The sequence below is a fragment of the Kribbella sp. NPDC051586 genome (assembly GCF_044453965.1).
Taxonomy (GTDB): Bacteria; Actinomycetota; Actinomycetes; order Propionibacteriales; family Kribbellaceae; genus Kribbella.
Genome location: NZ_JBITDF010000002.1, coordinates 792295 through 906011 on the forward strand (window position 1 = coordinate 792295; position 113717 = coordinate 906011).

Sequence of the window (113717 nt, forward strand, 5' to 3'; positions counted from 1 at the left end):
CGCGGGTAGGTGATCGACATCAGCGCATCGGCGGAGCCGAGTCCAGCGGCTTGTAGTTCAGCGGGATCCCGAGCGTCTCGTCCTGCGCCGAGGCGCCGATCAGCACGACGCCGAGAACCGGAGCGCCGGCGAACTGCAGCGCACCGGTCAGCCGGGCGACGTCCATCTCCTTGTCGAGACCGACCTGGACCACCAGCACGGACGCATCGACCGCGGCGGCCAGCGGCGTGATGCCGTGCCGTCCGACCGAGGCCGGCCCGTGGATGACGACGGAGTACCCGGGCGGGAGGTCCGCGACGATGCCCGGCACCAGCGAGGGGCCGACCGCCTCGGCGGTCTCCTCGTGGTTCAGGCCGGGCGGCAGCACGTAGAGATCGGCGACCGTGCCCGGGCGGAACAGCTTCCGGGCCCGGATCGCACGGGTCGCGGCCGGCTCCATCACCAGGTCGGTGAGTCCTTCGTGCCCGGTGAGGTGCGGCAACACCGGCGTACCTTCGATGTCGGCCAGGACCAGCAGGGTCTCGCGACCGTCACGGGCGTTCGCCTCGGCCATCGCGAGCGCGATGCCGGCCGAGTTCGGCGTCGGTGAGGCCGAGACCACCAGCAATGCTCCTGGGCCGCCGCCCGCGAAGGCGCGCGGGCTCAGCTCCCGGCGCGCCAGGGCGCCGCTGGCCTCGGCGCCCAGCGCAGTGATCTCGTACGGCGGGAGCTCCGGGGCGGACCGCTTCCAGAGCCGGCGCCGATGCCCCTCGGAGGCCGCGATGACCGGCGAGCTCGTCGCGCGCGCTGCCTGGTCCCGCGTCAGGATGTACGGCGTCAGGTGGGACCGCAGCAGCGCGAGACCGAAGCCGAGCACGAGGCCGAGGATGCCGCCGACCAAGATGTCGCGGGCAACGATCGGCGACGAGCTGGCGGTGTCGGTCGTTGCCGGCGTCACCAACTGGCTCCCGGCGCCGACCGTGGACAGCGCCTTCAGCATGGCCGCCGCGTCGTCCGCGGCCTGCCGGGCCTCGGTCGCCAGGCCGACGCGCTGGTCCCGCAGCGCGGCCGCGGTCTGGTTGTCGCCACGACCGACCGCTTCGTCGATCTGGCTGACCAGGCTGCGGGACTGCGTGGTCGCCGTCTTCGACCGGGCCTGCGCCTGCTCGGCCAGGTTGGTGAGCAGGGCCTTGGCCTCGGTGTTGCGCTGTGCCAGGTAGATCGAGGCGATCGCGTTCGCCCGGTCGACGGCCTTCTGCGCGGTCGGGCCGTCGGTGGTGACCAGGTAGGCGTTGTCGGTGACCGCCTTCACCCGGGTCACCGCGGCCAGGTCCTGGATCGTCTTGTCGTCGGTCGGCATACCGAGCTGCTTCACCACGGCGGCCAGCAGCGTCGGGCTTGCCATCACCCGGGCCTGCGTCTCGGCCGGCAGGTCCATACCGAGTGGGCCGGTCTTGTCGGCGCCGTCGGACAGCTTCCCGACCAGGGCCGGCGGCACGGCCGGGCCGATCACGAGCTGGCTCGAGGCGGTCCACCGGGTGGTCTGCGAGAGCGCGAACACGGAGGCGCCGAGCAGGCCGAGCACGATGCAGCCCAGGATCAGCCACTTCTGCCGTAGCAGAGACTGAGCGGTTTCCCGCCAGACCACGGTGCCCGGTTCCATTGCCTACCTCACGCTCCCTCGCCGACGCTCGGACGCCAGCGCCTCAGGATATAGGCACCGGAATGTGATCACAGCATCTCCTCCGGTGCCCTACTCTCTTCTCGGGGGAATCTGGGGTTTTCACTTTCATGTCCAAGGGGGGACATCGCAACATGACGAAGAGAAGGCTGTTCACGCGGCTGGGGATCGTGGGCACTCTGCTTGCCGGAGCGCTGGTGGTCGGGTTCGCGCCGCCCGCGCAGAGCATCGAGGCCTCACTGTCCGCGGTCTCGAGCTCGACCTGGCAGACCAATGCCAGCGTCCAGGGCATCGCGGTCGCCGCGGGCAAGGCGTACGCCGGAGGGCGTTTCACCAGCGTCCGGCCACCGGGCGCCGCCGCCGGCACCGGTGAGGTCGGCCAGGCGTACCTGGCCGCGTTCGACGCGAGCACCGGTGCGCTGGTCAGCTCGTTCAACCCGGTCCTGAACGGACAGGTCTACGCGGTCGCCGCCTCCGCGGACGGCTCGCGGATCTACGTGGGCGGCGACTTCACCACGGTCAACGGCCAGACCCGGAACCGGATCGCCGCCTTCGACACCGCCACCGGTGCCCTGGTGACGAACTGGAAGCCGTCGGTGTCCTACCGGGTCAAGTCGATCGCGGTCTCCGGCACGACGGTGTACTTCGGCGGCTCGTTCGGCCTGGTCAACAACCTGACCCGCAACCGGCTCGCCGCGGTCACCGACACCGGCACGCTGTTGCCCTGGGCCCCCTCGGTGAACGGCGACGTGTACGCCGTCGACGTGGCCGACGACGCGTCCAAGGTGTACGCCGGCGGCCAGTTCAGCACGGTCAACGGCACCAACCAGAACACGGTGACCAGCCTCGACCCGGTGAGCGGCGCCGTACTGCCCTTCCCCGGCGCTTCCGCCGTGCCGCCGCCGAACGGGTCGTGCACGACCCGGGTGAAGACGATCGACGCCAGCGGCGACACCGTGTACTTCGGGAACGGCGGTGACGGCGGCGGCTGCTTCGACGGGACCTGGGCGGCCGACATCGCGACCAACACGCTCAAGTGGAAGAACCAGTGCCTCGGCGCGACCGAAGCGGTCAAGGTCGTCAACGGCTGGCTGTACAAGGGCTCGCACGCCCACGACTGCGCCAACCAGGGCGCCGGCGGCTTCCCGCAGGGCTTCGACTACCGCTTCCTGCTGAGCGAGAAGCTGACCGACGGGTCGCTCGGCCCGTGGTTCCCGAACACCGACGCCGACCCGAACAGCGCCACCAACGTCGGCCCGCTGGCGTTCGCGACCAGCGGCAACGACCTGTGGGCCGGCGGCGACTTCCTGCATGTCAACGGCGTCGCGCAGCAGGGTCTGACCCACTTCACCAACGCGGCCCCGGGTGCGGCGCCGGCCAAGCCGGCCAAACTGCTCCCGTACAGCGTCCAGCCGGGTGCCGTGCAGATCCACTTCCCGACCGTGGTCGACAACGACGACAGCACGCTGACCTACCGGCTGCTGAAGGGGTTCAGCAACACCACGATCGCAACGTGGACGGCCAAGTCCACGCCGTGGAGCCAGCCGTGGCTGAGCTACACCGACACCTCGTCGGCGCCCGGTGAGGTCACCAACTACCGCGTCGAGGTCACCGACGGCAGTACGACGATCCGTGGCAACTACTCCGACCCGATCACGGTCGCCTCGACCGCATCGACGGCGTACGACCAGATCGTCGAGTCCGACGGGCCGCAGGCGTACTGGCGACTCGGTGAGGCGGCCGGTACGACGACGTCGGTCGACTCCTCCGGTCAGAGCAACAACGGCACGTTCACCGGCGTGACGCTGGGCGGCGCCGGTGCGATCGCCGGCAACACGGCGATGACGACCAGCTCGAGCACCGGCCGGATGGCCGGCGAGAAGGCGTACAGCTTCCCGCAGCAGTTCACCGTCGAGGCCTGGGTCAAGCAGAGCGGCGTCGGCCGCGGCGGCCGGATCATCGGCTTCGGCAACTCCAAGACCGGGAACAGCGGCGGTGGCGGCGACCGGATGCTGTACATGCGGACCAACGGCTCGATCGTCTTCGGCGTCAACGACGGCGCCCAGCGGACGCTCACCAGCCCGTCCGGCGAGAACGACGGTCAGTGGCACCACGTGGTCGGCACCTACGACAACGGCATGATGAAGCTGTACGTCGACGGTGTCCTCAGCGGCAGTGCGCTGGTGGGTTCGGCGTCGGTGTACTACGGCTGGTGGCGGGTCGGCTACGACCTGACCAACTCGTGGCCCGGCGGTGGAGCGACCCAGACCGGGATGGGACTCGACGAGGCGGCGGTCTACCCGTACGCACTCACGCCGGTACAGGTCCAGTCCCACTTTGCCGCGAAGTGAACTGCGCGATCCAAGTGAAAATGCCGCTTTCTGCAAGGTTTGGCACAAACCTATAACGCGGTTGGGAGGCCCGCTTCCGGTGGGCCTCCCACAGCGGTAATGTCCGCCGCTGGTGCGTGATGAGGCACGCACTGTTCGGCCCCCGCCTGTCGAAGGACATAAATGAAGAAGTTAGTGCTGGCCCTTGTCACCGGTGCGGCTGTTCTGGCCGCGGCGTTGATCCCCTCCGGACCGCCGGTGGAGGCGGCGACTCCGGGCTTCGCCTCCGCGGTTTCCGCGATCAAGCAGACCTCGTGGCAGACCAACAACAGCGTCAACGCGCTGGCCATCGCCGGGAACACGGTGTTCGCCGGCGGTCTGTTCACCAGGCTCCGGCAGCCGGGAATGGCGTCGGGTCAGGCACCTGAGACACTCCGCAGCTACGTCGCCGCGTTCGACCGGACGACCGGGAAGCCGACCGCGTTCGCGCCGACCGTGAACGGTCCGGTCTACGCCATCGCCACCAGCCCCGACGGCAAGTGGGTGGTGATCGGCGGCGACTTCACCATGGTGAACGGCCTGCGGCGCAGCAAGATCGCGATGTTCAGCGTCGCGACCGGCAAGATCGTGCAGGCCTGGGACCCGGTGGTCGCGGCCCGCGTGAAGGCCCTGGCCATCTACGGCAACAGCGTGTTCATCGGCGGCGCGTTCGGCAAGATCGACGGCGCGGTCCGCAACCGGCTCGGCGCGGTCCGGCTGATCCAGGGCGACGTCCTGCCGTGGAACCCGAACGCCAACAACGACGTGTACGCGATCGACGTGTCCGACAACGGCACCCGGGTGTTCGTCGGCGGTCCGTTCAGCACGATCAACGGCAAGGACCACTACTCGCTGGCGATGCTGAACAACACCACCGGTGCGGCCTTCGCCTTCCCGGCCGCGGCCGCGATCCCGAAGCCGACCGCGACCTGCACGACGCGGGTCAAGGACATCGACACGCTCGGCGACAAGGTCTTCGTGTCCAACGGCGGTGATGGCGGGGGCTGTTACGACGGAGTGCTGGCGGCGCAGGTCTCGACCGGCCAACTGCTGTGGCAGAACAAGTGTCTGGGTGCGACCGAGGCGATCAAGGCGATCGGCAACTGGGTCTACAAGGGCTCGCACGCGCACGACTGCTCCTCGACGCCCAACGGCTTCGGCAACGGCTCCGGGACGCACTACCTGCTGGTCGAGAGCGGGATCAACGGCAACCTCGGGCCTTGGTTCCCGAACACCGACTCGAACCCGAAGAGCACCACGCAGGTCGGTCCGCTGGCGATGGCCGGCGGCGACACCGACCTGTGGGTCGGCGGCGACTTCCTGCACGTGAACGGCACGATCCAGGTGGGCATCACCCGGTTCACGAACGCCGCCGGTGGCGCGGCTCCCGCCGTACCGAAGGCGCCGACGCTGGCCGCGACGACGTCCGGCCGGGTGTACGTGACGTACTCCGACGTGTACGACCTGGACAACCTCACGCTGACGTACAACGTGTTCCGGGGCTCGCTGAACGTCGGGTCGAACGCCTACACGTCGTACTTCTGGCAGGCGCGGAAGAGCTACCAGGTGGTGGATCGCGGCCTCAAGCGCGGCTCGACGTACTCGTATCACATCGAGGTGCACGACGGGCGCAACATCATGAAGGGCGCCACCGCGAGCGTGAAGATCCCTTAGTTCGAAGGGTTCGCAGCGGCGGCGCGGCGATGGGCGGCGATGGCTCGGTGCGCCTCGTTCCACCACAGCAGCAACGTGGTGAACGAGGCGCCGGCCAGCCCCCACGCCGCGCCCTTCGGTCCCCAGAGGAAGGCGCCGCCGACGCCGCAGGTGATCAGGATGACCGACGAGATCAGGCGGACCCGCAGACCGCGCGTGGCGGCGGTGAGGGCTCGCATGATGGCGAAGGCGCCCGCGTTCGAGGCGCCGAGCGCCTGCAGCAGGATGACCGGGATCAGGACGGTGTGAGCCTGCGTCCACACGCCCGGGCCGAGCAGCTCACGGCCGACGACGGCCGGTAGCAGCAGGAAGACAGCACCCCAGGCCAGTGCGCCGGCTCCGACGCCGAACGAGATGGCCAGACCCACGAGCCACAGCCGGCGGTACGAATGCCGCAACGCGCGGGCGGCCTCGGGTACGGAGATCATCCGGATGCCCTGGTTCAGCACGTTGACCGGGCCTAGCAGGACCTGCGCGCCGCGGATGCCCGCGGTGGCCACCAGACCGGCTGCGGCGGTGATGCCGAGCATGTAGACCTGGATCGTGCCCGAGACCGCGAGCATCTCCCCCACGTACTTCGGGCTCAGGTCCCAGTTCCGCTGCACCCATTCACGGATCAGTTGCCGGCGTGGTGCCACGCCGGCCTGGAAGCGGCCGGCGATCGCGGCGATGACCGCACCGAGCCCCCAGCCGAACGTGAGGCTGAACGCCGACGTCGTACCGGTCAGGTAGAGGCCGCCGAAGATCGCGAGCATCGCCAGCAACCAGATCAGATCGTTGACGAACGCCTTGTTGCCCTCGCCCACGACGAAGAACGCCCAGCGCCAGGCATCCTGCAGCAGAAGGCCAGGCATCGTCACCGCGAACGCGATCAGCACTCCCTTGGACGGAACGCCCGGGAACGCCGCGATCGCCAGGCCGGCCACCATCGCCAGGAGGCCTGTCAGCAGTGCGGTTGCCGTACTCGCCCGTACGGCGCGCTGCCACTCGGGCGTGCGATCGCCGGAGTGGCGGACGGCGAGGGGCTCGGTGGAGACCGCCCGGGACACGTTGAGCGCGATCGTGTACCCGCCGAAGGCCAGCGCGTAGACACCGAAGTCGGCGACCGTGCTCGAGCGCGCGACGACGACCCCGACCGCCAGGTTGCTGAGACTCGACAGCGCCTGGTCGGCCAAACCCCAACTGGCGCGACCGGCCGGTCCGGCCAGCCGACGCAGCTTCGGCCGCCGGAACTTCACCGGCTCACTCTAGAGCGGACGTGGAGGATGACGGAGGATGCCCAGGAGGAAACGCGGAATGCCCAGCACGTAGCGCTTCCACAGCCGACGCGGCTCCTTGTACAGCCGGTAGCTCCACTCCAGCCCCGCGCGCTGCATCCACAGCGGGGCGCGGTCCAGCCGGCCGGTGTGGAAGTCGAACGCCGCGCCGACGCCGATCAGGATCGGCGCATTCAGCCGGTCGCGGTGGTCGGCCATCCAGCGCTCCTGCTTCGGCGCGCCGAGCCCGACCCAGATGATGTCCGGACGCGCCTCGTTCATCCGGGCGACCGCGGCCGCGTCCTCGGCGCCGGTCAGCTGCCGGTACGGCGGGCACTCCGTGCCGACGACCTTCAACGCCGGGTGGCGCTCCTGGAAGACGCCCCGCAGCTCCTCGGCCACGCCCTCGGCGCCGCCGTAGAAGTACTGCGTCCAGCCGCGCTCGGCCGCCTCGGCCATGACCCGCTCGAGCAGGTCCGGCCCGGCGACCCGGTCCATCTGCTCGAACCCGGCCTTCCTGCCCGCCCAGACCAGCGGCATGCCGTCCGGAACCGTCAGCCCGGCGGTGTTGTAGACCTCGGTCAGCCGCTCGTCGGCGCGCGCGTGCAGCAGCGCGTTCATGTCGGTGACGCAGACCAGCTCGCGGGCGTCGTGGTCGATCCAGCGGGCGAACGTCTCGATCGTGTGGTCCAGGTTGGTGATGCTGACATGGATGCCCAGGACATCGACCCGCTCGGCCACAGCCGACACAGCCGACACAGCCGATTCGGTTGACCCAGCCGACCCAGTTGCCGCCGCGGTCTGCATATCGGTCATCAGTCAGTCCTCCGGGGTCAGCGCGGCGAGATCCGCGTCGACCATGATCTGAACCAGCTCCGGCACGTGCACCTGGGCCTTCCAACCCAGCTCGGTCATCGCCTTGGACGCGTCACCGACCAGCGAGTCCACCTCGGTGGGCCGCTCGTAGCGCCGGTCGTAGTCGACGTAGGACTCCCAGTCCAGCCCGACATGGTGGAAGGCCAGCGAGACGAAGTCCTTGACCGAGTACGACGTGCCGGTCGCGATCACGTAGTCCGCCGGGGTGTCGTGCTGCAGCATCCGCCACATGCCCTCGACGTACTCCGGGGCGTAGCCCCAGTCGCGGCAGGCGTCCAGATTGCCCAGATACAAGCGATCCTGGCGACCCAGCTTGATCGCGGCGACCGCGCGGGTGATCTTCCGCGTCACGAACGTCTCGCCCCGGCGCGGCGACTCGTGGTTGAACAGGATCCCGTTCACCGCGAACATGTCGTACGCCTCGCGGTAGTTCCGGGTCATCCAGTAGCCGTAGAGCTTGGCGGCGCCGTACGGCGAGCGCGGGTAGAACGGGGTGTCCTCGTTCTGCGGCGGGGGTGTCGCGCCGAACATCTCCGAGCTCGACGCCTGGTAGAACCGGCAGTCCAGCCCGATCATCCGGATCGCCTCGAGCAGCCGCGTCGTACCCATCCCGGTGGTGTCACCGGTGTACTCCGGCTCGTCGAAGCTCACCCGCACATGCGACTGCGCGGCCAGGTGGTACACCTCGGCCGGCTGGATCGATGCCAGCAGCGTGACGAGTCGCGACCCGTCGGTCAGATCGCCGTAGTGCAGGAACAGCCGCTTGTCCTTGGCGTGCGGATCCTCGTACAGGTGGTCGATCCGCTTGGTGTTGAACGTCGACGCCCGCCGGATCAGACCGTGTACTTCGTAGCCCTTGGCCAGCAGCAACTCGGCCAGGTACGAGCCGTCCTGGCCGGTGATCCCGGTAACGAAGGCTTTCTTCATGAGTGGTTCTCCACATACCAGCGGTAGGTGGCGGCCACACCGTCTTCGAGGTCGATGGACGGCTTCCAGCCCAGCGCCAGCAGCCGGCTCACGTCGAGCAGCTTGCGCGGGGTGCCGTCCGGCTTGGACAGATCGTTGCTCAGGGCACCGGTGTAGCCGATGACACGGGCGACCAGCTCGGCCAGCTCACGGATCGACACGTCCGCGCCGACGCCGACGTTGATCGGCTCCGGCGCGTCGTAGTGCTCCAGCAGGTGCAGGCACGCGTCGGCCAGGTCGTCCACGTGCAGGAACTCGCGCCGCGGCGTACCGCTCCCCCACAACACGACCTCAGGTGCATCCGACTCGCGCGCCTCGTGGAAGCGCCGGATCAGCGCCGGCAGGACATGCGACGACGTCGGGTCGAAGTTGTCGTTCGGACCGTACAGATTGGTCGGCATCGCCGAGATCCAGCGCAGGCCGTACTGCCGGCGGACGGCCTGGACCTGCATGATGCCGGCGATCTTCGCGATCGCGTACGCGTCGTTGGTCGGCTCGAGCTCGCCGGTCAGCAGGCTCGACTCGCGGATCGGCTGCTCGGCGTACTTCGGGTAGATGCACGACGATCCGAGGAACAACAGCCGCGGCGTTCGCACCTCGAGGGCCGCGTCCATCAGATTCACCTGGATGCGCAGGTTGTCGCTGAGGAACTCGGTCGGGTGGTCGCGGTTCGCCAGGATGCCACCGACCCGCGCCGCCGCGTCGATCACCACCGCAGGCTTGTGCTCTGCCATGAAGGCGAACGTCGCATCGCGATCCCGCAGGTCCAGCTCCGACGACGACGCACCGATCAGCTGCGTGCAACCGGCCGCCTCGAGCCGGCGCCAGATGGCCGAGCCGACGAGGCCGCGGTGGCCCGCGACGTACACAGGTGCCTGAAGGTCCATGTCAGTACGCTCCCGCGCCGTAGATCACCGCGCGCACGGTCTTCCAGAGGATCAGCAGATCCAGGGTCATCGACCAGTTGTCGACGTAGCGCAGGTCGAGCCGGACCGACTCGTCCCAGGACAGATCGCTGCGGCCGCTCACCTGCCACAGACCGGTCAGGCCCGGCTTCACCAGCATCCGCCGCGAGTCGTCGGCGGCGTACAGCGCGACCTCTTCGGCCAGCGGCGGCCGCGGGCCGACCAGCGACATGTCGCCGCGCAGCACGTTGAACAACTGCGGCAACTCGTCGACCGAGAACCGCCGGATCCACCGGCCGAGCGGCGTCATCCGCGGATCGTCACGCATCTTGAAGATCACGCCGTTGCCGTCGCTCAGCGCATACAGATCACCCAGCCGCTGCTCGGCGTCGGAGTACATGCTGCGGAACTTCAGCATCGTGAACTCGACGCCCCCGCGACCGATCCGCTGCTGCCGGAACAGCACCGGCCCCGGGCTGGACACCTTGACCGCGAGCGCGAGACCGACCAGCAGCGGCGACAGTACGGCGATGAAGCCGAGGGCAACGGTCCGGTCGAAGACCGCCTTCATCAGATGCGGTCCGCCGCTGACCGACGGCCGCTCCAGGTGCAGCAACGACAGGCCGGCGACCGGGCGGACCGAGATCCGCGGACCGGCGACCTCGATGATGCCGGGCGAGACGATCAACTCGATGCCGCGCTGCTCCAGCGCCCACGACAGACGGCGCAGCGACTGGCCGACCAGCTCCGGATCGGTCGAGATCGCGACCACGTCGACCGCGTGCCGGTCAGCGGCGGCCAGGATGTCCGGCTCGTCCAGTTCGTCGGGCTGCAGGGGACCGTTGTTGTGTCCGTCGCCGCGGGGACGGCAGGTCGCCACGACGCGGAACCCGTCGGTCGGACGGCTCTCGAGGTGCTCGCACAGCGTCGCGGCCGGGCCACTGCGCCCGACCACGAGAACCCTGTGCATGCAGCGTCCTCTGACCCGGTGCCGGTGCAGGTCCTTCCGCAGCGCGTATCGCAGCAGCAGCGCGGAGACCACCATCACGGGGATCGCCAGCACCACGAAGCCGCGGGCGATCTCGGTCTTGGTCACGTACGACGTCATGGCGACGGCGGCCGTCAGCCCGACACCGGAGCGCATCAGCGAGCGGAACTCGTCCGGCCCGGCGCCGAAGTACCGCGGGTCGTAGCCCTTCGACAGGGCGACGATGCCGACCCAGGCAGGAGGCAGCAGACTGCTCACGACCAGGTAGCTCGGGCCGACTTGGTAACCGAACCTGGTCAGCAGTGCGATCGAGACGCCGAGCATCGCGGCCAGCAGGTCACCGCCGACAGCGGCCCAGCGGTACACCCCGACCCAGCGCGGCTCGGTCGACCGCGACGGCAGCGGAACGATCGCCGGGACCTCGTGCGGCACGACCCAGAGCGGTCCGTGCCCGTCCATACGGCCGGGCGCCTCAGCTCCGCTCACACCAGTCCCTCGGTCTCACGTTGCGGCCACTCGGACACGCTCCGTGCCCGGCGCTACTCGCGGCTAGCCGTCCCCAGAATTCACCCGCGCGTCGGCGTCGAGTCACCGAAGATTACTACGCACCACGGGCCGCGGCGACCACCAGGCCACCTTCCTTGTGGAGAACTTGCATTGTGAGCCGTGAACAGGTTGCTTCATCACGAAATGATCAAGAAAACAAGGCAGTCCGGCCGGCGTCGCGCTGACGCCGGCCGGACGAAAACTTGACGACTGGTCAGACCGTCGCGTGACTCGGGGTGTCGTACTCCGCGACCACCTCGGCCGGGATGTGCTCGAGGTCGCTCACCCGCAGGTAGTCGCCCATCGTCGTACCCGTGCACTCGGAGTCGATGTTCGGCGCCGACCGCCCGTCCACCGCGTCGCCGAGGTGCACGGTGCGCAGGTCGATGCTGAAGCGGGTCCGTCCCGAGGTGTTCGGCACGCTGGAGTGCAGCTGCGCCCCGGAGAACAGGATGATCCCGCCCGGCTTGCAGATCGGCCGGATCTGCGGCACCAGCTCGACGTCCTCCTCCGGCACCGGCTGAACGCGGGTGTCGGTGCCGATCTGGGTCGCGGCGATCTTCCGGCTGGTCGCGTTCCACTCGGCGTAGTTGTAGACGCGGGAGCTGTTCTTCACCGGCGTCTGCCAGTACCGCGGGTGGAACGCCAGCCCGTTGTCGTCGCTGATCGGGAAGATCGGCAGCCACCAGTTCAGCTGGGTGAACGGCGCGGAGTACCAGGTGTCGCGGTGCGGGTGGAACGCGAACGCGATGCCCGTGGTCAGGTAGTCGTCCGACGTCGAGCTGCGCATCCGCGGCACGTCGAAGTACACCTGCTCCGGGTCGCAGCCGAAGTCGACCAGCATCTCCTGGATCAGCCGCTTCGACTCCGGGTGGTGGATGAAGCGCGGCTTCAGCTCGGCGAGCAGCGCCGCGTACTCCTCGACGGCCATGTCGAACTGCGCCGTCTCCGGGTCCAGCGGGTGGAAGGCCTGCCGGGCCAGCTCACCGGCGAACTCGATCAGCGCCAGCGTCGACGGACGCGGTGAGTAGACGAACAGGTCGCCGTCGTACAGCTTCTGCCTACGCTCGTCGTCGCTGAACTCTGCGTCGACATAAATGGAATGCATGATGGAACTCCCCCTCTTGTGAAAGTCAGTGCGCTGATCCCTCGGCGTGCAGCGCGGGTAGATCTTGCAGCCGCCAGACGGCCAGCTGGCTCGGGTCGACGTCGCCGCCGTCGGACATGCTCGCGACCGGCTCCGGGAAGTTGAACGGCGGCAGCGTGAAGTTCAGGCGCCGCCACTGCCGGCCGGTGAACTGGTTGCGGTTGTGCTTGATCTCCGGATACGTGTTCAGCAACAGCCAGGTCGCCCCGGTCCGTTTGAAGTTCTCCAGGATCTGCGTGGTGTCCTCGTACGAGACGTGCACGAGGCAGTCCCGGCACAGGATCGCGTCGACCTTCGGCAACGGGTCGCTGGTCAGATCCGCGACGGTGAACTCGCGGCCGGCACCGCCGTAGCGCTGCTGGTTCGCCTCGATCACCCCAGGAACGATGTCGGCACCGTAGTACTGATCGATACCCAGCTCCACGTGCCGCATCCAGTTCCAGTCCCCGCACGGCGCGTCGAGCAACGAGTTGACGCCCAGCTCTGCCAGCAGCGCGGGCAGCCGCTCCCGGATCGTCTCCGTCGCGCGCAACTCGGAGCCCGTCCCGGATCCTGACTCCTCGCTGCCCCAGGCGGCGGAATCGTAGATGTCGGCGAAGACCTCCTGTCGCGACTTCATCCGCCACCGCAGCCTGTGCAGGCCCGGCAGGCGCGACATCGGGCTCGCCAGCCGTTTCACCGCCGCTGCGCGGATCCGGCCAGGATCGGCCGCCAGCTGTGCCAGCCTCGAGTTTCCCTTTGCCATTTCTCCCCCACTGTTGTCGACAGCCATGTCTGGTGACCCTCACGCATACCGACGGAAGACCGGTTTCACCGGACGGCCGCCGGTCCACGGCGACGGGTCGCCGGCGTCCAGTGCCTTGCGGTACATGACGCAGGCCTGTCCGACCACGTCGACCGTGCGGGCGATGTCCTCCTCGGTCAGCGCCGCGCTCACCACGAACGACGGCCCGATCACGCCGCCGAGGATGAGCTCGCGCAGGAACAACGTCCGGTACGACTGGGACGGTTCGAGGTTCTCGTCGAGCGTCGCGAAGACCAGGTTGCTGGCCCGGCCGCGGACGACGACGTGGTCCTCGACCCCCGCGGAGGCAGCGACCTCGCGGACACCGGCCGCGAGGCTCTCGCCCACAGCGTGCAACCGTTCCACGATGCCTTCCTCGGCGTACACGTCCATCACGGCAACGGCGGCCGCGAGCGCATGCGTCTCGGCGCCGTGGGTGGTGGAGAGGAGGAAGACCCGCTCGCGTTCGTCGCGCAGTCCGCCGCGCTCCATCAGATCGCGCTTGCCTGCGAGCGCGGACACGGCGAAGCCGTTGCCGAGGGCCTTGCCGAACGAGGACAGGTCCGGCGTCACGCCGTACAGCCCCTGGGCGCCGGCCGCCGAGAAGCGGAAGCCGGTGATCGTCTCGTCGAAGATCAGCACGGCGCCGTGCCGGTGCGCCAGGTCACGCAGTCCTTCGAGGTATCCGGCCGGCGGGTCCTGCTGGGTCGCCGGCTCGAGGATGAGGCACGCAATCTGACCTTCGTGGCGGGTCAGTAGTTCTTCGGTCGCGGCCAGGTCGCCGTACGGGAAGGCCACCGTCAGGTCGGCGATCTGGTCCGGAATCCCCGCAGACATGGGTGTCCGGGCGATGAACCAGTCGTCGATGGAGAAGAACGCATGGTCGGCGCACAGGGCGACCAGCGGGCGCCCGGTGACGGCGCGCGCCAGCTTCACCGCGGCGGTGGTGGCGTCTGAGCCGTTCTTGGTGAACTTCACCATGTCCGCCGTCGGCACCGCCTCCAGGAAGCGTTCGGCCGCCTCGACCTCGATGATGCTCGGCCGGACGAAGTTGGTGCCGCGGTCGAGCTCGCGCCGTACCGCTTCCAGCACCCGCGGATGGGCATGGCCGAGGCTGACCGCGCGCAGGCCGGAGCCGTACTCGATGTACTCGTTGCCGTCGACATCCCAGACGTGTGCGCCGAGGCCGTGCGAGATCACCGGCGCCATCTCGGCCGGGTACTGGTCCTCGCCCTTGGCATAGGTGTGCGCGCCGCCCGGGACGGCCGCGCAGAGCCGGTCGTTGGCCTTGACGGAGTTGCTGAAGGACTTGGTCATGAGAGCCTCGCAGTGGCCATGGCCAGGGTCGCCGCCGCTTTGTCTCGTTCGGACATCAGGGTGACCGGCAGCGGCCAGGGAATGCCGAGGTCGGTGTCGTCGAACCGGATCGAGACGTCCTCGGACGGGTCGTGAGCCCGGTCGATGCGGTACGAGACGTCGGACGGATCGGTGAGCGCCTGGAAGCCGTGCGCACACCCCGCCGGGACGTAGACGGTGACCTGGTTGTCGCCGGTCAGGTCGAAGAACTCCGTGTTGCGGTACGTCGGTGAGTGCGGGCGGAGGTCGACGACGACGTCGAAGACCGCGCCGTAGGAGCAGCGCACCAGCTTGGCCTCACCTGCGCCCGAGCGGACGTGCATGCCGCGGACGACACCCCGGACGGACCGGGAGATGCTGTCCTGTACGAACGCGTCCGGATCGAGACCGGCCCTCGCGACCACGTCGCGGTCGAACGTACGGCTGAAGAAGCCGCGCTCGTCCACGTGCGGTGTGGGCATGAACAGCAATGCTCCGTCGATTCTCGGTACCTGGATGACGTCCATCGCTCTATTCCCCCCGCTCGCTCACCAGTGTCGCGCGGTCGCTTCCGAACAGCGCCGCGGACAGTACGTCGTACTGCTTGTCGAGCTCCGCCGCCCACTCGGCGTTCTTGGCCCGCAGCGCCGGCACGACTGCGGTCGTTCGGGCCTCGAGCGCGCGGAACTGGTCGATCAATTGCTGTACGTCGAGGCTCTGGATGTGCTGGCGGAACTCGGCCAGGCGCATCTGCTCCATGAGCACGTCGCTCTTCGTTCCATAGCTGATCGAGATCGTCGGCTTCGACAGCTTCAGCGCGGCCACCACGTTGTGGTAGCGCGAGGCAACGACCACGTCGGTGCCCGCCAGTTGCGCCATCAACTCACCGAGCGACTCGGCGGGCTCGGTCACGAGCCGCGACTCCGCCTGCTCCGGCCTGGTCCGGCGCAGATCCTCCGACACAGCCTCCACCACGGACAGATCGGACGGGTCGCCGGTGACGAGCCGGATCCGGTAGCCCTCGTCGACGAGCCAGCGGGCGAATTCCACGATCTTCGCGGTGTACGAGGCATAGATCTCGTCGGCTCGATCGCGATCGGCGTTGGTGCCGTGGTAGGCGATCACACCCAGCCCTACGGTGCGCTGGGCGCGATCGACCGGCGCCGGGTCGGCCGGCTCCGGGAGTCCGAAGGCGAGGTCGGGATAGACCTGGTCCCTGCTGGTGTCCAGGCCCATCTGCCGCATCGCGTCCCGGGAGTACTCGTCCCGGTACGAGCGGTACGACGCCAGCCGGGCGCCCCACGTGTACAGCAGGCGGACCGACCGCTCGCGCGCGACATTCGCGCCCACGTTGACGAAGGCGGTCCTCGCACCGACGATCCGGCCCGACAAAGTCATCAGGAACTGCGCGTACGGCCAGCCCCACGGCCGCATCTCCAGCGTCGTCTCGAGCACCCCCATGCCGGGCACGATCACCACGGCGTACCCGCGCAGCAGCAGCGGCATCCGGACCAGGTCCGCGACCTTGCCGAAGGCCTTGCGTGCGGCGGTCCCGAGCCGGGTGCGACCGGCACCGTGCTCCTGGTACCAGGTGATCGCGACCGCCGGGATGCCGTACTGCCGCTCGAACTCCTCCGGGCCGGCGCAGATGCAACTGATCTCCGCCTCCGGGTGCCGGGTCCGGACGAACGTGAGCATCGCGTCCAGCGAGCCGTGGTTGCCCAGGTTGCCGGATCCCAGCAGGCCGAAGAACGCGATCCGCAGTGGCTGCCGTGAGTTGTCCATGCCTACGAGACCTCCTGTGCTTGCGAACCGTCCGCGGCCGCGGTGTCCTCGATCCGGCTCCTCGATCGGCGCACCGCGCGGTCGGCCATCCAGCGGGCCAGGTGGCCGTAACACTCGCGCCGGTCGGCCGACGACAGCGGCGCGCGGCGGATCCCGCCGACGAAGCCGTTGACGTACTCCCCGACCAGCCGGACCGTGGGGTTGCGCAGGCGGTTCGCGCGTCGCGGCTCCATGTTCGCCGAGCGGGACCGCATGGTCGGCTTGGCCCGCTCGGCCCGGTCCGGGTGGTCGCGGCGGAAGAACAACTGCTCGGGCACCTGGTAGAACCGGCCGTACAGTGCGAGCTCGGCCATGATCGTCCGGTCGGAGTGGTGGTAGCTGCCGTTCAGCGGGGTACGGCGCAGGATGTCGGAGCGCATCACGCCGTAGAAGTCGTCACCACCGACGTCGAACAGCAAGCTGCGGAAGCGGTCCGGTGCGTGCGGGTTCGCCGTGTCCAGGGGGTACTTGACCTCGAGCACGATGTCTCCGGAGCCGTCGATGATCGCCTGGTAGGAGTGCGCGAGGACCAGGTAGGGGTCGTCGTCCAGCGCTTCGATGCACCGGCTCAGCAGGTCCGCACCGTACAGGTCGTCGTACGACGCCCACTTGAACAGCTCGGTGTCGGACTGCTCGAAGACGTAGTTGTGGTTCGGTGTGGCGCCGAGGTTGACCGACTGCCGGAAGTAGCTGAGCCGCGAGTCCTTGGCCAGGTACTGCCGGCAGATCTCCTCCGTCGCATCGGTCGAGGCGTTGTCGGAGATGAGCAGCTTGAAGTCTCCGTAGCTCTGCCCGAGCAGGGCGTCCAGGGACTCGGCGAGGTACTTCTCACCGTTGTAGACCGGGAGGCCGACGGTGAGCCGTGGTGCCGCGTTCATATGCTCCTCATCTCCGGAACGTCACGCTCTTGCGACGACAGCTCCGATTCCAGGTGCTTGCGTTCGTGGATCCCGCGGCGCAGCGTGAACCACCAGACGAAGATGGCGGAGAACGTCGCGCACGCTGCTCCCCAGGCGGAGCCACGGGCGCCACCGATCGCACCTCCGGTGACCCCGCCGACCAGATAGAACGACGAGGCACAGATCTGCGCCTTCAGGCTGCGCCGCGCGATCCCGAGCGCACGCAGCCCCGCGGCGGCGCCGGTGTTGAACCCGGCGAACGCCACCGACAAAGTTGCCGGTAGCACCAAAGCCGAGGCGGTCAGCCAGACCTCGCCGAGCAGCGCGTGACCCCACTCGTCGGGCAACGCGAACAGCAGCAGTAGCCCCCAGGCCAGCGCGGCCAGAGCCTGGGCGCCACCGAGCAGCAGGCAGAAGATCGGCAGCGCGCGGACCGATCGACGCAGTACCCGGGCCGCCTCCGGCACTGCGACCAGTCCGACGCCGGACAGCACGATGAAGAACGGACCCAGCAGCATCTCCGCGCCGCGCACGGTTCCGACCGCGGCAACCCCCGCGAACGCGCCGAGCCCGTACATCCGAAGCTGGTACGCGCCGCTCAGCGTCACGTTCTCGGTCAGGTATCGCAGGCCGAGATCGCGGTGGTCCCGCAGCCAGTGCCGCGCCCACGACACCCGCGGCACGACGCCTGCCTGTACTCCGCTGACCAGTGCCGCGAAGGCACCCGCAGCGCCCCAGGCCAGGACGAAGTTGGTCACACTCGCGTGGTGCGAGGCCAGGTACAGCAGCGGAACCAGACCGAGCGCCCAGGTGATGTCGCTGACGAACGCCTTACCGCCCTGCCCGGACGCGAAGAATGCGAACCGCCAGCTGTCCTGCAGCATCAGTCCGGGCAACACGATGCCCAGGGCAATGAACGCCGCACCGGTCCGGCCGCCGAGCGCTGCTCCGATCGCGGCACAGACCGCGCCCATCATGACGCCCACCACGATCGCGATCCCGGATGAACTGGCGACAGCCGTCCGCCAGACCGGGCGGTCGACACCGCTGAAGCGCACCGCCAGCGGATCGGTCGCGAGACCGCGCGAGATGTTCAGCACCACGCCGTACGTCACCCACGCCAGGCTGAACGCACCGAACTCGAGCGCGCCGAGCGAGCGGGCGACGATGATGCCCACCAGGAAGCTGACCAAGCTGGTTACCGCCTGGTCAGCCAGTCCCCAGGTGAGTCGGCGCAGTACTCCGCGCATGTCAGCGGCCCATCTCGTGCGGTTCAGGCAGCGGAACCAGGTAGGTGGCGCCCCAGCCGCCGTCTGCTTCGAGTTGCGCGACGATCTCGTCGGCGATGTCCCACGTCAGCACGAGGACGACGTCCGGCCGCGCGGCCTTCAGCTCGTCGATCGGGCGGATCGGCACCAGACACGCACCGGGGATCCGGCGGCCGTGTTTGCCCGGCGCCAGATCGACGGTGAACGGCAGGAGATCCGTCGTTACGCTGCTCAGGTCCAGCAGCACCGGCGCCTTGGACGGCGCGCCGTACCCGAGAACCGTGCGGCCGGCGGCCTTGTGCCGGACCAGCTCTTCGTGCAGTGCGCCGGCCGCGTGCCGGGCGGCCTCGTGCAGGCTGCCGAGCTGGACCTCGTCGGCGATCCCGGCCGCTTCCTCGTCGTCCAGCACCACGTCGACGGACGCGTCCGGCCGGGCGTCGACCGTGTGCCGCAGCATCGCCATCAGGCTGCCGCCGTACATCTCGACCTGCTTCACCGACTCGATGGTCAGACCGTGCAGCGCGGCGAGGTTCTGCAGTGCGCGCAGCGAGACGTACGCCCAGTGACCGTGGCGGATCGTGTCGAACTGGTTGCCGATGAACAGCGGCAGCAGGTGGTGGAACTCCATCACCAGCAGGCCGCCCGGCGCGAGCCGATCCGCCCGCAGCTTCAGCGAGTCGCCGTACTGCGGCTCGTGCACGATGCCGTGGACGTCGACGACCAGCTCGGCCTTCTCGCCGTCACCCGCGAGCCGGCAGCCGGCGGCGTAGAGATGGTCGAGCCACGAGCCTCCGTGCGGACTGCCGAACTCGAACACCAACCCGCCGCTCAGCTCCGGGTAGTCGCCGAGAAGCTCCTTGACCGAAGCCTCCGCATGCGCCCGGCTGGTCGCCGACTCGACGGCCAGCGGCTCCTCGGCCAGCTGCGCCTCCACCGGGCCGAGCTGCACGAGCGTGCACTCCCGGCACAGCCAGAGCGCCAGCGGCCAGCGCGGATCCGGGCCAGGGTTGTCGGCCGGCGGGAAGTAATCGGCGAGCGGCTGATGGCCGATGTCCACCACGGGTACGACGTTGTCCGCGCCGCACCCACGACAGTTGAAGCTCACCGCATCCCCCTCGTTCACCATGTCAGCGTGCCCTTGGCCGTGGTGAAGGCTTCGGCGTACATCGCCCGGCACTCCATCCCGCGCAGGCGGGCCAGTCCGGAGAAGACCTCTTCGTCGAACCAGTCGTGCGGGACCTGGGACGGGTAGGCCTTGTGCAGCAGCGCGACCTTGTCCCGCAGCTGCTCCTCGGTGAGCTCGACGTACAGCCACGGCCGGCTGATGTCGCCGTCCCACTTCGGGATCTCGTAGTGCAGCACCAGGTGGCTGCGCCACACCGTCGGCGCCAGCTCGGCGATCAGCCGGTGGTCCTGGTGCGCGTCGTGCTTGCTCGGGGCAAACACCAGGTCGGGGCGCCGGCTCCCCCGAGCCGTTGCCTCGAGCAACTCCTTGGTCTGGTTCCAGTACGCCGGCAGCCGTCCGTCCGGCAGCTCGGCCGAGGTGACACTGACCTCGCACTCCGGCAGGAACAGCTCCGCCGCGCGGCGGGCCTCCTCCAGGCGCAGCGGCGTACCGGTCGCGATCACGAACTCGGCGGTGAGCTCCGGCACCGACTCGGCCAGCTTCAGCAGCGTGCCGCCGCAGCCGATCTCGATGTCGTCCGGATGGGCGCCGAGGGCAACCAGGTGGACCGGCCCGTCGATCAGGCCGAGCTGGAACGGAAGCATCAGATCGCCACCACTACCGGTCCGTCCGACTCCGGCGCCTTGACGACCTTGTCCATGATCCGGCCGTTGTGCTCACGGGCCTCGTGGCTCCACAGCGCCCACGGCTTCTTGCCCGACCGGTACAGCTCCTCGAGCTGACTGCGCTCCTTCAACGTGTCCATCGGCGCCCAGAACCCGTGGTGCGGGATCGCCTCCAGCTTGCGCATCGCGGCGAGCCGCGGGAACGCGTCCCCGACCAGGTCCTCGTCCTCGTGCAGGACGTCGAAGATGTCCTTCTTGATCACGAAGTACCCGCCGTTGATCCACGCGTTCAGATCGGCCGCCGACCGCAACCCGGTGACCCGGGAGTCGGTGCCGAACTCGACCACGTGGAACGAGGCCTGCGGCGGTACCGCGAGCAGGCTGGCGGTGATGTCGCTGGTCATCACGTGATCGACGATCTTGTCCATCGGCGCGTCGGTCAGCACGTCACCGTAGTTGGCCAGGAACGCGTCGTCGTCCTCGAGGTACGGACGCACCCGGCGCAGCCGTTCACCGATGCTGGTGTTGATCCCGGTGTCGACGAAGGTGATCTTCCACTCGCTGATGTCGGAGTCGAGCAGCTCGATTCGCTGGCCGCCCTTGGTCATCACGAAGTCGTTCGAGACCGTCTCCTCGTAGCGCAGGAAGTACTCCTTGACCGCGGACCCCCCGAAGCCCAGGCACAGGATGAACTCGGTGTGGCCGAAGTGTGCGTAGTACCGCATCACGTGCCACAGGACCGGCCGGTCGCCGATCGTCATCATCGGTTTCGGTGCGGAGTCGACGCCGCTGCGCATCCGCAGCCCGAACCCCCCGCAGAAGATCACGACCTTCATCTGACTTCCTTCCCCCCAAACCCTGTTTCAGATCACTTCGAGCTGCGGGATGGGTACGACGAACTTCGCGCCCCACTCCCGTGCGTAGCCGAGCTGGTGGACGATCTCCGCGCGCAGGTTCCACGGCAGGATCACGATGTAGTCGGGGCGCGTCTCGGCCAGGCGCTCCGGGGCGAAGATCGGGATGTGCGTACCGGGCAGGTACATCCCGTGCTTGTGCGGGCTGCGGTCGACCGTGTACGACAGCAGGTCCTCGCGGATGCCGCAGTGGTTCAGCAGCGTGTTCCCCTTGCCAGGAGCGCCGTACCCGGCCACCGACTTGCCGTCGCGGCGGGCCTGGATCAGGAACTCCAGCAGATCGGACTTGATCGCGAACACCTCGTCGGCGAAGCCCAGGTGGCCCTCGACCGTGTGCAGGCCGGCGTCCTTCTCGTCCTGCAGCACCTTGTCGACCAGCTCGGTCGGCTCACCGGCGGTCTCGATCGGCGTGCTGAACAGCCGCAGCGACCCGCCGTGGCTCGCCAGCTCCTGCACGTCGACGACTTTCAGGCCGGCCTTCTCCAGCGCCAGCGCGGCGGTCTTCAGCGTCAGGTACTGGTAGTGCTCGTGGTAGATCGTGTCGTACTGGCGACGCTCAATCAGCCGCAGCAGGTGCGGGAACTCCAGCGACACCAGCCCGTCGTCCTTCACCAGTGCGCGCAGGCCCTTCGCGAAGTCGACGATGTCCGGTACGTGCGCGAACACGTTGTTGCCGACGACAAGGTCCGCCTGACCGTGCCGCGCCGCCGCGTCCTTGCCGGTCTCCTCGCCGAGGAAGTAGCTCTCGGTGCGGATGCCGTTCTCGTTGGCGATCTTGGCGATGTTCGCGGCCGGCTCGATGCCGAGCACCGGGATGCCCAGGGCCGTCGCGTGCTGCAGCAGGTAGCCGTCGTTGCTGGCGGCCTCGACGATCAGGCTCTCCGCGCCGAGGTCGAGCCGCTCCTGCATGTCGACGACGAACCGGCGGGCGTGCTCCACCCAGCTGGTCGAGTACGACGAGAAGTACAGGTAGTCGCTGAACACGTCGTCCGCGGCGACGTACGCCGGGAGCTGGACGAGCAGGCAGCTGTCGCAGATCCGTACGTGCAGCGGGTAGAACGTCTCACCGCTGTCGAGCTGGTCCGCGCGCAGGTAGCTCTCGCACGGCGGCGACATGCCGAGGTCGACGAACGTGCGGGTCAGCTCCGCACCGCAGATGCGGCACAGGTTCGAGTCCATCACTGCATCTCCTTCGGTCCGGGGAACTGCTGGTCGGTCTGCCGCCGCAGCTGGCCGTCGACGAGACCGGCGCCGAGCAGCTGCTGGATCCGGCGCAGGCGGACGAACTGGGCGGAGTTGAAGTCGTCGAGCGTGAGGCCGTGCCGCTGGTAGGCGGCGTACAGCTCCTCGACGCCCTTGCGGACCGTCCACTGCAGCTTCAGCTCCGGGAACGTCTCGTTGAGCTTGCTGAAGTCGACCTTGTAGTTGCGCAGGTCCGGGCCGGCGCCCTCGGCGATCGACAGCGTCGAGCCGGGCACGGCCTCGCGGACCATCTCGGCGATGTCGCGGACCTGGACGACGTCCTCGGACCGGCCGACGTTGAACGCCTCGTCGTGGATCGTCTCGCGCGGCGACTCCAGCACGGTCAGGAACGCCCGGCTGATGTCCTCGATGTGGACCAGCGGGCGCCACGGCGTGCCGTCGCTCTCCAGCCGGACCTGGCCGGACGTCAGCGCGATCGCGGTCAGATTGTTGACGACGATGTCGAGCCGCAGCCGGGTCGACGCGCCGTACGCGGTCGCGTTGCGCAGGTACGTCGGGCTGAAGGTGTCGTCGGCAAGCTTCGACAGCTCCTGCTCCGCCAGCGCCTTCGTCTCGCCGTACGCCGTGACCGGGAACATCTCGGCGTCCTCACCGACCGCCTCGGAGCCGGCCGCGCCGTACAGGCTGCACGACGACGCGAACAGGAACCGCTCGACGCCAGCGTCCTTGGCGGCCTGCGCGACGTTCAGCGTGCCGTCCAGGTTGACCGAGTACGTCGCGGCCTTGTCCAGGTTGCCGAGTGGATCGTTCGACAAGGCAGCCAGACAGACCACCGCGTCGTACCCCTCGAGCTCCCGCGCGGTCACGTCCCGCATGTCCCGCGGCGCCCGGTTCCCGATCGGATCCGGCCCGCCCAGCAGGTCACACCCCTCGTACAACCCGGTGTCCAGCCCGTCCACCTGATGCCCGGAATCCCGCAGGAACGGCACCATCACGGCCCCGATGTATCCCCGATCCCCGGTGACCAGAACCCTCATCCGCTTCCCCTCACCCCAGCGCAGTCCCCTGTCGCCCAATACAGATCACCCGGACAAGCCCCTGATACAGCCAATTTCAGAGCCCCCCGACCCGCTGACCCTCCGTACCCACCCCCTCACCACCCCGTGGCCAACCTTTCGTCGCCGGCCGTGCCTCATCCACCGAGTCGTGCCGAATGGCTGACACCTCGATCCCCGAGTCGTGAATCGAGGTCCCTCTCCGCAGCCATATCCCACGAGTCGACAACCGTGAACGTCATCGAGTCCGACGAGGCAGGGGGCGAAGGTCAGCGGTCGCGTGACTTGGCCGCCCCGGGGCCAGGCGGTCGATTGACGTTCGCCTCCGGCACAGAGGCCGGCTTCGGCGCGCTCCCAGCGGCCGGGCTGTCGCGCAGGATCTGGTGAAGGACGTCCTGCGGCATCGGCAATCGGTGCGGGGTGGTCTGTGCGCCGGGGCGCTGGGGGCCGACCTGCGGACGGCCGCCACCGACCAAGCCGTGGAGGTTTCGGTCCTGCTGGCCGCGGATCCGACCCAAGCGGTCGCCGGCGATCGCGGCCGGATCGTCGCGTCGATGGTTGAAGGCCACGATCTGGCGCACCGGCTGCGCGTTCGGGTCTCGTACCACTCGGCCGTCCTCGACCTTGGGCAGCGGGTCGAACTCGCGATAGACGATCCGGTGCGACGGCCGGGGGCGGTCACGCGTACCGCCTTCGTTGAAGACGTCCACCTTGATCTCCGCGGCGTCCCGGAGGTCGTGCGACGAGGGACCGTAGCTGAGCTGCTTGCCGATGTAGTCGCCCTCACGGCCCTCGCGGAGTGCCGTCATTGCCTCCCGGAACGCCTCGAACTCCCGGCCAGCGTCACTGCTCGGGTCGTCCTTCCAGGCCGCGTGCAGCCGGCTGACCTCCTGCCGAAGCTCGGGGTGCACGACCAGCCGGTAGCTCACCGCTTGTCACCGCCGCCCTCCTCCTCGTCCAATCCCCACTCGCGCAGCATGTCGTCGTACGGCACGTAGTCCTCGGGACGAGCCTTCGCCAGTCGTTCGCGGGTGATCTCCTGCATGCGGCGGTCGGTCTCGGCGTCTTCCTTCAGGGTTTCGTACTCGGACCACTGGTCGAAGGTGATGACTACGCCCTCGGGCCGGGGCTGATCGCCGAAGAAGACCGGTTCGGTGTTGCCGGAGCGGAAGAGTTCGAGGACGCGGGCGAGGCTCTGGCCGACGGTGGCCGTGTCGATCACGCGGACGCGGTCGCCGTTCGGGAGGTCGTACAGGGCTTCCATGGTTGCTCCGATATCGGGAGGGCCGGACACGTTGCGTGATCCAGGATAGGTTCTGGCGAATTTTCTGGGGGGAGATTTCCACAGGGGTGTATCAGCGTGGCTGGTTGTTCGCTCTCATGGGCGCTGCGGACGTGGGGATGCCGCGTCATGAGCCTGTGGGGGGCGTTATGAAGGTTGCCGTGTTCGGCTTGGGGTACGTCGGATCGGTTACGGCCGCGTGCCTGGCGGCCGCCGGCCACGACGTCTGGGGGGTCGATGTCGACACCGCGAAGGTGGATCCGATCACTCAGGGACACAGCCCGGTGGTCGAGCCAGGTCTGGACGAGCTGGTGGCGGCGGGTGCGACCTCGGGTCGCCTGCACGCGACCACCGATCCACGGGTTGCGCTGGAGCGGGCCGATGTCTCGCTGATCTGTGTCGGTACGCCGTCCACACCGGCGGGCAGCACTGATCTCACCTACATCAAACGCGCGGTCCGCGACATCGCCGAGGCCGCGCGGACCGTCGTACGGCCGGCGTCGGGCTTCCACAGCATCGTCGTCCGCTCGACCGTGCCGCCAGGGACCGTCGACGAGGTGGTCGAGAAGGTGCTGGCCGACGTGCCGCCGCCGGAGGGCCTCACCTTCGGTACGGCGATGTGCCCGGAGTTCCTGCGCGAAGGATCCGGCCTGGCCGACTTCTACGCGCCGCCGTTCGTCGTCGTCGGCACCCGCAATCCGAAGGTCGGTACCGCTCTGACCGACCTGTTCGGCTTCCTGGGCACTGCGGTGGAGATCGTCGACGTCCGTACGGCGGAGGCGCTCAAGTACGCCTGCAACGCGTTCCACGCCACCAAGGTCTCGTTCGCGAACGAGATGGGCCGGATCTTCCGGCACTTCGGCGTCGACTCGCGCGAGGTGATGAAGATCTTCGTCCAGGACACCAGCCTGAACATCTCGCCGTACTACCTGAAGCCCGGCTTCGCCTTCGGCGGCTCCTGCCTCCCGAAGGACCTGCGCAGCGTCCTGCACCTGGCGCGGATGAACGACACCGAACTCCCGCTGCTGGCCGGCACGCTGGCCACCAACGAGCGCAGCGTCCGCGACGTCGTCGACCGCGTGATCGCCGGCCCCGGTCGCGAGATCGCCCTGCTCGGCCTCAGCTTCAAGCACGCGACCGACGACCTGCGCGAGAGTCCGAACGTCGAGCTGGCCGAACGCCTCATCGGCAAGGGCTACAACCTGCGCATCTATGACGCGATCGTGAACCCGATCCGCCTGGTCGGCGCGAACCTGCGGCACGTGCAGTCGAAGCTCCCGCACCTGCAGCGCGTCCTGACCGACGACCCGGCCGCGGCCCTCAAGGGCGCCGACCTGGCCATCGTCTCGGCCACCGACAACGCCGCGATCAACGCCCTGCTGGACGCGCCGCCGGCGCGGACGATCGACCTGATCGGCCGGCTCGGCGCCGACGTCGAGGGGCTGCCCGGATACGAAGGAGTGGGCTGGTGAGCGGCCCGCGCGTCCTCATCATCATCCAGAACCTCTGGGTGCCGTTCGACCGCCGCGTCTGGCTGGAGTGCCAGGCGCTGGTGGCGTCCGGGTACGACGTGACGGTCGTCTGCCCGAAGGGTCCGGGCGACCCGGCGTACGAGGTCATCGACGGCGTCACCGTGCACAAGTACAAGGCCTACGCGCCGGGCGGCAGCAAGGTCAGCTTCGTCTGGGAGTACGCGTACTCGTTCCTGCTGACGCTGCGGCTGGTCTTCCGCGCCCGCAAGGCCGGCAAGTTCCGCGTGCTGCAGGCCTGCAACCCGCCGGACATCTTCTGGCCGATCGCGATGCTGCTGCGCCGCCTCGACGGGACGAAGTTCGTCTTCGACCACCACGACCTGTGCCCGGAGCTGTTCCAGTCCCGCTTCGGTGGTACGACGAGCCTGCCGTACAAGGGCCTGCGGTTCCTCGAGCGGACGACGCACCGCACGGCCGACCACGTGACGTCGACGAACGACTCGTACCGCCGGATCGCGATCACCCGCAGCGGCAAGGCGAACCACGACGTGACCGTCGTCCGCACCGGCCCGGACCCGGACCGGCTGCAGCGCGACCCTGCCGCGGTCGACGACTCGCTCCGCCGCGGCCACCGCTACCTGGTCACGTACATCGGCGTGATGGGCCCGCAGGACGGCGTCGACATCGTCGTCCGGGCGGCCGATCATATTGTCAACAATCTGCAGCGGACCGATATCGCGTTCACGCTGATGGGCGGCGGCGACTCGTTCGACGAGGTGGTCGCGTTGCGGGACGACCTCGGCCTCAGGGACTACATCGAGTTCACCGGCCGGGTGCCGGACGAGACGGTGCGCGCGGTGATGTCGACCGCCGACATCGGCCTGTCCCCCGACCCGAAGAATCCGCTCAACGACGTGTCGACGATGAACAAGACCATGGAGTACATGGCCTTCGAGCTCCCCGTCGTCGCGTTCGACCTGATCGAGACGAAGGTCTCCGCCGCGGACGCCGCGGTGTACGTCGAGCCGAACGACGTGGCGCAGTACGGCGAGGCAATCGTCGAGCTGCTCGACGACGAGGTACGCCGGCGCCGGATGGGCAAGCTCGGCCGGGAGCGCGTCGAGCGGGTGCTGGCGTGGAAGCACCAGCAGAAGGCCTACCTGCAGGTGTACGACGCCCTGACCGGTCACGTCAGCCACATCGCTGACGTCGGCCACGTCACGAACGCGACGGGATCCTGAGGTGTGCGGCATCGCCGGCTGCTACCAGCAGCACGACGGTTTCGCGCTCGCCGAGGCGATGAGCGACCGGATCGCGCACCGCGGTCCGGACGCCGATCGGGTGTACGCGTTCGACGAGGGTGACGTGCGGGCGTTCCTCGCGCATCGTCGATTGTCGATCATCGACCTGTCGGCCGAGGCCGACCAGCCGTTCAGCAAGCGCGGCCTGACCATCTGCTACAACGGCGAGCTCTACAACTACAAGGAACTGCGCGCCGAGCTGTCCAAGGCCGGCGTCGGCTTCCGCACCAACGGCGACACCGAGGTGGTGCTGGAAGCCTGGCGCCGCTGGGGCACGGACGCGCTCAAGCGGTTCCGGGGCATGTTCGCGTTCGCGATGCTCGACGAGGACAGCGGCAGCATGTACCTGGCCCGCGACCCGCTCGGCATCAAGCCGCTGTACTTCCTGCGCCGTCAGGGCGGCGTGGTCTTCGCGTCCGAGCTGAAGGCGCTCGTCACGGCCGTCGGGTCCGAACTGCGGACCGAGCCCGGCGCGCTGATCGCGTCGATGCTCTATTACTGGCTGCCCGAGCAGCGCTGCGCGATCGACGGGGTGGAGAAGCTTCCGCCGGGTTCGTGGGCCGAGTTCCGGCCGGACGGCAGCAGCCGGCACGAGATGTACTGGCGGGTGACCGACGTCGCGACCGAGGCCGCGGCCGGCCCGCGCGCCGACCTGCGCACGATCATCGAGGAGTCGGTGGCCGCGCACATGGTCGCCGACGTACCGGTCTCTACGTTCCTCAGCGGCGGGCTGGACTCCAGCCTGGTGACCGTGCTGGCCAAACGTATGGATCCGAGCGTCGACTCGTACACGATCACGTTCCGGGCGCAGGACCAGAAGCTCGAGGCGATGCCCGACGACGCGATCTACGCGCGGAAGGTGGCGCAGCAGTTCGGTATCGACCTGCACGAGATCGAGATCGCTCCGGATGTCGTCGAGCTGCTTCCGCGGATCGTCGACATCCTCGATGAGCCGATCGGCGACCCGGCCGCGATCAACACGCTGCTGATGTGCGACACCGCGCGGGACGCCGGCGTGAAGGTCCTGCTGTCCGGGATGGGCGCCGACGAGCTGTTCGGCGGTTACCGCAAGCACCTCGCGTGTGTGATGGGAGCCCAGTACCAGCAGCTCCCCGGCGTACTGCGGAACGGCGTGATCGGGCCCGCGGTACGACGGTTGCCGGTCACGGTAAACGGTCGTGGGCTGCGGTACGCGCGCTGGGCCAAACGGTTCGAGACGTTTGCGAACCTGCCTGAGGAGACGGCGTTCCGGCGCAGCTACACGATGTACGACGGGGATCAGCTGGCCGGGCTGTTGAGCCCGGACCTGGAGCCGTACGTCGGCAAGCTGCTGTCCGAGCACGCCGACATCTACCACGACACCACGCTGGACGATCACGTCAACCGGATGTGCCTGGCGGACTCGCGGATGTTCCTGCCCGGGCTGAACCTGGCCTACACGGACCGGTCCAGCATGGCGGCGTCGACCGAGGTACGGACGCCGTTCGTGGACCCGATCGTGGCGCGCGCGGCGTTCTCGATCCCGGGCAGCGAGAAGATCCACCGCCGGGTCAGCAAGCTGGCGTTGAAGAAGGCGGCCGAGGCGTGGCTGCCGAAGGAGATCATCTACCGGCCGAAGGCGTCGTTCAGTGCGCCGTTGCGCGCGTGGGTGCGGAACGACCTGCGCGAGCTCGTCGACGACACGCTGCTGCGCGGTGAACTGGTCGGCAGCGGGTTCCTGCAGCGGGCCGCCGTACAGAAGCTCGTCGACGACGAACGGGCCGGGCGCGAGGACTACTCGAAGCAGATCTGGCAGTTGCTGACGCTGGAGACCTGGACCCGCCACATGCGGTCGCTGGGCGTGACCATCACCTCTTTGTAAGGACGGACATGAAGCAGGTTGCACAGAACTACAAGTCCGGTGAGCTGGCTGTGCTGGACGTGCCTCCGCCCACCTGTGCGCCCGGTGGCGTGCTGATCCGTTCGCTGTACTCGCTGATCTCGACCGGCACCGAGCTGATGAAGGTCGGCGAGGCGAAGCTGTCGCTGGTCGGCAAGGCGAAGGCGCGGCCCGATCAGGTGCGGAAGGTGCTGGACTCCGTTGCGCAGCAGGGCGCGCTGAACACCTACAAGAAGGTGATGAACAAGCTCGACTCGTACACGCCGCTCGGGTACTCGCTGTGCGGTGTGGTTGTCGAGGTGGGAGCTGGTGCGGAGGAGTTCAGCGTCGGGCAGCTGGTCGCCGCGGCGGGGAACGAGTTCGCCTTGCATGCGGAGTACAACTGGGTGCCGCTGAACCTGTGCGTGCCGGTGCCGGACGGAGTGCCGGCCGAGCAGGCCGCGTTCTCGACCGTTGGCGCGATCGCGATGCAGGGCGTGCGGCAGGCTGAGGTACAGCTTGGCGACACGGCTGTCGTGATCGGGCTCGGTCTGGTCGGGCAGCTCGTGGTGCGGTTGCTGGTCGCGGCCGGGGTGCGGGTGTTCGGGATCGACATGGTCGAGGACCGCTGCCGGATGGCGGAGAAGGCCGGCGCGCTCGCTTGCTCGTCCGCGGACGAGGCCGGGATCGCGTCGCTCGAGCGGTCGTTGCTCGAGGCATCGAATGGTCTCGGGGCGGACCGGATCCTGCTGGCCGCCGGTGGTCACTCCAACGGTCCGGTCGAGACGGCTGCGCGGTTGGCGCGGGACCGTGCTCGCGTGGTCGACATCGGCAAGACCAAGCTGGACCTGCCGTGGAACGCGTACTACGACAAGGAGCTCGACGTACGGTTCTCGCGTTCGTACGGGCCCGGGCGGTACGACGACCGGTACGAACTCCAGGGCATCGACTACCCCGCCGGCTACGTCCGCTGGACCGAGCGCCGCAACCTCGAGTGCTTCATCGACCTGATCGCCCGCGAACAGATCGACGTAGGCAGCCTGATCGCCAACACCTTCCCCATCGCCGACGCCACCGACGTCTACCAGCAACTGAGCACCGGCGCCCTCCCCGGCGTCGGCTTCCTCTTCGAGTATCCCGACGTACCGCAGCAAGAGGCGGCACCCGCGGCAACAGTTGCCAAACCCGGGAGCCCGACCACTGGATCCGTCCGCTTCGGGTTCATCGGGGCGGGCAACTATGCGTCGAGCATGCTGCTGCCGAACCTGCAGAAGGATGAAAATGCAGTACTGGCTCGGGTGGCGACCAACAAGTCGTTGTCGGCGGCCAATGCTCAGCGGCGGTTCGGGTTCGAGCAGATCTCGACGGATGCGCAGGAGGTGCTCTCCGACGACAGCCTCGACGCGGTGTTCGTGGTGACGCGGCACAGTTCGCACGCGGACCTTGCCTGCCGGGCGCTCGAGACGGGGAAGGCGGTATTCGTCGAGAAGCCGTTGGCGTTGACGGATGAGGAGCTGGACCGCATCGTCGCCACGGTTGATGCCACTGGCAACGATCGGCTGATGGTCGGGTTCAACCGGCGGTTCGCCCCGCTGCTCACCGACCTGAAGACGCGCTTCGGCGACCACGGCGGCAGCTACTCGCTGCGCTACCTCGTGAACGCCGGCAAGCTGGACTCCACCAGCTGGTACCTCGACGCCGGCAAGGAAGGCACCCGGTTCGCCGGCGAGGGCGGGCACTTCATCGACACCCTGACCTGGTGGCTGAACAGCCTCCCGACCGAGGTGTACGCCGTACCCGGACCCGACACCGGCGACGTCGTCGTCACGCTCCGGTTCGCCGACGGTTCGGTCGGCACGATCAACTACGTCGCCGGCGGCAACTCGCGCTTCCCGAAGGAGACGCTCGACATCACCGGCGGCGGCCGCAATGCCCGCCTGGACAACTTCCAGAGCGCGTCGGTGTGGACCGGCCGCAAACCGTCGACGAAGAAGTCCCGCAGCACCGACAAGGGCCAGCAGACCGAGCTGGCACAGTTCGTCGCCGCGGTGAAGTCAGGCGGCCCGATGCCGATCTCCTTCGACGAGCTCGTCGCCACCACCCGCGCCACCATCGCCGTCGACCGGAGCCTGGCATCAGGAAAGCCGGAGAAGGTGTGAGCCGCCAGCCCCTGGGCTGGTACGTCCGCCGTCTGCGCCGGATGTCCCCCACCGAACTCATCTCGCGCGCTCGCGATACCGGACGTCGTTCTGCCTGGGCCTACCAACAGGTCAGGCCCGGGCAGGACGTGAAAACAGATCTACCCGTGCGCAAGGAGCTGACCTTCGGTACGACGCTCCCCACGCACACGGCCTGCGCCGTACCGGAGGATGCCCGCAAGGCCGTGATCCGCACGGCCGACGCGATCCTGGCCGGCAACCTCGAGGTCCTCGGCGTCGACCGGACCGACCTGAAGCAGCCGGACTGGTTCCGCGACCCGGCCACGGGCCGGCGGTCGGACCCCGCGCAGTACGTCTTCAAGCTGAACCACCGCAACGAGGAAGCGGTCGGCAACATCAAGCAGGTGTGGGAGCTGTCCCGCCACCACCACCTGACCCAGCTGGCCGCCGCCTGGTTCCTGACCCACGACGACCGGTACGCCGAACGCGTCGCCGACCACCTGACCGACTGGTGGCGTGCGAACCCGTTCCTGTCCGGCGTGCACTGGGCCAGCGGTATCGAGATCGGCATCCGGCTGATCAGCTGGACCTGGATCCGCCGCCTGCTGAACGACTGGCCGGAGATCACCGACCTGTTCGAGCACAACGAACTGGCGCTCCGGCAGATCTACTGGCATCAGCGCTACCTCGCCGCGTTCCGGAGCCACGGGTCCTCGGCCAACAACCACGTCATCGCCGAGGCCGCAGGTCAGCTCGTCGCAGCCTGTGCGTTCCCCTGGTTCACCAAGAGCTCCCGCTGGCGCCAGGACGCGGCTGCCCTGCTGGAGAAGGAGCTCGACGCCAACACCTTCCCCTCCGGTGTGAACCGCGAGCTGGCCACCGACTACCACCGCTTCGTCTCCGAGCTCGGTCTGTACGCCGCTCTCGAAGCAGACTGGTCCGGTCACCCACTCGGCCAGCACACGTGGGCGCTGCTGACCCGCACGGTCGACGTAGCTGCGGCAATCGTCGACAACACACTCCGGCCACCACGCCAGGGTGACGACGACGAGGGCATGGTTCTCGTCCTCGATCCACCAGACATCCACCACTGGTCCGCGTTCCTGTCGCTCGGCGCAGCAGCAGTCGGCGCAGCGCCCTGGTGGCCGGACAGCCCGCCAACTGCGACCTCGTTCATCGTCGGCTCGCTCGTCAAGGCTGGGCAGCCGGACCGCCCCGCCGTACGACCGGACCACTTCGAGGACGCCGGTCTGACCATTCTGCGCAGCAACGACGCCGGTCCGGAGATCTGGTGCCGTGGCGACGCCGGTCCGCACGGCTTCCTGTCCATCGCCGCGCATGCGCACTCCGACGCTCTCTCGCTCGAGGTCCGCGTCGACGGCGTCGACATCCTCGCCGACCCCGGCACGTACTGCTACCACGGCGAAGAGGAGTGGCGGAACTACTTCCGCTCCACGATCGCCCACAACACCGTCGAGGTCGCGAGCACCGAACAGTCCACCGTGGGCGGCCCGTTCCTCTGGCTGCGCGGCGCGACCGGCAAGGTACGCCGCCACGCTCCGAACACCTGGGACGCCGAGCACGACGGCTACCAGGTCGGCGAGACACCGGTCACGCACCGGCGGACCGCAGTACTCGACGATGGCGTACTGCGGGTGGAGGATCGGCTGGATGTGGCGTCCGACGTACGGATTGCCTGGCATCTGGGACCGGAAGTGTCCGTCGAGCTGGACGAGTCGACCGGACGGCTGGAGTGGCCCACCGGCTCCGCTGTCGTCGAGCTTCCGGCCGGATTGACCTGGACAGCGCACCATGGTGGCGACGATCCGTTGCTGGGCTGGTACTCACCGCGATTCGGCCACAAGGTGCCGATCACGACCCTGATCGGGACCGGAAACCTGCCCGCGGAGCAGCCCGCGGTGAGCACCTTCCGATTCCGGTCCTGATCTGTATCACCCTCTGCTCGCCGCCCTCTATTAACAGACAAGAAGTGGCGTTCGACTGGAGGGGACTGTGAGCACGCAGCAGCTCGACGTCAAGAAGTCCTGGCGGGCCATCCGTAGGCATCGCTGGATCGTTGCGGCCGTGGCGGCCGTTGGCCTGCTCGGCGGAGTGGCCGCCGGGTTCCTGGTGCCGCCCCTCCACACCGCGACCTCGCTGGTGGTGCTTCCACCCGCTCCGACGACCGATGCGGAGAAGGCCGCCGGCACGCAGAGCACCGACACGCAGGTGTTCATCGCGGAGAGCGAACCGGTGCTGAAGAGCGCCGGACAGAACCTGAACCCGCCGCTGTCGACCGAGGTCGTCCGCAGCCGGGTCAAGGTCACCGCCGTCACCGACGACGTCATCCAGATCGACGCCAAGGGGACGACGGCCAGCCAGTCGATGGCACTGGCGAACGCTGTCGCCGGGGTTTACCTGGTCTTCGTCACCACGGACCAGAACCTGCCCGGCGATCTGGGGAAGAAAACGGGGGCACGGGTGCTGGAACAGGCGACAACCGCACGCGGTGGGAACATGCCGATTCACCTCGGCATCTACGGTCTGCTCGGCGCCCTGATCGGCGCGGTGGCCGGATCGATCGGCGTACTGGCCAGGGAGCGCGGCGACCGGCGGCTGCGGCTGCGGGACGAGATCGCGGACGCGGTCGGGCTGCCGGTGCTGGCCTCGGTCTCGTCGTACCAGGCGAACGACGTGTCCGACTGGACCTATCTGCTCGAGCATTATTCGCCGACGGCGGTCGAGGCGTGGAGCCTGCGCAAGACGCTGCACCACCTCGGCCTGGACGTGAAAGGCCGGGCGCCGGTCTCGCTGGCGGTCATCTCGTTCGCCGGCGACGACAAGGCGCTGCCACTCGGTCCGCAACTGGCCTCGCTGGCCACCTCGATCGGCATCTCCACCTCGATCGTGGTCGACTCACACCAGGAGCCGTCCGGCGACACGACGCTGAGCATCCACCTGCTCGTCGTCGACAAGGACGAGCCGATCGTGGTCGGCTCCGAGGCGACCACCAATACGATCCTGGCGCTGTCGGCCGGCACCGTGACGGCCGAGGAACTCGCCCGGCTGGCGGTCGCGGCCGCGGCCGACGACCGCTCCATCGACGGCATCGTCGTCACCGATCCGGACCCGACGGATCGCACCATCGGACGCGTCTCCCAGTCGATGCGCCGGTCGAGCTCGCGGCTGCCCACCCTCCTCACCGGCACCGCGAGGAGGACCAAATGAGCAACCAGCCGTACACCGAACCGGTGGTCAGCGAACCGGCGTGGGCGGACGACGACGGGATGTTCGACGACCAGCCGACGAACGCGCATCCGCCGGACGCCCTCGTCACGCTGCGGTTCCTCCGCGACGCCATCCGCCGGCATCTGCGCATCTGGGTCGTGCTCGCCCTGGTCGGCTTCCTGGCCGGGCTCGGCTCCACCTTCGCGGTGCCGGCTCCGAGCGTGTCGGCCACCCGGTTGCTGATCACCCACCGCGACGGTGAGGACCCGACCAAGGCGATGGCCACGGATGTCAGCCTGGCGACCACGCACACCGTGGCGCAGCGCGTGATCGACCTGCTCAAGCTGCCGATCAGCCAGGACGATCTGCTGAAGGAATACACCGTGGTCCCGCAGACCGACCGGGTGCTCCAGATCAGCGCGGCGGGGAAGACCAACGACGAGGCGACCAGGCTGGCCGGCGTGATCGCGCAGGTCTTCCTCATCTACCGCAAAGAGCAGATCGCCTTGCAGGACGCGCCGCTCGTGCGTGACGAGGCCTCGGCCAAGAACGATCTGGCCGTGGCTGAGCAGGCGGTCCGGGCAACTGGCGACGATCCGACCGCGAACGAGCTGAAGCACCCGAACAGCCCGGAGGGGGTCCGGCTCGGCGCCGCCCGCGACCAGTACGTCTACGTCCGGCAGCAGCTGCTCGACTCGCAGGTCGAGGCGTTGCGGATGAACAGCAGCCGGGTGCTCGACGTGGCCGCGCCGGTGCATGTCTCGGCCAAGCGGACGATCGTGCTCAACGCCGCCACCGGCCTGATCGCCGGCCTGTTCATCGGTCTCGCGTTCGTCATCGTTCGCGCGCTGATCTCCGACCGGCTGTGGAAGCGCCAGGACATCGCCCTGGCCCTGGGCGCGCGGATCCGGTTGAGCAGCCCACGCCCGTCGCGCCTGCAACTGCTGCCGCGGCCGCGGTACCTGCGTCCCTCGCAACGCAAGCAGCCGGAAGTTCAGCTGATGATCCGGCACCTCGATCAGCGCATCTTCTGGGGCGAGCACCCCACGCCGGCGATGACCGTGGTCAGCGTCGACGACGTCAACACCTGCGCGCTCGTGGTGGCGTCGCTGGCGGTGGCGTTGGCAGAGGATGGCAAGCATGTCCTGGTCGCCGACCTGACCGAGTCCGGCCGGCTCGCGGCCATGCTCGGGGTGAAGACTCCCGGCACGCACGAGTCGCGCTTCAGCGCGCCCGGCCAGCGCGTCGACGTACACCGCCCCGACCAGACCGCCGGCCCGGCGCAGGGGTGCTACCTGCACCTCAGCGACACCAACCGGCCGGCCAGCTCCGGCGACATCGCGCTCGACTCGGCCTGGGAGGTCGCCGACGTCGTCCTCAGCCTCAGTACGTTGACGCCGGAGCTCGGCGCGGATCACCTGGCCACGTGGGCGTCCCATGCCGCGGTCGTGGTGACCGCGGGCGAGACGACCACCACCAAGATCCAGGCCACCGGCGAGATGCTGCGGCTGGCCGGCCTGGAGATCGAGACCGCCGTCGTACTACGTCCGGACCGCACCGACGAGGGCGTCGGCGTGACCGAGGCCGAGGCCGGCCGGGCGCTGAACGTGGATGTCGAGATGTTCCGCCGATGACCACGATCACCACCCGCCCAGGTAGCCGGCTGACTTCCCGGCCGGCCCATCGCCCGACCAGGCGCGTCGTCGCGCCGGAGGTACGGCGGCGTAGGCGGGTCCAGATGGCCTGGGCACTGATGGTGCTGAACGTGATGACGTTCTTCCCGGGCGCGCCGCACATCCTGCCCATCCCGGGATCGGTCGGCAAGCTCATCGCGCAAGGAGCGCTGATCGGCGCGTTGGTGATGGCGCTGTCGGTGAACCGGCCGGTGCGGATCCGGCCGAGTGTTTTCGTCTTCCTGGTGATGCTGCTGGCGGCGGAAGGGCTGCTGGCCAGCATCCGGGCCGAGTTTCTGTTCGGCGCGCTCTTCCGGGCCGGCCGGCTGTGCGGATTCGCTGTGGTGCTGTGGCTGCTGACGCCGTGGTGGCCCCGCCGCGACATGTTGCTGCTGCGGACGCACCTGATGGTGCTGTGGGCGATCGTCGCTTCGGTGGTCATCGGTCTGCTCGTTGCACCGGGTCTGGCGATGACCGAGAGCCGCCTCGCCGGCGTGCTCTGGCCGATCCCGCCGACGCAGGTCGGGCACTACACCGCGGGGGCCGCCGGCCTCTCGATCGTGCTCTGGATGTCCGGTCACCTCCGCCGCTGGATCGCGCTCACCAGCGTCCTGGTGTGCGTTCCCGTTCTGCTGCTGACCCACACCCGGACGGCGTTGCTCGCGCTGATGGTGGGCGTGCTGGTCGCCGGGCTGAGCCTGTTCACCGGACGCTCGCGGGTTCGCAAGGCGTTCACGATCGGCATTGTCGCGTTCTCGGTCGGAGCACTCACCCTCAGCTCGGTGGTGACGACCTGGCTCGCCCGCGGGCAGGACGCCCAGGAGCTCGGCGCGCTGACCGGACGGAAGGCCGTCTGGGACGCGATCCTGGCCCAGCCACGCTCGACCTTCGAGACTCTGTTCGGCTTCGGGTTGTCCAACAAGTCGTTCAACGGGCTGCCGATCGACAGCAACTGGCTCGGCACGTACTACGACGTGGGGCTCGTCGGGGTGGCGATCACGATCGTGCTCGTGCTGTTCGTACTGATCGCCGCCTGGTTCCGGCCGCAGGGACCGCACCGCGCGGTCGCGCTCTTCCTGGTGGCGTACTGCGTGATCGCGTCGTTCACCGAGAGCGGTCTGAGCGAGGCGTCGTCGTACCTGCTCGACCTGACGCTGGCCGCGTCACTCGTCTACAACACGTCGACCCGCGAGGGACCGCGATGAAGATCCTGCTGGTACACAACAGATATCGCTCGACCGCCCCGAGCGGCGAGAACCGGGTGGTCGATCAGGAGAGCGCGGCGCTGACCGCACTCGGGCACGACGTCCGGCACTTCGAGCAGCACAGCGACGACATCGAGAACTGGCCCTCCTGGCAGAAGGCGACGCTGCCCGGCCGGGTCGTCTGGAACCCGACGAGCCGGCGCGACCTGGCCGCGGCCCTGGCCGAGGACCGGCCCGATGTGGTGCACGTCCACAACACGTTCCCGCTGCTCAGTCCGTCCGTGCTGTACGCGTGCCGCTCCGCCGGCGTGCCCGTGGTGATCACCCTGCACAACTACAAGCTGCTTTGCGCCAGCGGTGACTTCTTCCGCAACGGCGAGGTGTGCCACGACTGCGCCGGCGGCAACCCGGCATCCGCGGTCGTCCACCGCTGCTACCGCGGGTCCGCGCTGGCAACGTCGGCCACGGTCCTGAACGCGCGAGGTCACCGCCGCAGCTGGCGCCGCCTCGTCTCGGCGTACATCTTCATCTCCCAGTCCCAGCGTCGCTTGCTCGGAGCAATGGACTTCGATCCGGACCGGTCGTTCGTGAAGCCCAACGCCGTTCCGTACGACGGTCCCGTCGGCGGGCCGCGGCAACGGCAGGTGACGTACGTCGGCCGCCTCGACGCGGCCAAGGGCGCTCCCCTGCTGATGAAGGGCTGGGACGCCTACCGCGCCGTCGCCGGGGACGACGCGCTCCGGCTCGTCATCGCCGGCGGCGGCCCGATGCTGGACGAGGTGACCGCCTGGGCGGCTACCCGGCCGTCGGTCGAGCTCCGCGGCTTGATGAACAAGCAGCAGGTCTTCGAGGTGATCGGTCGGTCCCGGGGCGTCGTACTGCCCTCGGAGTGGGAGGAGACGTTCGGTCTGGTGGTCGTCGAGGCGATGGCGGTCGGTGTGCCGCCGCTGGCGTCGGGCCACGGGTCGTTCCCCGAACTGATCACGGACGGGGTCGACGGCGCGCTGTTCGAGCCGGGCCGTCCGGACGCCCTGGCGAAGGTGCTGCTGGACGTCGACGCGTCCCCCGCGCGCTACGAGGAGCTCGGCCGGCAGGCGCGCACGACGTACGAGACGAAACACCGGCCGGAACAGAGCATCGAGCAACTGCTCGAGATCTACCGGTACGCGATCGAACACCCTGTCACCGCCCACAGCTGAGGTCGAGGACGCCATGCCCCCCGAAGGAAACACCACCCCGCGCCGCGAGCCGTCCACCGGACGCGCCTGGTACCGCCGTCCGCCCGCACTGGCGACCGGAGGGCTCGTCGTCGTCGCGGCCCTGGTCGCCGCTGGGATCACCGTCCGGAACAACGGCTCGCCCGAGGACGCAGACAATGCCGCGTCCGCAGCGCCGGGAGTCACGTCGTCGCCTGCCCCGCCGGCGCCGACAGCGCCGCCGGCGAAGGTCTGTGGGAACGCGAAGGCGCTGGCCGGCCCCGCCACCGCTCCGGCCGGGGCGGTCGTGGTCAGCACCACGCAGAACCTGAACGAGCTCACCACCAGCAACCCGGCCCGAACCACCTTCTGGCTGGCGCCGGGGACCCACCGACTCGGCACCGCTCAGTTCGCCCAGGTCATCCCGAAGGACGGCAACGTGTACATCGGGGCGCCAGGGGCGGTCCTGGACGGTGGCAAGAAGAACCGCTACGCGTTCACCGGGTACGCCACTGGGGTCACGGTGAAGAATCTGACCATCCAGAACTTCGGGGCGCCGCGGACCAACAACGACGAGGGTGTGGTCAACCACGACTCCGGCGCACGCTGGACAGTGGAGTCCAACACGATCCGGGACAACGCCGGCGCCGGGCTGATGGTCGGCGACCACAACGTCGTCCGTGGCAACTGCCTGTCGGAGAACGGCCAGTACGGCTTCAACGCGTACAACCCCGGCAAGGTGTCCGGCATCACCATCGAGCGCAACGAGATCGCCGGCAACAACACCGACGACTGGGAACGGCTCAAGGGCGGCTGCGGCTGCACCGGCGGCGGCAAGTTCTGGGAGGTCACCGGGGCGATCGTGCGGGCCAACTGGGTGCACGACAACCACAGCGCCGGATTGTGGGCGGACACCAACAACACCGGCTTCGTGATCGAGGGCAACTACATCTCCGGCAACTCGGCCGAGGGCTTGATCTACGAGACCAGCTACAACGCGGGGATCCGTGGCAACGCATTCGTTCGCAACGGTCTCGGCAAGGGGCCGGAGAACTCGGGCTTCCCGACGCCCGCGCTGTACATCTCCGAGTCCGGTAGCGACCCACGGGCGCCCGGCCTGTTCAACCAGACCTTCGAGATCAGCGGGAACGTCTTCAACGACAACTGGGCCGGCGTCGTGCTGTGGGAGAACGCCGACCGGTTCGCCGGGTCACCGGCGAACACCAGCACCGGCTCGGGCACCTTGGTGAACACGTCCGTCGTCTCCGCCAAGACCTGCAACGCCAAGACCATCCTCACCCAGCCGTACCGCAGCGACTGCCGGTGGAAGACGCAGAACGTGCGGGTACACGACAACATCTTCTCGCTCGACCCGGACAACATCGGGAAGACCTGCGCCGTCCGCACCGGCTGCGGCTACAACGGGCTGTTCTCCAACTGGGGCACGTTCCCGAGCTGGTCGCCGTACAAGAACGCCACCATCCAGGACGCGATCACGTTCCACCAGGGCAACCGGTTCTTCAACAACACGTACTCCGGTCCGTGGAACTTCATCGTGCACGAACAGGGCAACCGGGTGAACTGGGCCAGCTGGCAGGGTGCTCCGTACGGGCAGGACTCCGACAGCGTGATCAAAGTGAGCGGAGAGCGGTGATGATCGGGCCTCCGGAGCGGGCCGTCGGTGAGCAGATCGCCTTGCTCCGCTCGGTCGGGTACGCCGCGTTCGGGCGGCACGAGCGCGATCTCGACGTACTCGACCTGGTCTTCGACAGCATCATCGACGCGCCCGGAACCGGCGACGTACGCCGGCTGCGGTTCTCCGGTCACGGCATCACGCTCGACGTGGACATCCACGAGACCGGCCGGACCGGCCTGACCATCGAGCTGCGGGTCTCGCCGTCCGGCCCGGTGGTGGTCGAGTCCCGGGGCGGCGACGCCGAGGGACCGACCGGGGCCCGGCTGGTCAGCTTCCTGCTCCGCTGGCCGGGGACAGCACAACGCCCGGTCCGGACCGCGTGGATCATGCTCTGAACCGAATCAGCTGCGCATGATCTACGGCCCTGACCGGGCTCTGCTGCCTCAGGAGGCAAGCAGCAGTCTGAGCTTCTCCAGGCAACGGCCGCGGATCGGGCCGATGCTGCCGATCGGGATCCCGATCGTCGCGGAGATCTCCGCGTACGGCGCCGGCGGGTCGGCCATCAGCATGCCGAGCAGCTGCTGCCACCGGTCCGGCAGGCTTTCCAGCGCCCGCCGTACGTCGTCGGCCCGCTCGCCGGCCAGCAGGTCGGCGTCCAGCTCGGGCAGGTCATCGGCCACGTCCTCGAACGCGGTCGCCTCGTAGGTCAGCAGCACCCGCTTGCGGAACGCCAGCACCCGCAGGCATTCGCGGCGGGTGGTGACGACCAGCCAGGCGCCGACCCGCTCGGGGTCGACCCGGTTGACGTGTTCGAGCAACCGCAGCCAGACCATCTGCGAGACGTCGGCGGCGTCGCTGTCGCTCAGCCGGAAACTGCGGGTTACGGCCCAGACGAGCCGCGCATAGTGGTCGACCAGCCGGCTCCAGGCCCCTTGGTCCCCCGCCGCGGCCCCGATCACCAAGGTCGCGGCTTCGGATCGGGCCACGCCTGATCCTTCCAGTACAGCAGTCACGAATTCCCCCCTCGGGAATGCAAAGATCTTGAAACCAGCACCGCCCTAGTACGCGCCGTCGCTCCCCAGCACGGCACGAGCGGTCTTCCACAAAATGAGCAGGTCCAGCGCGATCGACCAGTTGTCGGCGTACCGCAGGTCGAGCCGCATCGACTCCTCCCAGGTCAGGTCGCTGCGACCGCTGACCTGCCACAGGCCGGTCAGGCCCGGCTTCACGAGCATCCGGCGCGCGTCGTCGATCGCGTACTGCGCGACCTCGGCCGGTAGCGGCGGCCGCGGCCCGACCAGTGACATGTCCCCCCGGAGCACGTTCACCAGCTGGGGCAGCTCGTCGATCGAGAACCGCCGCAGGTACTTGCCGACCTTGGTGATCCGCGGGTCGTCACGCATCTTGAACAGGATCCCGTTGCCCTGGTTCAAGGCGTGCAGCTCGGCCTTGCGGGCCTCCGCGTCGGCCACCATCGTGCGGAACTTCAGCATCTGGAACTGCTCGCCGCCGCGACCCACCCGGGTCTGCCGGAACAGCACCGGCCCACGACTGGTGAGCTTCACCAGCAGCGCGGTGACCAGCAGGATCGGCGAGACCCCGAGCAGCAGCATGAATCCGACCACGCGGTCGAAGATGCTCTTCAGCACGTGCGGCCCACCGCTCACCGACGGCCGCTCCAGGTGCAGCAACGACAGGCCGGCGACCGGGCGGATCGAGATCCGCGGACCGGCGACCTCGACGATGCCCGGCGAGACGATCAGCTCGACGCCGCGCTGTTCGAGCGCCCAGGACAGCTTGCGCAGCTGGTGCCCGGCCAGCTCCGGGTCGGTGGCCACCGCGACCACCTCGACGTCGAACTGGTCGACACCGGCCAGGATGTCCATCTCGGTCCGGCCCAGCCGTTCGAACTCGGCGTCTTCGAACACGTCGCCGCGCGGCAGGCAACTGGCCACCACGACGTACCCGTCGGCGGGCCGCTCCTCCAGGTGCCGCGTCAGCGTCATCACCTGGTCGTTGCGTCCGACAACGAGTACCCGGCGCATGCACCGGCCGGCGAACCGCCGCCAGGAGATCTGCCGGTGCAGGAACCAGCGGCCGACCATCGCGGCCACGCAGGTCGTCGGCACCGCGAGTACGACGAACCCACGAGCAACTTCGCTCTTGGTCGCGTACGACGTGATCGCGACCAGCGCGGTCAGCGCCACGGCGGCCCGGATGATCGAGCGGAACTCCTCCGGCCCGGTGCCGAAGTACCGGGTCTCGTAGCCGCGCTGCAAGGCCACACACGCGATCCAGGCCACCGGCAGCAGTGCGCCCAGCACGAAGTAGCCAAGGTTGATCTGGGCTCCGAACCGGGCCACCAGCGCCAACGCGGCGCCGATCACGCCGGCGCCGAGATCGGCCGCCAAGGATGCCCGACGGTACTTCGCCACCCAGCGCGCCTCGGTGAACCGGGCCGAGCGCGGCAGCACAGCCGGCACTTCGTCCGGAACGACCCAGACCGGCCGACGACGCTCCCCTGACGGCGCCGGCCGTAGATCAGCCGGTTCAGCAAGCCCTTCGGACATGACAAACTCAGTCACGCACAGTCACCCCCCACAGGTGATACCGAAACCCGCGACCAACCCACTCCCCGTCACGGACCTCGCCCAACGCCGCCCCCACAACGGCGTGTCCCAGACAGTACTACGGGAACGCGGCGGACAACAGCACTGGCCACGAGTGTTTACCCGTGCGCCACCCGCCGCCCGGCAAAAGACCCCTGGGGCCCAATTTCTGGGCCCCAGGGGTCTCGTTCGACTACTCGAAGTGATCAGCCGGCGATCAAGCCGTCGCCGCTGATCAGTTCACGCATCTCGGCGAGCGAGCTGTCCGACGGGGGCAGGATGGCGTCGGAGTCGTGCAGCTCGTCGTCCGGCACCTTCTCACCGGACCGGACGAAGTCGAGCAGCGCGGCGAAGGCGGACTGGTAGGCCGTCTCGTCCCCGGACGACACGGCCTTCTCCAGGTCGCCGTCGACCGTGTTCAGCGCGTCGAGCTTCTCGTCGGCCAGTCGCCACTGACCCTCACCCATGATGCGAACGATCACCGAACATCTCCGTCCTGAGGTCTCACCGGCTCGGCGGCCGGCTGCTGCACTGGCTGCTGGGCGGTCTGGGCGGACTGCGGGGCCGCGCCCTGTGCCTCACCGGAGATCTCCTTCGGCGCGCTGCCTCCGGAGAGCTGGGCCTTCATCGCGGCCAGCTCGTTCTCCACGTCGGAGCCGGACGACATCCGGTCCAGCTCCAGGGTGATGTTGTCCTTGACCGTGCCGCTGGCGTCGTCGAGCGCGCCGGAGGCGAGCAGCTCGTCGATCGCACCGGCCCGGGCCTGCATCTGCTGGGTCTTGTCCTCGGCCCGCTGGACCGCCAGACCGACGTCGCTCATCTCCTCGGAGATACCGGAGAAGGCCTCGTTGATCCGGGTCTGCGCCTCGGCCGCGGTGTAGGTGGCCTTGATGGTCTCCTTGCGGGTCCGGAACGACTCGACCTTGGCCTGCAGCCGCTGGGAGGCGAGCGTCAGCTTCTCCTCCTCACCCTGCAGCTGGGCGTGCTGGGTGGTCAGGTCGTCGATCTGCCCCTGCAGCCCGGACTTGCGGGTCAGAGCCTCCCGGGCCAGGTCCTCACGGCCCATCGAGAGCGCCTTCTGGGCCTGTTCCTGCAGCTTCGCCGACTGGGACTGCAGCTGGGAGGCCTGCAACTCCACCCGCTTGCGGCTGGTGGCGACGTCGGCCACGCCCCGCCGTACCTTCTGGAGCAGCTCGAGCTGCTTCTGATACGAGTAGTCAAGGGTTTCGCGAGGATCCTCGGCCTTGTCCAGGGCGGAGTTCGCCTTGGCCTTGAAGATCGTCGACATCCGCCTGAAGATGCTCATCGATATCCGTACCCCTTCTGCGCCGGACTGACGACCCGGCGTGCGTGTCATCCACCCTATGTCCCTATGGGTCACCACACCATCAGGACCGGCCCCGATAAAGTGGTAAGGAGGTCCGGGGACCACCCCGAGTCGCGACCTGCCCTGCGAATGAGGTTCTGACCCCGTGTTCCGTCGTTCCAAGTCTGAAACAGCTACCACCGTACCCGCCGAGCCCCAGGGCAAGCCGGGAGGCAAGGGCCGCCCGACCCCGAGCCGCCGCGACGCCGAGGCGGCGCGCAAGGCCGGGTTCAAAAAGCCACGCAACCGCAAGGAAGCCTCGGCGATCCGGCGGGAGAAGGTCCGCACCGAGCGGTCCAAGATGCAGGCGGCGATGCAGACCGGCGACGACCGGTACCTGCCGGCCGCCGACAAGGGCCCGGTCCGGCGGTTCGCCCGCGACTACGTCGACGCCCGGTACTCCGTGATGGAGTTCGCGCTGCCGGTCCTGCTGGTGGTGTCGCTGGTCGGCGTGGTGTTCTCGCCGCAGTTCCCGTGGCTGGCCGGGATGGTCAACCTGCTGTTCCTGGCGATGATCCTGCTGATCGCGGCGGACTGGTTCCTGCTGACGGGCGGCCTGAAGAAGTCGGTCGGGATCAAGTTCCCGAAGGAGTCCACCAAGGGCATCGGGTTCTACGCGGTCCGGCGGACCATGCAGATGCGCCGCTGGCGGATGCCCAAGCCGATGGTGAAACGCGGGGAACGGCCGCACTGAGAAAATTGGCCTCCTGATCGGACTGTAGGGTCGGCCTATGGACTTTCGCTTTCTCGGCAACAGCGGTTTGAAGGTCAGCGAGATCTCGTACGGCAACTGGCTCACGCACGGGTCGCAGGTGGAGAACGAGCAGGCCAAGGCCTGTGTGCGGGCGGCCCTGGAGGCCGGTATCACGACGTTCGACACCGCCGACACCTACGCCAACACGGCGGCCGAGTCGGTGCTCGGCGAGGCGCTGGCCGGTGAGCGACGCGAGTCGCTGGAGATCTTCACCAAGGTCTACTGGCCGACCGGCCCGAAGGGGCCGAACGACACCGGCCTGTCCCGCAAGCACATCCACGAGTCGATCAACGGTTCGCTGAAGCGGCTCGGGACCGACTACGTCGACCTCTACCAGGCGCACCGGTTCGACACCGAGACGCCGCTGGAGGAGACGATGGAGGCGTTCGCCGACGTCGTCCGGCAGGGCAAGGCGCTCTACATCGGCGTCTCCGAGTGGACCGCGGAGCAACTGCAGGAGGGCCACCGGCTGGCCCGTGAGCTGCGCATCCCGTTCGTCTCGAACCAGCCGCAGTACAGCATGCTCTGGCGGGTGATCGAGGCCGAGGTGGTGCCGGCCTCGGAGGAGCTCGGCATCGGCCAGGTGGTGTTCTCGCCGATCGCGCAGGGCGTGCTCACCGGCAAGTACCTGCCCGGTCAGCAGCCGCCGGAGGGCTCGCGGGCCACCGACGAGAAGGGCGGCGCGACGTTCATCAAGCGGTTCCTGACCGACGACGTACTGACCCGGGTGCAGGAGCTGAAGCCGATCGCGGCCGAGGTCGACCTGTCGCTGTCGCAGCTTGCGGTCGCCTGGGTCCTGCAGAACCCGAACGTCTCCTCCGCGATCGTCGGCGCCTCCCGGCCCGAGCAGGTCACCGAGAACGTGAAGGCTTCCGGCGTGAAGCTGGACGACGGCCTGCTGAAGCGGATCGACGAGGTCCTCGGCGGCATCGTCGAGCGCGACCCGGCCAAGACCGCGCAGAACTCACCGCAGGCCCGGGTGGCGTGATGAGCTGGAGCTGGCGGTTCGAGACCGCGTCCGGCGCCCTGGTCGACCCGGGTGAGGTCGGCGGGGCGGAGTTCTCGGCGCAGGGCGACGCGGAGAGCTGGCTGGGTGAGGTCTGGCGCGACCTGGCCGACCGCGGCGTCAGCCAGGTGTACCTGCTGGAGGACAACCGCGAGGTCTACGGGCCGATGAGCCTGTCTTCGGCCGAGTGAGCACAGAGTAGGCTTCGGTCGAACCAAACGCCTGCGTCACAGGGAAGCCGGTCGAAGTCCGGCGCTGACCCGCAACCGTAGGCCACCCCTCCGCAACCGGACCAGGGTGGCGAGCCGGAACACTGTGACGCAGGCGGTCAGGCTCACCTACCCGCCGAGGCCCGCGGGTGGAGCCCTACCCTGCCGGTGCAGGCGGGACCTCCTCCACCGGGCTACGGCCCGAACGAGGACACGAGATGACTGCACACCGGACCGTACGACTGGTCTTCAGCCTGTTGGCGGGTCTCCTGCTGGCTGGGACTGTCGCAGCAACTACCGCCCAGGCCGAGGACGGCTACCGGTTCTGGGGCTACTACCAGTGGACCAGCGGCACCTGGGCTTTCTCCCAGAAGGGCGCCGACGCGTTCGTCCCGGCGGACGGGGGCATCGAGGGCTGGCGGTTCGCCGTCGGCGGCGCCAAGCCGCGGGTGCCGCGGGCGGCGGGCGACTTCGACGCGATCTGCGGCAAGACCCCGGCCGAGACCGGCAAGAAGCGGGTGGCGGTGGTCGTCGACCCGGGTACGCCGGAGGACGCGGTCACTGGTGACACACCAGCTCAGCCCACTGGCACCTGTGTGGTGACCGACCCGAAGTCGAACGGCGCCCAGGTCCTCGCCGCGGTCGCGCCGGTCCGGATCGAGAAGGGCCTCACCTGTGGGGTCGCCGGCTACCCGTCCAAGGGCTGCGGCGACCAGGTGAAGAGCATCACCGTCCCGGCCACCGACGCCCCTGTCACGCTGCAGGTCGGCCCGGCAGTGGGTTCCACGGCGGTCCAGCCTGCGCCGGCGTCCACGAAGGACGACAGCGGCGCGCCCTGGACCGGGATCATCATCGCGGCGGTCGTGGTTGTGCTCCTGGGCGGAGGCGGCTTCTTCCTGAACCGCCGTCGTACTGCGGCGAAGTAGTGCGCGCCGTCCACCACCTCACACTCCCCCGGGCACTCCACCCGGGGGCCTGGTGGTTGTGGGCGCTGTGCATGGCCGTGGCGGCCAGCAGGACCCGCAACCCGGTCCTGCTGGTCCTGATCCTGGCGGTGACCGGCTTCGTGGTGTCGGCGCGCCGCAGCGACGCGCCGTGGGCATACAGCTTCACTGCGTTCCTCAAGCTCGGCCTGCTGGTCATCGGCATCCGCGTGGTGCTGCAGGCACTGCTGTCGACCCGTGCACAGGGGAACACGGTGCTGTTCACGCTGCCGCAGATTCCGTTGCCTGACTGGGCTGCGGGCGTCAAGCTCGGCGGAGAGGTCACGGCCGAAGCCCTGGTGACCGCTCTGTACGACGGTGCTCAGCTGGCCGTCATGCTCTGCTGTGTAGGTGCCGCCAACGCACTGGCCAGTCCACGGCGCTTGCTGAAGTCGTTGCCCGGAGCCCTCTACGAGATGGGCGTGGCCTGTGTGGTCGCACTGACCTTCGCACCCCAGCTGGTGACCGACGGCCGCCGGATCCGCGCCGCCCGCCGGCTGCGCGGCCGCACGCGTGCCTCGTTCCGTACGACGGCGATGCCGGTCCTCGAAGGCGCCCTGGACCGCTCGGTGGAGCTCGCGGCGGCGATGGACTCCCGCGGCTACGGCCGTACGGCGCACGCCCCGCGCTCTCAGCGTCGACTCACTGCGCTGTGCGTATTACTGGGCCTGCTGGGCATCCTGCTCGGGGTCTACGCGTTGCTGACCGACTCCATGTCGTTCCCGCTCGCCGCCGGCGCACTAGCGGTCGGAGTACTGCTCGCAGTTGGCGCGATGGCGATCGGCCGTCAGCGGGTGGCCCGCACGCGGTACAGGCCCGATCCGTGGGCACTGCCGGAGTGGCTGGTCGTGGCGGCCGGCGCAGTGGCCGCAGGCGCGATGGTGACCGCCGCAGTACGCGGAGTGCACGGTCTGCTGCTGGACGGTCCGTTGGTCGTCCCACCGGTGCCTGTGCTGCCGGTTGTCGGCGTACTGATCGGACTGGTGCCCGCGCTGGCCGCACCGCCGTTGAAGAAGGCGGTCGCATGATCGAGTTCGACCGGGTGACGGTGACGTACGACGGCGCGAGCGAGCCGGCGCTGCGGGACGTGAGCTTCATCGTGCCCGAGGGTGAGCTGGCGCTCGTGATCGGACGGACCGGGTCCGGCAAGTCAACGTTGCTACGGGCAATCAACGGTCTGGTGCCGCACTTCACCGGCGGCAAGCTGTCCGGCCGGGTGCTCGTCGACGGACGGGACACCAGCAGGTACCGGCCGCGGGACCTCGCGGATGTGGTCGGGATGGTGGGTCAGGATCCGATGGCGGGGTTCGTGACGGACACGGTCGAGGACGAGCTGGCGTACAGCATGGAGTCGCTGGGCGTGGCGCCGGACGTGATGCGGCGACGCGTCGAGGAGACGCTGGACCTGCTGGGGCTTGCCGACGTACGAGCCCGTGCGCTGGCGTCGCTGTCGGGTGGACAGCGACAGCGGACTGCCATTGGAGCAGCGCTGACTTCCCACCCCGCCGTACTCGTGCTGGACGAGCCCACCTCCGCACTGGACCCGCAGGCGGCCGAGGAGGTGCTGGCGGCGCTACAGCGGCTGGTCCACGACCTCGGTGTCACTGTGGTGCTGGCTGAGCACCGGCTCGAGCGCGTGATCCAGTACGCCGACCGCGTGATCGAAGTGCCCGGTGGTGCCGCAGCTGTGTCGACAGGTCTGCCTGCTGAGCGCATGGTCACCGCGCCGGTCGCACCGCCCGTGGTGGAGCTGGGACGGCTGGCTGGTTGGTCGCCGCTCCCCCTGTCTGTACGAGACGCTCGACGAGCTGCGGTCGCGCTACGTCGTCAGCTGGACAGTGCCGCGCCGGTCCGGCCGGTTGCTGCGCTCGGTGATGAGCTCGCCCGGTGCTCCGATCTGGTCGTTGGCTATGGCACCGTCACGGCATTGCGGGGCGTGTCTCTGAGCATCAAGGCGGGCGAGGTCGTCGCGCTGATGGGACGCAACGGCGCTGGCAAGTCCACCCTGCTCAACACGCTCGTCGGCATCCTGCCGCCTCGGTCGGGCACCGCGGTAGCGGCCGGGACAGACCCACAGCGAACGAAGCCGGCGCTGCTGGTCAAGGCAGTCGGACTGGTCCCGCAAGAGCCTGCGGACCTGCTGTATGCCGCTACGGTCGCCGAGGAGTGTTCTGCCGCGGACTCCGACTTCAAGGTGCGCCCAGGTAGTTGCCGGGCGCTCCTCGAGCGGCTGGCGCCAGATGTGGCTGTGGACCTCCATCCGCGGGACCTGTCCGAGGGACAACGGCTCTGCCTGGCGCTGGCCGTCGTACTGTGCGGCGCTCCCCCGCTGCTTTTGCTGGACGAGCCGACGCGCGGGCTCGACTACGGCGCCAAGCGGCGGCTGGTGACGATCCTGCGCGAGCTGGCCGCGGCCGGGCACGCGGTGGTGCTGTCGACGCACGACGTCGAGATGGTCGCCGAGGTCGCTACCCGGGTGATGGTGCTCGCCGAGGGCGAGTTGGTGAGCGACGGCGAGACGGCCGAGGTCATTGCCGGGTCGCCGGCGTTCGCGCCGCAGGTGGCGAAGATCCTTGCCCCGTTGCCGTTCCTGACCGTTGGAGAGGTCGCTGACGCACTGGACCGGGCGTCATGAGGCTGATCCGGCTCAAGCCGCGGAGTACGGCGACGTTGCTGGTGGCCTCGCTCGTCGGGGTGCTCGCATTCGCCTGGCCGCTGTTCTTCCGGACCTCACAGGCGGGTGCGTCCGCGATCGGGCACACGACCGACGCGCCGTGGTTGTTCGTGTTGCTGCTGCCGCTGCTGGTGGCCGTCGTACTGGCGGAGTTGTCCGAGTCCGGCATCGACGCGAAGGTGATCTCGCTGGTCGGCATGCTGGCTGCGGTCGGCGGGGCGCTGCGCGCGTTGGGTCCGGGTACGGCGGGGCTCGAGCCCGGGTTCTTCCTGCTGGTGCTGGCGGGGCGGGCGTTCGGGGCCGGGTTCGGGTTCGTGCTCGGGGCGGTGTCGTTGCTGGGCGGGGCGTTGATCAGCGGCGGGGTCGGGCCGTGGATGCCGTTCCAGATGTTCGCATGCGCGTGGGTGGGGTGCCTGGCGGGCCTGCTGCCGCGGGTCGGTGGGCGGTTGGAGTTGCTGCTCCTGGCGGCGTACTCGCTGGTGTCGGGGGTGCTGTACGGCCTGATCATGAACCTGTGGTTCTGGCCGTACGCGACGTTCGGGAGCGACTTCTCGTTCATCCCGGGCGACGAACTGGCGGCCAACCTGCACCGGTACTTCCTGTTCGTGGTGGCGACGTCGCTGGGCTGGGACATCCCGCGCGGCATCCTGTCCGCCGGACTGGTCCTCGTGCTGGGGCGGCCGATCCTGAACGCGTTCCGGCGTACGGCGCGCAAAGCGGCGTTCGAGGCGCCGGTGGTCTTCGAGCGGAGGACCGATGGCTGACCGAACCCTCCTCCTCGGCGGAGCCCGCTCCGGCAAGTCCATCGCCGCCGAACGGCTGCTGTCGTCGGAGCCTGACGTCCTGTACGTCGCCACCGGCGGACACGACTCGGGCAATGCCGAGTGGGCCGACCGGGTAGCCAAGCACCGAGCCCGGCGTCCGGCCACCTGGGGACTCGCGGAGACCATCGACCTTGTCCCGCTGCTCGAAGCGTCCGGTCCCCCGCTGCTGATCGACTGCCTGACGCTGTGGCTGTCCCGCACCATGGACGCCGTCGACGTCTGGTCGGACCTGGGCCGGGCAGACCTCGTCGACCAGCAGATCGCCGCCCTGGCCGAGGCCTGGTCCGCCACCCCGCGCCGAGCGGTTGCCGTCAGCAACGACGTCGGCTCCGGCATCGTCCCCGCCGACTCCGGCACCCGCCTCTTCCGCGACCTGATGGGCCGCCTCAACACCACCATCTCCCTGGCCTCGGACCAGGTCCTCTGGACCATCGCCGGCCGAACCCTCCCGCTCACATGACATCCGTGCGAGGTCCCTCCGCGCCCCGGCCGCCCGGCTTGGCGGATGCCTTGCGCCTGTCGTTCGGCACCCTGACCGTCCTGCCTGCAGGTGTTCCCTCACGGGTCGACCGCGTGGTCGGCGGGCGGGCCATGATGCTCGGGCCGGTTGTCGGGCTGGTGGTCGGCGGGATCGCGGCCGGGGTGACGGCGCTGGCTCAGCTGGTCCGGCCGGATGCGGATCTCCTGGCCGCGGTGCTCGCGGTACTGGTGGTTGCCGGGGCATCGGGTGGCTTGCATCTTGATGGGTTGGCCGATTTCGCGGATGCGCTCGGGTCCCGTCGGGATCGGGAGACCATGTTGCGGATCATGAAGCAGAGCGACATCGGTCCGTTCGGTGTCGTCGCCATCGTCGGCATACTGCTCCTCGATGTCGCCGCGCTCACCGCCTGCATTCAGTCCGGCTACGGCTGGCAGGCCGTTCTCGTCGCCACCACTGCAAGCCGTCTCACCCTCGCTTGGACCTGCCGCACCTCCGTCCCTCCAGCGCGCCCCGACGGCCTGGGCACGTTCGTCGCCGGCACAGTCCGCCCGATCGCAGCTATCCTCACGACAGCCGCAGTACTCGCCGCCGCCCTCGCCTTGGCCTGGCTCTCATCGACACCATCAGCGACCCGCCTGGCCGGATCTGCCACCGCCGTCCTGCTGACCGTCGCCGTCGCCCTGGCCACCACCCGCCGGGCGAAATCCGCCCTCGGCGGCACCACCGGCGACGTCCTCGGCGCGGCGATCGAACTCGCCCTCCCAGCGGCGCTCCTGGCCCTCGCCCTGACCGCCTGACGCCCGCCTCCACCACCGTCCGGCGCCAGTGGTCTACTCTCGCGATTGAACGATCCAGTGGGGTAGTGACAGCGAGGTTGCAGACGATGTTCCTGGTTGACGAGCGTGGGTCGGGCGCGCTCGCCCCGCGATCCGTTATCTTTATGTAATGAACGCAACCCGCCCGGCCCCGGGCTCGCAGGCTTCGCTGCGCGAAGCCAACCGTGCGCGCGTTCTCGGAGTGGTCCGGCAGCACGGCCCGCTCACCCAGGTCGAGATCGCCGCCGCGTCCGGCCTGTCCGCGGCCACCGTGTCGAACATGGTCCGCGAGCTGGACCAGGCCGGCATGGTCGGCCTGTCCCGCAGCATCCGCAACGGCCGCCGCGCCGTACTCGTCTCGCTCGCGTCCGGTGGCGGACTGCTGGCCGGCGTCGCGTTCGGCGAGCGTGACGTCCGGGTCGCGATCGCCGACGAGTCCCGCGAGATCCTCGCCCAGCAGCTGATGCCGTTGCAGGCCGACCACGTCGCCGACGACGGCATGGAGCGCGCCGCCCGGCTGCTCGCCGACCTGGCCGAGACGGTGAGCTCCGGCGTCGAGAACATCTCCGCGATCGGGTTCGGGCTGCCGATGCCGGTCGACTCGGTCAGCGGCGAGGCCGGCTCCGACGCGGTGCTGCCCGGCTGGCGCGGCGTCAACGTGACCGAGGCGATGGCCGGTCACCTCCGCGCCCCGGTCGCGCTCGACAACACCGCCAACCTGGCCGCCTTGGGCGAACTCCGGGCCGGCGCGCTCCGCGGCGTACGCAACGGCTGCTACCTGAAGTTCTCGTACGGCGTCGGCGCGGGGATCGTGATCGACGGCGAGGTGTTCCGCGGCTCGGCCGGTACGGCGGGCGAGATCGGGCACGTCACGATCGACGAGAACGGGCCGATCTGCCGGTGCGGCAACCGCGGCTGCCTGGACACGTTCGTCGGATCGCGGGCCCTGATCAACAGCCTGGCCGCCTCGCACGGACCGCTGCGACTGAAGGACATCGTGAGTCGCGCCCTCGGCGGCGACGTCGGCTGCCGGCGGGTGATCGAGGACGCCGGCCGCCGGGTCGGAGTCGCGGTGGCCGGCGTGGTGAACCTGCTCAACCCCGAGGTGGTCGTCGTCGGCGGCCTGATGGCCGAGGCCGGCGAACTCATCCTGGCCCCACTGCGCGAAGCGCTCGACCGGTGCGCGATCCCGAGCGCCGCCGCGACCGTCGAACTCCGCCCCGCCGCGCTCGGCGACGAGGCCGACATCGTCGGCGCCATCCACCGCGCGTCGGTGCTGAGTCATACCAATATCTCCATTTCTTGAATTCAAGTCTTGACGCCAAGACTTCGGGAAGCTTGACTTCGGGGCAGGCCAATCGGGCCGTCTCGTCAAGGAGCCGCCATATGTCCGTCTCAGCAACCCGTCTCGTCGGCCTCGGCATTGCCGTCTCGGCCCTGGCCGTCTCCCTGGTGGCCTGTGGCTCGGACGATTCCGGCAGCGGCTCAGGCGGCGCGAAGAAGATCGCGCTGTTGCTGCCGGAATCGAAGACCACCCGGTACGAGGCGCTCGACCGGCCGCTGTTCACCGAAGCGCTCAAGGCCGCCTGCGGCAACTGCGAGCTGATCTACAGCAACGCCGACCAGGACGCGTCCAAGCAGCAACAGCAGGCAGAGGCCGCGCTGACCCAGGGCGCGAACGTGCTGGTCCTCGACCCGGTCGACGGCAAGGCCGCCGCCGCGGTGGCCAACTCCGCGAAGGGACAGAACGTCCCCGTGGTCGCGTACGACCGGTTCATCGAGAACGCCAACTACTACGTCTCGTTCGAGAACGAGGCGGTCGGCAAGCTGCAGGCCCAGACCCTGGTCGACGACCTCAAGGCGGCCGGCAAGACGTCGGGCAACATCGCGATGATCAACGGCTCGCCGACCGACCCGAACGCGGCCGACTTCAAGAAGGGCGCACACAGCGTGCTCGACTCGAGCGGGTTCAAGATCGCCGCCGAGTTCGACACCCCGGACTGGAGCCCGGACAAGGCGCAGGCCTGGATGGAAGGCCAGCTCAGCGCGATCAAGAACGGCCTGGTCGGCGTGTACGCCGCCAACGACGGCACCGCCGGTGGCGCGATCGCAGCGCTCAAGGGCGGTGGCGTGAAGCCACTGCCGCCGGTCACCGGCCAGGACTCGGAGCTGGCCGCGATCCAGCGGATCGTCGCCGGCGACCAGGCGATGACGATCTACAAGGCGGTCAAGCCGCAGGCCGAGGCCGCCGCGAAGGGCGCGGTGGCGCTGGCGAACGGCGGCAAGCCCGAGTCGACCACCGAGAAGAACGGCGTCCCGTCGACGATCCTCGACCCGGTCGCGGTGACCAAGGCGAACATCAAGGACACCGTGGTCAAGGACAACATCTACAAGGTCACCGACATCTGCACCGCGTCGTTCGCGGCCGCCTGCACCGCGGCCGGCCTGTCGAGCAACTGACCGCCATGTGACCGGAAACTGACCGCCCTTCGGCGTAGCCCCCCGCAGTGAGGTGCGGGGGGGCTGCGCCGGACCTCTCCCCAACCGCGCCCCCGGCGAGGATCATGGCGTGAAATAAGTCCAGGAGGCTCAACTCGTGACTGCTACCCCGGCCACCCCGGCTACCCCGGCCCCTCCCGACGTCGGCGCCGGTACGGTGCTGACGCTGCAGGGGATCTCCAAGCGGTTCGGCGCCGTACAGGCCCTGAAGAACATCGAGCTGGACGTCCGCGCCGGCGAGGTACTCGCCCTGGTCGGCGACAACGGCGCCGGCAAGTCGACGCTGGTCAAGACCATCGCCGGTGTCTACACCGCCGACGACGGGAGGATGGTGTTCGACGGCCGGGTGGTGCGGGTCGGCAGCCCGGCCGAGGCGCAGCAGCTCGGGATCGCCACCGTGTTCCAGGACCTGGCCCTGTGCGACAACCTCGACGTGGTGGCCAACCTGTACCTCGGCCGCGAGCTCCGCCGGGGCCGCGTCCTGGACGAGGTCGAGATGGAGCGCCAGTCCTGGGAGCTGCTCCGGCAGCTGTCCGCGAAGATCCCGTCGGTCCGGATCCCGGTCGCCAGCCTGTCCGGCGGGCAGCGCCAGACCGTCGCGATCGCCCGCAGCCTGCTCGGCCGGCCCAAGGTCGTGATGCTGGACGAACCGACCGCGGCCCTCGGCGTCGCTCAGACCGCCGAGGTCCTCAACCTGGTCGAGCGGCTGCGCGAGCGCGGCCTGGCCGTGATCCTGATCAGCCACAACATGGCCGACGTGATGGCGGTCGCCGACCGGGTCGCGGTACTGCGGCTCGGCCGCAACAACGGCGTCTTCGTGGTCAGCGAGACCAGGACGCAGGACATCATCGCCGCCATCACCGGCGCCACCGACAACGCGGTCTCCGAGCGCGCAGCGCGCCGGAGCCGGGAGGAGGGACCTGCCTCATGAGCCTGCAAGGATCTGGCACCCGTCCCCAGGACATCACCGATCCGACGGCGTCGGCAGAGCAGAACGGTGCGGCTCAGTTGCCGGCCGATCTCCAGGACGAGCGGCTGATCGCGAGCAGCGGGATCAGCGGTGCCGTGTCCGCGTTCACCGCCCGGCTCCGCTCCGGCGACCTGGGCTCGGTCCCGGTGGTCGTCGGCCTGATCATCATCTGGGCCGTCTTCCAGATCGCGAACGGCTCGTTCCTGTCCAGCCGCAACCTGGTGAACCTGACGTTGCAGACTACCTCGGTCGGAGTCATTGCCCTCGGCATCGTCCTGGTCCTGCTCCTGGGCGAGATCGACCTCTCGGTAGGCTCTGTCAGCGGCCTGTCCGCCGCGGTTCTCGGCGTCACCTTCGTCAACAAGGGTTGGCCGCTCGTACTCTCGCTGGTGGTCGGCGTCGCGCTCGGCCTGGTCATCGGCATGTTCTACGGCGCGCTCTACACCCGGTTCGGCGTGCCGAGCTTCGTGATCACGCTCGCCGGGCTGCTCGGCTTCCTCGGGCTGCAGTTGCTGGTGCTCGGCAAGGAAGGTTCGCTCAACCTTCCGTACGACTCGGCGCTGGTCGGCTTCGCGACCCGCAGCTTCCTCTCCCCGGCGATGGCGTACACCCTGATCGCGGCTGTCGTCGCGATCTACGTGCTGACCCGCCTCCAGACCCGGGGGGCCCGATCCGCTGCCGGTCTGTCGACGGCGCCTACCTCGATGATCGCGATCAAGGCCGTCGCGCTGGCGCTCGTGCTGCTGATCCCGGTGCTGATCCTGAACGGCGACCGCGGCGTCTCGTCGATGTTCCTGCTGTTCCTCGCGTTGGTGGTCGCGACCGATCTGATGGTCCGGCGTACTCGCTGGGGCCGCTCGGTCGTCGCGGTCGGCGGCAACGTGGAGGCCGCCCGGCGGGCCGGCATCAACGTGCGGATGATCTACCTGTCGGTGTTCGCGGCCTGCTCGACGTTCGCGGCGGTCGGCGGCCTGCTGGCCGCGGCCCGGCTGGTCGCGGTGAACCAGAGCAGCGGTGGCGCGGACACCAACCTGAACGCGATCGCGGCGGCCGTCATCGGCGGCACCAGCCTGTTCGGCGGCCGCGGGTCGGCGTACTCCGCGCTGCTGGGAGCGCTGGTGATCATGTCGATCTCCAACGGACTCGCGCTGCTGAGCCTGGACTCGAGCGTCCGCTACATGGTGACCGCCGGCGTGCTGTTGATCGCCGTCACCATCGACTCACTCAGTCGGCGGAGCCGTCAGGCGCACGGCCGGGCCTGACAGCAGGGTCGGGCCTGACAGCGGAGTCGGGTCTGAGGGCGCCGCGGGCCAGGAGGGCTGCTTCGGTTCGGTTGGCTACGCCGAGTTTGCCGAAGATCGTCGACAAGTTGTTGTTGACGGTCTTCGGCGTCAGCGCGAGCCGGGTCGCCATGGCGGTTGTCGACAATCCGGTCGCCAACAATTCGAGGATCTGACGCTCGCGTGGCGTCAGGGCCTGCAGCGGATCCGGCGGCCCGCTCACCCGCCCGGCCGCCGCGTCGAGCACGTGACGTGCGACCCCGGATCCGAGGATCGAGTCGCCCGCGGCAACAGCTTGGATCGCCCGCACGATCTGTTGCTGCGACGACCCTTTGAGCACGTACCCCGCCGCGCCCGCCCGGACGGCGGCCCGGACGGTCTCGTCGTCGTCGAGCATCGTCAACATGAGGACGCCGACCGCCGGCGCCACCCGCGCGAGCTCCTGGGTCGCCGCCACGCCGTCACCGCCGGGCATATGGATGTCCATGACGAGTACGTCGGGCTGCAACGTCACCGCGGCCCGGACCGCCTCCCGACCGTTCGCAGCGACGCCGACAACGGAGATCCCGTCCACCGAGGCGAGCAGCACCTGCAGCCCGTCCCGGACGACCGGATGATCGTCGGCCAGCACCACCCGAACCGTCATCGCGAGACCTCCAGGGGCAGACAGGTCTGGACGCGACCACCGGCCGCGGTCCCTTCGGCCAACAGCGTCCCACCCAACTCGGCCACTCGCTCGCGCATCGACGTCAGCCCCACGCCGGGCACCCATCGCCCGTTCACCGCCGGTCCATCGTCGACAATCGACAATGCGAGCACCCCCGCCTCGCCGCTGATCCGAACCTCGGCCTGACCGGCCCGCGAGTGCCGCGCGACATTCGTGAGCGCTTCGGTGACGATCCGGTACGCCGTGACCTCGACGGCCGCCGGCAATGCGTCCGGCACCTCGTCGGCTTGGACAGTCACCCGCAACGGCGATCCGTCCCCTCGTCGATCGACCAGCGCCGCATGCCGTCGTACCGCTTCCACCAGGCCGACGTCGTCCAGCGCGGACGGATGCAGCTGGTTGATGAGCCGCCGTACGTCGGCGATCGCACCGTCGACGGTCGCGCGGATGTCGGCGGCCAGCGAATGAACCTGGTCTGTAGAGAGGTTCATCACCGCGTCGGCGCGGAAGCCGATCCCGGTCAACGCCGGCCCAAGCCCGTCGTGCAGATCCCGCCGCAACCGCCGCCGCTCCTCCTCGCGGGCCGCGACGAGCTCCCGCCGCGACTGGTGTACGGCGTCCGACAACGCCTGCGCCCGCAACGCCACCCCGAGCGGCGCGGCCATCAACTCGAGCACGACCCGGTCCGCGGCCGACAACCGGCGATCCCCCGGCCGGACACCCACCTGCAACTCCCCCACCCGCTCGCCTGCGTGCCGCAAAGGAATTGCCTCCAGCAACGACGGCCGAACGCCGTGCTCGCCGCGAATCGCACCGACCTCATCCGTCAACGCGGCGTACGGCAGACGCAACGCCTGACACACCGCGGGCAGTACGTCGGCCGCCTGCGATGCCCCGGCCAACTGCGCCGCGACCGACGACGCGGCGCGCACTGGATTGCCCCGATCCCCGTAGAACAAGCGATCCACGAGCCGCTGCAGCCGAAGCCGAACCGGATTGAACCCGATTGCCACAAGCAACGTCGCGAGCACAGCTCCACTCGCGCTGATCCGCGGCCGGAGCAAACGATCGGCCAGCTCCACGAGCCCGAGGTACGTCGCCGCGACCGCGGCCGTGAGCAGCAGATACGTCACCGTCCGGGACCAGACCAGCCGGATGTCGAGCAGCTGGTACCGCAGTACGGCGACCGTCATCGACGCGGGGATCAGCGCGACCAGCACCAGCAAGATGATCGGGAACCCGGTGCTGCCGATGGGCCCGGCGAACCGCAACGACACGATCAGCGCTGCCGCAATCGTTGCCGCTAGCAACAACCAGAGCAACTGCCGCCGGACCCGCTCGTCACCACGCCGGTAGCGCACCACGAGTCCCGCGATCGCCGCCAGCAGGATCCCGGCCAGCAGCACATCCGAGATTGCCTGCAAGGGAATCAGCCCATCGAGCGCTGGGATCCGCAGCCAGGACACGGTTCGGTCCCGCGCCGCCGGACCCAGATCGCTCACGGCAGCCAGCGGATTGCGGTCCGCGCTGAACAGCAGGATCTGCAACGGAGCGTTGACCAGGGCAACAACCAGCACGGGCAGCCACGCGCGACCCGGGAGCCTGCCGTCCGGGAACACCAGCAACGCGAGCGGGATGAACAGACTGACCGACCACGGCCACAACGCCGAGTAGAGGGTCGCAGGCAACTGTGCCGAGCCGGAGCCCTCGAGCGCGTGGACCAGCCACGGCGTCACGGCCGGCGTACCGGTCTGCGCGATGCCTCCCCCGAGGAGCAGCCAGCCCAGCCAGTTCCGCGGCCGGTGCCACGCGATCAGACCGCCCGACACCGCGCAGCTGAGGCCGACCGCGAGGTTGGGGATCATGAAGCTGTCGCGGGCCGAGGCGAAACTGAGCCCGGTCACCATCGCGCCGACGACCGCTGCCACGGCCTCCAGCAGGACAAGGCCGAGCAGGATCCCCACCCAGGTCCGGCGATCGATGCTCACACTGCACATGGTGCGGTGCCGGACTACCCGCTGTCTCTAGGCAAATGTCCCGGCCTGCCCGGGTTCGGTGCCCTGTCGGCCCAGGTCGCCACGCGCCGAGCCTGGAGACTCACACACCGCTCCGCAAGGGGGAACTTCCGATGAGCACCATCACCACCACCGCCCGCTCCGCACTGCGCCCGCTCGGCTGGACGACCATCGTCGGTGGACTGGGCATCGTCGCCGCCGGCGCCGTCGCCGCGGTCGACGCGAACGTCGCCGACAGCGCCTGGTTCGGCTTCGCCGGCGCGAGCGCCCTGCTGGCCACGGCCGGCGTACTCGGGCTGCGTCGCGCGGTCGCCGTACCGCTTGCCCGTAAGGCGCTGGGCGCCGTCGCGGTCACGATGACGCTGTTCGCGCTGGCACACTTCTACGCGGTCGCGGACCAGGACCGGGCGATCCCGTTCTTCAGCGCGTGCATGATGCTGTCCGCGCTGGGCCTGATCGTCGCCGGCGTCGCGATCCTCCGAGCCCGCCTGTGGTCCGGCGCGGCCCGGGCGTTGCCGCTGGTGACAGGACTCTGGCCGCTGACCATCCCGATCGGCCTGGCGCTGGGCGACGTGCCCCACTTCGTCGCCATCGCGCTGTGGGGCGTTTGCTGGACCGCCCTCGGCCGGCTCCTGCTGTACCTGAGCGATCGGCCCGATCCTGTTGCTCGATGAGCGCCATGGCGGGAACAGGCATGAGAAAACCCCCGTCGCCGTTGACGGGGGCCTTCTCTGCTCGTTACGCGGTGGCGGCGGTCAGGTCTTCCTTCGGCTCCGCGAAGTGGCAAGCGGCCGTGTGCCCGGGAGTGGACTGCGGCTTGATCTCCAGCAGCGGCTCCTGGGTGGCGCAGATGTCCTCCGCCTTCCAGCAACGGGTCCGGAACCGGCAGCCGCTCGGCGGGTCGATCGGCGAGGGTACGTCGCCGACCAGCCGGATGCGCTCCTTCGGCGGCACCCCGCGGATCGTCCCGAGGTCCGGCGCCGCGGACAGCAGCGCCTGCGTGTACGGGTGCTGCGGGGCGTTGTAGATCTGGTCCCGCGAGCCCTGCTCGACGATCTTGCCGAGGTACATCACCGCGACCTCGTCACAGAAGTGCCGGACCACGCCGAGGTCGTGCGCGATGAACACGAACGCGATCCCGAGATCACGACGCAGGTCCTCGAGCAGGTTCATCACCTGCGCCTGGATCGACACGTCGAGCGCGGACACCGGCTCGTCGGCGATGATCACCTCGGGCTCCACCGCGAGCGCCCGGGCGATCCCGATGCGCTGGCGCTGACCGCCGGAGAACTCGTTCGGGTACCGGTTGTGGTGCTCCGGGTTCAGACCGACCCGCTCCAGCAACTCCTGGACCCGGGCGAGCTCCTTGCCCTTCTTGACCAGGTTGTGCACCCGCAGCGGGGTGCTGATGATGTTGCTGACCGTCTGGCGCGGGTTCAGCGAGCTGTACGGGTCCTGGAACACGATCTGCAACTGCCGGCGGAACGGGCGCAGTTCCCGCTCCTTCAGCTGCGCGATGTCGGTGCCCTTGAACACGATCTGGCCGGCCGTCGGGGTCAGCAGCCGGGTGATCATCCGGCCGGTGGTCGACTTGCCGCAACCGGACTCACCGACCAGGCCCAGGCTCGCGCCCGCCTTCAGCTCGAAGTTCACGCCGTCCACGGCCTGCACGACCTTCTTGGTCCGGCCGAGTCCGGCCGCTTCCTTGATCGGGAAGTGCATCTTCAGGTCGCGGACCTGCAACAGAGTTTCGCTCATATCTCCTCAGTCCCTGTCTGTCTGCCGTCAGCCCAGTCGCGGCGCGACCTCGGCCTCGTAGATCGAGGCCTTGTCGTGCAGGTGACAACGGGACGTATGGGCACCGGCGCCGTCCACCGGCAGCAGCTCCGGCAGTTGGGTGGTGCACAGCTCACCCTTCACCCGCTCGACGTACGGGCACCGGGCGCTGAACGAACAGCCGTCCGGCAGGTTCAACAGGGACGGCGGGAGACCCTTGATCGGGCGCAGCCGCTCGTTCGCCGCGGAGACGGTCGGGATCGACTCGAGCAGACCCCAGGTGTAGGGCATCCGCGGGTTCGCCAGCACGTCGGCGGCGGTGCCGTACTCGACGCAGCGGCCGGCGTACATCACCAGCACGTCGTCGGCCATCTCGGCCACCACCCCGAGGTCGTGGGTGATCAGCACGATCGCGGAGCCGAACTCCTTCTGCAGGTTGTTCAGCAGGTCCAGGATTTGCGCCTGCACGGTGACGTCCAGCGCGGTGGTCGGCTCGTCGGCGATCACCAGCTTCGGGTCGTTGATCAGGCTCATCGCGATCATCGCGCGCTGCCGCATACCGCCGGAGAACTCGTGCGGGTACTGCGCGAAGCGGCGCGGCGGGTTCGGGATGCCGACCAGCTCGAGCATCTCCATCGCCCGCTTCTTGGCGACGTCCTTGGAGACCTTGTGGTGCACCCGGTACGCCTCGACCAGCTGGTTGCCGATCGTGTACAGCGGGTGCAGCGACGACTGCGGGTCCTGGAACACCATCGACACCGCGTCGCCGCGGATCTTCATCAGGTCGTTCTCGCTCAGGCCGATGAGCTCGTCACCGCCGAGCCGGATCGACCCGCTGATCCGGGTCCGCTTGCGGTCGTGCAGGCCCATCACGGCCATGCTCGACACCGATTTGCCGGAGCCGGACTCGCCGACGATCGCCAGTGTGCGGCCGAGCGGGACCGAGTAGCTCAGTCCGTTCACCGCGCTGACCAGACCGTCCGCGGTGGGGAACTTCACGCTCAGGTCCTCGACCACGAGGTACGGCGTCTCACCACTGGGGTTGATCGAACCCATGCGGCGCTCACGGGTGGCGACCGACGGGCCACGCTTGGCGGCCGCGGTGGCGGCCGCCGGGGTGGCTGCACTCTCGGCCATGCTGTCCTTCCGGTCTTCGGGGGCCCTGTCCTCAGGGGCTGGGGTGCTCACGACAACCTCACCCGCGGGTCGATCAGGCTGTAGCCGATGTCCACCAGCAGGTTCATCACGACGATGATCACGGAGGCGACGAGCACGGTGCCCATGATCACCGGCAGGTCATAGCTGTTCAAACTGTCCAGCACCAGGACGCCGAGTCCGGGGAGGTCGAAGATCCGCTCGGTGAAGATCGCGCCGCCGAGACTGCCGGCGACGTCCAGACCGAAGATCGTGACGACCGGGATCAACCCGGAACGCAGCGCGTGCTTGTAGGTGACCACGCGGTCGGACAGGCCCTTGGCCCGCGCGGTCCGGATGAAGTCTTCGCTCAGCGTCTCGACCATGGAGCCGCGTGAGTACCGCGCGTACGCGGTGCAGTTGTAGATGCCGAGCACCAGCCAGGGTGTCAGCAGACCGGCTGCCCATTTCGCCGGATTGTCTGTGAGTGGTGTCCATTCACCCCGTGGAAGGATCGGATAGAGCACGGTCAGGTACAGGGCGACCATCAGCGCCACGATGTAGTACGGCACCGAACTGACCACCAGCGTGCTGGTCATCAGTGCCCGGTCGCCCAGGGTCCCGCGTCTCTTCGCCGCCATCGACCCGACGAACACACCGATCGTCAGCACCAGTACGGCGTACCCGAGCACGAGCGACACCGTCACCGGGAACCGGGACTTGATCATCTCGGTGACCGGGCGGTCGTTCTTGAACGAGAAGCCGAGGCACGGCGCCGCGCAGTGCTGCGTCACGCCCGACGTGGTGAAGTCGCGGCCGGTGAAGATGCCGCCGGTGTACTCCGCGAACTGCTGCACCTTCGGACGGTCGAGATGCAGGTTCTGCCTGATCTCGTTGTAGCGCTGCTGGGTGCACTGGCGCTCGCCGCAGATCGCACCGGCCGGATCGGTCGGCGCGACGAAGAACAACGCGAAGGTCGCGATGAGCGTTGCCAACACGACACTGAGCGCGCTGACCATTCGGCGCGCCACGAAATAGAGCACGGGGTTGTCTCCTCACCGATCGATGTGGTGCCCGGACGGTGGTCCGGGCACCACATCACCGTTCAATGACTGACTACTACTTCAGAACGGACTTGGATCAGGGCTGCTTCAGGAACATCGAGGTGAACTCGGGCATGCCCTGTGTCGGGTCGTTGATCGCGTGCCCGATGTTCTTGCCGATCGGCGAGTTGGTCGAGCTGTAGTACAGCGGCAGGACCGGGAGGTACTTCTCCAGGATGTCCTTGTCGACGTTCTTCCATTCCTTCAGCTGGTCGTCGGGCGACTTGGCCGTGACCGCGTCGATCTCGGCGTCCAGCGCCTTGTCCTGCAGCTGACCGACGCTGTTGCCGAGGGCGATCGCGTCGGACTTGAACAGCACCGGGAACCAGCTGGTGCCGCTCGGCCAGTCGGAACACCAACCGGTCGGGGTCTTGCCGATGTTCACCGGAGCGTTCTGGTCACCGGTGAAGGTACGGATCTTGGCCTTCGGCACGCCGATGGCGCGGACCTTGAAGCCGGCCTTCTCGAACATCTGCTTGCGCAGCTGCGTGGTCTGGGTCGAGATCTTGTCGTCGATCGAGTAGTACCAGCTGAGCTCGAAGTTCGACTTGCCGATCTTCGCCAGCTCGGACTTGACCTCGGCGGCGACGGCGTCGTCCTCGGCGCCCTTGCCGGTTCCGGTCAGACCCGGGAGCTCGTACTTGTCGAAGCCCGGGACGGCCGGCGGCAGGATCGTGGAGGCCGGCGGGTCGTCGGTCGGGTTCAGGCCGGCAACCTTGCGCCACGCGTCGTACGGGTGCGCCTTGGCGATCAGCTTGCGGACGTCCAGCGGAATCTTCCGGGTGTCCATCGTGTACATGATCGTGCACGGCGACTGGCCCTTGACGAGCTGCGACTGGTCCTTGACCTCAGGCAGCAGCGAGACGTCCAGGTTGGTGTAGTTCAGCGCGTTCGCGTCCGGACCGGAGCTGGCCAGCACCTGACGCTGGGCCTTGATCAGGTCCTGGCTGAACTTGAAGTCCCAACCGTCGACGTACTGGTGCCGCACCGGGTCGGTGGCCGGGTCCCAGCTGGTGTTCTTCGTCAGCTTGAGCTCGGTACCCGGGGTGTAGGACTGGACCTGGTACGGACCGGTCACCATCGGGTGCTGCTCGTAGTTCTTCTGGGTGTCCTTGGCCTGCGGGATCGGCGCGAACATCGGGAACGCCACGTAGTACGGCAGGTCGTCGAACTTCTTCGCCAGGTGGATGACGAGGGTGTTGTCGTCCGGCGTCTCGACACCGGAGTAGTTGGCGCCGTTCGGGCCGTACGGACCCTTGTACTTGTCGCCGTCCTTGAAGAACTGCAGCTGGTACGTCGGTCCGGCGTCGTACAGGTCGTGGGCGAAGGACCGCTTGATCGCGTAGGCGTAGTCCGCGGCCTTGACCGGCGTGCCGTCCTGGTACTTGATGCCCTGCTTCAGCTTGAACGTCCAGGTCAGGCCGTCCGCGGACTTGGTACCGAGGTCTTCGGCGAGGTCCGGAACCAGGACCGGCTTGTGGTCGGGGCCGTCCAGGCGGTACTGCGTCAGCGCCCGGTAGAACAGCTTGCCGATCTGGTTGCCGTCGACGTAGTAGATGTTCGTCGGGTCGAAGGTGTCCGGCGTCACGTCGCTGAGGACGGTGATCACGCCGCCCTTCTTCGCGCCGTCGACGTCAGCTGCGGGCCCCTTGGCAGTGGGGTCCGTGGCCTTGACCTGAGCGCCCCCCACGTTGTTGCTGTCGCCCTTGTTGCCGCTGTTCGACGACGGGCTGCCACAGGCCACGGCGGCCAGCATGACCGTCGCCGCTACTGCGGTTATCCGTTTCCACTGCATGGTCGGGTTTCTCCTTTTCTGCCGCTGGGGCAATCGCCGAACTACCGGCGAGTCTTGGGGTCGAAGGCGTCCCGGATGGCGTCTCCGAGCAGCGCGAGCGCGAGCACCAGAGCGGTGATCCCGATCACGGGCAGCCAGAGGTACATCGGGTCGGCCTTGAACCAGTTCGTGGCGACGGAGATCGTCTGACCCCACGAGGGGATCGGCTCGACCAGTCCGACACCGAGGAAGGAAAGTCCGGCCTCGGCGGTCACATAGGCGGGCAGCGCCAGCGAGGCCGAGATGACGATCGGGGCGACCAGGTTGGGCAGCAGCTCCTTGAACAGGACCTGCCGGGTCGGCACACCGATCGCCTTGGCGGCGAGCACGAACTCACGTTCGCGCAGCGAAAGCACTTCGCCCCGGATGATCCGGGCCAGGCCGGCCCAGCCGAAGAACGAGAGGACGAAGATGAGGACGTAGAAGCGGATCGACGCTTGTTCCTGCGGCGTCAGGTTGAACGAGCCGCCGCGCATCGACTCCACGATCGGCACCAGCGCGATCGCGAACAGCAGGTACGGCAGGCTCAGCACGAAGTCGATCAGCCACGAGATGACCCGGTCGACCCAGCCGCCGAGGAAGCCGGCCAGCAGGCCCATCACGACGCCGATCACGGTGCCGACGACAGTCGCCAGGAACGCGATGATCAGCGACGGGCGGGCGCCGAACACCCAGCGGGCGAAGTTGTCCCGGCCGGTCTTCGGCTCGACACCGAACCAGTGCGAGGCATTGGCGCTGATCGTCGGGTAGCCGTACTCGTCGATCAGGTCGGTGTGGAAGGTGCTGTAGTCCTGGCCCTCGAGCTTGGCCAGCAGCGGCGCGAAGATCGCGATCAGGATGAAGAACAGCACGACCGAGGCGCAGATCACCGCGACCCGGTCCTTGCGCAGCCGGTCGAACGCGATCCGGCTCGGTGACTTCCCGTGGGGGGTGGCCGAAGTGCGGACCGGCTCGGCCGATGCCGGGTGGTCCTCGATCCCTACGGTCGAGTCAGGCGACCCAATACTCATTCGCACTCCGTCAGTTCGTCGGCCGGATTCGGTCCGCAGATCCGGTACATATCGGTGGACAGCGTGCCGGATCTTTGCTCTGTGGAGGGCCCTCGTCAAATCCCCTTGACAGAGCCGATCCCCCACAATCGCGGGCTAGCCTGCCTGACACTGTGACACCAAACCAGCGGTGCCCGGCACCAGTGCACAAATCGTTACCGGAACGGGTACTGGAACGGAACATTTGCCCCGATTCGTCACCGTTCGCAGTCATTCCTTCGCAAAACGCGTCGGCACAGCACCGACAGTGTCCAATTTGTGCCACGATATTACAGAAAGTGACCAAAAAGGCCCTAGCGGACGTGGACGGTGACGAAGGGCGGTTTGACCACGTCGAAAGGCTCCTGACGGCCGCGGATATCGACGGTTACCTGGTCGCCTTCCTTTACCGTCGCGTCGAGTAGTGCAAGCGCGACGCCCTTCTTCAGGGTCGGCGAGAATGTCCCGGACGTGACCTCACCGAGGGCCGTGCCGGATTGGTCCAGAACAGTCATGTGCGGTCGCGGAATACCCCGTCCGGACGCACGCAGGCCGCGCAGGATCCGGGCCGGTCCGCGCTCCTTCTCCGCGCGCAGCGCCTCGTCGCCCCAGAAGTGCTCCTTCTTCCAGCCCACGGCCCACCCGGAGCGCGCCTGTACGGGCGTGATGTCGGGGGAGATGTCCTGGCCGTGCAGCGGATACCCCATCTCGGTCCGCAGCGTGTCCCGGGCGCCCAGGCCGGCCGGCACGATGTTGTGCGGCTTGCCTGCTTCGAGCAGCGCGTCGAACACCGCGACCGCGGCCGCGTTCGGTACGACGAGCTCGTACCCGCGCTCACCCGTGTAGCCGGTGCGGCAGACGACGACCGGCGTACCGCCGAAGTCGGCGACGGCGAACGCCATGTAGTCGTGTCCGGTCGGCAGGCCGATCGCGGCGACGACCTCGTCGCTGTTCGCGCCCTGCACCGCGAGGATCGCGTAGTCGTCGTGGACGTTCGTCACCTCGACACCCTCGGGCGCATCGGCCTGCAGCAGCCTGACCACCTCGGCGGTGTTGGCGGCGTTCGGGATCAGGAACACGTCGTCGTCGCCGTGCAGGTAGGCGATCAGGTCGTCGACCACTCCCCCGCGCTCGTTGCAGCACAGCGTGTACTGCGCCTGGCCCGGCGCGATCTTGCCCAGGTCGTTGGTCAGGCACGAGTTCACGTACGCCGCGGCGCCCGGACCCTTGACGGTCGCCTTGCCCAGATGGCTCACGTCGAAGACGCCGACCGACGTACGGACCGCAGTGTGTTCGGCCACCACCCCGCTGTACTCCAGGGGCATCTCCCAGCCGCCGAACTCGGCGAACTTGGCGCCGAGCGCGACATGGCGCTCGTGCAACGGGGACTTCTTCAAATCGGTCGACTCGGTCATGGAGGGGAAACTACCGGACGCGTAGCATGCTCAGGCAGCTTGCACGTACCGTCACGACCGGCCGTCTGTCCGCCGGTCAAGGAGGACTGAGGATTTCGTGACCACCATCACCCTGAGCAAGTCAGATGCCGCCGGCGTCAAGACCGACGCCGTAGTCATCGGCGTGGTCAAACTCGGCGGCGGCGTCACCCTGCCGGCCGGCACCGAGTCGCTGAACGCCGCGTACGGCGGGAAGCTGGTGGAGGTGCTGTCCGGCCTCGGCGCCACCGGGAAGGCCGGCGAAGTGACGAAGGTGCCCGGCCCGAAGCCGGGCAAGTCGGCGACGCTGATCGCGGTCGGCCTCGGCGCCGCCCCCGACGGCGAACTGAAGACCGAGGACCTGCGGAGCGCGGCCGGCACCGGTGTGCGCGCGGTCAAGATCTCGCAGTCCGTCGCGTTCGCACTGCCGACGCCCGACGCCGACTGCGTCCGGGCGGTGGCCGAGGGCGCGTTGATGGGCCGCTACGCCTTCACGGCGTACAAGTCCTCGGACAGCTCCGAGGCGCCGGGCAATCTGACGCTGCTCACCGACCTGGCCCGCAACAAGGAAGCCAAGGCCGCGCTCGAGCGCGCCCAGGTGACCGCCGAGTCCGTCGCGCAGGTGCGGGACTGGGTGAACACGCCGCCCTCCGACCTGCACCCGGTCGAGTTCGCCGCGGACGCGGTCAAGCTCGGCAAGGAGTACGGCGTCAAGGTCGAGGTGCTCGACGAGAAGGCGCTCGCCAAGGGCGGGTACGGCGGCATCCTCGGCGTCGGCCAGGGCTCGACCAACCCGCCGCGGCTGGTCCGGCTGACCTACACGCCGCGCAAGCCGGTCACGCATCTGGCGTTCGTCGGCAAGGGCATCACGTTCGACTCGGGCGGCCTGTCGCTGAAGACGTCGAGCGGCATGGTGAGCATGAAGTCCGACATGGCCGGCGCGGCCGCGGTGATCGGCGCGACGTTCGCGATCGCCCGGCTCGGTCTGCCGGTCCAGGTGACGACGTACGCCGCGATGGCCGAGAACATGCCGTCCGGCTCGGCGGCCCGCCCGTCCGACGTGCTGACCATGTACGGCGGCAAGACCGTCGAGGTACTGAACACCGACGCCGAGGGCCGGCTGGTGCTCGGCGACGCGCTGGTCCGGGCGTCCGAGGACACCCCCGACCTGATCGTCGACGTGGCCACGCTGACCGGTGCCTGTGTCGTTGCCCTGGGCACCAAGGTGGCCGGCGCGTTCGCGAACACCGACACCGCGCGCGACCGCGTGGTCGACGCGGCGAGCGCGGCCGGCGAGTCGATGTGGCCGCTGCCGATCCCGGCCGAGATGCTCGACAAGCTGAAGTCGCACTCCAAGGTCGCGGACCTGGCCAACATCACCGGCGAGGCGTGGGGCGGCGCGCTGGCGGCGGCCGCCTTCCTCGGCGACTTCGTTGCTGACGGCATCGACTGGGTCCACCTCGACGTAGCCGGCCCGGCCTTCAACGACGGCGGCGCGTCCGGCTACATCCCGAACGGCGGCACCGGCTACGCGGTCCGCACCCTGATCGAGCTGGCCGCCTCAGCGAGCTGAGTAGCGGATCTCCAGCATGGTGCAGCCGGTCTCGGTCCGATAGGGACCGTGCGGCATCCCCGGCGGCCGGCAGGCGTAGTCGCCGGGACGGAACGTCTGCTCGAGGGTGAGATCAGTCAGCTCGCCCTCGAGCAGGTACACCTCTTCGACGTATTCGTGCCGAATGATTTCCTCACCTGACGAGGTGCCTGGCGCCCATCGGGCCAGCCTGGTGAGCGTGCCGTCGGAATCGCGGCTCAGCACCCGCTCGGAGATCCCGTCACCGGCAGCTGTCCAGGCGAGGCCGCCGGTTCGGAAGAACTCGCGCTCTTCCTTCACCGGCCGTTCTTCTTCATGCGGGCGTTGTACTCCCGCATGCGGGGCGGGTAGCCGACCACGGCCGCGTCGTACGACGGGATGCCGAGCTTGTTGGCGAAATTGTGCGCCCACTGCACCGACGGGACCCGGCGGCGGGTCCATTCACCGTCGAGGGCCACCAGGAGCAGGGTGTACTCGGTGACCGCTGTCCGCGGCTCGACGAATCCCTCGACCCCTTGGCGGGTCTGTGCGAACTCCCGCAGGTGCGCCTGGTCCGGAGTGTCCGCCCGGCGCATCGTTCCGGCTTTCCGCCGGCGACCGAACCACTTCATGAGGCAAGTGTCCACTATGTGTGCAAGTCACGGCCGAAATCCTGGATAACGGTTGCGGGTGGCGCCGACGGACCCGGCGCGACCGGCCCGGGCGTGGATCCGGGCTCGATCGGTGACAAGATTGCGCCGGGCCGGGACCGCGATCCGGGACCGGCTGCCTTGGACCAGACCCACGGAGGAACCTGTGACTGACAGTGGCACGACGTACGACCTGGTGATTCTCGGAGGCGGCAGCGGTGGCTATGCCGCCGGACTGCGCGCCGCGACGCTCGGCATGTCCGTGGCGCTGGTGGAGAAGGACAAGGTCGGCGGGACCTGTCTGCATCGTGGGTGCATCCCGACCAAGGCGCTGCTGCACGCGGCCGAGGTCGCCGACTCGGCCCGTGAGGGCGAGCAGTTCGGCGTCCGGACGACGCTCGAGGGCGTCGACATGGGCGGCGTGAACAAGTACAAGGACGGCGTGGTCGACCGGCTGTTCAAGGGTCTGCAGGGCCAGTTGAAGGCGCGCGGCATCACGATCGTCGAGGGCGAGGGGCGGCTCACCTCCCCCACCACCGTGCAGGTCGGCGACACGACGGTCACCGGCCGCAACGTGATCCTTGCCTCCGGCTCCTACTCCCGTTCGCTGCCCGGGCTCGAGCTCGACGGGAACCGGGTGATCGCGAGCGAGCACGCGCTGACGCTCGACCGGGTCCCGGAGTCGGCCGTGATCCTGGGCGGCGGGGTGATCGGGGTCGAGTTCGCGTCCGCGTGGACGTCGTTCGGCACCCGCGTGACGATCGTCGAGGCGTTGCCGCGCCTGGTCCCGGCCGAGGACGCGGACTGCTCGAAGACGCTCGAGCGGGCGTTCCGGAAGCGGAAGATCGCCTTCAAGACCAGTACGCGGTTCGAGTCGGTCGAGGTTGTCGAGAACGGCGTCCGGGTCACCGTCGCGGGTGGCGAGGTGATCGAGGCCGAGGTACTGCTCGTCGCCGTCGGCCGCGGACCGAACACCGCTGGTCTCGGGTACGAAGAGGTCGGTGTCACGCTCGACCGCGGGTTCGTGACCGTGGACCCGACGCTGCAGACAAGCGTGCCGGGCGTGTACGCGGTCGGCGACATCGTGCCGGGGCTGCAGCTCGCGCACCGCGGGTTCCAGCAGGGCATCTTCGTCGCCGAGCACCTCGCGGGTCTCGCGCCGACGCCTATCGACGAGGCCGGGATCCCACGGGTGACGTACTCCGAGCCAGAGGTCGCGTCGGTCGGGCTGACCGAGGAGCAGGCGCGGGAGCAGTATGGCGACGTCGAGATCCTCAACTACAACCTGGGCGGCAACGGCAAGTCGCAGATCCTCAAGACGACCGGCTTCGTGAAGCTGGTCCGCGCCCGCGACGGCGCGGTCGTGGGACTGCACATGGTCGGTTCGCGCGTCGGCGAACTGATCGGCGAGGCCCAGCTGATCTACAACTGGGAGGCGTACCCGGCCGATGTCGCGCCGCTGGTCCACGCCCACCCGACCCAGAACGAGGCCCTCGGCGAGGCGCACCTGGCGCTCGCGGGGAAACCTTTGCACTTCCATGACTGACCCTGCTGGTTGGTCCCAGTAGGTTTGAGCCGCTGGAGCGTGAGAGGCCCGTGACCCGGATCTCGCCCGCTCCGGCGGCACCGTAGGCTGACACTCGACCGATCAGACGAAGGAGCAACGACCGTCATGCCGACCTCTGTATCCCTGCCGGCCCTCGGGGAGAGCGTCACCGAAGGAACCGTCACCCGCTGGCTCAAGCAGGTCGGCGACACGGTTGCCGTCGACGAGCCCCTGCTGGAGGTCTCGACCGACAAGGTCGACACCGAGATCCCGTCGCCGGTCGCCGGCACCCTGCTCGAGATCAAGGCCGCCGAGGACGAGACCGTCGAGGTCGGTGCCGAGCTCGCCGTCATCGGCGACGCGGGCGAAGCCGGCTCCGCGCCGGCCGCCCCCGCCGATGAGCAGCCCGCCGCCGAGCAGCCCGCCGCCGAGGAACCGGCTGCCGAGGAGCAGGCTGCCGAGGCCGCTCCGGCTCAGTCCGCTCCTGCCCAGGAGCAGCCGGCCGCCGAGCAGCACGATGCTCCCGCAGCGCAGGAAGCCCCGGCCCAGGAAGCCCCGGCCGCTCAGGAGGCTCCGGCCGCTTCAGGTGATGGCGCTGCTTCGGGTGGCGCTGCTTCGGGTGGCGCTGCTTCGGGTGGCGCTGCTTCGGGTGGTGGCGCTGCTTCGGGTGGTGGCGCTGCTTCCGGTACGTCGGTCACGCTGCCGGCACTCGGCGAGAGCGTCACCGAGGGTACGGTCACCCGCTGGCTCAAGCAGGTCGGTGACGACGTCGCGGTCGACGAGCCGCTCCTCGAGGTCTCCACCGACAAGGTCGACACCGAGATCCCGTCGCCGGTCGCCGGCAAGCTCCTGGAGATCAAGGTCGCCGAGGACGAAACCGTCGAGGTCGGCGCCGAGCTGGCGATCGTCGGCTCCGGCGACGCGGCCCCGGCCCAGTCCGCCCCCGCCTCGACCCCGGCCCCGGCCGAGGCGCAGTCCGCCGAGGCCCAGGCTCCGGCAGCTCAGGCTCCGGCCGCCCAGGCTCCGGCCGCCCAGGCTCCCGCTGCCCAGGCTCCGGCTCCCGCAGCTGCTCCCGCTCCTGCCCAGCAGGCGGCGCCGGCTGCTGCAGCTCCGGCCCCGCAGGCCGCGCCCGCCCAGGCTCAGGCTCCGGCTCCGCAGGCGGCACCCGCTCAGGCTCCGGTCGCGCAGGCACCCGCTCCGGCGGCAGCACCGGCACTGGCGAGCGCTCCGTCTCCGAACGGCGCCGCGGCCGACGGTCCGAACTACGTCACTCCCCTGGTCCGCAAGCTCGCCGCGGAGCACCAGGTCGACCTCAACGCCGTACAGGGCACGGGCGTCGGCGGCCGGATCCGCAAGCAGGACGTGATCGCCGCCGCCGAGGCGAAGAAGGCTGCGGCCGCAGCCCCGGCCGCCCAGGCAGCTGCTCCGGCCGCAGCGCCGGCGGCACCGGCTTCGGTCAGCCCGCTGCGCGGCACGACCGAGAAGATGAGCCGGATCCGCAAGGCGATCGCGGCCCACATGGTCAACTCGCTGAAGGTCTCGGCCCAGCTGACCACCGTGGTCGAGGTCGACGTCACCGAGATCGCCAAGCTGCGCAACGCCAAGAAGGCGGAGTTCGAGGCCCGCGAGGGCACCAAGCTCTCGTTCCTGCCGTTCTTCGCCCTCGCCGCCGTCGACGCGCTGAAGCAGTACCCGAAGCTGAACGCGTCGATCGACGAGGAGAAGGGCGAGATCACCTACCACGCGGCCGAGCACCTGGGCATCGCGGTGGATGTGGAGCGCGGCCTGATGGTCCCGGTCGTGCACAACGCCGGCGACCTGAACATCGCCGGCCTGGCGAAGAAGATCGCCGACCTCGCCGACCGGACCCGCAACAACAAGGTCCTGCCGGACGAGATGGCCGGCGGCACCTTCACCATCACCAACACCGGCAGCCGCGGCGCGCTGTTCGACACCCCGATCCTGAACCAGCCGCAGGTCGGCATGCTCGGGACCGGCGCCGTCGTGAAGCGCCCGGTCGTCATCACCCACCCGGAGCTCGGCGAGACGATCGCGATCCGGCAGATGGTGTACCTGGCGCTGACCTACGACCACCGTCTGGTCGACGGCGCCGACGCGGCCCGTTACCTGACCGCGGTCAAGAAGCGCCTCGAAGAGGCCCAGTTCGACGTCTGAGCCGATCGGACCGAAGGCGCCGGTGCATTGTCTCCCCGGAGACGGGCACCGGCGCTTTTGTGTTCAGTGAATCCGACAAGGAGCAAAGCGGGATGAAGTACGTGCTGGCCGGAGCTTCCGGCTTCCTCGGCAAGGCCCTCGCCCGCGACCTGGTTGCCGACGGCCACCAAGTCCTCCGGCTGGTACGCCGTACACCCGCGGCCCCGGACGAGATCCGCTGGGACCCGGCGCGCGGTGAACTCGACCCAGCTGCCCTCGGCGACCCCGATGTACTGGTCAACCTGGCCGGCGCGAACATCGGCCGCCCGTGGACCCCGACGTACCGCAACACGATCCGCGAGAGCCGGGTCAGCACGACGTCGACCCTGGCGACCGCGGCGTCACAGCTCGACCGGAGTCCTGTGCTGATCACGCAGAGCGGCGTCGGCGGATACGGCATGGATCTCGGCGACCGCATCCTCACCGAAGACACCGAACTCGGCGAGGGCTTCCTCTCCGACGTCGTACGCCTCTGGGAAGGCGCACTCGAACCCGCCAGGGCCGCGGGCAGCCGGGTCGCCGCGCTCCGGACCGGCGTCGTACTCGATCGCAAGGCACCTGCGTTCCAGCTCCTCTCCCTTCCTTTCCGTTTCTGTCTCGGCGGGCGGCTCGGCTCGGGCACGCAGTACTTCCCCGTCGTCTCCCTCACCGACTGGATCCGAGCGGTCCGCTTCGTCGCCGAGCACGACGCGATGCAAGGCCCGGTCAACATCGTGCTGCCGACACCAACCACCAACGCCGAATTCACCGAGTTGCTGGCCACGGCACTCAATCGGCCGGCGTTACTGCCGGTGCCGGCGTTCCTGATGAAGGCCGCTCTGGGTGAGTTCGCGTGGGAACTTCTGGGCAGCAAGCGGGCATTGCCTACCCGCCTTCAGTCCAACGGCTTCGCCTTCCATCACCCGACCGCCGCGACTGCTCTCTCCGCTGCGCTCGCTTAACTCGCACCGGCGGAGTCAGGCTCGGGTGATTGCGGTGATGCGCCAGGCCTTGGTGGTTGGACTGCTGGTCAGGGTGATGAGTCTGGTCATGGGGGCTCCGGGCGGGAGTGGGGTCGTGGTGCCGGACTGGTCGACTGTCTGACCGCCGGTCAGGTGGTCGGTTGTCTTGAGGGTGATTGTGGTTGGCGTGCGGTAGGCGACTGTGGAGTTGTCGATCTGGACCCGGAGACCTTGGACCCTGATCTGTTGTTTGCGGTAGCTGGACAGGAGTGCGTGGTCGGCTCGCCAGGGTGAGCTGCCGGGGACGTAGATGCGGTCGAGGGCTGTTAGGTCGAGGGTCCAGAACGCCTGGGCGCGCTGTGCGTCGAGCGCTTCCAGCGTCCTCGTCCAGGCAGCCGGATCCTCGCTGGGCGTCGCGGCCACCCCAGTCGGCTGAACACGGGTGGGCTGCGGATGCGCGGACTGCGCCTGCGTCGTCTGTGGGTGCGTCGTCTGTGGGCTCGTGGACTGTGGGCGCACGGACTGGGGGTGGATTGGGTCTGCTTGGGCGGTGGCGGGGGTGTCCAGGGCGCGGAGTGTGGCTATGGCGAGGGCCAGCACGATGACGATGCCGAGGCCGGCAGCCGCGAAGGCGCCGTACGGCAGGTGCGACAGGCGCGGCAGGCGCGGGTGCGTCAGGCGCGGCGGTTGCGGGAGGCGGCGGAGGGTGCGGCGGGATCGGGTGCGTCGTTTTGGGCGGGTGCGCTTGGAGCCTCCTCTGGCGGTTAGGGACTGGGTGGGGCGATCGACGAGTGTGGGTGGTGTTGTGGGCGGCTTGGTCGGAGGTGGGGCGAGCGGCGCGCGGGAGAGCGCCATCGGATCGTCGTCGCCTGGAGTGTCGTCGGAGGACTTCGGAGTCGAATCAGGTGGGACTGCAGAGATTGAGGCCGGCTCGGTGGGAACCGCCAGCTCGATGGGGACGGGGGCAGCTAACGAGAGGAGTTGGCCGGGCAGGGCGTTGGACGGGGTCTTGAGGAAGAGGTCTGCGGTGAAGACGGTGGGATCTGCGCCGGCTTGATGGGACAGAGTTATGAGCGCGTGCAGGTCGGCGACCGGTGGAGCTGGGCGCAGGGTCGCATCGGTGAGGACCGGACGACCGTCGGCGTCAAGGACGACGTTGTGGGGGGTGATCGAGCCGTGGGTCAGGTTGGCCCGGTGGAGGTGGTCCACAGCCTCGGCCAGTGGCACGAGAAGGGTGACCAGCTCACCGCGGGACAGCGGGCCGCGGCGACGTAGGAGCCTGGCGAGACTGCCGGCGGGGACATACTGACTGATCACGAGCAGGTCGGTCTCGGTCTCGCGGAACTCGACCACCCGAGCGATGTGCGGGTGGCGCAGACGGCTCAGCATGCTCAGGTCTTCACGGAGTCTCCTCGGGTCGGGAACTGCGCTGATCGGGATTCGTTTGAGCACCGCGTTACGGCCTGAAGCACGGTCCCGGACCTGCCAGGCCTCGACGCCGGCCGATCCGGGACCGAGCCGCCGGCGCAGGCTGTAACCGGTGAGGTCGGAAAGGTCCATGCCCAAGAGGATGCACCGATCGCGATCCCGCCCGCCGAAGTTATCCACAGGCATGGGGAGGGCCTCGGCAGGCGCTGGTCGGGGGCGCCTACACTCGGACGGGTGAGGGCTATCAGGTACGTGGAAGCGGGCTTCGGCGCCGATGCGGTGGAGTATGAGACCGCGTGGGCGGAGCAGCGGCGGCTGCATGCGGAGGTTGCTGAGGGCACCGGGTCGGACACGCTCATCCTGCTCGAGCACCCGCCGGTGTACACGGCCGGCAAGCGCACCGAGCCGCAGGAGCGGCCGTTCGACGGCACGCCGGTGGTCGATGTCGACCGCGGCGGGAAGATCACCTGGCACGGCCCGGGTCAGCTTGTGGGCTACCCGATCGTGAAGCTGGCCTCACATGTGTACGTCGTGGACTACGTGCGGCGGCTCGAGGAGGCGTTGATCGCGGTCTGCGCGGAGTTCGGTGTGAAGACCGGGCGGGTCAAGGGCCGGAGCGGCGTGTGGGTCGCGGCCGACGACCGTGGCCGGGAGCGGAAGATCGCAGCGATCGGGATCCGGGTCGCGCAGGGCGTGACGATGCACGGGTTCGCGTTGAACTGCAACAACGACCTGGCCTGGTTCGACCGGATCGTGCCCTGCGGCATTTCGGACGCCGACGTGACGACGCTGTCGAAGGAGCTCGGCCGGGAGGTCGAGGTCACCGAGGTGCTGGATTCGGTACGACGGCACCTCGACGAACTCCTCGCCTGGGAAGAGTACGAGCGCAGCCCGGACATCGAGCACGCCGACGAGGGCCCGACGGCGATCACGTACGGATTGACCGTCTGAACGTTCGCGGCAAGCGCCGCAGTCATCCTGAAGCAGCCAGGCGCTCGGCTTGGTCCGTCTTGGCACGGAGATCGGTCGCGTCGGGGTCCAACAGCAATCTCAACTCGGCGTCCAGGCGTTGCACCAGAGCGGCGTCGGCGGACAGGTCGTACAACTCCAGCGGGTCCTCGTCAAGGTTGAAGACCTGTGGCGGGTGGGCGGGGCCGTAGTAGCAGTACTTCCAGGGACCGGACTTGAGCATGAATCCGCCGTCGAGCATGCCTTGGGCGTGGTACTCCGACAGGACAGGCCGGTCTGTGGGATCGAGCAACGAATGTCCGGGCAGAGCTGGATCGGACGCCAGCCCGGCAATGTCCCGAAGGGTTGGCAGTGCGTCGACCAGGCTGACGTGGGCGTCGGTACGCGCAGGCGGCAAGGACGGGTGGCGCAGCAGCAGAGGGATCCGTACTGCGGGCTCGTAGAAGCACTGCTTCTGCCAGATGCCCTGGTGGCCGGCCATTTCGCCGTGATCGCTGGTATAGATGACCACGGTGTCCTCGGGTACTGCGGCCAGCAGCCGGCCGACCTGATGGTCGAGGTGACTGATCAGCGCCCAGTAGCAGACTGTCGCCTCCCGGATCTGCTCCTCTGTCAGCGGTTCGTCGTTGCGGAAGCCGTGTCGCAGCAACGAGATCACCGGGTGCTGCTCGTCGGCGACAGACGGCAGTTCGACGTCGGCAGGATCGTAGAGCGCACGGAACTCCGGTGGTGCGACCAACGGGAAGTGCGGGTGCATGTAGCCGACGTACAACAGGAAGGGCTCCTCGCCAGGAGCACGCAGGAACTCCGCTGCAGCGTCGGTGGCGGCAACGTCGTGCTGTGTGTGCACGTGGTCGCCAGGGCCCTGTTCGGTGACGTGTGAGTTAGACGGTCGCCGCCAGTCCGGCGTACGGCGTGGTGGGCGGCCACTGTGATCCAGCCAGAAGTCCAGGTCGTCAGTGAGGCGCCGATCGAAGCCCAGCAAGCGGTCTGGTCCGTTGAAATGCGTCCGGCCGGCCAGCACCGAGGTGTAACCGGCCTCGCGCAGATGGTGGCCCCAGGTCCGGTACGACGGGCCGGGGATCACGCCGTTGTCCCAGGCCCCGATCTGGTGCACATACTGCCCTGCCATCAGGGAGAGCCTGGACGGAACGCACATGGGGCTGTTCGTGTACGCACGGTCGAATGAAACGCCCTGTGCGGCCAGGCGGTCCAGGTGCGGCGTCTGTACGTGCGGATGGCCGGCCCACCCCGCTGCGGCGGCCGTGTGCTCGTCGGACAGGACTACGAGGATGTTCGGAGGACGGTCCACGGGAACAGCCTAGGCAAGCGATTGCCGGTGCGCTTGGGGCGGATGTGTCTGGTGTTGCGTTCCGGACGGCCGCCGAAGTGTCGGCCGGGTGTGACGGCAGATCGTCGCTACCTTGGGGTTGTGGCCAAATTTCTTGGGTTCTTGCTCGGCGTAGCCGTTGCTCTGGCCGGACCGGCCGTGTTCGGAGTACTCGCGGCGCCGGGTGGTATCGAGCTGAACGCGAAGGAGCTGGCGCTTGCCTTCGGCATCGGCGCGCTGGTCTTCTGGGCCGTGGTGTCGTACTTCTCCGGCGCCGGCGCGCTCGGGGCGTTCCTCGCCTTCGCCACCCTGATCTACTGCTGGCTCTGGATCCCGAACCGGACCACGAACTTCCTGAACGACGTCCCCGGCGTCACCACGGGGATGATCGACGGGTCGAAGCAGTACACGCTGAACGGCGTCGTCTCGATCCTCGGGGTGATCTCGCTGGTGTACGCGATCCAGCTGATCGTCCGCAGTGTGCAGCGGCGGCGGCGCGAGCGCGTCGAGGCCGACCGGCTGCAGCGCGAGCAGGAGGCCGCGCAGGCGCAGCAGGAGGCGGACGTCGCGGCGGTGTACCCGGTTGCCGGGGGCACCTATGCGGAGCCGGTGCCTGCGTACGAGAGTCACTCGCGGTACGACGACCTGTTCGACGAGCCGGAGCCGGTGCAGCCACGGAACCAGGCGGACGAACAGACGCGGCAGTTCCCGGTCGGCGAGGACGAGTTCGACAGCACCCGGCAGTTCCCGGAGGCCGATGCCGAGAGCAACGAGCCGACGCAGGAGGCCGAGGTCCAGGAGAAGGACGAAGCCCCCGAGCCGGAGGAAACCCCGGCGGCCGAGACCAAGCCGGTCGAGGAGACCCAGGCGATGCCGGTCGAGGAGACACACCCGGCTGAGCAGGCGCCGGCGCTCGAGCAGACCCAGGCGATGCCGGTCCAGCCGACTGAGCCGACTGAGCCGACTGAGCCGACTGAGCCCGTTGAGGACACCCAGCCGGTCGAGGCCAAGGCGCCCGAGGCCAAGCCCGCCGAGACCAAGCCTGTTGAGACCAAGCCCGTTGAGACCAAGCCTGTCGAGACCAAGCCTGTTGAGATGAAGGCCGGCAGCAAGGTCGGACCCAAGGAGCAGGTGGGGTCGCAGTACCGGGAGCGGATGGAGGACCCGGAGGACACCGGGGAGTTCCACCTGGCGTTCGTGGAGAACCCGGCGGTCAAGCCCGCTTAGTACTCAGGCGACGTGCATGCGCTGCTGATCCTGGTCCCGGCGCGCATGCTCGGTAATCGCCTCGTCGTACGCCGCGCTCGCCATGTCCAGCACGTCACCGGCCATCTGCGCACGCGGTGACTCCGTGCTCCACGCAAGCACCAGCTTCCGGTGGATCGGGTCGCCTGCCAGCGTGCGAGTGGTGACGTCCGACGAGAGCATGCGGTACGACGTAGGCGAGATCAGCGCAACGCCCTGGCCACTCGTCACGAACCCCATCAGCACCGACGTGTCCACCGAGTGGTGCTCGACCTTCGGCTGGAACCCGGCCGCCTCGCACGCGGCCCGGAACAGTACGTGGAAGCCGCTGTCGTCCGGCGGCTCCCCGATCCACTCCTCGTCCGACAGCGACGCCAGGTCGACCTCGCCACGCCCCCGGGTCGACTCCGCGACCGGGTGATCGGCGGACAGAGCGACGTAGGCCGACTCCGACTCGACGACCGTGATCGACTCGACCCCGGTCGGCAGCCGCAACTCGAACCCGGGGAACTCACGCAGCAGCGCGAAATCCAGCCGCCCCGTCTCGAGCTGCTGCAGCAGGACGCTGGTCGACCACTCGACCTCGATGCTGACCTGCTCGATCTCGCCGTGCGAGCGCAGCCGGGACGCGATCCCGGACATCGGCGCGGTCGGGAATCCACCGAGCCGGACCGCCGACGACTCGACCGCGGTCATCGCGGACACCGTCGCGGACAGGTGGTCGACGTCGACCAGGATGGCCCGCGCGCGATCCACGGCGTACCGGCCGAGTGGCGTCGGGGTGACCCCGGTGCGGGAGCGTTCGAACAGCTCCCCGCCGAACGCCGCCTCGATCCGCTTCAGCTGCGCGGTCAGGCTCGGCTGGCTGACTTTGAGCCAGCGGGCGGCCCGTCCGACGGACCCCGCTTCTGCCACCAGGACCACCACCCGCAGGTGGCGCAGCTCGACGTTCATGCGTTGTGACCGTAGTCCAGGTGTAGGCACAGCACACAGGTACCCAACATTGCGGTTTTGTCACAGCCGGGCCCGGAGCTGTAACGCCGGACCCAGCTGTGACGATGTGCTACGAAGTTTCGAGGGCCAGGGCCTCGCGGTAACCGAGCCGGCGGCCGGTCTGCAGCAACGTCCGCTCGTACAGCCGCGCTCCCAGGCGGACGATCAGCACGGTCGCGCCGAGCAGCACGGCGATCGCGACCAGCGGCTGCCAGATCGGGACGTCCTCGGTCAGCATCCGGCCCGGCATCGACATCGACGACGCGATCGGCACGAACGACGCCACGGTCTTGGCCGACGACCCCGCGAACACCGAGAAGAAGAACGGGATCATCAGGATCATCTGCCCCGGCAGCGTCGTCGACCCGAGGTCCTCCTGCCGCGTGGCCAGCGAACCGGCGACCGCCCACAAGCCGGCCAGCGCCACGAACCCGAGCACGAAGAACACCACGAACCACCCCGCGACCGGCGCGACCACCTCGAGGATGTCGGCCTGGTCGGTGGCCAGCAGCCCGATCAGCGACGCGGCCGCGATCACCACGATCTGCGACAGCGCCAGCACCGTGTTGCCGAGCACCTTGCCCCACAGCAGCGACCGGATCGGTACGGCGGCGGCCAGGATCTCGACGACCCGGCTCTCCTTCTCCTGCACGACGCTCTGCGCGATCATCATGCCGAACCCGAGCGCGGTCATGTAGAACACCAGCGCCAGCCCGATGTTGACGAACTGGGAGACGAGGTCCGGCAACGGCCCAGGCTTCAGCAGCTGCACCTCGACCTTCGTGCCGGAGTGCAACTCCGAAGGAGTCAGCCCCGCCTTCGACGCGTTCGTCTCCATGCCGACCGTCGCGGCCGCCTCGCGCAGCGCGCTCTCGATCCCCGTGTCGACGCGATCCTTGCCGAGGACGACGTACCCGTCCGTCCCCGGCAGCAGCGCCGCCTTGACGTCGCCATCGGTTACCTGCTTCTCGGCAGCCGGCCTGTCAGCGATCCGAACCACCTGGAAGCCGTCGCCGCCCTGCGTGGTCGACGCCTGCTGGACCACCTTCGCGGCCGCGTCGTCGACCACCGCGATCTTCTCGGCGCCGCCCTTGCCCGCGAGGACGGCAGGCAGGATCACCGCGACCATCACGATGAACAGCATCACCAGGGTCGAACCGATGAAGGTCTTGTCCCGGAGTTTCGTGCTGATCTCGCGCTCCGCGATCAGCGCCCACGGCCTGTCCAACACGTTCATCGGGTCGCCTCCCGGAAGACGTCGCTGAGCGCCACCCGCTCCGGCCCGAACTCGCGGACCGGTCCCCGGCTGAGCGCCTCTTGAAGGATCTTCTGCTCGACGGCACCGTCGAGTACGTCGAACAGCGCAGTACCGCCGGCCACGTCGCGCACCTGGATGCCTCGCACGTCGCGCAGCCACCCGGCGTCCCCGTCCACCACCAGCCGGTACGTCGTAGTCGAGCCCGCGGACAGCTCCGCGACGGAACCGGCCGCGACCACCTTCCCGCGGGACAGTACGACGAGGTCGTCGCACAACCGCTCCACCAGATCGAGCTGGTGACTGGAGAACAGCACCGGCACCTCGGACGTGACCTCCTCGCGGAGCAGGTCCACCATCGCGTCGACCGCCAGCGGGTCGAGGCCGCTGAACGGCTCGTCGAGCACCAGCGCGATCGGCTCGTGCACCAGCGCGGCCGCGATCTGCACCCGCTGCTGGTTGCCCAGCGACAGCGTCTCCAGCGCGTCGGTCGCCCGCTCAGCGAGCCCGAGCCGTTCGAGCAGCTTGTCGGTCCGCTCCAGAGCCCGGTCCGGCGAGAGCCCGTGCAACCGGCCGAAGAACACCAGCTGGTCGCGGATCTTCATCTTCGGGTACAGCCCGCGTTCCTCCGGCATGTAGCCGACGTCGCTCCGTACCTCCTGGGTCAGCAGCTCGCCGTTCCAGCGCACCTCGCCCGCGTTCGCGGCCAGGACGCCGAGGATGATCCGCATCGTCGTCGTCTTCCCGGCCCCGTTGGCCCCGACGAATCCGGTCATCCGCCCAGGTACGACGTCGAAGGTCACGTCGTCCAGCGCCAGATGATCACCGAACCGCCGGGTGAGCCCAACCACCCTCAGCATGTGTCACCGTTCCCATCAGGTCAGCCCCCGGCCGGGCGTGCACCCGACACTGACAAACCTAGTGAGGACCTGCCTCCCGGTACGTCGCCCGCGAGGGTGATCGTCCGGGTCACCCCCTAGGCGGAGGTGTCGTCCCCCGGGGTGACCAGGCCGCACTCGTAGGCGAAGACGACGGCCTGGACGCGGTCGCGCAGACCGAGCTTGAGCAGGACCCGGGAGACGTGGGTCTTCACTGTGGCCTCGCCGACGAACAGCTGGGTGGCGATCTCGGTGTTGGTCAGGCCGCGGGCGATCAGGCCGAGGACCTCACGCTCGCGCTCGGTCAGCTCGGCGAGCAGGTCGGGCCGGTAGACACGCTCGCCGCCGCCGGTGAAGCGCTTGATCACCCGGCGCGTCACCTCCGGCGCGAGCAACGCGTGACCGGAGTGGACGACCTGGATCGCCTCGACCAGGTCCTCGGGCGCGGTGTTCTTGAGCAGGAAGCCGCTGGCGCCCGCGCCGAGCGACTCGAACAGGTAGTCGTCGCGATCGAACGTCGTCAGGATGACCACCTTCCCGGCGTCCTCCGCGACGATCCGCTGGGTCGCGCTGATCCCGTCCATGCCGGGCATCTGGACGTCCATCAGCACGACGTCGGGCCGCAACTCCAGCGCCAGCTCGATCGCCTTCTCGCCGTCGGAGGCCTCACCGACCACCTTGATGTCCGGCTCGACCGACAGGATCATCCGGAACCCGGCGCGGACCAGGTCCTGGTCGTCCACCAGCAGGACCCGCATCGGGTCAGTCATCGATCCCTCCAGACATCGGGTGGTCCAGCGGGATGCGGACCCGGACCCGGAATCCTCCCACGGGCCGCGGGCCGATCTCGCTCTCGCCGCCGAGCAGGCCGACCCGTTCCCGGATCCCGACGTGGCCGAGCCGGCTGCCCACCGGCGCGTGCTTCGGGCGGCCGTCGTCGAGCACCTCGAGCTCGACGGTGTTGCCGAGGTAACGCAGGGTGAGGTGGGCGCTGCGGGCGGTCGAGTGTTTCCGGACGTTGGCGAGCGCCTCCTGGGCGATCCGGTACACCGAGACGGACACGGTCTTCGGCAGCTCGGCCGGCGCTCCGATCTGGTGGAAGCCGACCTCCAGGCCCTGACCGTTCACCTCCGAGATGAGCGCCGGCAGCCGGTCCGCACCGGCCTGCGGAGCCTTCGGGTCCGGGGCCGTGACGTCGACGTCGGGGTCTGCCGCGCGAAGCATGCCGAGCAGCTGCCGCATCTCGTTCACCGCGCTTCGGCTGGAGTCCTCGATCACGTTCAGCGCGTTCTTCGCGGCGTCCGGATCGGAGTCCATCACCCGCCGGGCTCCCCCGGCCTGTACGCCGATACTGCTGATATGGTGGGCGACCACGTCGTGCAGCTCGCGGGAGATCCGCAGCCGCTCGTCGATCACCGCACGCCGGGAGTTCGCCTCCTGCTGCGCCGCCAGCTCGGTCGCCTGCTGTTCCAGCTCGGCCCGCTGCCGCGCGGTCCCCCACGCCGTCCGGCCCCAGAAGTACGCGCCGAAGAAGTAGAGGACGTTCAACGCGACAGCGAGGACGACATTCGAGACGTACGGCGAGAACAGCGCGTGGTTCGGCCCTTCGATCGAGTTGTTCTGCAGCGCCTTGACGAAGTTGAGCGCCAGCCAGCCGAACATCGCCACGAAGACCAGCGCGACCGCTGCCTTCATCAGCCGCCGGTCGCGGGACCAGGCCACCGCGGCGTAGATCGCCATGAACATCGTCGCCTGGGTGACCAGGTTGCCGCCGAACGCGAACAGCGCCCGCTCACCGTTGACCACGAACAGCACCGCGACCACCAGCACCACCGGGATCGGCCACCGGCGCCGGAAGCACAGCGGCAGCGCGATCGCCGCACTCAGCACGTACGGCTCGACGCCGCCGATGCCGAGATCCACATGCGTCTGCGAGCCGCCGCGGGCCAGCTCGGTCCCGAGCAGCGACGCCAGCGCCATCCCGAGTCCCAGGAGTACGTCGTACCGCTGCTCACGGGCTGTCGGCGCGGGCCGGGTCCAGGTACTCGGGGACATAGCTCATCAGCGTACGGGTGAAACGGTGGTGAGCGGGGACGCGTACCCTTGGGGGCGTGACCATCGCCCCAGAAGGACGGAAACTGCTCAGGCTCGAGGTGCGCAACGCGGAGACCCCGATCGAGCGCAAACCCGAGTGGATCAAGACCCGCGCCAAGATGGGCCCGGAGTACCAGGCGCTGCAGAAACTCGTGAAGTCCGAGGGTCTGCACACGGTGTGCCAGGAAGCCGGCTGCCCGAACATCTTCGAGTGCTGGGAGGACCGCGAGGCGACCTTCCTCATCGGCGGTGACCAGTGCACGCGGCGCTGTGACTTCTGCCAGATCGACACCGGCAAGCCGGAGGCGCTGGACCGCGACGAGCCGCGCCGCGTGGCCGAGTCGGTCCGGACCATGGGCCTGCGGTACGCGACCGTCACCGGCGTCGCCCGCGACGACCTGGACGACGGCGGCGCCTGGCTGTACGCCGAGACCATCCGGCAGATCCACGAGCTCAACCCGGGCACCGGGGTGGAGATGCTCGCGCCGGACTTCAATGCCGTGCCCGAGCAGCTGGCCGAGGTGTTCTCCTCCCGGCCGGAGGTGTTCGCGCACAACGTCGAGACCGTGCCGCGGATCTTCCGCCGGATCCGGCCGGGCTTCCGCTACGAGCGGTCGCTGGACGTCATCACCCAGGCCCGCGACTACGGCCTGGTCACCAAGTCGAACCTGATCCTCGGCATGGGCGAGACCCGCGACGAGGTCAGCCAGGCGCTGAAGGACCTGCACGCGGCCGGCTGCGAGATCATCACGATCACGCAGTACCTGCGGCCCTCGGTCCGCCACCACCCGGTCGAGCGCTGGGTCAAGCCGGAGGAATTCGTCGAGCTGGACGCCGAGGCGCAGGAGATCGGTTTCGCCGGAGTCATGTCCGGGCCGCTGGTACGGTCCTCGTACCGCGCCGGACGGTTGTACCGCCAGGCCGTTGAGTCACGTATGAACAACCAGGACAGGTAGAGATGGCCAAGAACGACGCGCCAGAAGAGAAGACCAGCCGGCTCAAGCAGATCGTTTCGGCGTACAAGCTGACCAAGAAGTCCGACCCGACGGTCGGACTGGTGCTCGCCGGGATCTTCCTCGGCATCGTCGCGCTGGCCGTGCTGGGCGGCTTCCTGGTCGGTCCGCTGATGATCTGGATCCCGCTCGGTGTCGCGCTCGGCTTCCTGGCCGCGACGCTGGTGTTCGGCCGCAAGGTCGAGAAGGCGGCGTACAGCCAGATCGAGGGCCAGGCCGGTGCGGCCGCCTCGGCGCTGCAGACGCTGCGCCGCGGCTGGACCGTGACGCCCGCGATCGCGGTCACCAAGAACGCCGACATCGTCCACCGCGTCGTCGGCCGGCCCGGGATCATCCTGGTCGGCGAGGGCCAGGCGAGCCGGGTGAAGAACCTGCTCACCGCCGAGGCGAAGAAGCACAACCGGGTGGCGGGCGGCGCGCCGGTGACCCAGATCATCGCCGGTCAGGGCGAGGACGAGATCGACATCCGCAAGCTGACCAAGCACGTCATGAAGCTGCCGGCGGTGATGCAGCCCTCGGAGATCACCGACCTGCTGCAGCGGCTGAAGGCTCTGGACGCGGTCCGGCCGCAGGTGCCGATGCCCAAGGGTCCGGTGCCGAGCAGCCTGAAGGGCGCCCGTCAGGCGATGCGGGGACGGTAACCAAGCGGCATGCTCGACAGTTGATCTGTTCAGACATGCGCCGTGGGGAGGCTGGGAGCCCTTAGAGTGCGACCAGGACGGATTACAGGGGAACAGCTGACATGACGGATCTGATGCCGCCAGTGCGCCGAAGTGTGCACCAACCGGTGGCCGAGACGTGGCCGACGCTGGCGCGGCCACGCTCGAATCCGGTCCGGAGGTACGGCGCGGCCACCGCGATCAAGCTGATCGCCAAGGACCTGCCCGCCACGATCCACCTCGACAGCAACCGCTCGTACGGTCTCGGCGGACCCGCGATGCGGGTGCACCGGACGGCGGCGTTCCTGGACCGGCTAGGGCACGACGCCGGATCCGGGTTCGGCGAGGCCTACCTGGCCGGCGACTGGGACCCGGAGCCGGGCACCGACCTGGCCGACCTGCTGGTCCCGTTCGCCGAGCGGTTCAGCAACGACGAGACCCGCCATCTGCTGCCGAAGTGGGCGCAGTCGCTGCGCTGGCTGGTCACCCGTTCACAGCCGGGCGACCAGGAGAACGACCGGGCCGGCGCCCGGGAGAACATCAGCCGCCACTACGACCTGAGCAACGCGATGTTCTCGGAGTTCCTCGATCCGACCCTGACCTACTCCGCGGCGTACTTCGGTGACGCGGCTCACGGCGACCTGGCAACGGCGTCGTACGACGAGCTGACCGAGGCCCAGCTGCGCAAGCTCGACTCGATCCTCGACGCAGCCGGCGTGCAGTCAGGGTCACGCGTGCTCGACATCGGCTGCGGCTGGGCGAGTCTCGCCATCCGGGCGGCCCAGCGCGGCGCGTGGGTGACAGCGATCACAATCGCCTCGCAGCAGGCGCTGCTCGCCCAGCGCCGGATCGCCGATGCGGGCGTCGGCGACCGGGTGCAGGTCGCGCTGCGCGACTACCGCGACCAGATCGGCGAGTTCGACGCCGTGCTGAGCGTGGAGATGATCGAGGCGGTCGGCGAGAAGTACTGGCCGGTGTACTTCGAGGCGATCGAGCGGCGGCTCGCCCCGGGCGGCGTCGGCGTCGTCCAGGCGATCGTGATGCCGCACGAGCGGATGCTCGCGACCCGGAACACGTTCACCTGGGTGCAGAAGTACATCTTCCCCGGCGGCCTGATCCCGTCGATCAAGGTGATCGAGGACGTCACCGCACAGCACACCGGTCTGCACACTGACGTCGTACGGCACCTCGGCGCCGACTACGCGCGCACCCTGCGGGTCTGGCGGAACCGCTTCATCGAGCGCTGGCCGGAGATCTCCGCGCTCGGGTTCGACGACACGTTCGGGCGGATGTGGGAGTTCTACCTGGCGTACTCCGAGGCGGGCTTCCGCACGGGGTACCTCGACGACGTACAACTGCGGCTCACCCGCCGCTGACCTACCACCTGATCAGCGTCGTACGACGACCGTCTTCGCAGCGAGGTCGTGCAGGCCGCGGTGGTCCCGGTCGAAGATCACGGCGGGGATCAGCAGGCAGATCAGGAACGACCTGATCAGTCCCCCGAGCAGCCCGACCTGCGGGACGTCCCTGTTCTTCAGGTTCTGGACGCGCAGGCCGCAGATCCGGTGACCGATCGTGCCGCCGGCCAGGCCGGTCAGGATCGCGGTCACGACGAAGAAGATCGCCAGATGTGACGTGTTGTAGTCATTGCCGCCCGCCCACATCGGCTTGCCGACCACGACCGAGGCGATCAGCCCGGCGATCAGCCAGTCCAGCACCAGGGCGAGCAGGCGGCGCCCCCAGCCGGCCACTGACCCGGGACCGTCCTCGGGCAGGCCCAGCCGGTTTCCCGGAAAGCGGAATTCTTCGGTGGGTCCTGTGCCCGGCTGCGCCGACGATGCCATGATGGCTAGCCTACGGAACAGCCCCGGGGCCGCCTCCGGCGGATCGCGAGATCTCAGGGCGTCATCGCCGTACACCAGTGGGTCAGCGCGGACACGCTGGGCGTAACATCCGCGAAACATCAGGGTCACGACGGAGAAACCGGCGGGCCCTACGTTCAGATGCAATCTCTGAGCCACCCTAGGAGTACGTATGTTTTCCAGCGCTGAGGAGCTGCTCGCCTACGTCAAGGACGAGGGCATCGAGATCATCGATGTCCGGTTCTCCGACCTGCCGGGCATCATGCAGCACTTCACCGTCCCGGTGTCGTCGTTCGGGCCCGAGGTCTTCGAAGAGGGCCTGATGTTCGACGGTTCGTCGGTACGCGGGTTCCAGCAGATCCACGAATCGGACATGAAGCTGCTGCCCGACCCGACCACGGCCTTCCTCGACACGTTCCGCGGGACGAAGACGCTGGCCATCAACTTCTTCGTGCACGACCCGCTCACCGGCGAGGCGTACTCGCGCGACCCGCGCAACATCGCCCGCAAGGCGCAGGAGTACCTGAAGTCGACCGGCATCGCGGACACCGCGTTCTTCGCGCCCGAGGCCGAGTTCTACGTCTTCGACGACGTCCGGTTCGAGACCAAGGCCAACACCGGGTACTACGCGATCGACTCGGTCGCCGGCGCCTGGAACACCGGCCGGGTCGAGGACGGCGGCAACCGCGGCTACAAGGTCCGCTACAAGGGTGGCTACTTCCCGGTCGCGCCGACCGACCACTTCGGCGAGCTGCGCGACGACATCACGCTGGCGCTGGAGAAGGCCGGCCTGGTCGTCGAGCGCGCGCACCACGAGGTCGGCACCGCGGGTCAGGCGGAGATCAACTTCCGCTTCGACGAGCTGCTGAAGACCGCGGACAACCTGATGAAGTTCAAGTACATCGTCAAGAACACCGCGTGGGCGGCCGGCAAGACGGCGACCTTCATGCCGAAGCCGATCTTCGGCGACAACGGCTCGGGGATGCACGTCCACCAGTCGCTGTTCTCCAACGGCGACGCCCTGTTCTACGACGAGTCCGGGTACGGCGGCCTGTCCGACATCGCCCGCTGGTACATCGGCGGCCTGCTCAAGCACGCCCCGTCGCTGCTGGCCTTCACCAACCCGACGGTGAACTCCTACCACCGCCTGGTGCCGGGCTTCGAGGCGCCGGTCAACCTGGTCTACTCGCAGCGCAACCGCTCGGCCTGCATCCGGATCCCGATCACCGGGTCCAACCCGAAGGCGAAGCGGATCGAGTTCCGCTGCCCCGACCCGTCGGCGAACCCGTACCTGGCCTTCTCGGCCCAGCTGCTGGCCGGCCTGGACGGCATCCGGAACAAGATCGAGCCGGCCGACCCGGTCGACAAGGACCTGTACGAGCTGCCGCCGGAGGAGCACGCGGGCATCCCGCAGGTCCCGACCTCGCTGCCGGCCGTGATCGACTCCCTCGAGGCCGACCACGCCTTCCTGCTCGAAGGCGACGTCTTCACCGAGGACCTGATCGAGACCTGGATCGACCTCAAGCGCGAGCAGGAGATCGCCCCGATCCAGCTCCGCCCGCACCCGCACGAGTTCGAGCTGTACTACGACGTCTGAGTTGCCTGAGACGTAGCTGAGAAGCCCTGCCCGGCCAGTTCGGGTGGGGCTTTCTCGTGCTCTGGACCGGCTTCCGGGCGAGGCGCACAATGCGCTTGATATCCCTCGGGGGCAGGGAAGGGGGAACAAGTGAGGCCGTCAATCATGCGCCGGTCCGCGGTCCTCGGAGTGATCGGCCTGATCGGGCCGCTCGCCCTGGTGACAATGGGCACACCGGCTGCCGCCGCTCCGGGCACCACCGCCGTACACAACCCGTTGCTGAAGGAGGTTCTGGCCGAGGAGGAAGAGCCCGATGCCGACGACCCGGCGCAGTCGGCGCTGTGCCAGTCGTACTTGGGTCATCCGAACCCGTACCGGAACCCCGCACCGAACGTCGACCAGATCGTCAACGACACCGTGGTCCCGGTCGGCTCGCAGCAGGGCTGCAGCGCCGCGCAGAACGAGACCACGATCGCAGTCAACCCGCGGAACCCGAACAACATCGTCGCCGGCGCGAACGACTACCGGCTGTTCAACGCCCGCGAGAACCGCAACGACAGCTCGAGCTTCGCGTACACGTCGTTCAACGGCGGCCGGACCTGGGCGAACGTCGAGATTCCCGGGCTGACCATCGCCGCGGGCGGTACCGGCGCCTTCAGCTGGTTCGACGGATCCGGCGACCCGGTGGTCGCGTTCGGGCCGAACAACACCGTCTACTTCGCCAGCATCGTGTTCAGCCGGTCCGCGCCGCTCGGCGGGCAGGACGCGACCGCGATCGTCGTCAACGTGTCGCACGACGGCGGCCTGCACTGGGGCGGTCCGCATGTCGTCGCGATGGACGGGGTCAACGCCGACGGCACGCCGGCCGTCACGCACATCTTCAACGACAAGCCATGGATGGCCGCCGATCCGTCGAGCGGCCGGGTGTACGTGAGCTGGACCAGGTTCACCTACGACACCGACGACAACTACCTCGAGTCGCCGATCATGCTGTCGGCCAGCGCGGACTTCGGCGCGCACTTCGGGGCCCCGGTGCGGATCCCACCGTCGTTGAACGGGTTCCACGGCGGCATCACGCCGTACGACCAGGGCTCCAACCCGCAGGTCGGCAACGACGGGAAGCTGTACGTCGCCTACGAGGCCTCGGTCTGCGCGACGGCCGCGTGCGACGCCGCCGGCGATCGGGACGCCACGGTGGTAGCGACCTCGACCGACCACGGGCGCACGTTCCGGCACGCGATCGTCGACACGAACTACGACTTCCCGGACACGCTGACCGGCGAGAACTTCCGGCTCAACAGCTATCCGCAGTTGGCCTACGACCGAGTGAACGAGAAGCTCACGGTGGTGTGGTCCGACGACCGCAACGGCCTGTACGACGCGACTACCGGCGCATCGGTCAAGACCAACGGTGACAACGTCGTGTCCTCGTCCGGCAACGGCAAGAGCTGGTCCCGCCCGCTGGTCATCGGCACGCCGCAGGACGAGTTCTTCAGCGCGGTCGCCGCACGCTACGGCAAGGTCGCGGTCACGTCGTACACGAGGCACTACGACCCCAACGGGATCAACCTCGACTACGTCTACTGGGCCGCCTCCGGCACCCAGTCCCTGAAGCGCGCCGGCACACAGCGGATCACGACCGCTTCGCAGAATCCGCAGGTCCAGTTCCTCGCCGTCGACCCGGACGGCACCGAGGTACAGGGGGTGTTCATCGGCGACTACTCAGCGGTTGCCATTGGCAATGACCTCCGCATCCACCCGTGCTGGACCGACTTCCGTGGCCGGCCCGGGGTGAACACGCCGAACCAGGACGCCTACACCCAGAGCATCCAGCTCAGGCACTGACGACAGCGTCGAGCTCGGCGAGGGCATCCTCGTCGAGCTCGACGACCGCGGCCCGGAGGTTGTCCTCGAGATGGGCGATGCTGCGGGTGCCGGGGATCAGGGCGGTGTTGCCGGCATGGGCCAGGATCCAGGCCAGGCAGACCGCGGCGGGCGTGGCGCCGAGCCGCGCGGCAATCCGCAGAACCACGGGGTGCTCGGCAGGTGACGGGATCCGGTCGAAGGGTGCATACGGGAGTCGGTCGAAGGCCGAGCCGAGGGGGAAGTACGGGATCCAGGCGATGCCGTTCGTTGCGCAGAGCCGCAGTTGCTCCTCGGAGGAGCGGTTGATCAGGCTGTAGGCGTTCTGGACGCAGACGATGCCGGCCGGCAGGGCCTGCTTCAGTTGCTGGGTGCTGACGTTGCTGAGGCCGATCGCGCCGATCAGGCCTTCGTTGCGTAGGGCAATCAGTTCGGCGAGCTGGTCGTCGAGCGGGACGAGCTGGTCGCCTTCGGCGATGAGCCCCGGGCCTTGGTCGGCACGGCGGAGGTTCACCACGGGGACCTGGTCGAGACCGAGCGACGTGAGGTCGAGCTGAACCTGCTCGCGCAGCTGCGAAGGGTGCTGGGCCAGGGTCAGGGGCACCGGTGCGCCGACCCGGCGGGCGCCGACCTTGCTGACGATGACGAGGTCGTCCGCGTACGGGTGCAGGGCGGCCCGGATGTGCTGGTTGACGGTCGTGTGGCCGTAGAACGAGGCGGTATCGAGATGGTTGACGCCGAGCTCGACGGCGCGGCGCAGGACCGCACCCGCCGCTGTCCTGTCCAGCTTTTCGAGCTGCATCGCGCCGTACCCGATCCGGGCGATCTCGTACGGTCCGAGCTTGACGGTGCCGCCGGGGTGTTGGGAGGTCATAGCGGTGTCCCCAGGTAGAGTAAGTGGAGGTTTCTCCAATTACCGTAGCACTAACTGGAGGTTTCTCCACTTATGCGGGCTGACGCTGCGCGGAAACGCGAGCAGGTGGTCGCGGCGACCGTGGACGAGCTGGCCGAGCTCGCCGTGGCTGCCCGCGCGGGCGAGCCTGTCCACCTATCGCTCGACCAGGTAGCGGCGCGGGCGCGGGTCGGCGTCGCGACGCTGTACCGGCACTTCCCGACCCGGGAGGCGCTCCTCACGGCGGTCTACCACCAGGAGCTCGGTCGCCTCTGCGACGCCGCACCTGAGCTGGCGACAGCCGGTCCTGCGGACGAAGCACTGCTGACCTGGATGCGCCGGTACCTCGACTTCGTCGATTCCAAGCGGGCGATGGGCGTCAGCCTCCGCGCCATCGTCGCCTCGGGCGCCGTGACGCAGTCGGACACGCGCTCCCGGCTGGCCGCGGCCATCGCGCAGTTCCTCGAGGCGGGCGCGGCCGCGGGCACGCTGCGGTCCGGCGTACCAGCTGATGACGTCGTCGCCGCGATGGCCGGAGCTGTGATCACCGCTGCGCCCGACCAGCAACGCGAACAAGCCGAGCGCCTGCTCGAGCTGCTCGTGGACGGCCTCCGGCCCCGCTAGGCGAAGCTCTGGGTGCCGATCACGCCGAGGAGGTCGAGCTTCTCGCGGGCGTCGGTGCCTTCGACGGGCAGGAAGGCGCGGACTCTGAGGTCGGCTGCCGGTGTGAGGAGGGTTTCGCAGACCAGGTCCAGGTCGCCGACTTCCGCGTTCACGAAGCGTTTGCGGGGTAGGCACTGGACGGCGACGTCGTGACGGGACCACAGCGTGCGGAACTCCTCGCTGCGGGCGATGAGATCGTCGACCAGCTCGGTGACGTCGCGGTCGCCCATCCGGCGGGAGTACGTCCCGCGCAGGTCGGCGACATGGAAGGTCGAGTGGGCATCCCAGTCCTCGGCGGGGAAGATCTGCCGGGTCGCGGGGTCGGTGAACCAGAGCCAGGTGAGGTTCCGGGCGCGGCCCTCGCCGGGGCGTCGGCCGATGACCACGTCGGCCAATGCGTTCTGCCAGAGGACCTCGTCGAGGTCGGTGCAGACGACGACCGGGATGTCGGTCAGACGGCTGACGAGCGCGAGCAGACCCGGACTGATGTGGCGGCCGGCGCGGCGTAGTGGTGGCGTGAGGCCGGCCAGGTGGTACAGGTGGTCGCGCTCGTCCAGGTCGCAGCGCAGGGCGCGGGTCAGGCTCGCGATGATCGGCTCGGACGGGTTCGCACCGCGGGACTGCTCCAGCCGCGAGTAGTAGTCAGTGGACATACCGGCGAGCTGCGCGACCTCCTCGCGGCGCAGTCCCGGCGTACGGCGGCGTGCACCGTCGGGCAGTCCTACGTCCGCCGGGTGCAGCACCTCCCGGCGTCGGCGGAGGAAGTCGGCCAGGCCGTCACGATCGATCACACCTTCCATCATGCGTGACGCCCCAAGGCCTATCCAGGGACAACCTGTCCGTGGATGAGGTGGGCCTTCTCCGGACCGGTTGCCGCCGACAAGGTGGAGACAACCCCAAGGAGGAACAACGATGCATTACCGCACGCTCGGCCGGACCGGTATCAAGGTCAGCCCGTACGCCCTCGGCGCGATGATGTTCGGTGCCGTCGGCAACAACGATCGGGACGAGTCGCTCCGGATGATCGACAAGGCCCTCGACGCCGGTCTCAACTTCGTCGACACCGCGGACTTCTACTCGCACGGCGAGTCCGAGGAGATCGTCGGCGCGGCGCTCAAGGGCCGCCGCGAGCGCGTCGTCCTCGCCACCAAGTCGCACCTGCCGATGGGCGACGACCCGAACCAGCGCGGCAACTCGCGGCGCTGGATCGTCACCGCGGTCGAGAACTCGCTGCGTCGCCTGCAGACCGACTACATCGACGTCTTCCAGATGCACCGGCCCGATCCGGACACCGACATCGAGGAGACCCTGTCGGCGCTCACCGATCTGATCCGCAGCGGGAAGGTGCGGACAATAGGATCGTCGACAACCCCGGCGAGCGAGATCGTCGAAGCGCAGTGGGCGGCCGAGCGGCGTGGTCTGGAGCGGTTCCGGACCGAGCAGCCGCCGTACTCGATCCTGAACCGCGGGATCGAGCGCGAGGTGCTGCCGGCCGTGCAGAAGTACGGGATGGGCGCGCTGGTCTGGAGCCCGCTCGCCCAGGGGCAACTGACGGGGCGGACGCCGTCCGAGCTCCGGCGGACCGCGGTCTTCAAGCACATGAGCGACGAACGGCGGCTCGACGTTGTGGAGCAGCTGAGCCCGGTCGCCGACGCGGCCGGGCTCAAGCTGACCCATCTGGCGATGGCCTTCGTCGTCGCGCACCCCGGCGTCACGTCCGCGATCATCGGCCCGCGGACCATGGAGCACCTGGACGACGCCCTGGCCGGGATGGACGTCACGCTGGATGACGCCATCCTCGACCAGATCGACAAGATCGTCCCGCCGGGCACAGATGTCGGCCGCCTCGACATGGACTACGACACCCCGGCCGTCCTCGACGCATCGTTGCGCCGCCGGACAATGGCCGACCGCGCCGCTGCTTAGTTGTACGTCGCGGTCACGTGGTACACGCGGCCGCCCCAGCCGTCGTCGGGGAACGAGTCCGACACCCGCACGTACCCGGCCTTGTCCGGGCCGAGGTACGGCGTGAGGTCGAACGACCGGGCGGCCTTGTTCTCGCCGTCGTGGTACGGGTTCGTCTCGGTGGCGACCGTGGTCCAGTTCTGCCCGTCGCCGCTGACCTGGACGGCGAACTCATTGTCGATTGTCAACGATACGGATGCCGACGTTGTGTCGGACGGGAACGGGAAGCGGTAGACGAAGTACGAGTGCCCGTCGGCGAACCGGTTCTGTACGCCGTTGCTCTGCGAACCGTCCGCGTCGTACAGCCACGGCGTCTCGGCCGCCGTACCGGTGTCGAAGTCGGCGGTGTGCGCGATCAGGATGTCCGACCGCGTGCTGTACGACAGCGATCCGGACGTGGCCGTCGCGGCCACCGAGTGCAGACCGTCCGCCGTGCCGGCGGGGATCGTCACATCGAGTTGGACCGACGACTGCGCAGGTACGGCGTTTCCGTGTGGGCGGAGCGTGACTGTCGTCCGCGACGGCGTCACGGTCCAGCCCGCGGGGGCGGCGGCACGGACCACCACCTGGACCGGAGCCGGCCCGGTCGCCTGGACGTTGACCCGTACCTTCACCTGCGTAGCACTGCCGGTCGCGGGCATCACGACGGGCAGGGCCGGATCAGTTGTCGCCGACAACGACCGCACCGGCGGCACCGTAGGTACGGCGGCGATGAGGGCGCTGAGCGCACTGGCCTGGGTACGCCAGTCGAACACGTTCGGCTCGGCGCCCGACCACCGCTCCCCCAGCCGGTCGGCCGCGTCCCGGTCGTTGTCCCAGACCGTGGCGGCCTGCTGCGCGACGAACGCCGTGTAGCGCGGGTCGTGTGTGGTGTCGGCGAGGTCCATCCAGTAGCGCATGAAAATGCCCTTGAACTGCTTGCCGTTGTCGTCACACGTCCGGCCCGGCGCATCGCAGTACTCCGTCAGCACGCCGTCGGTGACGAGACCGCCCGGAGCGATCGCGGCGTCCGCCAGCCGCCGTACGGTCGGGAGGATCTTGGCGTCGTGAGTGGCACGGTAGAGCTCGAGGCCCGCGCCGATCGCGAGGCCCTGGTTGTAGCTCCAGACCGTGTCGCCGTTGCTCGTGCAGTCGTCCTTCAGGCCGTCGTTGACCAGGCCGGCGGAGTTGATCATGCCGCTCGCGGTGAACCAGTTCCAGCCTTCCTGCGCACGGCCGAGCCAGCGCTTGTCCCGCGGCATGCGGTTGTGCAGCTCGGCGGTCAGGCGGATCCACAGGCCGTTGGTGACCGCGTTCTTGTACGTGCGTTCCGCGTTCCACCAGACTCCGCCGCCGCAGGTGCCCGGGTCCCAGTACCCCTCGACGTACTCCGCGATCTTGACGGCCATGTCGAGGTACTTGGGGTCCTTGGTCAGGTCGTACGCCTGGATCCAGGTCAGGCCCCACCACTCGGAGTCGTCGATGGCGCGGCTGGTGAAGTTGCCGAGCAGCGGATCGCCGGAAAGGTACCCGGCCGGGAACACGCCCTTGTCCTTCTCGAACGTGTTGTCCAGCTGCGGCAGGTAGCGCCGATCGCCGGTGCGCTGCATGTAGTCGCCGATGGTCTGCAACGCGACCGCTGAGTTCCACCAGCTCGAAGGGAACCAGGCCTTGTCCGGCTCGTACGAGGTCATCAACTCGTCGGCGGCGACGCGGGCCCGCGCGGCGGCGGCCGGGCCGTCGGAGTGCGGTGCGGTGGCTCCGGCCGGTGGCGACACCAGCCCGATCGCCAGCGTCACCGCCCCGGCCACGAGCAGACGGAGGATACGACGGTGCACGACCATGGGCGGATCTCCTCGAGCGGCGTGGAAACGTTTCACCGAGCTTCCGAGGATGTATCGTCGTCGCAGCAGACAACGATGTCAATGGCGCAGGATCGAGCTGATCTCATCCAGTTGGGCCGAGGTCAGCGGACCGTGCTGCAGCGCGCCGGCGTTCTCCTCCACCTGCGCGGCCGTTTTGAAGCCGGGGATCGGGACGAAGGCCTCGCTCCGCGCCCACAGCCAGCCGAGGGCGCCCTGCGCGAGCGTCCTGCCGTCGGAGGTGAGTACGTCGCGGATGGCGTCGAGGCGGCGCAGCGACTCGGCCTGGTCGCCGGTGCGGAAGTCCCAGCCGTGCCGTACGTCGTCCTCGGGCAGGCTGCTGTCCTGGTCGAACTTCCCGGTCAGCAGACCCATCCCGAGCGGCCCGCGGACGATGCTCGCGAGACCCTTGTCCTCACAGAGCGACAGCACCTCGGCATTCCCGCCGAACACGTTGAAGTGTTGCTGGATCGCCTTGCAGTGCGGGCTCTTCGCGAACACCGCCGCCCGCTGCGGATCGTCGGTGCTCCACCCGATCGCACGAACCTTGCCCGCAGCAACCAGTTCCTCGAACACCGCGAGTACCTCGCCCGCCTTCGCGAGGTCGTAGCCGCCGAGATGGAACTGGTACAGGTCGATCCGGTCCGTGTTCAACCGCCGGAGCGACTCGTCGCAGGCCCGTCGGAGGTAGTCCGGGTCACCGTTCTCACCCGGCGCCTCGCGGGTCTCCTCGACGTACGTGTAGCCGGCCTTCGACGCGATCACGATGTCGTCCCGGACATCGCCGAGCGCCTCCGCGATCAGCTTCTCGCTGTGCCCGCAGCCGTACACGTCGGCGGTGTCGAAGAACGTCACGCCCAACTCGTGCGCCCGGCGCAACGCCCGCTTCGACTCGCCGTCGTCGATCACACCCCACCCGACCGGACTCCCCTGCCGGGCATGCGGCCCCCCGATCGCCCAACACCCCATGCCCAGCCCGCTGACGTCCGGTCCACCCACACCAAGCGACCGCCGAATCATCGCAACCTCCGACCGAGAACGGGAACGTTTCCAACCACCAGATCACGCTCCTGCCCCGCAGTCCAACAGGTGTTGCTACTGAACTCGACAAGTCCGGCCGATGAGTCAGGCGTACAGCGAGATCGGCGTACCCACCGGGGCGTCACCGTAGGAGTTGACCACCTTGTTGAGCTCGAGCTGGTAGTACAGCGTCCCCAGACCGAGGACGAACATGAGCAGCAGCCCGATCCCGGCACTGCAGGTGACCGGCAGCCCCGCGGCGCGCTGGCCCTCGGCGATCCGCTTGCCGGTGCGGAAGTACGAGATCATCGGCGCGATCAGGGTCCAGCTCAGGAAGAGCAGCACCAGCATCGGGCCGGCGACCGGAACCACGCGCCGGCGGTCGAAGTGCGCGAGCTCCTTGTGGATCTTGTAGTACCAGACCAGGTGATAGATCCCGAGTGTGATCAATGGCAGCCCGAGCCAGACGCCCACCGGGTGCCGCTGCTTCATCTGCATCCCCTGCGCGACCGGCGTCCCCGCCCGGCTCGGCAGGACAATGTGCTGTCCCACGAGTGTTCCCCCCTACAGTCGGGTCACAGAGCGCGACCCTGTCGGCCCCTACATCGCCTTCTCGTCACGATGCGTTACAACAGGATCTGATCAAACTCCGGTTCGGGCTTCGACCCGGCCGTCGGCGACGGCCTTGGCGAACGTCTCGTGGTCCTGGGCGTTCTGCTCGGCGTAGGCGTTGGCGAAGTCGGTGACCGCGTGGTCGAAGCGGTCGGACTTGCCCAGATAGGCGGCAAGGGCGAAGCGGTCACCGGAGCGGGCGTGAGCGCGGGCGAGGGTCCAGCCGCAGAGTCGGGCGTACAAGATCATCGCGTCCGGGGTAAGGCTCTCGATGTCGGCGGACATCTTCCAGTCGCGGAGCTGGCGGACGTAGTAGTCCTGCTCGCCGTCGGCGGTATCGGCACGGAGCCAGCCGAGGAAGATGTCGCTGGTCGCCTGCATCATGCGCTGGCCGACGACCACCCGCTCGCCTTGGCTCATCCGCTCGGAGGATCCGGCGTACGACGACAAGACTGACGGACCCGCCTGCTTCGCCTGGAGGACCAACGCCTCGTCGGCGACCGTCGACTCCAGCAGCATGATCCACGCGCGGGTGCCGACGCTGCCGACGCCGACCACCTTGTGCGCGATATCGGTGAGCCGGAAATGATCCAGCAGATGCCGGCGGTCCTGCTCGAGAGTGCCGCGGTAGCCGGTCATCAGATGCTGCAGCCTGGCGAGCACCAGCGCGCCGTCGATGTCGACCAGGTCATTCATCGGCATGACGAGCGGCGGGTTCGACACGATCCGCCGGTGCCCGTCGACGGTGGTGGTGAGCTTGCCGATCGCCTGCATGCTGTCGCGGGTGTACGCCTTCGCGAGCTTGCCGCGCACCGCCTTCAGCCCCTTGCGCTGACCCGACGGGAGCGACGCCTTGAACCGCGCCGCCACATCCTCGATGTCCAGCCGTGCGTACCAGACGGCAAGAATCGGCTGCCCGGCGAACTCGCGCATCGTCTCGCGATACGTGCGGACGACGGTGAGCACGGCCTCGCGGCACTTCTTCGGATGGAACCCGTTGTCCTGCCCCGCCACCACGAAGCTCGTCGCGAGCCGCTTCACGTCCCACTCGAACGATCCGGGCAGCGTCTCGTCGAAGTCGTTCACGTCGAACACGAGCCGCCGATCGGGCGACGCGTACGCACCGAAGTTCGACAGGTGGGCGTCCCCGCACAACTGCACCTCCAGCCCGGTCGCCGGCGTCTCCGCGAGATCGGCCGCCATCACCAAAGCGGCGCCGCGGTAGAACGTGAACGGCGAGACGAGCATCCGGCCGTGCCGGATCGGCACCAGCTCCGGCACGCGCCCCTCGGCCTGGGTGAGCAGCAGCCCGACCGGATCCCGCGTGGCACTGAGCCGGACCTCGGCGTGCGACTCGAGCGGAACCTCCTTCCGCACCGCCTTCCCGCGCGCCGCCCGTTCCTTCGCAGTCAGTGGCTCGTCCATCTCCCCAGAGTCGCCCCGGCAGCGCCGTCTTGACCAGCAAGACATCTTAAGTCGACTAATCGAGTGAACTTAAGCTGATTTACATGACTTTCCTCTGGTACCTCCCGAACCAGGTCGACCCCGGTCACCGCGGCGACGACACTGTCCAGGGACACAACAGCATCGAGCGCTTGACCGAGCTCGCCCGCCTCACCGAGGATCACGGCTGGTCCGGCGCACTGCTCGGCACCGGGTGGGGCCGGCCCGACACATTCACGGTCGCGACCGCACTCGCCGCTCGGACGACGACCTTCCAGCCGCTGGCCGCGATCCGGCCGGGGTACTGGCACCCGGCGCATTTCGCGTCGGCGGCGAGCACGCTCGATCAGCTCAGCGACGGGCGGTTGCTGATCAACATCGTCTCCGGCCAGGACAACCTCGCGGCGTACGGCGACAGCGAGGGCGACCAGCCGCAGCGCTACGCCCGGACGAAGGAGTTCCTCCAACTGGTGCGGCGACTGTGGACCGAGGAGGATGTGACGTTCGCGGGCGAGTACTTCTCGGTCACCGGGTCGACGGTCGCGACACGTCCCGTCGTACGGAAGGGTCGCCAGCATCCCCGGCTGTACTTCGGTGGCGCGTCGGACGCGGCGCAACGGGTGGCCGCGACGGATGCCGACGTACAACTCTTCTGGGGCGAGCCGCTGGACGGGATCGCCGAACGGATCTCACACCTGCGCGACCTGGAGAGCGAGCTCGGTCGCGAGTATGCGCCGCTCGAGTTCGGCTTGCGGATCACCACGCTGGTCCGCGACACCACCGAGGAGGCCTGGGCCGACGCCGAGGCGAAGGTCGCGAAGATGGCCGAGGCCCAAGGCAACCGCGACCGCCGCTGGTTCAAGGCCGTCGGCCAGCAACGCCTCCTCGACCTGGCCGACCGCGGCGAGGTCCTCGACGACAACCTCTACACCGCCCCCGGCAAGTACGGCGGAGGCGGCGCCGGCACCACCTGGCTGGTCGGCTCCCCCGACGAGGTAGCCAAGTCCCTCCGCAGATACCGCGACCTAGGCATCACCCACTTCGTCCTCTCCGACACCCCGTACCGCGAGGAAAGCATTCGCATCGGTGATCAGCTCCTCCCCCTCGTGCGCCGATGACCTGAAAGGATGCTGCTTACCGCTTGACGGGTGCGTGCCGAGTGTGATCGGTTGATTACCGAGCGCCAGCGGTGGGTATGGGGCGCTGTGAGGCACGTGAGGAGCATCGATGGTCAACTATCTGCCCCGGTCTGCGTGGAATGCGCGACCGCCCAAGGCCGGGCCGGGCAACCTGACCGTGTCCCGGGTCGAGGGCGCGGTGATCCACTGGCCGGGCACCGGCTCGACGAAGGTCATCCACACCCAGGCGGCGGTCGCGTCCGCCTTGCGCGGGTGGCAGGACTACCACATGGACACCCGCGGCTGGTCGGACATCGCGTACCAGGTCGCGGTCGACCAGTCCGGCCGGGCCTGGACGCTGCGCGGCCTGCGCACCCAGTCCGGCGCGAACGGCGACAACGACGTGAACGAGCGGTACGGCGCGATCCTGCTGGTGCTGGTCACCGGCGAGCAGCCGTCCGCCGCGATGAAGGCGACCACCCGCGCGGTGATCGCCGACTTCCGCAAGCTCTACCCGCGCGGTACGGCGATCCGGCCGCACTCCGCGGTCCGCCCGGAGCCGACCGACTGCCCCGGCGATCCTGCCCGTGCCGCGATCGCCCGCGGCGAATTCACCCCCGGCCATTCGGAGGACGACGACATGACCCCCGCCCAGATGCAGGAACTGAAGAACTTCATCGAGGCCCGCTCGCAGGCCTATGCCCTCTGGGTGCACAAGCAACTGCGCCGCGACCTGACCGCGGTGGTGAAGGCGTACGCGCTCGACATCAAGAACTACGAGCGCCAGACCGACGCCGCCGATGCCGCTCGCGCCGCCGCCGCGGTGTGGGCCACGGCCCCGAAGAGCATCCCGGTCGACGGTGACCCGGCGCAGGAACCGGTCAGCCCGGACCCGACCACCGACCCCGAGCCGAGCCTCCCCGATCTGGACCCGTTCCCGACGGTCGACGAGCAGCCGTCGTCGAACGGCGACAAGCCCGCCTAGCCACCCCACCAACCAGGCCCCGCCGACGACTGTCGGTGGGGCCTGGTTGGTTGTTCCGGTGGATATCGAGTCGCTCTCGGAGCGCTTGGAGAAGATCTCGGTCGGGTACGGCACGTTCCATCAGGAGTTCGCCGACGTACTGTGCCAGCTGCTGCTGTTCGCGAAGCAGCACGACGTCGACCTCCCGGCCGAGATCGAGAGCAAGTGGCTGGTCTACGAAGTCTGACGCGGCGCGCGGGCCTTCAGCACGAGGGCGACGATCAGGCCGATCGAGACCACCGAGTCGGCCACCAGGCTGATCCGGACCGGGGCCTGGAAGAACATGTCCAGCGCCATTGCCGCGGCGTACCCGAGCGGCCAGGCCAGGGACCCGATCAGCTTCCAGATCGTGGTCCAGCGGTTCGATGACCAGAGCATCCCGAGGCCCATCGCCCAGCCGACCAGGGCCAGGATCACACTGAACGACAGCAGGTACGGCCCGACCAGCAGCAGCCCGACCGCGACGAAGTCCCACGGACGCAGCCGTGGCGGTACTTCGACCTGCACCAGGCCGTCGGTGGCGGCGGCGACGATCTCGCTCGGCCGGCCGAGCCGCTGCAGGACCTCGCGGATCTCGTCCTCGGAGGTGGCACCTGCCGCGCGCGCCTCGGCGATGTGCGTCTTCATGTCGTCGAGCAGCTCGTCGCGCCGTCCGGCCGGCAGCACCGCGGCCTCTGTGGCCAGCTCGTCCAGGTACGCGTCGACCAGCCGATTGCTGTCCAGTTCCATGTTCATCCCCGTCTCCCACTCTGCAAGATCTTGTCGACCGAGGTGCAGAACCGTTGCCAGTCCGCGGTGAACGCGGCCAGCGCCTGACTGCCCTCGGGTGTCGAGGTGTAATACCGCCGCGGCGGGCCCGCTCCGGACTCCTGCCAGCTCGTCTCGACCAGGCCTTCACGGCGCAGCCGGGCCAGCAGTGGGTAGATCGTGCCCTCGGTCGTGACCATTCCGTCGACTTCGCTCAGCGCCTTGACCAACTCGAAACCGTAACGAGGTTCTCCCTGCAACAGCGCCAGGACGCAGAACTCCAGCGTCCCGCGGCGCAGCTGCGTGAAGACCTTCTCGGCTACCATGCGAGACAAGGTACCTGTCCACGCCAAGATAAGCCAAGTCGAGGATCAGTCAGTTTTCGGGCGGACCGAGAACATCACGGTCAGGACGAAGGCCGGGATGGCCACGACCCACAGCGGAGGCAGGTTGAGCAGCACCGGAGCCAGACAGAGGATGAGCAGGTCGAACCCGCGAGCCGGCTGGGAGAACAGGCCGGGCGGGATCGCCCCCATCGGCGAGGCGACGAGCGGACCGGCGTACGTCGGGGGCCGCGCGGACGCCTGTCGGACCGCACCGGAGATGACGCCGCCCGCGACCGCGAACGTGGCCGAGAGGCTGCCGATCGCCGGGAACGCCAACCCCGCCCAGATCACCGCGAACAGCCCGGGAACCACCGCCATCACCACGCGCAGGTCGCGCAGATCCATCCCCATCGCCCGAGCCAGGCCCGTCGAACGGCAGACCGTCCGCAGCCCGTCCAGCATCGGCCGTACGGCGATGAACCCGGCGAACGAGGCCGCGATCGGGACGAGTACGTCGAAGCCCGCGCCCGCGACGGCGTACGGGACGACGAGCAGCGCGACCGCGATCACCAGCCGGCGCGGCCACCGCAGGATCCGGAAGAACTCGCGCTGCACGATCGCACCGCCACGCGAACCCATGCCGCGCCGCGACCGCACCCGGCCCTTCAGCCGCCAGTGCCGCCCGGCGATCACGTCGCCCAGCATGCTGACGTCCAGACTGCTCGCCGCACCCGCGAGGCCGGCGAGCAACTCGCCACCCGCGATCACGCTCGCCCGCCCGAGTTTGTCGAGCGTCCGCGAGGTCAAGGTCGTCAACCCGACGCACAGGACCACAACCACCGCACAGATCACCAGCAGATGCAGCCCGCCGGGAGCGAAGAAGCCGTTGTCGATGGCCTGACCGATCCCGAGAAACCCGTTGTCCGGGGCATCGGAGTAGGCATACATCACCAGCGTCTCCCCGGCGGTCGCCCTGGGCTCCGGCCGGAAGGCCAGGATCGCGGCAGGCACGAGAGCGGCGATCAGCAGCAAGTCCGCCAACCGCAGCGTCCAGCGGGAGCGTCGGGTCGACTGTTGCGCCCACACCGTGGCGATGGCCGCGCACACCAGGAGCGCGCTGATCAGTACCGCGGCCTCGAGCACCACGCCGAAGCTCGACCCGATGAGGGCCCAGATGATCGCCGCCGCGACAAGCCCGGCCACCGCGACCGCAGCGGTCACCAGCCGGTACGCCGGGCGCAGTAGGGCGGCCCGATTGACCGGCGTGGCGAGCAACCAGAATCCACTCGCTCGCGACGCCGACACCGGACCGACCGCCAGCAGCATCCGCACGGTGATTGCCAACAGCAACGGCACCATGATCCACGGCATCCACTCGGTGAGCTGACCGCAGGTGTACGACGTACAGCCGGACGCGTTCGAGTTCAGGTGCCGTACGACGTTGCCGCCGGTCGCACCCACCATCGCCAGGGTGAACAGGACCAGGTAGACGTCCTCGAAGATCTCCCAGAACGACCGATCCGCGTGCCGTCGCCGCGTCGTCCGCATCCACTGCCGCAGCGCCCGCGACGTCGGGATCGCCCCGAAGTCGCCCGGATCGAAGACAACCGGCTCGTCAGCTGAAGTCATGACACCTCATGGCAGCGGAGTGAGGGTGACGACGGAGTCGGCGACCGTCTCGACCAGGGCCGGATCGTGGCTGGCGAAGAGAATGGACGTGCCGGACTTCTTCTCCGCCACCAGCTTCTGGGACAGCCACTGCACGCCGTCGGTGTCCAGCCGTGCCTCGGGCTCGTCGAGCACCATCAGTTTGCGCGGCCGGACCAGCGCCGTCGCCAACGCGAGGCGACGGCGCTGACCCGACGACAACGACCCGGGCAACTGGTCGGCGGCCGGGAGCAGGCCGATGTCGTCGAGCGTGGTGTCGACGAGATCCTCCGGCGACGGGTTGCCGTGGGCGCGGGCGAGCAGGTCCAGGTGCTCGGCCGCGGTCAGGTCCGGGAAGAAGTCCAGATCGTCGAGCAGCGTGGCGACATCACGCCGGACCACCTCGACCCGCTCGTCGATCGGCACGCCGTCGAGCAGGATCTTCCCCGCGGCCGGCTCGGCCGAGCCGACGATGCACTTCAGCACGGTCGTCTTGCCGGCGCCGTTCGGCCCGACCAGCGCGATCGCCTGCCCGGCCGCCAGCGTGAAGGTCAGTCCTTCGATCACCGGCCGGTCGCCGTACTTGTGCTGCAGACCCTGCACCGCCAGCCGCGGCACCGGCTTGCTCCCTGACTTGTTCCCCGGCCTGCTCCCCGACTTGCTCACTTCTTGCGGACCAGGGTGAGCCCGTCGCCGATGCCGAGCATGATCACGTCGACGCGATCGTCCTTGGCGATGTGCGCGTTGAACTCCTTGCGGTCGGCCGGACCGTCCGCGTCGATCACCCGGCCGCCGGCCAGCGTGTTGTCGAACAGCAGCAGTCCGTTCGGCCGGATCAGCGGCAGCACCGCCTCGAAGTACTGGATGTACCAGTCCTTGTCGGCGTCGACGAAGGCCAGGTCGAACGAGCCGTCCAGCTTCGTCACCGACTCGTGCGCGTCGCCGATCCGCAGATCGATCCGGTCCGCGACCCCGGCCCGCTCCCAGTACTTGCGGCCGATCGAGGTCCACTCGTCGCTCACGTCCAGGCAGATCAGCTCGCCGTCGTCCGGCAGACCGCGCGAGATCGCCAGCGCGGAGAAGCCGGTGAAGGTGCCGATCTCGACCGCCCGGCGGGCACCGACCAGCCGGGTCAGCGTCGTCAGCAGGCCGGCCTGGTCGGCGGTGGTCAGCATCCCCGCCGGGTTGCCGAGCTTCTCGGTCTCGGCGCGCAGCTCGGTCGCGATCTCGTCCAGCGGCATGCCGTGGGCGAGCATGTAATCGTGCAGCTCCTCGGTCACCGGTACCTGATGGCCCATGAATTCCCGCCCTCCGTGTATTTGTTCGGTCGCCTGTAGTCTCTATTGGCTGTCGTCACGCCGCACACCCACCCCACCCGAGGGAGCACCCCGCATGCGCATCGCTGTCGCCGGATCGATCGCGACCGACATCCTGATGACGTTCCCGGGCCGGTTCAAGGACCAGTTCCTCGAGGAGCAGATGCACAAGGTCTCCCTGTCGTTCCTGGTCGACGAGCTGGTGGTGCACCGCGGCGGCGTCGGCGCGAACATCTGCTACGGGATGGCCCAGCTCGGCTTCGGGTCGCTGCTCGTCGGTTCGGTCGGCGCCGACTTCGCCGAGTACGGCGAGGCCCTGACGGCGGCCGGCGTGGACGTGTCGCATGTCCGTGTCTGCGAGAACGTACACACCGCGCGGTTCACCTGTACGACGGACCAGGACGCGAACCAGATCGCCTCGTTCTACACCGGCGCGATGGCCGAGGCGCGGGAGCTCGACCTGGGCGCGATCCATCAGGCCACCGGCGGCGTCGACCTGGTGCTGATCGGCGCCGACGACCCGGACGCGATGATCAAGCACACCGAGCTGGCCAAGCAGCACGGGATCGCCGTCGCCGCGGACCCGTCACAGCAGCTGGCGCGGATGGAGGGTGCGGAGATCCGGCGGCTGGTCGACGGGGCGGCGTACCTGTTCAGCAACGAGTACGAGGCCGGCCTCCTGATCCAGAAGACCGGCTGGAGCCACGAGGAGATCCTCGACCGGGTCGGCATCCGCATCACCACGCACGGCGGCGACGGCGTGGTGATCGAGGACACCACCGGGATCCTGGCGAAGGTCGCGGCTGTGCCCGCGCCGGGGCTGGTCGACCCGACCGGCGGCGGCGACGCGTTCCGGGCCGGGTACCTCACCGGCCGGGCCGCCGGCCTCGACCACGAAGCAGCCGCCCACCTCGGCTGCACCCTGGCCACCACGGTCCTGGAGACGGTCGGCACCCAGGAATACACCCTCGACCACGTGGCCTTCCTGGACCGGCTGACCAGCGCCTACGGCGCCGATGCCGCCGCCACCGCCAAGCAGGCTCTCAAGTCGTCGTAAGCGCCTCGAGCCGCGCCAGCCCTCCGGTCTGGGCGAGGAGGGCGAAGCGGTCCGGGCAGCCCCAGTGTTCGACGATCCGGCCGTCGACGACGCGGGCCATCTCGAAGAGCGCGATGTCGATCGGGGCGTTGCTCGGCGGGCCGAAGAACGAGCCGGTGGCGGTCCCCCGCGCCCGTCCGCGGGCCCACACGACATCGTCGACGACGACAGAGTCCTCCAGCGTGTACTCCATGTCCGGCACCAGCTCGTGCACCTGCCGGATCGCGGTCTTCACCTGCTCGCGCGCCTGGTCACCCCTCCCGGCCAGCCCGAACTGGTGCTCGATCAGATCCGGAGCACACACCTCGTCGACGATCGCGACGTTCCCGGTCGCGAACCCCTCGTGCAGGATCCGCTCCAGCACCTCACGTGGTCCTTCCATGACTCCCCCTCGGAGTTGTTGCACTAGTAGTGCACTCGATGCAGTGCTACTGCACTGAACACAGTGATAGTGTGCCGACATGCCCGAGGCTGTCAAGTCCTATCGCCAGATACAGGCCGAAGAGACCCGCCTGCGGATCGCCCATGCGGCCCGGGCGCTCTTCGCCGCGCAGGGGTACGGCGCCACCAGCATCGAGGCGATCGCCAAGCAGGCCGGCGTCGCGACCCGGACCGTCTACTCGGCCTTCGGCACCAAGCGGGAGATCCTGTCGCTGATCTGCGACCAGTGGCTGAGCGAGGCCGGCGCGATCGAGCGGGCCCAGCAGGTGTTCGCGATCGAGGACCCGGTCGAGCGGCTCCGCGGCGCGGCCGGCTGGCTCACCAATCTGTACGCCGCCGGCTTCGACGTCGTGCTGATCTTCGAGGCCGCGACCGACGAAAGCCCCGAGACAAAGGCCTTGCTGCGCTCGAAGCTTGCCGGACGCAACCAAGTGATGGACGCGATGATCGCGTCGCTGGAGACCGTACTGCGGATCCCGCTCAAGCAGGCGCAGGCCATCTGCCGGGCGCTCGCGGCGCCGGGCGTCTATCAGGAGCTGGTCGACGAATCGGGCTGGACCCCGGACGAGTTCGAGACGTTCGTTGCCGACTCACTTCATCGTCAGCTGCTCTGAGAGCGGGCCCACAATCCCCTGACGTGGCCGATGTGGAGGCGCATCAGTTGCTCGGCGCCCGCGCCGTCACCGGCCTCGACCAGGTCCATCAGGTCGTGGTGCTCGGTGGCCGACGGGAGCAGCCGCCCGCTCTCGACCAGCGGCGTGAGGCCGAGCAGGCGCGTCTGCGAGCGCAGGTCCGAGACGACATCGACGAGCTTCTGGTTGCCGGAGTACGCGAGCAGGGTGACGTGGAAGACCCGATCCGCCTCGATGTACGCAATCAGGTCGCCCGCCTGCGCTGCCACCACGATGTCGTCGGCGAGCCGGCGCAGCCGCGGGTAGTCGCCGGCGGGGATCGCCGGTACGACGTCGCGGATCGTCGGCGGCTCGATCAGTTGCCGGACGGCCGCCACGTTGTCGAGGTCCTCGTCGGACACCTCGGTGACCCGGAAGCCCTTGTTCCGCAGCGAGATCACCAGGCCCTCACGGACCAGGTCGAGCATCGCCTCGCGCACCGGCGTCGCGGAGACGCCGAACCGCGCGCCGAGCGTCGGCGCGGAGTACACCTCGCCGGGCTTCAGCTCGCCGGAGATCACCGCCGCGCGCAGTGCGTTGGCAACGCTGTCACGCAGGTTCTCGCGCTGTGCGAGCCGCCGTACGCTGGGCATCGGCTCGGTCGAATCGGCAGTCATCGTTCACCTCCCAGGGTCGCCGCCTATTGTGAATCACCCGTCGTCAGTGAGCTGGGATGCCACCCCCGACGGACGCGACCAGCTCGGTGAGCCGCTCGAACACGCGGTCCGACCCGAGGCCGTCGTGCTCGTACTCGTTCGTCACCCAGGCCTGCAGGTTCCCGACCCGGCCGGCGGTGTCGAGTTGCAGTCCGGAGTCGACGTACATGTCGTCGAAGTAGACCGCCGCAGCCACCGGTACGTCGTTCGCGGCGAGCCGCGCGAGGTCGTACAGCTCGGGCCACCGCGGCCGCTGGGCCATGATCTCGACCGCGCCCTGGAACGGCCGCAGTCCACGGATCTCGGCGAACATCCAGGGGTACATCATCTCGCCGGTGAACAGCAGCGGCCGTGCGTCCTCGGCGAACTCCGGGCGCCGCGCCCGCTCCGCCTCGGCCGCCCAACCGGTCGCGCCCTCGCCGGATCCGTAGATGCTCTCCTGCAGCGCCGCGAACAACGGGTTCCCGAGGTACGACGACGAGCCGAGCGCCTGCCCGAGGAAGGTGCTCGACAGTTCGTCACCGTCGAACGCCTCGTCGATCAGCCAATGGATCCGCTCGTACCCGGGCTTCATCCCGAAGTCGATCCCGAGCGACTGGAACCGTCGAACCGTCAGCTGGTCACCGTCCGGGAGCCGTACGTCGTCCGCCGCCAGCCGGTCGGCGATCGCGCCGACCCGATCCACGTTGTGCGGGTACCGCCGGTAGAACTCGCGGTTCTTCGCCTCGACGCGTGGATAGGTACGCCGGTACACCTCGGCCGCCGACGGATCGATCGAGGCCAGCCCACCGGTCACGTAGCACGCGGTCAGACCCTCGGGTGCCTTGGACAGATAGGTAAGGGTCAGGAATCCGCCGTAGCTCTGGCCGAGCGTCGACCACGGCTTGCCGCCGAAGACCGTCTTCCGCAGGTGCTCGGCGTCCGCGATGATCGAATCCGCCCGGAAACAGGCGAGGTGGTCGGCGCCTTCCTCGGCCGACATCGACGCGATCCGCCGCCCCGTGACCGGCGTACTGCGGCCGGTGCCGCGCTGGTCCATCAGTACGACCCGGTACTTCTTCAGCGCCTGCCCGATCCATCCCGCCGCCGCGACCGGCCGCGGCCCCTTCCCACCTGGCCCGCCCTGCAGGAACAGCAAGCAAGGCAGGTCCTCGTCCCGCCGCGTCGGGTCGACCAACTCACGTGCGAACACCGTGATCGACTCCCCAGGATTCATCCAGTCCAAGGGCACCGAAACGGTGTGCTCACGTACGTGCATTCCAGGAATCGTGTAGCTGATCACCGAGCCTCCTTCTGCTTGCGTCTTGCATCCCACTCCGGGTTGATCCGCGGTACGGCGGCCAGCAGCGTCTTCGTGTACTCGTCCTGGGGATCGCTGAACACCTGATCGCGCGAGCCCACCTCCACGATCCTGCCTCTGTTCATCACGGCCACGCGCTGGGAGATCTGCCGAACCACGGCCAGGTCGTGCGCGATGAAGATGTAGCTGAACCCGCTCTCCCGCTGGAGCCGCATCAGCAGCTCCAGCACCTGCGCCTGGATCGACACGTCGAGCGCGGACACGGCCTCGTCGCAGATCACCAGCTTCGGGGACACCGCGAGCGCGCGGGCGATGCCGATCCGCTGCGCCTGCCCGCCGGAGAACTGCGCCGGGTACCGCCGGTAGTGATCCGGATTCAGCCCGACCCGCTCCATCAACTCCTGTGCGAACGCCCGCCGCCCGCCGTCCGGCGCGATCCCCTGGTAGGCGAGCGGCGCGGTGATGATCCGCTCGACGGTGTAGCGCGGGTTCAGCGACGAGAACGGGTCCTGGAACACGACCTGCACATTGTTCCGGAACGACGCGAGATCCTTGCCCTGGGCCCGCGTCACGTCCTGCCCGTCGAACACCACCGATCCTTCGGTCGGCTCCAGCAACCGCGCCGCGATCCGCGCGGTGGTCGACTTCCCGCTGCCCGACTCCCCCACGATCGCGAGCGTTTCGCCGAGCTCGACCTCGAAGCTCACGTCGTCGACGGCGGTGAACGTGGTCCTGCGCGCCATCGCGCCTTCGCCGCGGGTGACGAACTGCTTCGTCACGCCGCGGATCTGCAGCAAAGTCATGTGGTTACCTCGTCGTCGATCCTGGGTACGGCGTCCAGCAGCATCCGCGTGTACTCGTGCCGCGGCGCCGAGAACACCTGCTCCGCCGACCCGTACTCGACCGGATCGCCCTCGCGCATCACCAGCACCCGCTGCGCGATCGAGCTGATCACGGCCAGGTCGTGGGTGATGAAGATCATCCCGGTGCCGGTCGTCGACTGCAGTTCGGCGAGGAGCTCGAGGATCTGTGCCTGCACGGTCACGTCGAGCGCCGTCGTCGGCTCGTCCGCGATCAGCACCGACGGCGAACAGCACAACGCCATCGCGATCATGACTCGTTGCCGTTGGCCACCGGAGAACTGGTGCGGGTAGTGATCGACCCGCCGGCCCGGATCGGGAATGCCGACCCGTTCCAGTGCCTCGATCGCCACCTGCTTCGCCGCGCGGCGCGATCCGCCCCGATGGGTCTGGTACATCTCCGAGATCTGCAGACCGACGGTGTAGTAGGGATTCAGCGACGACAGCGGATCCTGGAACACCATCGAGATCGCGTTCCCGCGGACGGTTCTGAGGTCCCGGTCCGACTTGCCGAGCAACTCCGTGCCGTCGAGCCGGACACTCCCGGACGTCTGCGCACCGCGCGGCAGCAGACCGAGGACGGCGAGCGCGGTCATCGACTTGCCCGAGCCGGACTCGCCGACGATGCCGAGCGTGTCGTCCCGGCCGACCGTGAACGACACGTTCTTCACCACGTCGACCGGTCCGCGACCGGTCGGCAGCGTGACGGTCAGATCGTCGACAACGAACAATTCGTCGCTCATGACGACACCACCCGCACCCGTGGATCCAGCGCGGTGTACAGCAGGTCGACCACAACGTTGCCAATGACAACGAAGAACGCGGCCAGCAGGGTCACCGCCATGATCACCGGCTGGTCGTTCTTGGCGATCGAGTCGGCTGCCATCTTGCCGATCCCGTTCAGCCCGAACACGGTCTCGGTGATCAGCGCGCCGCCGAGCAGCCCGGCGAAGTCCATCCCGAAGATCGTGGTGATCGGCGTCAACGCCGGCCGCAGCGCGTGCCGGCGCATGATCAGCGAGCCGCTCAGTCCCTTGGCCCGCGCGGTCCGGAAGTAGTTCTCCGACAACGTGTCGATGACGTTGCTCCGGGTCAATCGCGCGTACAGACAGGCGTAGCCGACCGCGAGCACCACCCACGGCATCAGGTACGACTCGAACCAGAGCACCGGGTTGTCGCCGAAGGGCACCGCCGACGGGAACGGCAGGACCTTCAGCTTCACCACGAGCACGTACTGCAGCAGCAGCGCGAGCACGTAGTTCGGCACGCTCACACCGCCGAGCGCGAGCGCCATCGCGGTTCGGTCCCACCACGTGCCTTGCTTGACGGCGCTGACGAGACCACCGATGACACCGGCGAGCAGCCACAGTACGGCGGCCCCCACCGCGACCGTGACGCTGACGGGCAGGCGCGCGGTGATCATGCTCCACACCGACTCGTTGGTCTGGAAGCTGTAGCCGAGACACGGCGCCGGGCAGTGCACCGAGCCGTACTGACGGCCGGCGAAGATGCCGTGCAGGAACTCCCAGAACTGGGTCAGGATCGGCTGGTTCAGCCCGAGCACGTCGCGGATCGAGTTGATCCGGTCCGGCGTACAGGTCTTGCCGCAGATCATCACCGCGGGGTCCGGCGACAGCTTGAAGAAGATCAGGTACGTGAACAGGCAGACGGCCAGCAGGATCAGTACGACGCTGCCGAGCCGGCCCAGGATGTAGCGCGTCATGCCGCCTCTCCTTGGTCGATCAGCGTGCGGATCTTGTCGCCGAGGACGGTCAGCGAGAGGACGGTGAGGAACAGGAACGCGCCCGGGATCGCGAAGAACATCGGGTCGACCGAGTACCAGCTCACCGAGCTCGCGATCATCTGGCCCCACGACGCGGTCGGCGGCGAGACGCCGACGCCAAGGAAGGACAGGCCGGCCTCGGTGCCGATGAAGCCCGGGATCGCCAGCGTGGTCATCACCACGATCGAGCCACGCAGGTTCGGCAGGATCTCCCGGAACACCACCTGGGTGTCCTTGGCGC

106 protein-coding genes and 1 riboswitch (2 of these 107 only partly in view) are annotated in these 113717 nt (G+C 68.7%); of the genes, 45 read left to right on the top strand and 61 right to left on the bottom strand.

Going from position 1 to position 113717, the window contains the following annotated elements; translation table 11 throughout:
- On the bottom strand, nt 1–20 hold the 5' portion of the coding sequence (locus ACIA58_RS14160) for an O-antigen ligase family protein (RefSeq protein WP_396404051.1). 1282 nt of this gene lie to the left of the window's left edge; only the first 20 of its 1302 coding nucleotides appear in the window; it begins with the start codon at nt 18–20; the stop codon falls past the left edge of the window.
- A complete protein-coding gene (locus ACIA58_RS14165) occupies nt 20–1642 on the bottom strand; it encodes a Wzz/FepE/Etk N-terminal domain-containing protein (RefSeq protein ID WP_396404052.1) in 1623 nt (540 codons plus the stop codon). The genes ACIA58_RS14160 and ACIA58_RS14165 overlap by 1 nt, the downstream gene beginning before the upstream one ends.
- Nucleotides 1643–1794: 152 nt before the next feature.
- Here ACIA58_RS14165 and ACIA58_RS14170 point away from each other — a divergent pair, with 152 nt between their 5' ends.
- Nucleotides 1795–4011: a LamG-like jellyroll fold domain-containing protein gene (locus ACIA58_RS14170; protein WP_396404053.1), complete on the top strand. Its 2217-nt coding sequence runs from the start codon at nt 1795–1797 to the stop codon at nt 4009–4011.
- 162 nt (nt 4012–4173) lie between these two features.
- Entirely contained in the window at nt 4174–5703 is a 1530-nt protein-coding gene (locus ACIA58_RS14175; RefSeq protein WP_396404054.1) for a fibronectin type III domain-containing protein, read from the top strand.
- On the opposite strand, the gene ACIA58_RS14180 is transcribed toward ACIA58_RS14175, so the two are convergent.
- The 19 genes from ACIA58_RS14180 to ACIA58_RS14270 form a co-directional block, all read right to left on the bottom strand.
- Complete coding sequence (locus ACIA58_RS14180) at nt 5700–6980, bottom strand: hypothetical protein (protein ID WP_396404055.1); 1281 nt, start codon at nt 6978–6980, stop codon at nt 5700–5702. The two genes, ACIA58_RS14175 and ACIA58_RS14180, sit on opposite strands and share 4 nt — an antisense overlap.
- Nucleotides 6981–6989: 9 nt before the next feature.
- Complete coding sequence (locus ACIA58_RS14185; RefSeq protein ID WP_396404056.1) at nt 6990–7814, bottom strand: WecB/TagA/CpsF family glycosyltransferase; 825 nt, start codon at nt 7812–7814, stop codon at nt 6990–6992.
- 3 nt (nt 7815–7817) lie between these two features.
- Entirely contained in the window at nt 7818–8801 is a 984-nt protein-coding gene (gene gmd, locus ACIA58_RS14190; protein ID WP_396404057.1) for a GDP-mannose 4,6-dehydratase, read from the bottom strand.
- Nucleotides 8798–9727, bottom strand: coding sequence for a GDP-L-fucose synthase family protein (locus tag ACIA58_RS14195; RefSeq protein WP_396404058.1), 930 nt, complete (start codon nt 9725–9727; stop codon nt 8798–8800). The genes gmd and ACIA58_RS14195 overlap by 4 nt, the downstream gene beginning before the upstream one ends.
- A gap of 1 nt (nt 9728) precedes the next feature.
- Nucleotides 9729–11219 (bottom strand): sugar transferase, encoded by a 1491-nt coding sequence (locus ACIA58_RS14200; RefSeq protein ID WP_396404059.1) that lies wholly within the window; start codon nt 11217–11219, stop codon nt 9729–9731.
- A gap of 274 nt (nt 11220–11493) precedes the next feature.
- On the bottom strand, nt 11494–12387 hold the full coding sequence (locus ACIA58_RS14205; RefSeq protein WP_396404060.1) for a hypothetical protein: 894 nt from the start codon (nt 12385–12387) through the stop codon (nt 11494–11496).
- Nucleotides 12388–12412: 25 nt separating this feature from the next.
- Entirely contained in the window at nt 12413–13171 is a 759-nt protein-coding gene (locus tag ACIA58_RS14210; RefSeq protein WP_396404061.1) for a class I SAM-dependent methyltransferase, read from the bottom strand.
- Nucleotides 13172–13210: 39 nt separating this feature from the next.
- On the bottom strand, nt 13211–14527 hold the full coding sequence (locus ACIA58_RS14215) for a glutamate-1-semialdehyde 2,1-aminomutase (RefSeq protein WP_396404062.1): 1317 nt from the start codon (nt 14525–14527) through the stop codon (nt 13211–13213).
- Nucleotides 14524–15072 carry a dTDP-4-dehydrorhamnose 3,5-epimerase family protein gene (locus tag ACIA58_RS14220; RefSeq protein ID WP_396404063.1) on the bottom strand — a complete coding sequence of 183 codons (549 nt, stop codon included), beginning with the start codon at nt 15070–15072 and terminating at the stop codon, nt 14524–14526. Before ACIA58_RS14220 ends, ACIA58_RS14215 begins: the two co-directional genes overlap by 4 nt.
- A gap of 4 nt (nt 15073–15076) precedes the next feature.
- Nucleotides 15077–16330, bottom strand: coding sequence for a polysaccharide pyruvyl transferase family protein (locus ACIA58_RS14225; RefSeq protein ID WP_396404064.1), 1254 nt, complete (start codon nt 16328–16330; stop codon nt 15077–15079).
- Nucleotides 16331–16332: 2 nt separating this feature from the next.
- Nucleotides 16333–17247: a glycosyltransferase family 2 protein gene (locus tag ACIA58_RS14230; protein WP_396404065.1), complete on the bottom strand. Its 915-nt coding sequence runs from the start codon at nt 17245–17247 to the stop codon at nt 16333–16335.
- On the bottom strand, nt 17244–18518 hold the full coding sequence (locus ACIA58_RS14235) for a hypothetical protein (protein WP_396404066.1): 1275 nt from the start codon (nt 18516–18518) through the stop codon (nt 17244–17246). Before ACIA58_RS14235 ends, ACIA58_RS14230 begins: the two co-directional genes overlap by 4 nt.
- A gap of 1 nt (nt 18519) precedes the next feature.
- Nucleotides 18520–19641, bottom strand: a complete 1122-nt coding sequence (locus ACIA58_RS14240) for a methyltransferase C-terminal domain-containing protein (RefSeq protein ID WP_396404067.1) — start codon at nt 19639–19641, stop codon at nt 18520–18522.
- 14 nt (nt 19642–19655) lie between these two features.
- The gene (locus tag ACIA58_RS14245) at nt 19656–20306 is read right to left on the bottom strand and encodes a PIG-L deacetylase family protein (protein WP_396404068.1); all 651 of its coding nucleotides are present in this window, start codon (nt 20304–20306) and stop codon (nt 19656–19658) included.
- Nucleotides 20306–21163, bottom strand: a complete 858-nt coding sequence (locus ACIA58_RS14250) for a sugar phosphate nucleotidyltransferase (protein ID WP_396404069.1) — start codon at nt 21161–21163, stop codon at nt 20306–20308. The genes ACIA58_RS14245 and ACIA58_RS14250 overlap by 1 nt, the downstream gene beginning before the upstream one ends.
- 27 nt (nt 21164–21190) lie before the next feature.
- Entirely contained in the window at nt 21191–22420 is a 1230-nt protein-coding gene (locus ACIA58_RS14255) for a class I SAM-dependent methyltransferase (RefSeq protein ID WP_396404070.1), read from the bottom strand.
- The gene (locus tag ACIA58_RS14260) at nt 22420–23481 is read right to left on the bottom strand and encodes an NAD-dependent epimerase/dehydratase family protein (RefSeq protein WP_396404071.1); all 1062 of its coding nucleotides are present in this window, start codon (nt 23479–23481) and stop codon (nt 22420–22422) included. Before ACIA58_RS14260 ends, ACIA58_RS14255 begins: the two co-directional genes overlap by 1 nt.
- 287 nt (nt 23482–23768) lie before the next feature.
- Entirely contained in the window at nt 23769–24428 is a 660-nt protein-coding gene (locus ACIA58_RS14265) for a hypothetical protein (RefSeq protein WP_396404072.1), read from the bottom strand.
- The gene (locus tag ACIA58_RS14270) at nt 24425–24763 is read right to left on the bottom strand and encodes a hypothetical protein (RefSeq protein ID WP_396404073.1); all 339 of its coding nucleotides are present in this window, start codon (nt 24761–24763) and stop codon (nt 24425–24427) included. Before ACIA58_RS14270 ends, ACIA58_RS14265 begins: the two co-directional genes overlap by 4 nt.
- Before the next feature lie 167 nt (nt 24764–24930).
- Here ACIA58_RS14270 and ACIA58_RS14275 point away from each other — a divergent pair, with 167 nt between their 5' ends.
- The 11 genes from ACIA58_RS14275 (at nt 24931) to ACIA58_RS14325 (ending at nt 40904) form a co-directional block, all read left to right on the top strand.
- On the top strand, nt 24931–26253 hold the full coding sequence (locus tag ACIA58_RS14275) for a UDP-glucose dehydrogenase family protein (RefSeq protein WP_396404074.1): 1323 nt from the start codon (nt 24931–24933) through the stop codon (nt 26251–26253).
- Complete coding sequence (locus ACIA58_RS14280; protein WP_396404075.1) at nt 26250–27494, top strand: glycosyltransferase family 4 protein; 1245 nt, start codon at nt 26250–26252, stop codon at nt 27492–27494. Before ACIA58_RS14275 ends, ACIA58_RS14280 begins: the two co-directional genes overlap by 4 nt.
- A 1-nt stretch (nt 27495) precedes the next feature.
- Entirely contained in the window at nt 27496–29415 is a 1920-nt protein-coding gene (gene asnB / locus ACIA58_RS14285) for an asparagine synthase (glutamine-hydrolyzing) (protein WP_396404076.1), read from the top strand.
- An 8-nt stretch (nt 29416–29423) separates the two neighbouring features.
- Entirely contained in the window at nt 29424–31571 is a 2148-nt protein-coding gene (locus ACIA58_RS14290; protein ID WP_396404077.1) for a bi-domain-containing oxidoreductase, read from the top strand.
- Nucleotides 31568–33517, top strand: a complete 1950-nt coding sequence (locus ACIA58_RS14295) for an alginate lyase family protein (RefSeq protein ID WP_396404078.1) — start codon at nt 31568–31570, stop codon at nt 33515–33517. The genes ACIA58_RS14290 and ACIA58_RS14295 overlap by 4 nt, the downstream gene beginning before the upstream one ends.
- A 67-nt stretch (nt 33518–33584) precedes the next feature.
- Nucleotides 33585–34799 carry a Wzz/FepE/Etk N-terminal domain-containing protein gene (locus ACIA58_RS14300; RefSeq protein ID WP_396404079.1) on the top strand — a complete coding sequence of 405 codons (1215 nt, stop codon included), beginning with the start codon at nt 33585–33587 and terminating at the stop codon, nt 34797–34799.
- On the top strand, nt 34796–36433 hold the full coding sequence (locus ACIA58_RS14305; protein WP_396404080.1) for a hypothetical protein: 1638 nt from the start codon (nt 34796–34798) through the stop codon (nt 36431–36433). Before ACIA58_RS14300 ends, ACIA58_RS14305 begins: the two co-directional genes overlap by 4 nt.
- On the top strand, nt 36430–37677 hold the full coding sequence (locus ACIA58_RS14310) for an O-antigen ligase family protein (protein ID WP_396404081.1): 1248 nt from the start codon (nt 36430–36432) through the stop codon (nt 37675–37677). Before ACIA58_RS14305 ends, ACIA58_RS14310 begins: the two co-directional genes overlap by 4 nt.
- Nucleotides 37674–38876, top strand: coding sequence for a glycosyltransferase (locus tag ACIA58_RS14315; protein ID WP_396404082.1), 1203 nt, complete (start codon nt 37674–37676; stop codon nt 38874–38876). Before ACIA58_RS14310 ends, ACIA58_RS14315 begins: the two co-directional genes overlap by 4 nt.
- A 13-nt stretch (nt 38877–38889) precedes the next feature.
- Nucleotides 38890–40527, top strand: coding sequence for a right-handed parallel beta-helix repeat-containing protein (locus tag ACIA58_RS14320; protein WP_396404083.1), 1638 nt, complete (start codon nt 38890–38892; stop codon nt 40525–40527).
- On the top strand, nt 40527–40904 hold the full coding sequence (locus ACIA58_RS14325; RefSeq protein WP_396404084.1) for a hypothetical protein: 378 nt from the start codon (nt 40527–40529) through the stop codon (nt 40902–40904). The genes ACIA58_RS14320 and ACIA58_RS14325 overlap by 1 nt, the downstream gene beginning before the upstream one ends.
- A 48-nt stretch (nt 40905–40952) precedes the next feature.
- On the opposite strand, the gene ACIA58_RS14330 is transcribed toward ACIA58_RS14325, so the two are convergent.
- The 4 genes from ACIA58_RS14330 to ACIA58_RS14345 all read right to left on the bottom strand — a co-directional run bounded on the left by ACIA58_RS14330 (nt 40953) and on the right by ACIA58_RS14345 (nt 44424).
- The gene (locus tag ACIA58_RS14330; protein WP_396404085.1) at nt 40953–41495 is read right to left on the bottom strand and encodes an RNA polymerase sigma factor; all 543 of its coding nucleotides are present in this window, start codon (nt 41493–41495) and stop codon (nt 40953–40955) included.
- Nucleotides 41496–41567: 72 nt separating this feature from the next.
- Nucleotides 41568–43094 (bottom strand): sugar transferase, encoded by a 1527-nt coding sequence (locus ACIA58_RS14335; protein ID WP_396404086.1) that lies wholly within the window; start codon nt 43092–43094, stop codon nt 41568–41570.
- A 230-nt stretch (nt 43095–43324) separates the two neighbouring features.
- Nucleotides 43325–43600, bottom strand: a complete 276-nt coding sequence (locus ACIA58_RS14340) for a hypothetical protein (RefSeq protein WP_134097933.1) — start codon at nt 43598–43600, stop codon at nt 43325–43327.
- The gene (locus ACIA58_RS14345; protein ID WP_396404087.1) at nt 43597–44424 is read right to left on the bottom strand and encodes a PspA/IM30 family protein; all 828 of its coding nucleotides are present in this window, start codon (nt 44422–44424) and stop codon (nt 43597–43599) included. The genes ACIA58_RS14340 and ACIA58_RS14345 overlap by 4 nt, the downstream gene beginning before the upstream one ends.
- A 166-nt stretch (nt 44425–44590) precedes the next feature.
- Here ACIA58_RS14345 and ACIA58_RS14350 point away from each other — a divergent pair, with 166 nt between their 5' ends.
- From ACIA58_RS14350 to ACIA58_RS14410, 13 genes are all read left to right on the top strand, one after another.
- Nucleotides 44591–45178 (top strand): DUF3043 domain-containing protein, encoded by a 588-nt coding sequence (locus ACIA58_RS14350; RefSeq protein ID WP_396404088.1) that lies wholly within the window; start codon nt 44591–44593, stop codon nt 45176–45178.
- Between the two features lie 37 nt (nt 45179–45215).
- Nucleotides 45216–46226, top strand: a complete 1011-nt coding sequence (locus ACIA58_RS14355; RefSeq protein ID WP_396404089.1) for an aldo/keto reductase family protein — start codon at nt 45216–45218, stop codon at nt 46224–46226.
- A complete protein-coding gene (locus ACIA58_RS14360; protein WP_137254347.1) occupies nt 46226–46435 on the top strand; it encodes a hypothetical protein in 210 nt (69 codons plus the stop codon). Before ACIA58_RS14355 ends, ACIA58_RS14360 begins: the two co-directional genes overlap by 1 nt.
- A gap of 42 nt (nt 46436–46477) precedes the next feature.
- Nucleotides 46478–46558, top strand: a riboswitch (cobalamin riboswitch).
- Between the two features lie 113 nt (nt 46559–46671).
- Complete coding sequence (locus tag ACIA58_RS14365) at nt 46672–47379, top strand: SCO2322 family protein (protein ID WP_396404090.1); 708 nt, start codon at nt 46672–46674, stop codon at nt 47377–47379.
- Nucleotides 47379–48464 carry a CbiQ family ECF transporter T component gene (locus ACIA58_RS14370; RefSeq protein WP_396404091.1) on the top strand — a complete coding sequence of 362 codons (1086 nt, stop codon included), beginning with the start codon at nt 47379–47381 and terminating at the stop codon, nt 48462–48464. The genes ACIA58_RS14365 and ACIA58_RS14370 overlap by 1 nt, the downstream gene beginning before the upstream one ends.
- The gene (locus ACIA58_RS14375) at nt 48461–50071 is read left to right on the top strand and encodes an ABC transporter ATP-binding protein (RefSeq protein ID WP_396404092.1); all 1611 of its coding nucleotides are present in this window, start codon (nt 48461–48463) and stop codon (nt 50069–50071) included. The genes ACIA58_RS14370 and ACIA58_RS14375 overlap by 4 nt, the downstream gene beginning before the upstream one ends.
- The gene (locus tag ACIA58_RS14380) at nt 50068–50874 is read left to right on the top strand and encodes an ECF transporter S component (RefSeq protein WP_396404093.1); all 807 of its coding nucleotides are present in this window, start codon (nt 50068–50070) and stop codon (nt 50872–50874) included. The genes ACIA58_RS14375 and ACIA58_RS14380 overlap by 4 nt, the downstream gene beginning before the upstream one ends.
- Nucleotides 50867–51394 carry a bifunctional adenosylcobinamide kinase/adenosylcobinamide-phosphate guanylyltransferase gene (locus ACIA58_RS14385; protein ID WP_396404094.1) on the top strand — a complete coding sequence of 176 codons (528 nt, stop codon included), beginning with the start codon at nt 50867–50869 and terminating at the stop codon, nt 51392–51394. The genes ACIA58_RS14380 and ACIA58_RS14385 overlap by 8 nt, the downstream gene beginning before the upstream one ends.
- Nucleotides 51391–52212, top strand: a complete 822-nt coding sequence (gene cobS, locus ACIA58_RS14390) for an adenosylcobinamide-GDP ribazoletransferase (protein WP_396404095.1) — start codon at nt 51391–51393, stop codon at nt 52210–52212. The genes ACIA58_RS14385 and cobS overlap by 4 nt, the downstream gene beginning before the upstream one ends.
- A gap of 148 nt (nt 52213–52360) precedes the next feature.
- On the top strand, nt 52361–53536 hold the full coding sequence (locus ACIA58_RS14395; RefSeq protein ID WP_396404096.1) for an ROK family protein: 1176 nt from the start codon (nt 52361–52363) through the stop codon (nt 53534–53536).
- An 80-nt stretch (nt 53537–53616) separates the two neighbouring features.
- Entirely contained in the window at nt 53617–54690 is a 1074-nt protein-coding gene (locus ACIA58_RS14400) for a sugar ABC transporter substrate-binding protein (RefSeq protein ID WP_396404097.1), read from the top strand.
- Nucleotides 54691–54826: 136 nt separating this feature from the next.
- Nucleotides 54827–55660, top strand: coding sequence for an ATP-binding cassette domain-containing protein (locus ACIA58_RS14405; RefSeq protein WP_396404098.1), 834 nt, complete (start codon nt 54827–54829; stop codon nt 55658–55660).
- Nucleotides 55657–56961, top strand: a complete 1305-nt coding sequence (locus ACIA58_RS14410) for a sugar ABC transporter permease (RefSeq protein ID WP_396404099.1) — start codon at nt 55657–55659, stop codon at nt 56959–56961. The genes ACIA58_RS14405 and ACIA58_RS14410 overlap by 4 nt, the downstream gene beginning before the upstream one ends.
- Here ACIA58_RS14410 and ACIA58_RS14415 read toward each other — a convergent pair.
- A complete protein-coding gene (locus ACIA58_RS14415; RefSeq protein WP_396404100.1) occupies nt 56924–57625 on the bottom strand; it encodes a response regulator in 702 nt (233 codons plus the stop codon). The genes ACIA58_RS14410 and ACIA58_RS14415 overlap by 38 nt on opposite strands.
- Nucleotides 57622–59634, bottom strand: coding sequence for a sensor histidine kinase (locus ACIA58_RS14420; RefSeq protein ID WP_396404101.1), 2013 nt, complete (start codon nt 59632–59634; stop codon nt 57622–57624). The genes ACIA58_RS14415 and ACIA58_RS14420 overlap by 4 nt, the downstream gene beginning before the upstream one ends.
- 140 nt (nt 59635–59774) lie before the next feature.
- Here ACIA58_RS14420 and ACIA58_RS14425 point away from each other — a divergent pair, with 140 nt between their 5' ends.
- Nucleotides 59775–60335: a hypothetical protein gene (locus tag ACIA58_RS14425; RefSeq protein ID WP_396404102.1), complete on the top strand. Its 561-nt coding sequence runs from the start codon at nt 59775–59777 to the stop codon at nt 60333–60335.
- Nucleotides 60336–60399: 64 nt separating this feature from the next.
- Here the strand turns inward: ACIA58_RS14425 and ACIA58_RS14430 are convergent, their stop codons facing one another.
- From ACIA58_RS14430 to gcvT, 6 genes are all read right to left on the bottom strand, one after another.
- Nucleotides 60400–61419, bottom strand: coding sequence for an ABC transporter ATP-binding protein (locus ACIA58_RS14430; protein WP_396404103.1), 1020 nt, complete (start codon nt 61417–61419; stop codon nt 60400–60402).
- A 27-nt stretch (nt 61420–61446) separates the two neighbouring features.
- Nucleotides 61447–62574: an ABC transporter ATP-binding protein gene (locus tag ACIA58_RS14435; protein ID WP_396404104.1), complete on the bottom strand. Its 1128-nt coding sequence runs from the start codon at nt 62572–62574 to the stop codon at nt 61447–61449.
- A gap of 47 nt (nt 62575–62621) precedes the next feature.
- The gene (locus tag ACIA58_RS14440; RefSeq protein WP_396404105.1) at nt 62622–63614 is read right to left on the bottom strand and encodes an ABC transporter permease; all 993 of its coding nucleotides are present in this window, start codon (nt 63612–63614) and stop codon (nt 62622–62624) included.
- A gap of 97 nt (nt 63615–63711) precedes the next feature.
- Nucleotides 63712–65469, bottom strand: coding sequence for an ABC transporter substrate-binding protein (locus ACIA58_RS14445; RefSeq protein ID WP_396404106.1), 1758 nt, complete (start codon nt 65467–65469; stop codon nt 63712–63714).
- Between the two features lie 41 nt (nt 65470–65510).
- Nucleotides 65511–66518 (bottom strand): ABC transporter permease, encoded by a 1008-nt coding sequence (locus ACIA58_RS14450; protein WP_396404107.1) that lies wholly within the window; start codon nt 66516–66518, stop codon nt 65511–65513.
- A gap of 332 nt (nt 66519–66850) precedes the next feature.
- Nucleotides 66851–67951: a glycine cleavage system aminomethyltransferase GcvT gene (gcvT, locus tag ACIA58_RS14455; RefSeq protein ID WP_396404108.1), complete on the bottom strand. Its 1101-nt coding sequence runs from the start codon at nt 67949–67951 to the stop codon at nt 66851–66853.
- 97 nt (nt 67952–68048) lie between these two features.
- Here gcvT and ACIA58_RS14460 point away from each other — a divergent pair, with 97 nt between their 5' ends.
- Nucleotides 68049–69542, top strand: a complete 1494-nt coding sequence (locus ACIA58_RS14460; protein WP_396404109.1) for a leucyl aminopeptidase — start codon at nt 68049–68051, stop codon at nt 69540–69542.
- On the opposite strand, the gene ACIA58_RS14465 is transcribed toward ACIA58_RS14460, so the two are convergent.
- Together ACIA58_RS14465 and ACIA58_RS14470 are read right to left on the bottom strand one after the other, a co-directional pair.
- The gene (locus ACIA58_RS14465) at nt 69531–69860 is read right to left on the bottom strand and encodes a cupin domain-containing protein (RefSeq protein ID WP_396404110.1); all 330 of its coding nucleotides are present in this window, start codon (nt 69858–69860) and stop codon (nt 69531–69533) included. The genes ACIA58_RS14460 and ACIA58_RS14465 overlap by 12 nt on opposite strands.
- The gene (locus tag ACIA58_RS14470) at nt 69857–70171 is read right to left on the bottom strand and encodes a hypothetical protein (protein ID WP_396404111.1); all 315 of its coding nucleotides are present in this window, start codon (nt 70169–70171) and stop codon (nt 69857–69859) included. The genes ACIA58_RS14465 and ACIA58_RS14470 overlap by 4 nt, the downstream gene beginning before the upstream one ends.
- Nucleotides 70172–70355: 184 nt before the next feature.
- On the opposite strand from ACIA58_RS14470, the gene lpdA reads away from it, so the two are divergent.
- The 3 genes from lpdA to ACIA58_RS14485 all read left to right on the top strand — a co-directional run bounded on the left by lpdA (nt 70356) and on the right by ACIA58_RS14485 (nt 74890).
- Entirely contained in the window at nt 70356–71735 is a 1380-nt protein-coding gene (gene lpdA, locus ACIA58_RS14475; protein WP_396404112.1) for a dihydrolipoyl dehydrogenase, read from the top strand.
- A 126-nt stretch (nt 71736–71861) separates the two neighbouring features.
- Nucleotides 71862–73910, top strand: coding sequence for a 2-oxoglutarate dehydrogenase, E2 component, dihydrolipoamide succinyltransferase (gene sucB, locus ACIA58_RS14480; RefSeq protein ID WP_396404113.1), 2049 nt, complete (start codon nt 71862–71864; stop codon nt 73908–73910).
- A gap of 92 nt (nt 73911–74002) precedes the next feature.
- A complete protein-coding gene (locus ACIA58_RS14485) occupies nt 74003–74890 on the top strand; it encodes a TIGR01777 family oxidoreductase (protein WP_396404114.1) in 888 nt (295 codons plus the stop codon).
- 15 nt (nt 74891–74905) lie between these two features.
- On the opposite strand, the gene ACIA58_RS14490 is transcribed toward ACIA58_RS14485, so the two are convergent.
- Entirely contained in the window at nt 74906–76450 is a 1545-nt protein-coding gene (locus tag ACIA58_RS14490; RefSeq protein WP_396404115.1) for a serine/threonine-protein kinase, read from the bottom strand.
- A gap of 102 nt (nt 76451–76552) precedes the next feature.
- Between ACIA58_RS14490 and lipB the strand changes: the two genes are divergently transcribed.
- On the top strand, nt 76553–77269 hold the full coding sequence (gene lipB / locus ACIA58_RS14495) for a lipoyl(octanoyl) transferase LipB (RefSeq protein WP_396404116.1): 717 nt from the start codon (nt 76553–76555) through the stop codon (nt 77267–77269).
- Between the two features lie 22 nt (nt 77270–77291).
- Here the strand turns inward: lipB and ACIA58_RS14500 are convergent, their stop codons facing one another.
- Nucleotides 77292–78599: a sulfatase-like hydrolase/transferase gene (locus tag ACIA58_RS14500; protein ID WP_396404117.1), complete on the bottom strand. Its 1308-nt coding sequence runs from the start codon at nt 78597–78599 to the stop codon at nt 77292–77294.
- Nucleotides 78600–78719: 120 nt separating this feature from the next.
- Here ACIA58_RS14500 and ACIA58_RS14505 point away from each other — a divergent pair, with 120 nt between their 5' ends.
- Entirely contained in the window at nt 78720–79844 is a 1125-nt protein-coding gene (locus tag ACIA58_RS14505) for a hypothetical protein (RefSeq protein ID WP_396404118.1), read from the top strand.
- 3 nt (nt 79845–79847) lie between these two features.
- Here the strand turns inward: ACIA58_RS14505 and ACIA58_RS14510 are convergent, their stop codons facing one another.
- The 5 genes from ACIA58_RS14510 to ACIA58_RS14530 form a co-directional block, all read right to left on the bottom strand.
- Nucleotides 79848–80816 carry a LysR family transcriptional regulator gene (locus ACIA58_RS14510; RefSeq protein ID WP_396404119.1) on the bottom strand — a complete coding sequence of 323 codons (969 nt, stop codon included), beginning with the start codon at nt 80814–80816 and terminating at the stop codon, nt 79848–79850.
- Nucleotides 80817–80925: 109 nt separating this feature from the next.
- On the bottom strand, nt 80926–82092 hold the full coding sequence (locus ACIA58_RS14515; protein ID WP_396404120.1) for an ABC transporter permease: 1167 nt from the start codon (nt 82090–82092) through the stop codon (nt 80926–80928).
- A complete protein-coding gene (locus ACIA58_RS14520; RefSeq protein ID WP_396404121.1) occupies nt 82089–82970 on the bottom strand; it encodes an ABC transporter ATP-binding protein in 882 nt (293 codons plus the stop codon). The genes ACIA58_RS14515 and ACIA58_RS14520 overlap by 4 nt, the downstream gene beginning before the upstream one ends.
- Nucleotides 82971–83086: 116 nt before the next feature.
- Entirely contained in the window at nt 83087–83758 is a 672-nt protein-coding gene (locus ACIA58_RS14525) for a response regulator (protein ID WP_396404122.1), read from the bottom strand.
- Nucleotides 83751–85043 (bottom strand): sensor histidine kinase, encoded by a 1293-nt coding sequence (locus ACIA58_RS14530; protein ID WP_396404123.1) that lies wholly within the window; start codon nt 85041–85043, stop codon nt 83751–83753. The genes ACIA58_RS14525 and ACIA58_RS14530 overlap by 8 nt, the downstream gene beginning before the upstream one ends.
- A gap of 56 nt (nt 85044–85099) precedes the next feature.
- Between ACIA58_RS14530 and lipA the strand changes: the two genes are divergently transcribed.
- The 3 genes from lipA to ACIA58_RS14545 all read left to right on the top strand — a co-directional run bounded on the left by lipA (nt 85100) and on the right by ACIA58_RS14545 (nt 88130).
- On the top strand, nt 85100–86038 hold the full coding sequence (gene lipA / locus ACIA58_RS14535) for a lipoyl synthase (protein ID WP_328998572.1): 939 nt from the start codon (nt 85100–85102) through the stop codon (nt 86036–86038).
- A 2-nt stretch (nt 86039–86040) separates the two neighbouring features.
- Complete coding sequence (locus tag ACIA58_RS14540) at nt 86041–86736, top strand: DUF4191 domain-containing protein (RefSeq protein WP_396404124.1); 696 nt, start codon at nt 86041–86043, stop codon at nt 86734–86736.
- Nucleotides 86737–86837: 101 nt separating this feature from the next.
- Nucleotides 86838–88130, top strand: coding sequence for a class I SAM-dependent methyltransferase (locus tag ACIA58_RS14545; RefSeq protein WP_396404125.1), 1293 nt, complete (start codon nt 86838–86840; stop codon nt 88128–88130).
- A 12-nt stretch (nt 88131–88142) separates the two neighbouring features.
- Here ACIA58_RS14545 and ACIA58_RS14550 read toward each other — a convergent pair whose 3' ends face one another.
- Nucleotides 88143–88598, bottom strand: coding sequence for an RDD family protein (locus ACIA58_RS14550; RefSeq protein WP_396404126.1), 456 nt, complete (start codon nt 88596–88598; stop codon nt 88143–88145).
- A 190-nt stretch (nt 88599–88788) separates the two neighbouring features.
- On the opposite strand from ACIA58_RS14550, the gene glnA reads away from it, so the two are divergent.
- Nucleotides 88789–90213: a type I glutamate--ammonia ligase gene (gene glnA, locus ACIA58_RS14555; protein ID WP_396404127.1), complete on the top strand. Its 1425-nt coding sequence runs from the start codon at nt 88789–88791 to the stop codon at nt 90211–90213.
- Between the two features lie 129 nt (nt 90214–90342).
- Nucleotides 90343–92037 carry a sialidase family protein gene (locus ACIA58_RS14560; protein ID WP_396404128.1) on the top strand — a complete coding sequence of 565 codons (1695 nt, stop codon included), beginning with the start codon at nt 90343–90345 and terminating at the stop codon, nt 92035–92037.
- On the opposite strand, the gene ACIA58_RS14565 is transcribed toward ACIA58_RS14560, so the two are convergent.
- Nucleotides 92027–92929: an aldo/keto reductase gene (locus ACIA58_RS14565; protein ID WP_396404129.1), complete on the bottom strand. Its 903-nt coding sequence runs from the start codon at nt 92927–92929 to the stop codon at nt 92027–92029. The two genes, ACIA58_RS14560 and ACIA58_RS14565, sit on opposite strands and share 11 nt — an antisense overlap.
- A gap of 72 nt (nt 92930–93001) precedes the next feature.
- Here ACIA58_RS14565 and ACIA58_RS14570 point away from each other — a divergent pair, with 72 nt between their 5' ends.
- Entirely contained in the window at nt 93002–93571 is a 570-nt protein-coding gene (locus ACIA58_RS14570; RefSeq protein ID WP_396404130.1) for a TetR/AcrR family transcriptional regulator, read from the top strand.
- Here ACIA58_RS14570 and ACIA58_RS14575 read toward each other — a convergent pair.
- Complete coding sequence (locus tag ACIA58_RS14575; RefSeq protein ID WP_396404131.1) at nt 93568–94401, bottom strand: helix-turn-helix transcriptional regulator; 834 nt, start codon at nt 94399–94401, stop codon at nt 93568–93570. The two genes, ACIA58_RS14570 and ACIA58_RS14575, sit on opposite strands and share 4 nt — an antisense overlap.
- Nucleotides 94402–94522: 121 nt before the next feature.
- On the opposite strand from ACIA58_RS14575, the gene ACIA58_RS14580 reads away from it, so the two are divergent.
- Entirely contained in the window at nt 94523–95536 is a 1014-nt protein-coding gene (locus ACIA58_RS14580) for an aldo/keto reductase (RefSeq protein ID WP_396404132.1), read from the top strand.
- Here the strand turns inward: ACIA58_RS14580 and ACIA58_RS14585 are convergent.
- The 4 genes from ACIA58_RS14585 to ACIA58_RS14600 form a co-directional block, all read right to left on the bottom strand.
- Nucleotides 95533–97398: a glycoside hydrolase family 76 protein gene (locus ACIA58_RS14585; protein WP_396404133.1), complete on the bottom strand. Its 1866-nt coding sequence runs from the start codon at nt 97396–97398 to the stop codon at nt 95533–95535. The genes ACIA58_RS14580 and ACIA58_RS14585 overlap by 4 nt on opposite strands.
- 78 nt (nt 97399–97476) lie before the next feature.
- A complete protein-coding gene (locus ACIA58_RS14590; protein ID WP_396404134.1) occupies nt 97477–98436 on the bottom strand; it encodes an aldo/keto reductase in 960 nt (319 codons plus the stop codon).
- Between the two features lie 105 nt (nt 98437–98541).
- Nucleotides 98542–98988, bottom strand: a complete 447-nt coding sequence (locus ACIA58_RS14595; RefSeq protein ID WP_396404135.1) for a DUF4234 domain-containing protein — start codon at nt 98986–98988, stop codon at nt 98542–98544.
- A gap of 90 nt (nt 98989–99078) precedes the next feature.
- Nucleotides 99079–100473, bottom strand: a complete 1395-nt coding sequence (locus ACIA58_RS14600) for a DUF2252 domain-containing protein (protein ID WP_396404136.1) — start codon at nt 100471–100473, stop codon at nt 99079–99081.
- 83 nt (nt 100474–100556) lie between these two features.
- On the opposite strand from ACIA58_RS14600, the gene ACIA58_RS14605 reads away from it, so the two are divergent.
- From ACIA58_RS14605 to ACIA58_RS14615, 3 genes are all read left to right on the top strand, one after another.
- A complete protein-coding gene (locus ACIA58_RS14605; RefSeq protein WP_396404137.1) occupies nt 100557–101609 on the top strand; it encodes an LLM class flavin-dependent oxidoreductase in 1053 nt (350 codons plus the stop codon).
- A gap of 109 nt (nt 101610–101718) precedes the next feature.
- Entirely contained in the window at nt 101719–102594 is an 876-nt protein-coding gene (locus ACIA58_RS14610) for a peptidoglycan recognition family protein (RefSeq protein WP_396404138.1), read from the top strand.
- A 58-nt stretch (nt 102595–102652) separates the two neighbouring features.
- Nucleotides 102653–102820 (top strand): hypothetical protein, encoded by a 168-nt coding sequence (locus ACIA58_RS14615; RefSeq protein WP_396404139.1) that lies wholly within the window; start codon nt 102653–102655, stop codon nt 102818–102820.
- Here ACIA58_RS14615 and ACIA58_RS14620 read toward each other — a convergent pair.
- From ACIA58_RS14620 to ACIA58_RS14640, 5 genes are read right to left on the bottom strand one after another with little or no spacing between them, the layout of a single operon-like run.
- Nucleotides 102808–103368, bottom strand: a complete 561-nt coding sequence (locus ACIA58_RS14620; RefSeq protein WP_396404140.1) for an HAAS signaling domain-containing protein — start codon at nt 103366–103368, stop codon at nt 102808–102810. The genes ACIA58_RS14615 and ACIA58_RS14620 overlap by 13 nt on opposite strands.
- Complete coding sequence (locus ACIA58_RS14625; protein ID WP_396404141.1) at nt 103365–103706, bottom strand: PadR family transcriptional regulator; 342 nt, start codon at nt 103704–103706, stop codon at nt 103365–103367. The genes ACIA58_RS14620 and ACIA58_RS14625 overlap by 4 nt, the downstream gene beginning before the upstream one ends.
- A 45-nt stretch (nt 103707–103751) precedes the next feature.
- On the bottom strand, nt 103752–105335 hold the full coding sequence (locus ACIA58_RS14630) for a DUF6297 family protein (RefSeq protein WP_396404142.1): 1584 nt from the start codon (nt 105333–105335) through the stop codon (nt 103752–103754).
- 6 nt (nt 105336–105341) lie between these two features.
- Entirely contained in the window at nt 105342–105971 is a 630-nt protein-coding gene (locus ACIA58_RS14635) for an ATP-binding cassette domain-containing protein (protein WP_396404143.1), read from the bottom strand.
- 44 nt (nt 105972–106015) lie between these two features.
- Nucleotides 106016–106651 carry an O-methyltransferase gene (locus tag ACIA58_RS14640; protein WP_396404144.1) on the bottom strand — a complete coding sequence of 212 codons (636 nt, stop codon included), beginning with the start codon at nt 106649–106651 and terminating at the stop codon, nt 106016–106018.
- Nucleotides 106652–106745: 94 nt separating this feature from the next.
- Here ACIA58_RS14640 and ACIA58_RS14645 point away from each other — a divergent pair, with 94 nt between their 5' ends.
- Complete coding sequence (locus ACIA58_RS14645; RefSeq protein WP_396404145.1) at nt 106746–107726, top strand: carbohydrate kinase family protein; 981 nt, start codon at nt 106746–106748, stop codon at nt 107724–107726.
- On the opposite strand, the gene ACIA58_RS14650 is transcribed toward ACIA58_RS14645, so the two are convergent.
- Nucleotides 107713–108147 carry an ester cyclase gene (locus ACIA58_RS14650; protein ID WP_396404146.1) on the bottom strand — a complete coding sequence of 145 codons (435 nt, stop codon included), beginning with the start codon at nt 108145–108147 and terminating at the stop codon, nt 107713–107715. The two genes, ACIA58_RS14645 and ACIA58_RS14650, sit on opposite strands and share 14 nt — an antisense overlap.
- A 79-nt stretch (nt 108148–108226) precedes the next feature.
- Here ACIA58_RS14650 and ACIA58_RS14655 point away from each other — a divergent pair, with 79 nt between their 5' ends.
- Nucleotides 108227–108820, top strand: a complete 594-nt coding sequence (locus ACIA58_RS14655; protein ID WP_396404147.1) for a TetR/AcrR family transcriptional regulator — start codon at nt 108227–108229, stop codon at nt 108818–108820.
- Here the strand turns inward: ACIA58_RS14655 and ACIA58_RS14660 are convergent.
- The 6 genes in view from ACIA58_RS14660 to ACIA58_RS14685 are tightly spaced (at most 43 nt apart) and all read right to left on the bottom strand, a layout consistent with a single transcriptional unit that may run on beyond the window.
- Nucleotides 108808–109494 (bottom strand): GntR family transcriptional regulator, encoded by a 687-nt coding sequence (locus tag ACIA58_RS14660; RefSeq protein ID WP_396404148.1) that lies wholly within the window; start codon nt 109492–109494, stop codon nt 108808–108810. The genes ACIA58_RS14655 and ACIA58_RS14660 overlap by 13 nt on opposite strands.
- Before the next feature lie 43 nt (nt 109495–109537).
- Nucleotides 109538–110791 (bottom strand): alpha/beta fold hydrolase, encoded by a 1254-nt coding sequence (locus tag ACIA58_RS14665; protein ID WP_396404149.1) that lies wholly within the window; start codon nt 110789–110791, stop codon nt 109538–109540.
- A 20-nt stretch (nt 110792–110811) separates the two neighbouring features.
- Nucleotides 110812–111636 (bottom strand): ATP-binding cassette domain-containing protein, encoded by an 825-nt coding sequence (locus tag ACIA58_RS14670; RefSeq protein ID WP_396404150.1) that lies wholly within the window; start codon nt 111634–111636, stop codon nt 110812–110814.
- Nucleotides 111633–112436 carry an ABC transporter ATP-binding protein gene (locus ACIA58_RS14675; protein WP_396404151.1) on the bottom strand — a complete coding sequence of 268 codons (804 nt, stop codon included), beginning with the start codon at nt 112434–112436 and terminating at the stop codon, nt 111633–111635. Before ACIA58_RS14675 ends, ACIA58_RS14670 begins: the two co-directional genes overlap by 4 nt.
- The gene (locus tag ACIA58_RS14680) at nt 112433–113416 is read right to left on the bottom strand and encodes an ABC transporter permease (RefSeq protein ID WP_396404152.1); all 984 of its coding nucleotides are present in this window, start codon (nt 113414–113416) and stop codon (nt 112433–112435) included. Before ACIA58_RS14680 ends, ACIA58_RS14675 begins: the two co-directional genes overlap by 4 nt.
- Nucleotides 113413–113717, bottom strand: the 3' end of a protein-coding gene (locus ACIA58_RS14685; RefSeq protein WP_396404153.1) for an ABC transporter permease. Its footprint extends 652 nt past the window's final position; only the last 305 of its 957 coding nucleotides appear in the window; its start codon lies beyond the right edge, outside the window; its stop codon occupies nt 113413–113415. Before ACIA58_RS14685 ends, ACIA58_RS14680 begins: the two co-directional genes overlap by 4 nt.

Excerpts from the sequence above, each read along its gene's own strand:
- ACIA58_RS14165 (WP_396404052.1), bottom strand. The coding sequence starts at position 1,642 with ATGGAACCGGGCACCGTGGTCTGGCGGGAAACCGCTCAGTCTCTGCTA.
- ACIA58_RS14170 (WP_396404053.1), top strand. The coding sequence starts at position 1,795 with ATGACGAAGAGAAGGCTGTTCACGCGGCTGGGGATCGTGGGCACTCTG.
- ACIA58_RS14175 (WP_396404054.1), top strand. The coding sequence starts at position 4,174 with ATGAAGAAGTTAGTGCTGGCCCTTGTCACCGGTGCGGCTGTTCTGGCC.
- ACIA58_RS14185 (WP_396404056.1), bottom strand. The coding sequence starts at position 7,814 with ATGACCGATATGCAGACCGCGGCGGCAACTGGGTCGGCTGGGTCAACC.
- gmd (WP_396404057.1), bottom strand. The coding sequence starts at position 8,801 with ATGAAGAAAGCCTTCGTTACCGGGATCACCGGCCAGGACGGCTCGTAC.
- ACIA58_RS14195 (WP_396404058.1), bottom strand. The coding sequence starts at position 9,727 with ATGGACCTTCAGGCACCTGTGTACGTCGCGGGCCACCGCGGCCTCGTC.
- ACIA58_RS14205 (WP_396404060.1), bottom strand. The coding sequence starts at position 12,387 with ATGCATTCCATTTATGTCGACGCAGAGTTCAGCGACGACGAGCGTAGG.
- ACIA58_RS14210 (WP_396404061.1), bottom strand. The coding sequence starts at position 13,171 with ATGGCAAAGGGAAACTCGAGGCTGGCACAGCTGGCGGCCGATCCTGGC.
- ACIA58_RS14215 (WP_396404062.1), bottom strand. The coding sequence starts at position 14,527 with ATGACCAAGTCCTTCAGCAACTCCGTCAAGGCCAACGACCGGCTCTGC.
- ACIA58_RS14220 (WP_396404063.1), bottom strand. The coding sequence starts at position 15,072 with ATGGACGTCATCCAGGTACCGAGAATCGACGGAGCATTGCTGTTCATG.
- ACIA58_RS14225 (WP_396404064.1), bottom strand. The coding sequence starts at position 16,330 with ATGGACAACTCACGGCAGCCACTGCGGATCGCGTTCTTCGGCCTGCTG.
- ACIA58_RS14230 (WP_396404065.1), bottom strand. The coding sequence starts at position 17,247 with ATGAACGCGGCACCACGGCTCACCGTCGGCCTCCCGGTCTACAACGGT.
- ACIA58_RS14235 (WP_396404066.1), bottom strand. The coding sequence starts at position 18,518 with ATGCGCGGAGTACTGCGCCGACTCACCTGGGGACTGGCTGACCAGGCG.
- ACIA58_RS14245 (WP_396404068.1), bottom strand. The coding sequence starts at position 20,306 with ATGCTTCCGTTCCAGCTCGGCCTGATCGACGGGCCGGTCCACCTGGTT.
- ACIA58_RS14250 (WP_396404069.1), bottom strand. The coding sequence starts at position 21,163 with ATGAAGGTCGTGATCTTCTGCGGGGGGTTCGGGCTGCGGATGCGCAGC.
- ACIA58_RS14255 (WP_396404070.1), bottom strand. The coding sequence starts at position 22,420 with ATGGACTCGAACCTGTGCCGCATCTGCGGTGCGGAGCTGACCCGCACG.
- ACIA58_RS14260 (WP_396404071.1), bottom strand. The coding sequence starts at position 23,481 with ATGAGGGTTCTGGTCACCGGGGATCGGGGATACATCGGGGCCGTGATG.
- ACIA58_RS14270 (WP_396404073.1), bottom strand. The coding sequence starts at position 24,763 with ATGGAAGCCCTGTACGACCTCCCGAACGGCGACCGCGTCCGCGTGATC.
- ACIA58_RS14275 (WP_396404074.1), top strand. The coding sequence starts at position 24,931 with ATGAAGGTTGCCGTGTTCGGCTTGGGGTACGTCGGATCGGTTACGGCC.
- ACIA58_RS14290 (WP_396404077.1), top strand. The coding sequence starts at position 29,424 with ATGAAGCAGGTTGCACAGAACTACAAGTCCGGTGAGCTGGCTGTGCTG.
- ACIA58_RS14305 (WP_396404080.1), top strand. The coding sequence starts at position 34,796 with ATGAGCAACCAGCCGTACACCGAACCGGTGGTCAGCGAACCGGCGTGG.
- ACIA58_RS14310 (WP_396404081.1), top strand. The coding sequence starts at position 36,430 with ATGACCACGATCACCACCCGCCCAGGTAGCCGGCTGACTTCCCGGCCG.
- ACIA58_RS14315 (WP_396404082.1), top strand. The coding sequence starts at position 37,674 with ATGAAGATCCTGCTGGTACACAACAGATATCGCTCGACCGCCCCGAGC.
- ACIA58_RS14320 (WP_396404083.1), top strand. The coding sequence starts at position 38,890 with ATGCCCCCCGAAGGAAACACCACCCCGCGCCGCGAGCCGTCCACCGGA.
- ACIA58_RS14325 (WP_396404084.1), top strand. The coding sequence starts at position 40,527 with ATGATCGGGCCTCCGGAGCGGGCCGTCGGTGAGCAGATCGCCTTGCTC.
- ACIA58_RS14345 (WP_396404087.1), bottom strand. The coding sequence starts at position 44,424 with ATGAGCATCTTCAGGCGGATGTCGACGATCTTCAAGGCCAAGGCGAAC.
- ACIA58_RS14355 (WP_396404089.1), top strand. The coding sequence starts at position 45,216 with ATGGACTTTCGCTTTCTCGGCAACAGCGGTTTGAAGGTCAGCGAGATC.
- ACIA58_RS14360 (WP_137254347.1), top strand. The coding sequence starts at position 46,226 with ATGAGCTGGAGCTGGCGGTTCGAGACCGCGTCCGGCGCCCTGGTCGAC.
- ACIA58_RS14365 (WP_396404090.1), top strand. The coding sequence starts at position 46,672 with ATGACTGCACACCGGACCGTACGACTGGTCTTCAGCCTGTTGGCGGGT.
- ACIA58_RS14375 (WP_396404092.1), top strand. The coding sequence starts at position 48,461 with ATGATCGAGTTCGACCGGGTGACGGTGACGTACGACGGCGCGAGCGAG.
- ACIA58_RS14380 (WP_396404093.1), top strand. The coding sequence starts at position 50,068 with ATGAGGCTGATCCGGCTCAAGCCGCGGAGTACGGCGACGTTGCTGGTG.
- ACIA58_RS14385 (WP_396404094.1), top strand. The coding sequence starts at position 50,867 with ATGGCTGACCGAACCCTCCTCCTCGGCGGAGCCCGCTCCGGCAAGTCC.
- cobS (WP_396404095.1), top strand. The coding sequence starts at position 51,391 with ATGACATCCGTGCGAGGTCCCTCCGCGCCCCGGCCGCCCGGCTTGGCG.
- ACIA58_RS14395 (WP_396404096.1), top strand. The coding sequence starts at position 52,361 with ATGAACGCAACCCGCCCGGCCCCGGGCTCGCAGGCTTCGCTGCGCGAA.
- ACIA58_RS14400 (WP_396404097.1), top strand. The coding sequence starts at position 53,617 with ATGTCCGTCTCAGCAACCCGTCTCGTCGGCCTCGGCATTGCCGTCTCG.
- ACIA58_RS14410 (WP_396404099.1), top strand. The coding sequence starts at position 55,657 with ATGAGCCTGCAAGGATCTGGCACCCGTCCCCAGGACATCACCGATCCG.
- ACIA58_RS14415 (WP_396404100.1), bottom strand. The coding sequence starts at position 57,625 with ATGACGGTTCGGGTGGTGCTGGCCGACGATCATCCGGTCGTCCGGGAC.
- ACIA58_RS14425 (WP_396404102.1), top strand. The coding sequence starts at position 59,775 with ATGAGCACCATCACCACCACCGCCCGCTCCGCACTGCGCCCGCTCGGC.
- ACIA58_RS14430 (WP_396404103.1), bottom strand. The coding sequence starts at position 61,419 with ATGAGCGAAACTCTGTTGCAGGTCCGCGACCTGAAGATGCACTTCCCG.
- ACIA58_RS14435 (WP_396404104.1), bottom strand. The coding sequence starts at position 62,574 with ATGGCCGAGAGTGCAGCCACCCCGGCGGCCGCCACCGCGGCCGCCAAG.
- ACIA58_RS14445 (WP_396404106.1), bottom strand. The coding sequence starts at position 65,469 with ATGCAGTGGAAACGGATAACCGCAGTAGCGGCGACGGTCATGCTGGCC.
- ACIA58_RS14450 (WP_396404107.1), bottom strand. The coding sequence starts at position 66,518 with ATGAGTATTGGGTCGCCTGACTCGACCGTAGGGATCGAGGACCACCCG.
- gcvT (WP_396404108.1), bottom strand. The coding sequence starts at position 67,951 with ATGACCGAGTCGACCGATTTGAAGAAGTCCCCGTTGCACGAGCGCCAT.
- ACIA58_RS14470 (WP_396404111.1), bottom strand. The coding sequence starts at position 70,171 with ATGAAGTGGTTCGGTCGCCGGCGGAAAGCCGGAACGATGCGCCGGGCG.
- sucB (WP_396404113.1), top strand. The coding sequence starts at position 71,862 with ATGCCGACCTCTGTATCCCTGCCGGCCCTCGGGGAGAGCGTCACCGAA.
- ACIA58_RS14485 (WP_396404114.1), top strand. The coding sequence starts at position 74,003 with ATGAAGTACGTGCTGGCCGGAGCTTCCGGCTTCCTCGGCAAGGCCCTC.
- ACIA58_RS14490 (WP_396404115.1), bottom strand. The coding sequence starts at position 76,450 with ATGGACCTTTCCGACCTCACCGGTTACAGCCTGCGCCGGCGGCTCGGT.
- ACIA58_RS14510 (WP_396404119.1), bottom strand. The coding sequence starts at position 80,816 with ATGAACGTCGAGCTGCGCCACCTGCGGGTGGTGGTCCTGGTGGCAGAA.
- ACIA58_RS14515 (WP_396404120.1), bottom strand. The coding sequence starts at position 82,092 with ATGAACGTGTTGGACAGGCCGTGGGCGCTGATCGCGGAGCGCGAGATC.
- ACIA58_RS14520 (WP_396404121.1), bottom strand. The coding sequence starts at position 82,970 with ATGCTGAGGGTGGTTGGGCTCACCCGGCGGTTCGGTGATCATCTGGCG.
- ACIA58_RS14525 (WP_396404122.1), bottom strand. The coding sequence starts at position 83,758 with ATGACTGACCCGATGCGGGTCCTGCTGGTGGACGACCAGGACCTGGTC.
- ACIA58_RS14530 (WP_396404123.1), bottom strand. The coding sequence starts at position 85,043 with ATGTCCCCGAGTACCTGGACCCGGCCCGCGCCGACAGCCCGTGAGCAG.
- ACIA58_RS14540 (WP_396404124.1), top strand. The coding sequence starts at position 86,041 with ATGGCCAAGAACGACGCGCCAGAAGAGAAGACCAGCCGGCTCAAGCAG.
- ACIA58_RS14545 (WP_396404125.1), top strand. The coding sequence starts at position 86,838 with ATGACGGATCTGATGCCGCCAGTGCGCCGAAGTGTGCACCAACCGGTG.
- ACIA58_RS14550 (WP_396404126.1), bottom strand. The coding sequence starts at position 88,598 with ATGGCATCGTCGGCGCAGCCGGGCACAGGACCCACCGAAGAATTCCGC.
- glnA (WP_396404127.1), top strand. The coding sequence starts at position 88,789 with ATGTTTTCCAGCGCTGAGGAGCTGCTCGCCTACGTCAAGGACGAGGGC.
- ACIA58_RS14565 (WP_396404129.1), bottom strand. The coding sequence starts at position 92,929 with ATGACCTCCCAACACCCCGGCGGCACCGTCAAGCTCGGACCGTACGAG.
- ACIA58_RS14570 (WP_396404130.1), top strand. The coding sequence starts at position 93,002 with ATGCGGGCTGACGCTGCGCGGAAACGCGAGCAGGTGGTCGCGGCGACC.
- ACIA58_RS14580 (WP_396404132.1), top strand. The coding sequence starts at position 94,523 with ATGCATTACCGCACGCTCGGCCGGACCGGTATCAAGGTCAGCCCGTAC.
- ACIA58_RS14585 (WP_396404133.1), bottom strand. The coding sequence starts at position 97,398 with ATGGTCGTGCACCGTCGTATCCTCCGTCTGCTCGTGGCCGGGGCGGTG.
- ACIA58_RS14590 (WP_396404134.1), bottom strand. The coding sequence starts at position 98,436 with ATGATTCGGCGGTCGCTTGGTGTGGGTGGACCGGACGTCAGCGGGCTG.
- ACIA58_RS14600 (WP_396404136.1), bottom strand. The coding sequence starts at position 100,473 with ATGGACGAGCCACTGACTGCGAAGGAACGGGCGGCGCGCGGGAAGGCG.
- ACIA58_RS14605 (WP_396404137.1), top strand. The coding sequence starts at position 100,557 with ATGACTTTCCTCTGGTACCTCCCGAACCAGGTCGACCCCGGTCACCGC.
- ACIA58_RS14610 (WP_396404138.1), top strand. The coding sequence starts at position 101,719 with ATGGTCAACTATCTGCCCCGGTCTGCGTGGAATGCGCGACCGCCCAAG.
- ACIA58_RS14620 (WP_396404140.1), bottom strand. The coding sequence starts at position 103,368 with ATGAACATGGAACTGGACAGCAATCGGCTGGTCGACGCGTACCTGGAC.
- ACIA58_RS14625 (WP_396404141.1), bottom strand. The coding sequence starts at position 103,706 with ATGGTAGCCGAGAAGGTCTTCACGCAGCTGCGCCGCGGGACGCTGGAG.
- ACIA58_RS14630 (WP_396404142.1), bottom strand. The coding sequence starts at position 105,335 with ATGACTTCAGCTGACGAGCCGGTTGTCTTCGATCCGGGCGACTTCGGG.
- ACIA58_RS14640 (WP_396404144.1), bottom strand. The coding sequence starts at position 106,651 with ATGGGCCATCAGGTACCGGTGACCGAGGAGCTGCACGATTACATGCTC.
- ACIA58_RS14645 (WP_396404145.1), top strand. The coding sequence starts at position 106,746 with ATGCGCATCGCTGTCGCCGGATCGATCGCGACCGACATCCTGATGACG.
- ACIA58_RS14650 (WP_396404146.1), bottom strand. The coding sequence starts at position 108,147 with ATGGAAGGACCACGTGAGGTGCTGGAGCGGATCCTGCACGAGGGGTTC.
- ACIA58_RS14655 (WP_396404147.1), top strand. The coding sequence starts at position 108,227 with ATGCCCGAGGCTGTCAAGTCCTATCGCCAGATACAGGCCGAAGAGACC.
- ACIA58_RS14660 (WP_396404148.1), bottom strand. The coding sequence starts at position 109,494 with ATGACTGCCGATTCGACCGAGCCGATGCCCAGCGTACGGCGGCTCGCA.
- ACIA58_RS14665 (WP_396404149.1), bottom strand. The coding sequence starts at position 110,791 with ATGCACGTACGTGAGCACACCGTTTCGGTGCCCTTGGACTGGATGAAT.
- ACIA58_RS14670 (WP_396404150.1), bottom strand. The coding sequence starts at position 111,636 with ATGACTTTGCTGCAGATCCGCGGCGTGACGAAGCAGTTCGTCACCCGC.
- ACIA58_RS14675 (WP_396404151.1), bottom strand. The coding sequence starts at position 112,436 with ATGAGCGACGAATTGTTCGTTGTCGACGATCTGACCGTCACGCTGCCG.
- ACIA58_RS14680 (WP_396404152.1), bottom strand. The coding sequence starts at position 113,416 with ATGACGCGCTACATCCTGGGCCGGCTCGGCAGCGTCGTACTGATCCTG.